Consider the following 115,343-nt stretch of genomic DNA (forward strand, 5'->3'; position numbering starts at 1 on the left):
TCATTGGTTTTCTCTTCGCCAGCTTTGCAGTTGTAGGCATTGTATTCCTGCCTGAAAGCGATGGTAACGCGGTACATGGCCCCAGGCTCAGTGCGGATCATTTTATCCAGATCGAGTGTAAAACGGTTCTTTTTGTGCAGATTGAGCGCTTTATCCTCATCTAAACGTACTGTTTTTTGTAAAATAGGCTTGGCCACCCTGCGCAGTTCGTTGCCATCTTTATAGCTGTTCGTCTGGAAGAATTGTGGGATATTATTTTCGTAAATCTTAATTACGGTTACGTCTACAGCTTTCAGATTAATGGCTTCGAAAGGTAAAACCAGTTTACCCGAATTAGGTAAAATAGATCCGCCACCTGCAATGGTTACCGCAGGTAGCTTATCTTCGAAAACCAGGTTGGCCATTTTACCGGTTGCCAGTTTTTTGCCATTGATGTTTTCGATACCGGCGTTGGCATTCAACGCATAATTGCCTTTCAGTTCTTCAGCAGCGTAAACTTTAACCTGGCTGGCATCAATGGTATAGCGTAAATCGCTTAAATTACCCAGCGAGATCATACCGGTTAAATCTTGTCCCACGCCAATGGGCTCAGAAAACTGTACCAGGGCATAATCTTCTTCCCCTTGAATGGCTTTAATGTCAAGAACTTCAAACTTATTCAGCGTCGGAACCCTGATTTCTTCGCTGCCTTTTTGCTCTGCATCAATAGCATCACCATCCCAGTCTATTTTTAAAGTCTGGTCGCTGCCGGTTTTTTTAATGCTGTCGATCGTAAATTTTGAGGTGTTTTTAGCGGGGTCGTGCTGCCATTTCACCTTTAATTTCTGGTCGAAATCCAGTTCTATCGTTTTTTCTATCTTACTGGTTTCTTCTACATCGGCTGTAGCCACTTCACCAGTTAATTTCATGTAATCGAGTGCGGTATTGTTTTGCGAAACCAAGCCGTTTTGCGTGAGCATAATCCCTGGCGTGATTACTTTAAACTCAAAGTCGAAATCTTCGAGGCCCTTTTCCGTTGCCGAAACTTCGGATAGTTTAAAGGTAGCTTCGTAGTTTTTGCCTGGCTTAAGGTTTTCATCAGGCCTGAATTCTATGGTTTGGGGATCAATCCAATAAGCTTTTCCAGAAATGGAAGGCGAGAAATCGAACAGATCGCGCGAATCGGCTTTGCCCAGATCCTGCATACCTGTTGCTGCATTGGCCAGATGCACGCGGATAAAACTTTTTTTAGAGATCGTACCCGAGGTGTAGGCCTCAATGTATTTGGCATAAGCCTGGTTTTCTTCGTTGGTTTTTTTCTTCTTGTTAAAATACACAAAAAGGATAGCGGCAATTGAAACAAGGAGCAAGCCGCCGAAGATAAATTTCTTTTTTGTTGATGATCGGTAACTAGATGGATTTTCCATAGGTGATTTAGGTAATTTGAATGAAAAATAACTAAAATTCACGTTAAATAGCATAATGTGGAAAATTACCCTTGGGTAACTTGTTCCTTTCCATTCAATTGGATAAGTTTACGGCATCAATGAAATAGAACCAGATATGATAAAGAAACTTTTAATTTTTTCGGGCCTGTTATTTTCTGCTAGTTTTTGTTTTGCGCAAAAGGCGACTACAGAAAACGATGTTAATGCAGCCGTAAACAAGCTTATTGGCCTAATGATTAATCCTGATAGCATGGCTTTGGACAAATTGTTACTCAATAATTTGAGTTATGGTCACTCTAGTGGAAAAATACAAACTAAGCAGGAGTTTATGCATTCATTATTATCCGGCGAATCGGATTTTCTCGATGATATTATTCTGGGTGACCCGAAAACAATTATTCAAGGAAATACGGCTTTGGTAAGGCATAAATTAATGGCACAAACCAATGATAAGGGTGTAAGAGGGAGTGTAAATTTGTATATCCTTTTAATATGGAGTAAAGAAAAGGCAGGGTGGAAGTTACTGGGCAGACAAGCGGTTAAGGTACCTTAGTTTAGTTTGGAGCTTGGAGCTTGGAGTTTGGAGTTTTCAGCTTTGGATGCAGAAATAGCGAGCTTGCTAAAGCTACATGCCTGGAAACTCCAAACTCACCACCCCAAACTCCCAACTTATCTGATCATCACCCCAGGCCGGTTTACCAGCGGGATTTTAATCAAATTAGAATCGATAATGCTTTCGGGCAGAAAAATAAATTTCTTGTCGTAAATGGTACCATCGATATAATAGCTAAGCCAGTATTCGTTGGTTAAGCCAAAAACCTCGGGGTCTATTGCTTCAACGCCCGAAAAAGATTGGGCTTCCATATCGCCAATAAAATGTCTTAAAACAGAGGTTTTAACCTGTTTTCCATCTTTTTCACCATAACCTTTCGAGCTGATTAATACATTGGTAATGGGCTCGTTTTTTAAGTTAACAAGGTAAACGGTCCAGTTTTTTACCTCCGGTGTTTCGCTCATCAGCACAACGGCCATGGCAATATCTTCAACTGTATTTTCTGGTAAGTCTGATTTCATAAAAGTACTTTGTCGTAATGCTGAACTTGGTTTAGCACCGCTCATAAAATAGAGACCCTGAAACAAGTTCAAGGTCTCTATGATTTATTTATTTCTTTTTAGCTGCAGCCTTTTTAGCAGGAGCCTTTTTCTTTGCAGGTGCTTTTTTCTTCGTTTCGAAGGCGTTTGGCACTTGCTCTACAATCATCTTTTTAACTACTTCCAGATCAATATCGGCCAGTTCTTCTGGTGTATATTTTTGTTTGGTAGCCTCGTTGTTTCTCAGTTTCAGCATCAGTTTGCCAAAACGGATAAACGGTCCCCAACGGCCATTTTCGATCGAGATTTTCTCAGCATCCCAGGTTTTAATGTACCTGTTAGCCTCTTTTTCTACTTTTTTACCAATTAAGGTTTCAATATCGGCTTGTGTAAGGTTGTCGAAATCGTAACCTTTAGCCGGGATATTGATAAATAAATCGTTCCATTTAATGAATGGACCAAAACGACCCTTTCCTTTGGTTACACCTAAACCTTCGTAATAGGCGATAGGGGCATCGTCATCCATTTTCTGACGGATAATTTCAACAGCCCTTTCGTAAGTAACCGACAGCGGCTCCTCGTTTTTAGGCAATGAAATGAAACTTTCGCCCCACTTTACATAAGGTCCGAAGCGGCCAACGCCAATTACCACTTCCTTACCCTCAAAATCAGGCAGCTGGAACGGTAATTTAAACAACTCTAAAGCATCAGCTAAAGTAATGGTGGCTACCGATTGGTTACGCATTAAGCTGGCATAACGTGGTTTTTCTTCCTCATCAAGCTCGCCAATTTGAACCAGCGGACCAAATTTACCTACTTTGGTATAAACGTTTTTACCAGTAGCCGGATCAAGCCCCAATAAACGTTCGCCAGTAGCGCGTTCAGCCGTTTCCAGTGTTGTTTCTACCTCAGTATGGAAAGGGTTATAGAAAGAATGGAGCATTTTGGTCCACTCTTGTAAGCCCTGTGCAATCTCATCAAATTCTTTTTCAACCTTGGCGGTAAAGTTAAAATCAACAATTCCTTTAAAATGTGCTACCAGGAAATCGTTTACCACCTCACCAATATCGGTAGGGAAAAGTTTAGACTTTTCGGCACCGGTTATTTCTGATTTGGTTTCTTTTTTAACTTCGCCATTGGCTAAAGTAATGGCTGTAAATTTACGTTGTTTACCATCGCGGTCTTCTTTAACTACGTAACCACGGTTTTGTACCGTAGAAATAGTAGGCGCATAAGTAGACGGACGACCAATACCCAGTTCTTCTAATTTTTTAACCAGACTGGCCTCTGTATATCTTGCCGGCGGACGTGAATAACGTTCAGTAGCCTGCATTTCTCTTAAAAATAATTCCTGGCCTTTAGCTAAAGGAGGTAAAATAGCACCGCCTTCTTTTTCTTCGCCCTCTTCATCATCTGTTGATTCGAGATAAACTTTTAAGAAACCGTCAAATTTCAATACTTCACCCTCAGCTACTAAATGCTCTTTACGAGTTGAAGCGGTAATTTGTGCAGTGGTTTTCTCAAACAAGGCCTCGCTCATTTGTGAGGCAATTGAACGTTTCCAGATCAAATCGTACAAACGTTTCTCTGAAATGTCGCCATCAACAGTATGTCTGTCGAAATAAGTTGGACGGATGGCTTCGTGAGCCTCCTGTGCACCAGCCGATTTGGTTTTATAAACCCTTGGCTGGTGGTATTTTTCGCCGTAGGCCGATTTTATTTCGGCTGCAGCAGCATTTATAGCAGTTTCAGATAAGTTTACCGAGTCAGTTCTCATGTAAGTAATCTTACCTGCCTCGTATAATCTTTGGGCAACCTGCATGGTTCTGGCTACCGAAAAACCTAATTTTCGGGAAGCTTCCTGTTGTAGTGTTGAAGTAGTAAAAGGTGCCGCCGGATTACGTTTTGCCGGTTTGGTTTCCAAACTGCTAATGGCGAATGTTGCTTTGGCACAATCCTGAAGGTATTTTTCAGCATCAGCCTCGCTTTCGAAACGTTGTGGCAATTCGGCTTTAACCAGTTCTTTTCCTTTGCCAGTAGTAAACTGGGCGGTTATTTTATAGGCTGCAGTAGCATTAAAGTTTAAAACTTCTCTTTCTCTATCTACAATTAAACGTACGGCAACAGATTGAACACGGCCTGCTGATAAAGATGGTTTTACCTTTTTCCATAAAACTGGTGAAAGCTCAAAACCAACCAGGCGATCTAAAACGCGGCGGGCTTGCTGCGCATTTACCAGGTTATAATCGATACCACGTGGGCTTTCGATGGCTTTTAAAATGGCAGGTTTGGTAATTTCATGAAAAACGATACGTTTGGTTTTTTCTACTTTAAGGCCTAAAGTTTCGAATAAGTGCCACGAAATGGCTTCTCCCTCGCGGTCCTCATCGGATGCTAGCCATACCATTTCGGCATCCTTAGCAAGCTTTTTCAGTTCGGCAACCACATTCTTCTTATCGGCGGGTACCTCGTAGGTTTGGGCAAAATTATTTTTAATATCAATTGCCATATCGCCCTTCACTAAATCACGGATATGGCCATAGCTAGACTTCACCAGGAAATCTTTGCCTAAATAGCCTTCAATAGTTTTAGCTTTTGCGGGTGACTCGACGATTAGTAAATTTTTTGCCATGAAATACGTTTTTGTGCAAATAAAGCTATAATTAAAGCATAAATCAAAACCTGATTAAAATTTAATACAAATTTTTTGCTGTTTTTTTTAGTGATCGTGATCATTTTTTTAAAAAAAACGGCTATAAATGAGTGGATTTAATCCTTTTTTAGATAGCAATGGCTTGGGATATTTAGATTATAGTTAGTCTGCTTATGGAGATAAAACCCCGGGCCTGTGTTCAGGCAAGCAGGCCGATGTTTTTGCATTCTCTCTCGTTTATAAACCCGATTGGACGGATGCTCCCGATTTTTCTATCGGAGCAGGAGGGAAAGCGGGCTGTTGCTGCCGAAATGTTGCTGGCTTTCATTTTGAAAATTTGCAGTTTATAGATGATTGGTAGGCTTTTTTAGCCATCCATCTTACATTTTACAAGAACTTTACCCGTGTCGAAACTATTTGTAACTATATTCGTATATAAAATAAAAAACGATGATAAGCACAATTTTAATTCTACTCAACTTTTTGGTGCCGAATCCACCAAAAAATGTTTACGATTTCAGCTTTAAAACCATTGATGGTAAAGAAATTAAACTATCAAAGTTTAAGGGCAAGAAAATAATGATCGTAAATACGGCTTCTAAATGTGGATATACCCCGCAATATGAAGACCTCGAAAAACTTCAGAAACAATATGGTAAAAAGATTGTATTAATCGGATTTCCGGCAGGTAACTTTGGTGGACAAGAATTTTCTACCAACGCCGAAATTAAAGAATTTTGTACCGGTAAGTACAATGTTTCGTTTTTGTTGGCCGAGAAAAGCAGCGTAAAAGGCGATGATATTAGTCCATTGTTTAAATACCTGACTTCGCAAACCAATACGGAGGAACAAGGCGACATTAAATGGAATTTTGAGAAATTTCTGATTAATGAAAAAGGAGAACTGGTACACCGTTTCCGTTCTAAAACAAAACCTACTGATGAGGTGATTACTAAGAACCTTTAAATGATGTAAGATGGATGATGTGAGATGGAATGATTTAACCTTACATTAAGATCGTAAAAAAAAGTAAAATGAAATTTGGGATTATGCCATCTTTCATTTTACCTTTTTCATTTATATTAGTTTCGTTCCAGAACGGTTTTCCAAACAATGCCGCTCAAAACTGCGCCTGCAATTGGTGCTACAATGAATAACCAAACCTGGCTTAGGGCTTGCCCGCCAACCAATATTGCTGGCCCGATACTACGCGCCGGATTTACCGATACGCCGGTTACTGGTATGCCTACAATGTGTATAAGCACCAGGCTTAAGCCAATAGCTAAGCCGGCAAAGCCACCATTGATGTTTTTGGTAGAGGTAGAACCAAAAATTACCAGCAAGAAGATAAAAGTCAATACCACTTCTGCAATTAAGCCCGCTTGTAAGCTATAGTGCTGGGGCGAAAGGGCATCGAAACCATTTTGGCCAAGGCCATTTGCCGATAGCGAATATTCGGGTTTGCCAGAGGCAATAAGCAAGAGGATAAAAGCACCCGCAATGCCACCCAGAATTTGTGCTACAATGTAATAAGCTGCTTCTGAAGCCTTCATGCGACCAGTTACAACCATACCTATGGATATGGCCGGATTAATGTGGCAGCCGGAAATATGACCAATAGCATAAGCCATAGCCACTACCGAAAGGCCGAAAGCAAACGAAATGCCCAACAAACCAACGCCTGTTGTACCATTGGCACCCGCTATTACAGCACTACCGCAACCCATTAAAACCAATACTAATGTGCCCAGAAACTCGGCACTGAATTTTGAGATTTTGCTTGTCTCCATATAATTATTATTTAAGGTTTACACATTATATTGGGGACGACAATGTATTCGAATATAGAAAAAAATAAACATATATGGAATAAAATTTTGTTGTGCTTTTTTTTCTTAATTGGATTTAAGGCAAAAAATAAGAGGCTTAAATCCTTAAGCCTCCTAATAAACCAAACAAACTATTTATGAAGTATAGATATAACCCCAATTTGGCTTAAATGTTTTATGGTAAAAATGAATTAAATAATATTTTACGCTGGTGTTTTCTGCTTTTATCTGGTATGTGTTTATATTACAGGTATCTATGATTTAGCACTCAGAAAACGTCTTATTATTTGTGACTTTAAGATGTTAAAATAAGTTTAACTGGTCGGGTTGATAAAGTTCGGGGCGAAAAACATATGCTTGTGCTGCATTTTGGTCGGCGCTTACATAATAAACTTCTGTTTCCTCGTATCTCGAAGCCACTTTAACAAAAGTATTGCCCGCTACATTTTTAAAAAGATTTTCTACCAGTTCAGGGTCGTTGTTGTCTTTTGATAAATGGCTCAATAATAAATGGCTCATATAAGCCGGTTTATGGTTTGTAAACAACTCCAGTGCCTGAGCATTGCTTAAGTGACCATGGCCGCCCATGATTCTTTGTTTCAAAAAATAAGGGTACCGACCATTTTGCAGCATTTGGGTGTCGTAGTTAGCTTCCAGGAATGCGGCATGGCAATCTTTAAAATGATGGATAAGACGATCGCAAACAGCGCCAATATCGGTAAAAACCCCAACTTTAACCGTGCTGCATTCAACCGTGAAGCTATAAGGATCAGCTGCATCGTGGAATTTAGAAAAGGCTGCGATTTTTAAGTCGCCTATCTGGATGGTTTGCAGGTGGCTTAACGAAAAAGTATTGTTGGCATCAAGTAACAGTCGGCTACTTTTTAATGTTGGCGCACTAATGTATACCGGAAGTTTATGTTTTTTTGCAAAAACGGTTAGGCCTTTGATGTGGTCGCTGTGCTCGTGTGAAATGAAAATGGCTTTTACTTTATCTATAGCCAAACCTAAACGCGCCATTCGTCTTTCAACTTCCTTGCAGGTTAGACCTACATCAACCAAAACGGCTTCGTTATCGTTACCTATATAGTAACAATTACCGTTGCTGCCCGAATTTATGGAGGTGAAATATAGTGCCATTTGAAGGCTGCAAGGTACGGCTTATTTGGCTAAGGAAAAAAGAAAACTATACACGGCTACTGTTATGTTCTACTAAACGAGAAAGCAAGGGGAGGAAGGCTTGTATGAGGTTAATCTCTTCTGAAGAGAAAATTTTCTCCATGGTTTGCACCAGCCATTCTTCTTTTATTTTGCGGGTGGCGATGATGTGCTTTTCGCCCAGCCTGGTTAAACCGATAAATACCTTGCGTTTATCTTCCTCACTCGGAAAACGTTCTACACATTTGGCATCATGCAGCCGGTTAATGATTTGCGAAATGGCCTGCTTAGATACCCTTTCCATATCAGCCAGCTCAGTAGATAGCATTTTGCCGTGCTGCTCCAGTAGCGACATGGTAAGCAGTTCGGCGTTGCTAAACTCAGAGCTTACGTTCTGTTTGCGTAACTGCCGGGTTAAACGGGTAACGGTACTTCTTAAGCGGGCAGCAATATCTTGTGTTTGCGTGGGCATATTAATGGTAAATAAACTTTACAAATATAAGCTTTAAAATTTATAGATGAATGCATTGTTTTTGAAAAGAGCTTTATTTTATGATGTTATCGTGATAAAAAGAAGCAGATTTGATTTTATACTTTAGTCTAAAACTTCTATTTTTGTAAAGTTACTTTACTATTTTAGACATGAGTATTTTTCGTTCACTAAGGCATTATAATTACAGGTTATTTTTTACCGGACAGGCTATTTCGTTAATTGGTACATGGATGCAGCGTGTAGCCATTAGCTGGTTGGTTTATCGCTTAACAGGTTCGGCGTTTCTTTTAGGGTTGATTACTTTTTTAAGTCTGATTCCCTCATTGGTGCTGGCCCCTTATGCCGGTAGCTATGTAGACAGGCATAATAAATATAAAATTCTGATAATCACACAAGTGATTTTAATGCTCCAGGCAGGGCATTGGCTTTAATGATCTGGTTTAAGGTGTACGATATGTTCTGGATTGCGGCACTCTCGCTGGTGCAGGGTTTGGTAAATGCTTTCGATGTAACGGCACGCCAATCGTTAATGGTAAATTTAATTGATGATAAAGAAGATTTACCAAATGCAATCGCTCTAAATTCTTCGATGTTTAACGCAGCAAGGTTAATTGGGCCAGCTTTGGCGGGGGTAATTTTAAGTACACTCGGTGAAGACATCTGTTTTCTGATCAATTTTGTAAGTTTTATAGCGGTTTTGGGATGTATGGTAATGATGAAACTGAAATTAACTGAGCATAAAAAATCGGCAGAAAATATATGGATCGATTTAAAAAAAGGTTACGATTATTTAAAAGCATCGCCTGATCTGGCTTCGATGGTTTTAATGATGGCCGCCTCGAGCTTGTTGGTTATTCCGTTTACCACCTTGTTACCCGTATTTGCAAAGGATATTTTTAATGGAAACGCCACCACTTTTGGTTGGTTTGAAAGTGCAGCGGGCTTTGGTGCTTTTTTCGGCGCTATCTATATGGCTACCTTAAGGGCAGGGCAAAATCTGCAAAAAATAGTAATGATGTCGGGAATTTTACTCGCCATATCGGTAGTCGCACTGGCTATTTCGCCATCACTCATTCTTGCTTTAATTTGTACCGGTTTAGCTGCTTTGGGTTTAATGGCGCAAACCTCATCTATAAACACTTACTTGCAAACCCATGCTGATGATTTAATGCGTGGCAGAACGCTCAGCTATTACATAATGGCTTATCAGGGCGTATTACCTATCGGGAGTCTGTTAATGGGCTATTTGGCGCACCTCTTCGGAACTCAGGTGGTGGTAGCCTTTGAGGGTATAGCTGGCTTGCTTATTGTCGCCGCTTTTTCTTATAATGAAAAGCACAGAAATCAAATTAATTTTTCACCATTAAAGGCACGTTAAAACATTTAGGCTGTTCTTTCTTAATGGTCTTAATGATGATTTTTTTACCATTAAGGTGTTAAAGACATTAAGTTTTGTATTGGCATGTTAGCGCATTTAAACTTTCATGACCTTTTATGTCTTATATGGTTAAAATTATAAGATTGACCTTAGGAAACGAGTCGCCCTATTCGTGCACAATCAATTTACAATCAACCATAACCTTCTGATAGTTTTCCATATCAATTTCCCTATTGATAAGCTGAAGCAGGAGTTTGATTGCATTTTCACCAACCGACTCAGGATTTTCTTCTACTGATGCAACAGGAGGCGAATCTAAATAGCTTATAAAAGAAGTATTGCCAAAACCGATGCACTCAATCTTATCTAAATTGGGATGGTTTATTGATCTCAGGTATTTAATGGCATCGAACAAAATGGGTTCCTTAAATGCAACCAGGGCAGTAGGTGTATCTTGTGGGTTGGCAAAAAGGTTCTGAATGGCCGAAATTGTATTTTCCTTATCGAAATCGGTATAGGCAACCAAATCAGCCGAAAAAGGAACACCGTTATCTTTCAGTGCATTGATATAGCCATTAAAACGATCGTGGGTGAAATTGATCATTTTTGGCCCACCCAGGTAAGCTATTTTTTTATGGCCACGGTCAATTAAAAATTGGGTAGCCTTATAACAGCCCTGAAAAGTGTTGCCTAAAACTTTATGACAGCTTAAATTAAAGCTCGGGTTGCGGGTGTAATAAACCACCGGTATACCCATGTTTTCGAACTGATCGAGGTGAGCGAAATCCTGTGTATGTTTAGAAATGGCTACGATAAGCCCGTCAACACGGCTGCGCAGTAACATGTTGGCCGATTGAATTTCCTTTTCCAGGTCATCATGCGATTGGCTGATGATTACATTGTATCCGTTCTGGGTAGCAAATTGCTCTACACCATAAATACTGCGGGTAAAAAAGTGGTCTAAAAGATTGGGTAAGATAATACCAATAATACGAGATTTCTTTTCCTTTAAATTGATGGCCGATTTATTGGGCGTAAAATGTAATTCGCGAGCCATCTCCTGAACACGTTTTTTAGTGTATTCATTTATTGTAGGATAGTTATTAAGGGCTTTTGATACTGTTGATACTGACATCTTTAACTTTTCAGCCAGGAACTTCAGGGTAACAGGGGTATTGTTCGTCATCTTTTCCAATCTCAATGCATAGTTAAGAAAAAAAATGCAATTATTTCAAACGTTTGAAATGAGTTTCAATTGATTTTATGGCCTTTTAGGCTATTTTAAAAGACTTTTATCATTTTACCTTTTCTACATTCGTTACCACTAACACAAACTAACCAAGTAAATATGATGAAATCATCCCACATTTATTTTTGTACGGTAAGGGCAGGCACCAAAGCCCCGAATTTAGCGGAACAAGTTCATGCTGATTTATCTCAAAAATGTTACGATTTGAAGATAAGATTGTACCATCCGCAAGACGCATAGTATTTAATAGAACTCAAGTGATTTCCTGACTGCCAACCCGATCTTATTTGGTTGTGTAAAATATTAACTGGTTGTTTCCATGCAGGTTGTAAGCATGAAAATTTAACCGGCAGGGACTTGCTATGCATTAAATTTTAACCAAACAGATTTAATATTTATAATAATTATGGATAGACTTTACAATTTAAAAAGGACTTTTGCCGCAATTGGAATGGAGCGTTTCCAATGGGCTAAAGTGCTATATACATTAACCTTCCTGTTGCTGATGAGTGCATCGTTTACGGCATTTGCACAAAGCACAGTAAATGGTACCGTAAAAGATATAAAGGGAGTTACCTTACCCGGCGTAAGCGTTAGGGTTAAAGGCACTACCCAGGGCGCTGTTACCGATAACGATGGTAAATTTTCGATTAAGGCAGCTGCCAATGCTACCTTAACTTTTACTTATGTGGGTTACACCATTAAGGATGTGGCCATAAACAACAAAACGGTACTAAACGTAGTTTTAGAAGACGATACGCAGGGACTTGATGAGGTGATTGTTGTAGGTTATGGCGTGCAGAAAAAATCTACTTTAACAGGTGCCGTAGCGCAGATTGGTGCCGAAGAGGTGATGAAATCGCCAACACCAAGCCCAACCAATGCTTTGATTGGCCGTTTGCCGGGTTTACTGGCGGTACAAACTAGCGGTCAGCCCGGGGCCGATGGTGCCCAGTTAAAAGTAAGAGGTGTAGCTACTTATGGCTCAAACAACGCAGCAATTGTTGTGGTGGATGGGGTAGAGCGCCCGAGTTTCTCAGATGTGGATGCCAGCGAAATAGAATCAGTAACGGTTTTAAAAGATGCGGCTTCAACAGCGATTTACGGGATCAGGGGAGCGAATGGTATTATCGTTATTACCACCAAACAGGGGAAAATCGGTAAACCCAAAGTAACTTATACCGGTAATTTCGCTTTGCAAACTTATACTGGTTTAGCTGTTGGTTTACCCGCATTTGAAAATGCTTCCTTGTTAAACCAGTCGTATGTAAACGATGGTAAAGCACCTTTTTTCTCAGATGCAGAGTTGCAAAAGTTTAAAGACGGATCAGACCCGATCGGTTATCCGGATGTGCAGTGGTTCGATTATTTAACCAAAAAATATTATGCACAAACCCAGCATAACATCAATATTAATGGTGGTACTAAAATTGCAAAATATTTTGTTTCTGCAGGTTATGCCTTTCAGGATGGTATTTTTAAGAAATTCGATTCGCCTTATGGCATCAATACTGTACCCAACTACAACCGTTATAACTTCCGTTCGAACGTAGATTTAACGCTGAACAAAGATTTTACGGTAGGAATTAAACTGGGAGGTCGTTTTGCCAACCGTTATCAGCCAGCTGGATTATTATCTTCTTCAGCCTTCTCTTACGATACCATTGAAGGGATGATTTCGCGTATTTTGCAGGTGCCGGCTTATGCTTATCCGGTAACCCTCCCTGATGGCAGGATAACCGCTAACCCAAATATTGGTACCAACATCTGGAATCCTTTTGCGGTATTAACCCGTTTCGGAACCCGTAACGATGATAACAATACCATCGAGAGTACCTTTAACCTCAACTATAAACTGGGTTTTATTACCAAAGGTTTAGGCTTTAAAACAGTATTTGGATACGATTCATATTACAATAATACCGAAAGAAGAAACGCCAACTGGGCGGCTTATGTTTACAATCCCGCAACCGGTCAGGCTACTTTATCAACCGATACGCGTAACCGTGATGAGCCTTTAGGAGCCGTACAAGATGGCGGTGTAACCGGTGGAAGTACCAATATGAACCTGCAAACCGGTTTTGATTATAACCGCGATTTTGGCAAGCACAATGTTGGCGGATTGTTACTGGCTACCCGTCAGCTTATCCGTACTACCGGGGGATCGCCTTTTACCGCGCCGCCAAGAGCATCGCAAGGTATTGTTGGTCGTGTTACCTATAATTATGGCGAAAGGTATTTTGCCGAATTTAATGGTTCGTACAACGGATCGGAAAACTTTGCAGAAGGTTTGCGTTACGGTTTCTTCCCGGCAGTATCCGCTGGCTGGACGCTTACCAACGAGCCTTTCTGGAAAAAAAACAATGTGCTCACTTATTTAAAAATCAGGGGAAGTTACGGACAGGTAGGTAACGACAGGATTTCAGATAACCGTTTCTTGTTCTTAACTACTTATACAGCCAATTCAGGTGCTCCATTTGGGAACCCGCTGGCCTTGGTTAACTATCCAACCCTTTATATTGGCGATACTGCTTTAGGAAATGATAAAGTAACCTGGGAAACCGGCACAAAAAGAAATATTGGTGTGGAAGCACGTTTCCTTAGCGATAACCTGAAATTAACGGTCGATCTTTTTGACGAAACCCGTAAAGATATTTTAACACCTACATTAAGTGGTTCGGCATTATTTGGCCATGCATACCCTAACTTAAATAGAGGTATTGTATACAACAAAGGTTACGAAGTTGAGCTCGACTATCAACGTGTGATTGGAGCTGTAACTGTAGGCCTTAATGCGCAATTGAGTTACAATAAAAACAAAATCCTGGAGAACGACGAACCAGATGGCATGCCTTTTTCTCTGGCCAGAAAAGGAACAAGTGTTGGTCAGTTTTTTGGATATAAAACCGATGGTTTTTTCCAGTCGGCGGCAGACATTGCTGCTTCGCCCAAATTAGCAGGTTACAACCCAATTCCGGGCGACTTGAAATTTAAAGACCTGGATGGCGATGGCGTAATAACCAATTTAGATCAGGATGCGATTGGATACACCAATACACCACAATACATTTACAGTTTTAGCCCACGGGTTAGCTACAAAGGATTTTCACTTTCGGCCCTGTTTCAGGGAGTAGCGAATGTAAGCTCGAATGTGATCTTGAACGAGCAGAACAATGGTCAGCAGATGTATCCGTTCATGCTAGATGCCTGGACACCGGCAACTGCTGCAACGGCAACCTGGCCGGCTTTACACGCCCGCGGTACGGCATCATTAAACTATGCCTTAAACGATTTTACCTTACAAAACTCGGCTTATTTAAAAATCAGGAACATTGAACTGGCCTGGACACTTCCAAAATCGTGGATGAGTACTTTAAAGCTGAGCAATGTGCGGGTTTTCTTACAGGGACAGAATATTTACACCTGGACCAAGTATAAGTTCTACATCGATCCGGAGAATGTAAACACCATTAACACGGCTTTCCCTTTACAGGCGCTTTATCCAACATCGAGGATTTACAATTTTGGTTTAAACGTTCAATTTTAAGCTCATGAAAAACTACAAAATATATACAGCTATTCTTTTATTAACGCTGTTTGCTGTTTCCTGCAAAAAAGACTACCTGGAAAGAACACCTGGTGTGGCTTTGAGCGAGGATGAGATTTTTGCAGATCCGGCACAGGCGGCCAGATTTGCCGATAACGCTTATAATTATGTAATCAACAAATACGTACGCTTTAACGATCACCGCGGCTGTGTGGCCCAGGCATCAGATGAAGCCGTTTCGGGTAACTCGGAAGGTACCGTAACCACTTTAAACCGTGGATTGTACCACGATCACAGTAACGGAGCTTCGTTAAACGATATTTACGATATCTGGAAAAGAATGTATGCTGGTATCGCCATCGAAACCAAAATGCTTTCGCGCCTGGCCGATGTACCACCTGCACCACCTGCAACTGTACCGATTTTTCAACCGGTTAGGGTAGAAGGCGAGATGCGCTTTTTACGTGCCATGTCTTATTTCGAGTTAACCAAAAGATTTGGCGGTGTGCCCATAGTAGATAAAGTTTATACTGTAAACGATGAACTGAACCTGCCACGCAACTCGTTTGATGAGGTAACCAAATACATTTTAGCAGATCTGGCTATTGCCGAAAATAAACTGGGCAATGATGCCGATTATACTACTGCAGATTATGGCCGCCCAACCAAAGGCGCAGTACAGGCTTTAAGAACCCGTGTGCTTTTATATGCTGCAAGTCCGCTTAACAACCCAACAGGCGATAAAAGCAAGTGGGCTGCTGCAGCCGCTGCTGCGCAAAGATTAATGAACGGCGAGTTTGGAGCATATGCTTTACAGGCTAGTTACGGCGATATCTTAAACGTGCCCACCTCATCAGAGTACATCATGATCCGAATTAAAGGCAATACACCTTTGGCAGGAGAGATGATGCAGGATTTTTCAATGTCGCCAGGATCTGGTGGTGCCCAGGGACAAATGAACCCTACCCAAAACCATGTAGATATGTACGAAATGGCCAATGGAAAAGCGATTAGTGATCCAACTTCAGGTTACGATCCGCAGAAACCTTACGCCAACCGCGAGCCTCGTTTTTACGACAACATTATTTACAACGATCGCCCATGGCAGGGAAGGGCCATACAAATGTGGTCTTCGCCAGCAGGTGCACTCGATTACAGCACCACCATTACCTATACTGCTACGCGCTATTATTGCAAAAAATACTGGCCAGAGGTTTACCGTACCGTTGGTGGTAGCACAACCCTGCTAAACTACATCTATTTCCGCTATGCAGAAGTGTTGCTAAACTATGCCGAAGCACAAAATGAGGCGGTAGGCCCGGGCGACATCAACGGTTCGGTTTACGCACAGTTAATTGCCATCCGCAAACGTGGCGGAATACTGGCTGGAGCTGATAATCTTTATGGACTAAAAGCCAACATGACCCAGGATGAAATGCGTACAGTGATCAGACACGAGCGTGCAATAGAACTGGCTTTCGAAGACCACCGCTGGTACGATATTATGCGCTGGAAAATTGGCGCTACCACCATTGGCGTTCCAATGAAAGGCATGGATGTGATTAAACAGGCCAACGGAAGTTTCACTTATACCCCGTTTGTACTGAGCCAGACTTTCCAGAAAACCTGGACTGAGAAACAAAATCTGTATCCGATTCCAAGGGCAGAAATTTATAAAAGCAAAGGTGTATTAACACAAAATCCAGGTTGGGAATAGTGAGTTAATCAATGTAACGCTAAAAGATTATTGAAAATGAAATTATTAAGATCAAAATATAAATATATAGCCTGCCTGCTCTTTTTATGGGCCTGCCTGCTAAACGTTTACAGCCAAACGCCTGATGAACAGCTTACGGTTTCGGGGAGGGTAGTAGATCAGGATAAAAAGCCAATGGCCGGAGTGACCATCTCGATCCAGGAAGATAAAACCAATAAATCGGTAACCACAAGTGCCGACGGAAGTTTTACCCTTTCAACCTCTACCAGCGATGTAATTGTTTTTAAATACGTAGGTTACCTGATGGTGCTCAAACCCGCTTCGGAAGTAAGCAAGAGCGATATTGTTTTAACCAAAGCACTTATCGATGCCGGCGATAACGACAATGTGTACATTCCGTTTGGCGTTAGGAAGAAAAGAGAAGTTACGGCCACCATTAGTACCATCACTACTGATAACCTACCTCAGATCCCATCGTCATCTTTAACCAATGTATTTACCGGCAGGCTACCCGGATTAGCCATTTATCCAAGTGGTTCGCAACAGCCTGGTTACGATGTATCGAGTTTTTTAATCCGTGGCCGCTCATCTTACAACAGCAACCAGGAGCCTCTGGTGTTGGTAGATGGTATTGAGCGCGACTTCAGATCGATGGATTTGGCCGAAATTGAAAGTGTAAGCGTATTAAAAGATGCCGCAACACTGGCCTGGTACGGCATGTATTCTGCCAATGGTGTAGTTTATGTAAAAACCAAAAGAGGCAGCGCAACTTCCACCAGCGTTACTTTCGATGCGCAGGCAGGCTTGCAGGCGCCTTTGCAGATTGCTGCACCCTTAGATGCTTACAATTATGCAAGTTTATACAACGAAGCTTCCATTAACAGTGGCGGAGCGGCGGTTTACAGCCCTGCTGCTTTACAGGCCTATCAGGATGGTTCCGATCCCATTAAATATCCGAACAACAACTTTGTACGCGATTTCACCAAGCGTGTAGCGCCAACCCAGCGTTATGTAGCTACTGTTACCGGTGGTAATGCTTTTATTAAGTATTATACTTTATTAAGTGCTTACCAGCAGGGAGGTTTTTACAAAGGTGGTAATAACGATACTTACGATGCCAATACCGATTTTAACCGCTATAATTTAAGAACCAACATCGATTTACACGTAAACAAGAACCTGGATGTAGCTTTAGATATCGGCGGACGGATTACCAACCTTACTTTCCCGAATGCAGGTACACCTACTTTTTTATCAACGGTTTATTCAACGCCAGCCAATGCTTTCCCGGTTATTAACCCTAACGGATCGTATGGCGGAACTTCGATATTTTCCCAAAATAACCCTCAGGCCATGCTCGAGGCTAGGGGAGCCAGTACCGACCTGGTGCGTAATATGATGGCTACTTTAAGTGCCCGCCAAAAAATGGATGGCATATTAAAAGGCTTAACTGGCGAAGTTTTTTATGCTTATGATATCGCCGGATTATACCGCTCGGGTTTTAGCCAGCAGTATGCAACTTCTGAATTAAAAGCCGATGGAACTTATACCACCTATGGCACACCCGCTAAGGTAGATTATCAGGCCAATGCATTTTCGGGTAACATACGCAAAAGCGAATTTTGGGCAGGTTTCGATTATAACAGGACCTTCGGAAAGCACGATATTAAATTCAGTACCCGCGTTTCGAGGGCCAATTATGCCTCATTCGGCAGTTTGGATGTACGCCGCGAAGGATGGTCTAACCGCTTATCATACAATTATATTCAGCGCTATTTTATTGATTTAACCGCTTCTTACGCCGGTTCAGAAAATTTTGCACCAGATTCGCGGTATGGGTTTTTCCCGGCTGCATCGGCAGGATGGATCATTTCTGACGAGGATTTTATGAAAAGCTCAACAAGCTTTCTCGATTTCTTAAAAATCAGGGGATCTTACGGATTGGTGGGTAACGATGCTATCGGATCGGCCAGAAGATTTGCCTATAACGATTTCTTTACCAGAAGTGCTGCAGGTTACACCTTTGGTACAGGTTTCGCCGGAGTAAGTGGTTCGGGGCAGCTGGCTTTGGCCAACCCTTTTTTAACCTGGGAGAAAGCCTATAAAACCAGTGTAGGTTTTGATGCCAAATTGTTTAAACAAGCTTTATCTATCAGTGCCGATTACTTTTACGAAGACCGGAAAGATTTAACCACGGCATCACTATTGCCAAGTTTGCTGGGGCAATCGCTAATTTATGTTAACGAGGGTGAGGCATCATACAAAGGCTTTGAAACCGGTATAAACTACAATAAAAAACTGGGTGGTGTAAACCTGAATGTGTTCGGCAATTTTACCTACAACACGAGTAAAATTCTGGCCATTAACGAAGGAGCAGGTTTGCCCGACTATCAGAAACAATTAGGGCACCCCATTTCGAGCGTAATTTCTCCGGCGGCTACTGCTAACTCTGGTGCAGGTTATGTAAGCATGATGCTTATCTCGGATGGTATTTTCCAAAGCCAGGCGCAGATTGATGCTTCTGCCAAACAGATTTTATCCAAAGATGTGAAACCCGGCGATATTAAATATGTAGATCAGAATGGCGATGGCGTAATTAACGACCTCGACCGTGTGAGAACCGATTTCAATTTTGTACCTAAAGCTTATTTTGGCTTTGGTGCCTCAGTTTCTTACGCCAATTTTGATGCAAACTTCTTGTTTCAGGGCACCAGTGGCCGTTCAATTACCATACAGCAACTGGTAAATGCAGGTAATACCAATAATGGCTTTTTAAACCAGTTCAGTGCAGACCGCTGGACACCCGATAATCCGGGCGCTCCTTATCCGAGGTTACTGCTAACCGATCGTGGCAACAATACTGCTACTTCCGATTTCTGGATCAGATCAGGCGATTACATTAGGTTAAAAAATGTAGAGATCGGCTATTCGCTTTCGCCTTCATTTATCAAAAAGTTAAAAATCAGACAACTGCGTTTTTATGCAAGCGGTTTAAACCTGCTCACTTTCGATAAACTGGGCGATCTGCCAATCGATCCTGAATTGCCTGAATCGGGTTACAATTCATCTTATCCATACATGAAAATATATTCGTTCGGTGTGAATTTGAAATTTTAAACGATAAGACCGTGAAGTTTGCCGGGATGCAAATGCCGTTAAGCTTCACCTTTAAAAACTAAAAGAGATGAAAAAAAATATATTTTATTCAATCCTGACCCTTGCAGTAATCTGCGTGGCGGGGTGTAAAAAAAGCGGGTTTCTTCAGGATGGCGAATTTAGCGGCGGTAACGACATTACACAGGCGCAGTTGTGGGCCAATCCCGATTATGCCCGTAATTTCCTGAACAATGTTTATGCATCACTTTCCGATCGCTACGATCTGGATGATGGAGCGCTACTGGCTTCGGCATCTGATGAGGCCGTTAACTCTAACCTAAACTCATCAGTAAACATTTTGAATAATGGTACCTGGAGTCCGGTTAAAACCTTTGATGATGTGTATTTTGCCATGTATTCGGGTATTCGCAAGGCCAATATGTTTCTCGAAAATATAGATGGCGCAGTAATCGTACCGGCCGACGAAACTTTTCCGTTAAACAATGCAGCAAACCAGGGAATGGTACCACAAATTGCCCGCTTAAAAGGTCAGGCTTATTTTTTACGTGCATTTTTCCAGTTCGAATTACTTAAACGTTATGGCAGTTTTGCTATCGTAACCCGTACACTAACGGTAACCGATGATCTGGACTTACCGCGAAACTCTTTTGACGATTGTGTGAAACAGATTTCTGCCGATTGCGAAGAAGCCATTACGCGGCTGCCGCTATCTCCAACAGAATGGAATACACCTTTGCGTGGCAGGGCTACCCAAACCGCTGCAATGGCACTTAAAGCCAGGTTACTGCTGTATGCGGCAAGTCCCTTGTACAATCCGGGTGGCGATGTAGCCAAATGGCAGGCTGCTGCCGATGCCGCAAAGCGGATTATAGATACCGGTAAACATGGTATTTATACGTCTTACCCCAATATCTGGTTATGGAACAATGGTGCTTTTAATATCGAAACCATTTTTGCAACTGCAACCTTAAACACCAATACCATCGAACAAAATAATGCGCCAGTGAGCTACGATGCAGCTAATGGCCGTACAAACCCGACACAGGAATTGGTAGATGCCTTTGAAATGAAAACCACAGGCCGGATGATTACCGATGCGGCTTCCGGCTATTCGGCAACTGCGCCTTATACCAACCGCGATCCGCGTTTAAATTTTGCCATTATGTACAATGGCTCAACTTTTAAAAGTAAACCAGTAGAAACTTTTGTAGGTGGTAAAGATGGTTTGGGTTTAAATGTAAATGCAACCAAAACCGGTTATTACCTGCGTAAGTACTTAAGTGAGAGTGCATCTTGGGCAGGAAATAGTGCTACCGTACGTCGCCCGTGGATTTTCTTCAGGTACGCAGAAGTGCTTTTAAATTATGCCGAAGCATTAAATGAAGCGCAGGGTACCGGTGCATTAACACAGATTTTAACAAGCTTAAATGCAATCAGAAGCAGAACTGGTGTAGCTATGCCTGCTTTGCAAACTACCAACCCGGCTGCAAACGGTTATGTGGCGCCAACCAAAGAAGAGTTGCGTAAACGCATCCGTAACGAGCGTAGGGTAGAGCTTTGCTTCGAAGAACAACGTTTTTACGATGTACGCAGGTGGAAAGAAGGCGAAACCACATTTAACAAAGCTGTTACAGGAATGCGGATTACACAGGTAGGGCCAAGCACCTTTACCTACACATCATTTACGGTAGAAAACAGGGTTTTTATGGCTAAGAACTACTTATATCCGCTTTCACAGAACGAATTAAACAAAGCACCAAAGCTGGGACAGAACCCCGGTTATTAAAAAAAAACTAGATTTTGCTCAAATTTAGGCGGACGGTGGAAACACCGTCCGTTAATTAATTGTTAGTTTTGGGACAATCAATTAATTAATAAAAACTTAAGTTATGCTAAAAAGAACCTATAGCGTATTTTTAATTTGCTTTTCACTTCTTTCATCAGTCAGTTACGGTCAGGTTACGGCTATACAGAATATTCAGGCACGTAAAATCCAGAGCCTGAATGGTAAATGGAATTATATTGTCGATCCGTACGAAAACGGTTACTATGATTACCGCCACGAACCGTTCGATCAGTCTAAGACCGGAACCGGAGGCTATTTTGATGATAAAGTACAGAAAGATAAGTCAGAACTGATTGAGTATGATTTCGACCATTCGCCACAAATGAATGTTCCCGGCGACTGGAATTCGCAGTCAGAAAAATTAGAGCTTTATGAGGGCAATGTTTGGTTACGCAAAAAGTTTGATGCAAAACCCGAAAAAGGAAAAAGATATTTTGTGTATTTCGGTGCGGTTAACTACGTGGCGCATGTGTACCTGAACGGTAAAAAGCTGGGCGTGCACAAAGGTGGTTTTACCCCTTTTCAGTTCGATGTAACCAGCAATTTAAAAGCGGGCGAAAATTCTATCGTACTTAAAGTAGATAATATCCGCAAGCAAGACGAAATCCCAACCGTAAATACCGACTGGTGGAATTATGGCGGCATTACCCGCGATGTTTTCCTGGCCGAATTTCCGGAGCATTTCATCAGCGATTATAAACTTCAGCTCGTTAAAGGCAATAATAACCTGTTAAATTTTACGGTGAAACTGGCCGATGCGACTTCAGGTCAGGAAATTACATTGTCTATTCCGGAGCTTAAGCTAGAGAAGAAATACAAAACTGATGGAGAAGGAAAAATTGCAGATGAGTTTATCTGGAATAACCTGAACCTTTGGTCGCCCGAAAACCCTAAGCTTTACGCGGTAAATATTAAAACCGATAAAGAAGATATCAACGATAAAATTGGTTTCAGAACCATACAGGCAGATGGCGACAGCATTTTGTTAAATGGCAAATCTGTGTTTTTAAGAGGCATTTCGCTGCATGATGAAAACCCGCTTCTGGCTGGCCGTTTACGCTCGGAAGGCGATATGCGTATGATGTTACAGTGGGCAAAAGATATGAATTGTAACTATGTGCGTTTGGCACATTATCCGCATAACGAAGAAATGATCCGTTTGGCTGATGAGATGGGGCTATTGGTTTGGGCCGAGGTTCCGGTTTACTGGACCATCAGTTGGACTAATCCTGCCACATATGCCAATGCGAAGCAACAATTAACCGATTTAATTGTACGCGATAAAAACCGCGCCAGTGTAATTGTTTGGTCGATAGGGAACGAAACACCGTTGAGTAGCGCCCGTTTGAGCTTTATGAGCAACCTGGCCGAAACTGCCCGCAATTTAGACGATACACGTTTGGTAGCTGCAGCCCTCGAGGTACACCGCGAAGGAAATAACATTATTTTAAACGATCCGCTTGGCGAAAAAATAGACCTGGTGAGTTTTAACGAGTACGCCGGCTGGTACTGGGGAGGCAATCCTTCCGAAATTATCAAATACAATTTCGATATCAAGTACAAAAAACCTGTGGTGATTACCGAGTTTGGCGGCGATGCCTTAGGTGGTTTCCACGCCGATGAAAATACACGCTGGAGTGAAGAATACCAGGAAGCTTTATACAAAAACCAGATTACCCTGTTGAGCAAAATTGGCGCACTGCGTGGCATGACTCCCTGGATTTTAACTGACTTCCGCTCACCAAGAAGACAACACCCGATTTACCAGAATTTCTGGAACCGCAAAGGCTTAATTAGTGAAACCGGTAAGAAGAAGAAAGCCTTTTATGTACTAAAAGATTTTTACGGCCAAATGCAGGTCAAATACAAATAAAAAGATGAACAGATTTACGACAATTGGTTTTGCTACGAAAATGATGCTATCAGCATCTTTGTTAACCATTTCTTGTGCCAAGAGTACCAGTATCGATATTCCGGTAATAAAGGCAGAAGAAAGCTTGCAAAAAAAGATGCCCTTCCCAATAGGCGCAGCTTTAAATGTAAGTTTGTTAAAAAGCAATGCCAGTTATCGTAACCTGGTAATAAAAGAATTTAACAGCGTTACCGCCGAAAACGCAATGAAATTTGCTTCGGTTCATCCTGCTAAAGATACCTACACCTGGAGTGATGCCGATTACCTGGTTGATTTTGCCAGGGCCAATGGCAAGCGCGTGCATGGGCATACCTTAAACTGGTACCAGTCGTTGCCCGATTGGGTAAAGAATTTTCAGGGCAGCACGGCCGATTGGGAAGATTTACTGAAAACCCATATTCAAACCGTTGTGGGGCATTTTAAGGGCAAGGTAGTTTCGTGGGATGTGGTGAACGAAGCGGTAAACGAAGATGGCACTTTGCGCAACACAATCTGGCTACAGAAACTGGGCGCCGACTATATCAGCAGGGCATTTCAATATGCACACGAGGCAGATCCCGATGCCCTGCTATTTTACAATGATTACGGGCATGAGTACAGTTCAACTAAACGTACCGCCATATTAAATCTGGTTAACGGGTTAAAAAGCAAAGGCATCCCAATTGATGGAATTGGCCTGCAAATGCATACCAACGTAACCCAAACCGATGCTAATTTAACTGCCGCAATTACAACTGCTGCGGCAACCGGGCTAAAAGTCCATATTTCTGAAATTGATATCTCCCTTAATTCAGGTGATACACCTGGTGCAAGTTATACTGCCGCTTTAGGCGAGCAACAGGCAGCCAAATATAAAACCATTGTTAAAGCTTATAATGCCATACCCAAAAATCAGCAGTTTGGCATTACCCAATGGAATGTTACTGATGGCGATAGCTGGATTCCACTGTTTTATAAACGTGCTGACTGGCCTTTGCCCTTCGATGCACAATACCAGCGGAAAGCAGCTTACCAGGGGATTTTAGACGGCGTTAAATAGCAAATTACATCCATGAGAAAGTATCTTTCACTGGCCTTAATTTTAGGCCTTTCCGTAACCACTACGGGCGCACAGGACAAAAAAATCGAAAAGAAAATCGATTCGGTTTTAAAACTGATGACTTTAAACGAGAAAATCGGGCAGTTGAACCAGTACACAAACCAGTAGTGATGAGTTACTTGGTGTGCCTTGTGCCTTTGTGGTTAAATGAAAATGGTTCGGATGAACACCGACAGTTGATTATTCCGTGGATTCAGTGTCTCTGTGGCAAGAAAAAAGTATGGGCCACGGATGCACGGAGAAATACGGAAGAGGTTGTGTGAATTAGGATAGAACTCAGCTGGTCGGTGGTGACACCAACCAGTAGGAAATGAAAACGGTTCGTGTGGACACGAACCATGGCATTTTGAACAGTAACGGTGGTATTTTGAATAGCAACGGCGGTATTTTGAACAGTAACGACGGCAGTTTGAACAGCAACGGTGGCATTTTGAACGGGAACGATGGCTTTTGGAACAGTAACGACGGTGTTTGGAACAGTAAGAATGGAGCTTAGTTGGTCGGTGAGGACACCAACCAGTAGGGAAGAGGTTGTTTGAATTATGATAGAACTCAGCTGGTCGGTGGTGACACCAACCAGTAGGGAAGAGGTATACGGGGATCGTCATCTCGACTGGAGCGCAGCGAAATGGAGAGATCTATAAACAGATTTCTCGACTGCGTTGCACTTCGCTCGAAAGGACGGATGCTATTAAAACGATGGCAAGGTTAAGAGCCTATCAATTAAATTATTGAAAATTAAACAAATGTTAAAAGCGAAATCACTTTTATTACTTATTGCCCTTATAACTGGCTTCCAGTGCCTGGCGCAGGATACTGGCCGTAATATTATTAGCCTGAACGATCAATGGGAATTCCATAAAGAAAACGGACCGGCTGAAGCCATTACGCTTCCACATACCTGGAACGATAAAGATGTTTTAGACGATGCTCCCGGTTATTACCGTGGCGTAGGCACTTACAAACGCAAGTTAAAACTCGATGAAAGTGCAAAAAACAAAGCAGTGTATCTTGTTTTTAATGGTGTAGCGCAAGAAGTCGAAGTATTGGTTAACGGACAATCTGCAGCTAAACACATCGGTAGCTATACCCGTTTCATTGTGCCCATAAATAGGTTTTTAAACTATAAAGATGATGTGATTGAAGTTAGGGCGACTAACCGCTTCAACGAAGATATTCCACCATTAACTGCCGATTTTACCTTTTTCGGAGGTTTATACCGCAATGTTAACCTCTTAATTACCAATCCGGTTCATTTTTCACAAAAGGAAAATGGAAGTGCCGGGGTTTTTATTACCACGCCGCAGGTTTCGGCAGCTACAGCGAGTGTGCAGGTTAAAAGCTCTATCGATAACAGCTCAATTGCAGCCAAAAAAGTACAGGTCGAAACGGTTGTTTTTGATGCGAAAGGAAATGCCGTAGCCAATCAAACTACTGAGGTTAACATCAATAATGGTGGTAACATGATGGTCGTACAGCACATCAAGGCCATTCAAAAACCACAACTATGGTCGCCTGAAAACCCTTACCTATACCGCGTAATCACTAAAATTATCGATACCAAAACGAAAGCTGTTATCGATCAGGTATCCAATCCGCTGGGTTTTCGCTGGTTTAAATTCGATGCCGAGAAAGGATTTTTCTTAAACGATAAAGCAGTTAAAATTATTGGGGCCAGCCGCCACCAGGATTACGAAAACAGGGGCAATGCTACGCCAGATGCTTTGCAGATCAGGGATATAGAACTGCTTAAAGCCATGGGCGGTAACTTTTTGCGTGTAGCCCATTATCCGCAAGATCCACAGATTTTAGAAGCCTGCGATAGGTTGGGTATATTGGCCTCGGTTGAAATTCCTGTAGTAAATACCATTACCGAAAGCGAAGCTTTTACCCAGAACTGTTTGAACATGCAGACCGAAATGATTAAACAGAATTTTAATCACCCAAGCATTATCATTTGGGCTTATATGAATGAGATTCTGTTGCGTTTAAAATTCTCAAATGATAAACCCCGCCAGCAGGTGTATTTCAATCATGTGCGTGTGCTGGCACAAAAACTGGATAGCCTAACCCGTAAACTCGACCCCTCGCGCCATACCATGTTGGTTAACCACGGGGCCTGGGACATTTACAATAAGGTTGGTCTGACCAAAATCCCGATGATAGTTGGCTGGAATCTGTATTCGGGCTGGTACTCTGGCGTTCCCGAAGATTTTGGTAAATTTTTAGATCGTCACCACAAAGAACTACCCAATACACCTTTTATGGTTACAGAATATGGGGCCGATGCCGATCCTCGGATTCGCTCATTTTCGCCCATCCGCTTCGATAAAAGTGTAGAATATGCAGTTAAGTTTAATCAGGTTTACCTCAATGCAATGCTAAGCCGTCCATTTGTAGCAGGTGGAATAGCCTGGAACCTGGCCGATTTCAATTCCGAAACCCGCGAGGAAACCATGCCGCACATCAATAATAAAGGATTGCTCACTATTGGTCGCGAGGCAAAAGATACCTATTTTCTCTACCAGGCCTATTTATCAGCTCAACCTTACCTTAAAATTACTTCCGCGCAATGGAAGGAGCGGACCGGTACAGCCGATTCAGCCAGCTTAACCACCAGTACGCAGTCTGTACAGGTAGCTACAAACCTTAAATCGGCCGAACTTTTTTTAAATGGCAAAAGCTTAGGCTTAAAAGCAGCAGTCGATCACATTATCGATTGGCAGGTGCCTTTTATTAACGGTATCAACCAATTGCGGGTTGTTTCTGCTGACCAGAGCGATGAGTCCGAAATATATTTCCAACTGCAACCTTTTAAATTTAATGCAGCCAATATTCCCTTTAAAAATATCAACGTGCTGCTAGGGGCCAAACGCTTTTACATCGATGAGAAGGAACATCAGCTTTGGATGCCCGATCAGCCTTATCGAGCCGGTGCATGGGGTTATGTAGGGGGCGAACCTTATAAAGGCACCAATAACCGCATTACTTATGGCAGCGACAAAAATATTTTAGGCAGCGATAACGACCCTGTTTACCAAACACAACAGGTAGGTATCAGGCAGTTTAAGTTCGATGTTCCTGACGGCGAATACGAAATAGCACTGCATTTTGCCGAACTGGTGGGCGGAGAAGCCAAAGAAGCCCTGGCCTATAACCTGGATAACAACCACAAAAAAGAAATAGAAAAGCAACGCATTTTCGGGGTTTCCATCAACGGCACACCTTTTATGCCAAAATTAAATCTGGCGCTCGATTTTGGTTACACCACTGCCGTAAAGAAAACCACCAGAATTACCGTACAAAATGGTAAGGGAATCTCGGTTGATTTCAGTGCCATTCAGGGTAAACCGGTTTTAAATGCCATACAGCTTAGAAAAATTTATTAATCGCTACATAAAATGAATCAGCTACCGCTCCGTATTTTATCGATCGACGTTTTAAGGGCCATCACCATGTTGCTGATGATCTTTGTAAACGATGTGGCCGGTGTATCGCATATCCCCGAATGGATAAAACATACTGATGCCAATGTAGATGGTATGGGTTTTTCTGACCTGATTTTTCCTGCCTTTCTGTTTATCGTTGGACTCTCGTTGCCTTTTGCTTTGGCAAACCGAAAGAAAAAGGGCGATAGTATCTGGCAACTGATTGGTTACATCGGATTAAGATCGCTCGCGCTAATTGTGATGGGGTTTTTCCATGTTAACTTAGAGAATTACGATCAGGCATCGGCTTTGTTGCCTTATCCGGTATATTCATTATTGATTACCTTAGCCTTTTTTCTCATCTGGTTAGATTATTCGGCTGATGTTTCAAAACCAAAAAAGTACACCTTTATAGCTTTAGGTATTGTTTTGCTGGCGGCTATGGCCTGGTTTTACAAAGGAGGTAATGCCGAAGAACCACAAGGCTTAAAGCCACATTGGTGGGGTATTTTGGGGATTATTGGCTGGGCCTACCTGGTTTCGGCCTTGGTGTTTTTATGGTGCGGCTCCAGCTTGCTGACTTTACTGTTCGCCTTCACCGTTTTTGCAGGTATTAATTTAACTACGCACTTGGGCCTGATACAGCCGCATATTCCAATCGTGGGCGATGCTTCTTCCATAACCTTAATGCTCGCCGGTGCTTTAGTATCGGCACTGTACAAGAGAACGACCAGCAAGGATAAACCATCCGATTTTTGGTTTTTAGCCGCATTTTATGGCCTGTTAGCCTTCTGTTTCGGCATGTTTATCAGGCCTTACGCCGGTGGTATTTCTAAAATTTATGCCACACCGGCCTGGGTATTCGTATGTCTAGGTATCTCTATCCTCGTTTTTGAGCTGTTAATTTTTGTGGTAGATGTGAAAGGGAAGAAGGATTGGTTTAAATGGATTAAGCCCGCCGGAACCAGCACTTTAACCTGTTACCTCATTCCTTATGCCTTGTATGCAATGATGGGAATAATGCATTTCCATTATCCTCATTTCTTAAATGCTGGTGTTGGTGGCCTCATCAGGTCGGTTTTGATCTCCTTTTTGGTAATCGGTATCGTTGCATTTTTAGAAAAGAAAAAGTTGCGTTTAAAAGTTTAATTTTTAAAATAGATGTTAAAACAAATTAAGTATATAAGCCTGTTCATACTCTTGTTATCCAGTAACTTATTGTCTGCACAGCAATCGGTTAGGTTAAACAATAACTGGGAGTTTTTAAAGCAAGATTTAGGTGGTGTTTGGGAAGCTGTGCGCCCGGTGGGTGCGGGTAACCCTGAGTCGGTTCCCTTGTGGCAGAAAGTAAGCCTGCCACATTGTGTAAATGCTGAGGATGGAGTAGACCCAGATGTGAATTATTATCAGGGGCCTGCCTGGTACCGCACCAACCTAAAAATCGAAAACCCTTACCAAAACGGAAGGACCATATTGCATTTCGAAGGTGCCGGACAGAAAACCGAAGTATATGTGTATACCACAAAAGTAGCTGCGCATGTAGGGGGCTACGATGAATGGACGGTTGATATTACCGATGCAGTTGCGGCTTTCCAAAAAACAGCAGTTTACCAAAAGCAGTTTAAAGGTAAGGTGCCGGTTTCGGTACGGACCGATAATTCGAGAGATTTGGAAATGATTCCTTCCAATTTATCTGACTTTAACGTTTACGGCGGCATTTACCGCTACCTTAATCTGGTTTACATGCCCTCCTTATCGGTTGATAAAATGTTTGCCAAAGCCGAGGTTGATGCACAGGGCAAATTAGGTAAACTGAGTGTTAAAGCGAGGTTTTATAATACTGCTCATGCAGGAGGCGCAAGTATAAAATTTAGATTGGTTGCCCCGAATGGAAAAATTGTAACTGAAACCTATAAAAAGCTCGAAATTTCGAATGATCTAAGACTTTGGGATATAGAAATTAAAAAACCTGTTTTATGGAATACCGATAAACCCGCACAATATACCCTGCAATACGAAGTCATTTCAACTACCGGAAATTACAAGGGAGAAGAGAAAATCGGATTCCGCAATATCGAATTTGTAGAAAAAGGCCCCTTTAAGTTAAATGGGCAACGGTTGCTGTTACGCGGTACCCACCGTCACGAAGATCATGCTGGTGTAGCTGCAGCTATGACAGAAGGCATGATCCGTCAGGAAATGCAAATGATGAAAGATATGGGCGTTAATTTTATTCGCCTGGGGCATTACCAGCAGTCGCGCATTGTTTTAAACCTCTGCGATAGTTTGGGCATCATGGTTTGGGAAGAAATTCCCTGGTGCCGTGGTGGCTTGGGCGGCGAAATTTACCAGCAACAAGCCAAAAGAATGCTCACCAATATGGTAGAGCAGCATTACAACCATCCGGCCATAATTATCTGGGGCATGGGTAACGAAAACGATTGGCCCGGCGATTTCCCCGAGTTTGACAAAGAAAAAATCAGGACTTTTATGAAAGAATTGAATGATTTATCGCACAAACTGGATAAATCGCGTTATACCGCCATTCGCCGTTGCGATTTTTGCAGCGACATTGTAGATGTGTATTCGCCTTCTATCTGGGCGGGCTGGTATCGTGGTGCCTATACCGATTATAAAAAAGCTTCGGAAGATGAATTTGCCAAAGTTAAGCGCTTTTTACACGCAGAATGGGGCGGCGATAGCCATGCATTACGCCATTCGGAAAACCCCGATAAAGCTTTAAGTAAAATTAAAACAGGTGGTGCAACCGATGAAAGGGCAGGCGATGCCTCGTTGTACGGTGGTGCAGCCCGTATTTCTAAAGATGGCGACTGGAGCGAATCGTACATCACCAATTTAATTGACTGGCATTTAAAAGAGCAGGAAAATATGCCCTGGTTAAGTGGTACTGCTTACTGGCCTTTTAAAGATTTTTCTACCCCAGTTCGTCCCGATAATCCGGTGCCTTACATGAACCAGAAAGGGGTGGTAGAACGCGATTTTACCAAAAAAGAAGCTTACTATGTTTTTCAATCTTATTGGACAAGTCAACCCATGGCGCACATTTACGGGCATAGCTGGCCGGTACGATGGGGCGATGCAGGCGAAGAAAAAATGGTAAAAGTGTATTCGAACTGCACCGAAGCCGAAATTTTTCTGAATGGCAAAAGCTTTGGAAGCAAAAAACGGAACAGTCAGGATTACCCTGCAGCCGGTCTGCGCTGGAACCTGCCATTTGTAAAAGGCGAGAACACCGTTAAAGTGATTGCTAAAAAAGGAAAGGAAACGGTAACTGACGAAATTAAGTTTAACTACCAAACCGAAAAGTGGACAAAGCCTGCTCTGCTCGAACTGAAAAAAATCGATCAGCAGGGCGATACCGCTACGGTAGAAGTGAAGCTTTTAGATAGCGGGAACATACTTTGTTTAGATGCCATAAACTGGATTAGTTTTGGTTTAACCGGAGATGGTAAATTGATTGACAATCAGGGAACTTCATCGGGCTCGCGTAAGGTGCAGGCCTACAACGGCAGGGCCATCATTAAGGTAAAGTTAAACAAAGGACAAAGCGTTGTTTCTGTTGCAGCTGAAGGTTTAAAAACAGTATTCACTACATTATAATTTACCATGAAAAGAATTATTTCCACTGTATTGCTGGCGGTTTGTTGCCTGGTGGTAACAGCCGCTAATCCGGCTGCTTGGCCAGTCTCACCAAAGGCCGGTAATTTAGAAAAAGAAGCTACGGTTTTACTCAGGAAGCAGATTCTGGCCGAAGCAGCCTGGGCGATGAAACAAGCGCCGGTCACCATTACCGACGCTTCATCGCCGCGAAGTGCGGGTGGTAAGCACGATTTTTTCTCCGAAGCCGATTATTTCTGGCCCGATCCGAAAAACCCGGATGGACCATACGTTAACCGCGATGGAATGACCAATCCCGATAATTTTGTAGCACACCGTAAGGCCATGATTCGCTTTAGCAAGGTAATTGGTGCCCTGGCCTCGGCCTATAAAATTACCGGCGACGAAAAGTACGTACAACAGGCTGTTAAACATTTTCAGGCCTGGTTTATCAATTCAGCCACGCTGATGAATCCAAACCTGCTATTTGCACAAGCGGTAAAAGGCAAATTTACCGGCCGTAACTACGGCATTATCGATACCATTCATTTAATGGAAGTGGCGCAGGGTGCCCTCGTAATGGAAAAGGCCAAAGCATTTGATAAAGAAACCGCAAAGGGAGTGAAAAAATGGTTTAGCGCGTATACGTTGTGGCTAAACACCAGTAAGCCCGGTATTCAGGAGAAAACAGTAAAAAATAACCATGCCACTTGCTGGGCCATGCAGGTAGCCTCATTCGCAAAGCTATGCGGTGATGAAAATATGCTCGATTCGTTGCGCAACAGCTACAAAACCATACTATTGCCAAACCAAATGGGAAACGATGGTAGCTTTCCACTCGAAACCGTCCGTACCAAACCTTATGGTTATTCTATCTTTAACCTCGATGCCATGACCATGCTTTGTCAGATCTTATCAACTCCGAAAGATAATCTCTGGGATTTTGAAACTGCAGATGGTAAATCCATTAAGAAAGGGATCGCTTATTTATATCCGTTTATTGCCGATAAAAGCAAATGGACGCTAACACCTGATGTAATGTATTGGGAGAACTGGCCTGTAGCACAGCCCTTTCTATTATTTGGCGCAGTACAGTACAAACAGGCAAACTGGTATGCAGCCTGGGCAAAATTAGACCACCAACCTCAAGTAGAAGAAGTAATTAGAAATTTACCTATCCGTAACCCTTTAATCTGGTTATAATATGAACATGAAAATAACACTAACGGCATTAAGTATGCTGCTTGTCACCGCAGTAAAGGCACAAAAAACTGATGTGAAAAAAGCATTTGCAGCGGCAGCAAAACAAACCGATGTACTGGTTAAAAACGTAGATTCGGTACGAAAAATAAGGCCCAATCTGGTTTCGCCGCGTACGGTAGAAAATGGTCAGTTTAAAATGGTGATTTCAAAAGACTGGACCAGTGGCTTCTTTCCGGCAGAGTTATGGTATTTTTACCAGTACACCAATGATAAGAAATGGCTCGATCTGGCCCGAAAATATACAGCAGACATTAAAAAAGAACAGTTTAATACAAGTACGCACGATTTGGGTTTCATGGTGTATTGCCCCTTTGGCAATGGCTACCGTTTAACCAACGATACCGCTTACCGTTCAGTAATTATCCAGGCGGCAAAATCGCTTGCTACCCGCTTTAATGTTAAATCAGGGGTGTTAAAGTCATGGGATCATAGCGGCAGTAAATGGAAATTTCCGGTAATTATCGATAACATGATGAACCTGGAACTGCTGTTCGAAACCACCAGGTTAACAGGCGATTCGTCTTTCTATAAAATTGCGGTTTCGCATGCCAATACTACGATCAAAAATCATTTCCGTCCCGATTTTAGCTCTTATCATGTGATCGATTACGATACCTTAACCGGTAATGTACGCCAAAAGGTAACTGCACAAGGCTATGCAAACGAATCGGCATGGGCCCGCGGACAGGCCTGGGCGTTGTACGGCTATACCATGTGCTACCGCGAAACTAAAAATAAGGCATATTTGGCTCAGGCTGATGGTGTTGCAGGATTTATCTTAAACAGTAAAATTACCCCGGCTGATGGTATTCCTTACTGGGATTACAACGATCCTAAAATTCCGGAGGTATCCAGAGATGCTTCTGCTGCTGCCATTACGGCTTCGGCGCTTTACGAACTGGCCAAATACAGTAACAGTGGTAAAAAATACAAAGCTGCTGCCGATAAAATTTTATACTCCTTAAGTACAAAATACACCAGTAAGATTGGCGATAACTATGGCTTTATTTTAGAGCACAGCACAGGCCACCGTCCGGCCAAATCAGAAATAGATGTGCCGATTAATTACGCCGATTATTATTACCTGGAAGCTTTATTAAGAAGTAAAAACTAAAAAGATGAGAACCTTAGAGCTATTCGTTTTTGCAATTGCGGTAACAGTCATATTATTGGCCATGCGTATCGATCGTGCACCTAAAAATAAGGTAGTTATTGGTTACGTGGGTGGTTATAAGGGGCTGGTTAATATCAGTAAAATATCGGCTGAGAAGCTCACGCACATTAATTATGCTTTTGTTGATGTAAAAAATAACCGCGCTTACTTGCACCGCGAAGCAACCGATACCACCAATCTGCAACAACTTAACCTGCTTAAACGTAAAAATCCGGCGCTTAAAATCCTGATTTCGATTGGAGGCTGGGCCTGGAGTGAAAATTTTTCGGATGCTGCCCTTAGCGATACTTCGCGCAAGGCTTTTGCGGCCAGTGCAGTTAAAATTATCGAAAAATATAAACTGGACGGGGTAGATGTTGATTGGGAATATCCGGCTATTGCAGGCGAAGAAGGTAATGTTTTCAGACCGGAAGACAAACAGAATTTTACCTTATTGCTTAAAGAGTTGCGTTTGGAGCTGGATACCTTAGAAAAACAGGAACATACCAAAAAGCTTTTAACCATAGCTGTTGGTGGCTTTACCAATTTCATCAACCATACCGAAATGGATAAAGCACAGCAGTATCTTGATTTTGTGAACCTGATGACCTACGATTTTTACCACGGCCAACTGGCTGGTCACCACACCAATCTCTATAACTCTAAAACCCATCCGGCCGATAATTATGCTGATAAAACCTTTCGCGAATTTGTAGCAGCAGGTGTTCCGCCAGCAAAGCTGGTGATGGGTGTGGCATTTTACAGCCGGGCATTTACGCTTAAAAACAGCGCTACAAAAGGTTTAGGTGATAGTGTGTTAAGTAGCAGATATGGAAAGGGTTATACTTTTATAAAAGATAGCCTTGTTAACCAAAAAGGTTTTACCAAATATTATGATAAAGAGGCCAAAGCGCCTTATATCTATAATGCAGCAACGCAAGAATACATGACTTTTGATGATGAGCAATCGGTTAAAGAGAAGTGTGCCTATGTGTTGAAAAATGGCATGGGTGGTGTAATGTTCTGGGAGTACGATTCAGACCTGAATGGCTATTTGCTAAACCAAATCAATAAAAGTTTAAAATAAAAAGAGGATTTAGAGCTATTTGGTATAACCTAAAATCACTAAATAACGATGAAGATGAAACAAAATTTAAGCATCCTGTTAATTTTGGCCACTGCATTTAATGTTGCAGCCCAAAACAAAAAAACAGTTAAACCGGCTGCCGTTTACAGTGTTGCAAATAAAAAGGTAACGGTTTACACCACTGCCGAAAAATCTGAATACAGGATCAGTAAAACTGAAACTTTAAGTTTTACCACCAATAAGCAACCCTTTGAAACAGAGCCTTGTATTTTTGTCGATCCAACGGTGAAATATCAGTCGCTGGTAGGCATTGGTGGTGCCTTAACCGATGCATCAGCCGAAACATTTGCCAAACTTTCAAAAAAGAATCAGCAGGAATTACTCACCGCCTATTATAGCCTGGAGAAAGGGATTGGCTATACTTTGGCGCGTACCAATATTGCCAGCTGCGATTTTTCGAGCGGAAGTTATACCTACGTGCAGGATAATGATAAAGAGCTAAAAACCTTTAGTGTGGCGCACGATCAGGATTATAAAATCCCTTTGATTAAACAGGCTATCGCCGCCTCAGGTGGTAAACTGCCTTTGTTTGTAAGTCCATGGTCGCCACCAGCTTGGATGAAAGACAATAATAGCTTAATTCAGGGCGGGCATTTACTGCCGGCTTACTGCCAAAGCTGGGCCAATCATTATGTAAAGTTTATTAAAACCTACGAGTCAATGGGTATTCCAATTTGGGGTTTAAGCGTACAAAACGAGCCTATGGCCAAACAACGCTGGGAGTCGTGTGTGTTTACTGCCGAAGAAGAACGCGATTTTATCAGGAACTTTTTAGGTCCAACGCTTCAAAAATCGGGTTTGGCCTCAAAAAAACTTATTGCCTGGGATCATAACCGCGATCAGATTTTTCAACGTGCCAGCACCATTTTAAACGATAAAGATGCGGCTAAATATGTGTGGGGTATTGGCTTTCACTGGTACGAAACCTGGACAGGCAGCGGCATGCAGTTTGGCAATGTAAAACAAACCCATGAAGCCTATCCCGATAAAGCCTTGATTTTTACCGAGGGCTGCAAAGAAAAATACGATGTAAACAAATTAGACGACTGGATGTTGGGCGAACGTTACGGTTACTCCATGATTAACGATTTTAATGCCGGAACAGCCGCCTGGACGGATTGGAATATTCTCTTAGACGAAAAGGGAGGGCCAAATCATGTGGGCAACTTCTGTTTTGCTCCTGTACATGCCGATACCAAAAATGATAAATTGATTTACACAAATGCCTACTATTATATGGGACATTTTTCTAAATTTATCCGCCCGGGAGCTAAACGAATTGGATCGGCATCAAGCCGCGATAAACTGCAAACCACTGCTTTCTTAAATACCGATGGAAAGCTGGTTGTAGTGGTTATGAATCAAACGGACGACAAATTAAAATACAGTTTATGGATTAAAGGCGAGGCTGCAACCACAACAAGTCTGCCGCACTCCATAACCACATTGGTAGTAGAATAAACTAAAAAACTAAACAAATGATGAAAGAAGTGGAAAGCCCCTTTTCCCTAAAAAACAAGGTTGTAGTCGTTACAGGTGCCACAGGTGTTTTAGGAGAGGCTTTTGTTAATGGATTGAACAATGCTGGTGCAAGCATTGTGGTGCTGGGCAGAAACAAAGAAATGGCCAAACTCAGGGCCGAAGAAGTAGTTAAGGCTGGCGGAAAGGCAATTTATATCATTGCCGATGTATTGAATGAGCAGGATTTGGCATCAGCCAATACCCGGATTATCGAAACTTATGGCCGTATAGATGGCCTGGTAAATGCAGCTGGTGGCAATGTAGCCGAGGCTGTTATTCAGCCGGGCAGCGATGTTTTCGATCTGAATGTTACCGCTTTAAAACAAGCTTTCGATTTAAATTTGTTTGGCACCATTCTGCCAACCCAGGTTTTTGGTAAAGAAATTGCCAAAAACGGAGGGAGCATTGTTAATATTTCTTCGGTATCGGCCAACCAGGCACTTACCCGTGTTTTGGGCTATTCGCTGGCTAAATCATCAATAGAAAGTTATACCAAATGGATGGCTGTAGAACTGGCCAACCGTTACGAAGATAAAATCAGGATGAATGCCATTGTACCCGGCTTTTTTATCACCCACCAAAACAGGGCTTTATTAACCAATCCCGATGGATCGTTAACAGCAAGAGGGCAGGCCATTATTGCTAAAACACCTTTTAAGCGATTTGGTGCCCCCGAAGAACTCATTGGCGCGCTGGTATATTTGCTTAGCGATGCTTCGAAATTTGTTAACGGCGAAAATATTAAGGTAGACGGTGGTTTCAGTGCGTTTTCAGGTGTATAAAACCAGCGCAATCCCCATCAGTGTAATCCCTCAATCAGTGTAATTATTTAGTGTAATCATATATAATGAAAAAATTAGAACAAACCTGGCGTTGGTACGGACCAAACGATCCGGTTAGCTTACAGGATGTTAAACAGGCAGGTGCAACAGGTATAGTATCTGCGTTACATCACATTGCCCACGGAGAAGTATGGCCGTTGGAAGATATTAAAGCAAGAAAAGCCATTATTGAAGCGGCTGGCCTAACCTGGTCGGTAGTAGAAAGTGTACCCGTACACGAAGCCATTAAAACCCGCAGGGCAGATGCAGCGCAGTACATCGAAAATTATAAAACCTCATTACGCAATTTATCAGCCTGCGGAATTAAAACCGTATGCTATAACTTTATGCCGGTACTCGATTGGACCCGCACACAGTTAGATCTCGAAATGACCGATGGATCTAAAGCCTTGTATTTTAACTGGATCGACCTCGCTATCTTCGACCTTTATATTTTAAAGCGCGAAGGTGCAGAAACCGATTATTCAGCATCGATTTTAAAAAAGGCTGAGGATAGATATGCTACACTAAATGAGCAGGAATTAGTTGATCTGCGCATCAATGTGTTAATGGGCATCCCGAACGAAAAGGAAATCGAACTCGAAACCTTACGCGATAGCATTAACGAATATAAAGCGATTGGAACACAGGGATTAAAAGAAAATTTAAAGTTTTTCTTATCGTCAATTGCTGAGGTATGTACCGAAGAAGGGATTAAAATGACGATCCATCCCGATGATCCGCCGTACCCGATTCTAGGTTTACCACGCATTGCCAGCACTTTAGCCGATTTTAATTACATTATAAAAGAAGTCGATCAGCCTTTTAACGGGGTTTGTTTCTGTACAGGTTCCTTAGGTGCCGGTGTGGAAAATAATGCCCTCGAAATCTTTAATGCAGTTAAAGAACGTGTTTATTTTGCGCATTTACGTAACGTTACCAAAGATGAAGATGGTAGTTTCTACGAAGCCGATCATTTAGGGGGCGATGTAAACATGTACGAAATTATGAAAGCCCTGACTGCAGAAAATGCTACACGCGAAAAGGTTATTCCCTTCCGTCCCGATCATGGGCACCAGATGCTTGATGATTTAGCGAAGGTTACCAATCCCGGTTATTCTGCCATAGGCAGGTTAAGAGGGCTGGCAGAGCTGAGAGGTTTGGAAATAGGAGTAACAGGTAATTATTAATCAGCATAAAATAAAACAAATGCGCACAGAATTAATGGTGCGCATTTTTTGTTCTAATACAGTTGTTGCTTGTCATCCTGAGCGGAGTTGAAGGACTCTTGCCAAACAGTAGTACTAAAACAAACTCAGCAAGACTGTTTAGTGTTATGGCCTGAAATTTGACTAACTTTGACTATGGAAAATAGCAACCACCCCCTTAAAACCATCTTAAAGCCCTCAGTCATTCACGATGATCTACCAGAGGTTAAAAAGCCTGAGCATTTGCGTAAGGTGCCTTTAGCACACGATAATGGCTTACCCGAAAACCCTGAAAGGAATTACCACCATGATGATGCGGGTAGTTCATCGTATAGCCACGACGAATTGAGACAGGCTGATGACGATATCTGGAACGGGGAAGATGCTTAAAAAGGTTTTTTTGCCGAAATAATTGTATAAAAATACTGTTTAAGGTAGGTGTATGATATTTTTTAAGCGCTGAAGCTAAATTTAATTGCTTCTCTCTTAAATACTTATTTGAAAACTGAAAACCGCCTTCTAAATAGTTTAAAATATATTTTTACTTATTCAATAGAACTTCTATATTTGCAGCTCATTAAAAAATGAGCCTCGGTAGCTCAGTTGGATAGAGCAACGGTTTTCTAAACCGTGGGTCAGGGGTTCGAATCCCTTCCGGGGTACTTAAAGGGATGATTTTTAAATCATCCCTTTTTTTGTCTACAATCATCATACCTAAATCACTCATTTTAAGGTAGTTGATTGATAGTAAGTTCATCATGGTAGGTGTTCGATAGATGCCATTTTCATAGTACAGGTTCGAGTCGAACACCAGATCTATAAATTCCCGCTTTTCCAGTGTATTAAATTTGTGATAGACAGATTTGATATCCGTAAATACATCTAATTGTTTGTTTAGTATTTCGTAGGCCTCCCTATGATTGGTATTTAGTCTTGCTATGGCGATCTCCAGATTGTCTATGTTGCTTTTGTATTTGCTGTGCCATCTTTGGTAGGTCTCCTGATCAATTTCATTTTTTATCCATTTCTCCTCGACTGTATTGTACCGTCCTGAATTTACTTGTCGTTTTGTCCGATACTGAAAATAGTTTACATTTCATTTTTGCTAATTCTGATATTACTTTAAAATCAGAGCCAAAACGCCATCTGTCAATCATTTTTTTTCAGAATAAAATCTGGTAATAGCCTTCTTTTTAAAATGCTCAAAGTCAAATCTTTCTTGTGCCATAAGATATTATGTTAAATATAATTTTTATGACACAGTTCGCGGTACATCTTCTCAGTTGAGCAGATAGATCAGCGGCGATTGTTCAAACTATTCTGTAAGATTACTATTTCTTCTTTCATTTGTCTAACCTCTTCAGAATCTATCTTAGGCTTAAATGAAGTAATAAGAGAAACGTATCGCCTGAATTGTGTGTAATCTTTTTGTTTATAATAGGTTTTTGCCAAAAGTACCTTTGGTTCTAAAAGATTTGGGAGTGAACGACTAATGAGTAAATAGTATCTTCTAGCCTCGTCAAATCTGCCAAGTTGCTCATAACAACCTCCTAAAGAAAAATAGAAGCCTTTGTAAGGCGAAAACTCGGTCGCGTGCCGTAGGTGGGGTATTGCTTTTGTATATTGTTTTTCTCTAATATAATATGTCGCTAAGTCGTTCAGATAATTAGGGTCTGTGCTCAGGACGCTATATAGGTTTAATAAACTTTGAAATGCAAAATGATTATTGGGACCTGAGCTTAATGAATCCCATTTGTGGTAAGCTTTCAATCGGGTAAGACCAGTAAATAGGACCACTATTCCTATGATCATACTGATTACTGGCATCATAGGTTTTAAGCTAAATGTTTTAAAACCAATGCTGCTGTATTCATCACTATTAAATGAGACAAAAATCGCTAGAAATGACCAAAAAAGAATTGCAAGGGGCATCATCGAGAGAGGATATGAACTTAATCCCGATATCAAAACAACAAAAATAGTTGCTAAAACGGAATGATTAAACATAGCATAAAGTCCGACCTGTTGATTAAGCCGCTTAAAAACCTGAATTCCCAAAAAAACTATAATTAGAACAAATATTGACAGGCCAAATATCCCCGTCTCACAAAATATTTGCAATATATCATTGAAACAATATCTTATATCTCCGGCAATATTTCCATATTTCTGGATGTTTAGCTCACTTTGATTAAAAAAAACAGCCTGGTAATAAATATGTTTGGAAGGGTACTTTCCAAGCCCGACGCCATACTGCCAATTCTTTTCGAGCATTAAATATGCTACTTTCCACGTAAATAGACGCCCGGTTGCTGATGTTTCTTTAATACAGTAAAGGCCGTAACCCAGGCACGGGCACAGAAATATCAAAAATAAGGATGTGATAGCTTTTGCCTTAAAAGAAACACATATCTTATTTATCTTTATATAATACAGAGTGGCTATTATCAATCCACATAATGCCCCAACCCAGGCAGATCTGGACATGCAGAAAATCAAAACACTCAATACTAAACCAATCAATACGATATAAAGATATTTTGAAAAGTTTTTGAAGCTATTTGATAAGCTTATTATCAAAAAAAAAACAAATGACATTGCCATTAGGATCGCAAATGGAGCGGGATTAAAAAACAGACCTGTTATCTCAAAGGAAGAATGTTTAGAGTCAATTAAAGAAAAGAATTGTGCCCCTGCAATCATCAGACTACATAAACACAACCCTAGAAAGATAGTGATAACACTTTTAATCAACATATACTTATTTAGATCCTGGCATAAAATCCTAACACTAACATATACAACACCTAAACAGAACTGATTGAGGATTTTTTGAGTGTTGCCTTGTGCTGATGAAAAAGCAAATAATGACAGGAAAATTAGAAATCCTAAGACAGGTAAATCTATTAAAGCAAAACCAAAATTAGCTGATTTGAGGCGACACATCTTCAAACCAGCTAAAATCAAACAGATTGCTGAACCAATCTCTAAGGCCAATTCATTAGCAGAAAAGAGGCTTCTAGGGAAAAAATCTACGGCTATTAAAGAATTGCAAAATAGAACTGTAATGGCAATTCTAAAAAACCAGAGATTAATCATAGTTTATTAATAAACTGAACCGATTATTTTTAGTACGTATAAACGTTCTTCAGTGTTAGCCTGTAAAACAATTTCCTTTAGTACTTTTCCAGTATCATAGGCAGGAACCGGTTTGTAAACGAATTTTACCAGGGCACTCTTCCCAGGGGGGATTGCTTTTTTTTCAAATCCTATAATCGTACAGCTACAGGAAGGTGCAATATTTTCGATAATCAAATCGTCATTTCCGCTATTCCTAATAAGAAATTCCCCTGCAACCGAATCTTGTTTCCCAATACTTTTGAAATCATAAACAAGATGATTCACATTCAAAATTGGTTTTCGAATCGGTTTACAGCTGTAATAGATTAGAGATAAAAGCGCAAAATAAATAAATTTATTTTTCATTTAGTAGCGTATTTAGGGTCTTGACTGTTTGTTTGTAATAGTAGTTTTCTCCAGCTTTATTAAAGCCCAAATGAATTGTTCTGATCTTTCCTGATTTGTCTATCATTAGTTCCAGGGGGTAACCTTTTGTACCTAAGGTTTTATGCAGAAGAGCAACCAATTTCACATCTGCCATTAGCGATACATTAAATGCACTTCCGTATCTTAAACTCGCTTTCTTAAAAGTATCGAAGTCGTCAATTTCTCCATCTATAATTCCAATGGTTTTAAAATCGGATCTATTTTTAAATTCCTCTTTTACCCTTTTTATCATAGGGATCTTATCTAAACACGGAGAGCAGGAGCTGTACCAAAGTTCTACATAGAGAACTTTTCCTTTGTATTGAAAAAGAGAAACGGAGTCGTGAGAAGAAGTAAGGTAAAGCATTTTTTCTGTTTCAGTAATAAAATTACTTTGATCTGAAACCTTCAAGTTGCCCTTGGTGTAATAATACTGAGGATATATATATATGTTTTTTGCAACAAAAAAAACAGCACACACTAAGCCAGATATTAGCGCAGTTTTCATACTCCGTCTCCTGAGGGCAATGATTATCAGCGCTGGTAAACTAGCAAAAAGCACACAAAAAGGTATAACGATCGGATATAAGCCATCGTAATTTACTATGGCTCCGAATATTGACATTGCTAACCAGGGAATTAAGATCAGACAAATTAATGTTACTTCCTTTTTTTCTATAGTAACGAAAATAGTATAGGCAATAATCAATATAAAATCACAAAGATATAAATCCAAAAGCCCTGATCTTACAAGCATAAATGAGCATGCACAGAGTAGCACTGATATTAATACCTTAATTGCTAATATTATATTAGTTCTATGAAAGTACCTCATTCCAACTATAGTAAAATCAACATTTTGCTGCACCACCCATCACAGCTATATGCGAGCAAAAAGCCACAGCCATTAATGCTACTACAAGCTGCTTCCACGCAGTCACCTTCGGTATTTGAGTTACACCAGTCACTTGTTCTAGAACATTTACAATCTTTTTTCGTTCCTGTTTCCGAACCTCCATCGTCTCCTTCAGAGTCACCATTTAGGCTATTTGCTGTGAGAGTTGAACTTTTCTGATTGATAGATACCAGCTTAACTAAATTATCCCTGATATATTGGGCACCTAAAACCCGCGACGCAGTTTTTATCCAAGCATTGCCGTAGTCAACCATAAATCTGTCACGGGACTTTCCGTCAACATTGTAAAAATCAGAAGGGATTTTAGATGAAAGCTCCCTAATAAGCATAGATTGTTCGTTACTAAGGTTTGCATCTTCTGACAGAAAAGCCAATTGATCAGTAATGGCTATAAGTTTTTCCTGATTATCTAGAAGTGTCGAAAAAGCTATTTTTCGAGCGTTTGGAGTAGTTAAACTTTGGACTTTGTTGATTAGTTTAAAGTCAACGTCTTCTTGAGAAATTCGTTTCTCTTTTTTACAGGATAATAAAAATAGCGCTACAATAGCGCCGAGCATTAGTTTTTTCATTTTTTTTGTTTTGGATTAATGACAAACTTATCAAATTGGAACGATCTGTCTATAGCGGCCGCTGATGTATTCAGAATTTCGAATGTTTGGCTTTGAATTCTCCTTTTTTCTATCTGTATTTTGCCTAATTTCAACTCTGCTGCATATACCAATAAATTTGGCCCCCTTTTTTCTAGCATAAGAATGCGTTCCCTTTACCTTAGGTATGCTTATGTAAAAAGAATAAAATCTTTCCAGTATAATTGTTCTATTGATGGAAATCATAAGTAGTTTTTTTATTTAAATTACTCCAATATCCATTATTCCAAAATAACCCCTTGGGTATTAAAGGAAGTTACCCTGCTATTCACGAAATTGTGGTTCCCTTGGGGGTACATACAAAACAGGTGATGATAATCCCGGGCGGTGATGGCCTTAGCCAGATGTTCAAAAGTTCTGGTTATCTTGTTTAATAGCAATTTGGGCCTTTATTTTATAGAAGGAAAGTGAGTATTATAACGATTAAAGCTAATTTAGATTGCATTGAGGTTGTTGCCCCAGTTTAGTTATTTGATCGTTAACTTGCTGTCTTGATTTCCAAAACGGGCTTCAGACAGAAAACTATACCTTCTGATAAGCACTTTCGTATCCGCAATCAGTTGATCAAGATTATCTTGCCGTTCTTTAGTCAATTTATCCCCATCTAATAGTTTAAAGCAATCCGAAAACGCCTTAGACATGGATTTTTTAATACGGGAAACTCCCTTTTGATCACTTTTGTTAAATATGGTCAGGAGTATACTATTATACTCTATCTGAATGTTGTTTTTTGCAGCTTCACGTTCCGATTTGGTTACAGTAGAAAATTTGCCAGGGTAAGTCTTCACATGATCAAGGAGGGAATCCAAATAGCTTGCTTTATCTGATAAAAGATTTATTGTTTCTACCCTTTTTTGGAGGCCTTTTGTCTCCGCAATTTGTGCATTGGCTGTCATTGAACTCACAGCCGTTAAACTGATAATAAGGAATTTACTTAGGTTTTTCATATTAGTATTTTATCTAATGTAGATGAAATGTGTAGGTTATACCTGCATTCCTAGATTTAAGTTTATAGCACTCAAAATAAATTTATGCAGGCAATTGTGAAACTGGCAACAATCAGGGACAAAAGTTCGGCAATGGTGGTAGTAAATGGAATCCGTTGATTGTTTATTAACTCAACATATTTGTTTTTTTTATCTATGATTTTTATAAAGTTTTTATTGATCAGATAAGACTGATTTACTCTGATAAATGATGTAGGGTCAAGCTCAGCCAGTAGTTTCTTCAGGGATTTACACATAATCAACTCCTCACCATTATCCAGAAAGATGCTGGTGTAGCAATTGTCAGATTTGCAGTAAGTAATTTCTGAATGCGGGACAAACCTCAGGGATTCATGAGAGTGAATAATTAATTTATTCATTGATAACGATTAGATTAGCTAGGCAGTATTTGTAAGGCAATAATAACAATATGGTATTCCGAAAACCACTGCGATTTTGACAATTACCTATGTTATTTTGACTGATGGAAATAACACGCTAAATTTTTGACTGTCCCCAGTACCGATTAAAGTAACCCGCCTCGACCATGGAATCAGACCCCCAAACTTCGTAATCGTACCATCCTCGCAAAGGGAGGTCTTTAACGTGGCTCCATAAATGTCTGTTGTAATTAGCACCAATAATCAGGACATATTTTTTGCTGTTAACGGGATTTGGATAGACAAAATTATAACTGATAGACTCCCCTAAATGCTTTTTTCCGTTAATTTCGATATATTTCCCGGTGACCTTTAAGGGGATTTGGTTTGCAAATCTTTTGATAATCCCATTTGTTTTTTCAGACCCTATTAAAATCAGGTTTTTATTTTGCAGGTCTAACTTGTTTATATCAACATCTTTCTTTGTTTCACAATCATTAAAAAAATCCTCCTTCCAGTTGCTATAGATGGTATTTGCAGCGATATGGATGGTCTCATTTTGATCTGGAGTTCCTAATGTCCCAGCTACTACAATAAAGCCGTTTTTAAATACGTCATTTATTGGCCCTTCGACCAGTTGCGTCTTTAACAATTTAGATTTTTTTGGCGGCGTCAACTCAAGCACAAGCCTGCCATTCACCGGATAACGGAGTCCTAATTTTTTTTGATTACAGATTACGCTTATCGGATCCTTTTTATCAATTTTAAGAACATCCCGAAGATCAATAGTCAGTTTGTTGACATTGGCCGTTGTTAGCTTAATGGAGTTTTTCCCAGACATGAACGCATAGACTTTTGCCTTTTTGCCATATTCCTTATCGTTGACCGTTATCCAAGAGGATTTGTTGTACTTAAGCTGATAAGTAGAGAAATTGATGGTATCAGGGCAGTGCCTTTGTTTATCTTTAAAAAAACCGAATATCTGGCTAATCACGACCTCCTCGGAAACCAGTTTAAACATATGTTCCTTCGTCGCATTATTTAATGTGTCTAAGTGAACCTTGCCACTGGCCTTTTTCAGTGTGTTAACCAATTGTTTGATAATCGAAAAATCAGCTTTCCTGTCATTTGGCGTATGATAGATGAGCATGGGGATGTTTTTATAATTTTCAGCCGTTTGTATAATATTATTGGCCTGGATCCAGATACCAGGGTATCTGTCAGACTGCGTATAGCCAAGCTCTGGGCCTTCAACCCCGATACCTGCAAAAAAGGAAGGGAACCGGTTGGCTATCAGTAGCGCCTGTAAGCCTCCTGAACAGTCACCATATAGAAATATCCGGTTATCATCAATGTGATAGTTCTTTTTGATTGCAGACAGAGCCTCAAAAGTAGCAGATGATGCAATTGGGTTTAAGTTGTAGTCTCGATATATCCTGGCGCTCGGCCATAGTACACCAAAGCCATACTTGTCAGCTAAGCGGCTAATCAATTCTATCCTGGTAATATCGGCTACATGCCAGCTTTCCAGAAATGGCTCCTGCTTGGTTACATAAGGCATCATCATAACCAAGGGCAATTTTTTGTTCAATTGACCGCGTTGCGGTATATATACCATATAATTGTCCACTGATTGATCAATTGATGACCGGAACCCCCTGATATGCAAACCCCCAAGACGTGAATATGGCTCCTTTTTTAAGGATAATTTATTTAAAATAGTTCCTAACTCAAACAGCGTAGCAGAAATTTTCCTTTCCAACCATTCACCATATTGGTTCCTGGTACCGAAATCATCCATATATCTGAAACGTTGAAATAGTGTTTCCACGTTAATCCGGTTGATGTCACCTGAAAGCATTGGTTTGATTTGACTTTGATATTCGTTAAATACCTTGCGATGATCGCCAAAAATAAAACATTGCTGAATGGTGTCCAGGTCAGCAATTAACCTGCACTTGTAAGCGCCATTTTTTAAATCATTTAAAGCTAAGCTCCAATGCTTCCCAGCCGGCAATGTCTTATTGATAACGGTATGACCTGTGACATCTTTAATTTGCAGTTGGACCGGCCGGGTGGAAGGGATAAAAGCGGGGTATTTAAATCTTAGGGATAAACTATTGTCTTTGCCAATGAGGTAATGTTCACTGATACTAAAAAAATCAGCTCCAAATGCATATTTTCTAACATAATCGATGGAGGCAACATCTAAATGAAAGGTCCAGCTGATCTGGGCATCGGTTTGGCTAAATAGTTTTACCAGTAGATCGTTATTACCTTTTTTCAGATGAACCCTTACGATATACCTGTTTTTTGAGATTTGGGTAGGATTGGTCTCCTCCCTGACCAGTTTGCTATTTAGCCAAAGTTTAAGACTACCATGCATTCCAAATAACAAGGCAACGTCCTGCTCAACCTCACTTTTGATCGTACAGGCAGCATAACTGCCCGCTTGTTTGTTGGTATTAAGTACAGAATTTAACGGGATATAATCTTTTGCCTGATAATAATTGATTGAATTGGTTGATGAAAAAATTGAACTTTTTGAAAAGTCTTTATATCCGTCCTGATTAAATTTAGTACTATCCAGGAACGGCCCGGTTAATAACCAGTTCCTAATCATAATTGAACCATCAGTGCGCTGTACATCAGGTACATCGTTTACTGGAAGCACATTTTTTTTACAAGAATCTAATGAGATAAAAGCGAGGCAAAGACCACAGAAATTAAAAATTATCCTAAGAATAGTTTTATTGTTTTTTAAAGTGAGCAAGCGAACGTAGGCATGCATAAATTCATCTTTTGAAGTTGAAGCAGGTTTTTTTATAGGTTCTTCCATGATTTTTAAAATGAACTAACCTTTTTGTTGAAGAATCATTGAGTGAAACCAAAATTACGTTAATTGATCGCATTGGCTAGTTCCTGGGGGCTTCGTTATGAATCAAGCGATTATTTTTAAGAATATAACCTATTTTTATAAGAATTCGATAGATCGTATTTTTTTGGATAAAGTGCATAAACTGGTTCTTCCCCACTTTTGGTGGTCAATCCGGTGCTAATACCAGTCTTTTCCTGAGTAAATCGAAGCTTGCTCTTCCATACATTTGACGTTTAATAGTCTTCAATTTGTTAACATTGCCTTTGACTGGACCATTGCTCCAATGTAGATTGATAGCATTTTCAATAGACTGAAGATCAGACAACAATCCTATGGCGAAACTTTTCAATTCTCCAATAACCGAATGGTTAGCTTCTGCAATCCATGCATTCAATTCTGTACCGTCCTGAATTTACTTGTCGTTTTGTCCGATACTGAAAATAGTTTACAGTTTTGGAGGTAACGGGTAAAAATGGGGAATTGGTTAAGGTACTTGTTGTTACAAGGAAGCAGGCCTTACAGTCATATAAAATTAATTATGGCAGTAAAAAAGAGGGTTTGATTTTTACAGAAGCTTTATTAAGACAGGAACAAGGCAATCAATTTAGCTTTGAAATTGCCGACAAATTAGGAAGGCTTGAGGTAAAAGCCTATCCCAGTGCTGATGTAGTATTCAAATCAATTTCAAGCGATATAAATTGTAAGCAGGTTGATAAGGATGGCTTGCTGGGCTCTTTTGTATTCAATCCTGCTGTTGTTAATAAACCAGCGGTGAATTTTACTTCCATCGTTGATCATAACTTAACAGCTGCCAAATTGTTTAAAGACTCTGTTTTAACAGCATTCAGCAAATCCAAACAGTTCAAACCGTTACAACCTGGCCCGCTATATACAACAACATTCCATTCCTTGCCTAATCAGCAACTTTACGAGTCAACTTACAGTTGCAAACCATCTGCAGGTATAGTCGACTGGGAAGTGACAGTGAATTACGCAGGGGACTTGATGACTATGTACCAGGATAATAAGTTGATCTACGACCAGTTCAATTATAACGGTATTTGTAAGTTCAGATTGAACTACCTGGTTAAGAATACAGCCCGCCCGATCTTAATTCAGGTGTTGCCTGTTGAAAAGTAATTCGATATTTATTGGGGTAGTTTAGAAAAACATTGGACGACCAGTTAAAGGCCAAAGTAAAGAAAATTGAGATCGTTCCGGTCTACCGATACAAAGTCCTGATTGAAAAGAAATCAGCGAAATACTAAAAAACTAAAATTAAAGAAATATACTAAACTGAGTAACCACTTTGGGTACGTTTGTTAGTGCCAAAATGCTTATGAATAGAAATTTTATTGTTTTATCAGGTCGCCTTGGGCAGGACTTTTGTTAAATATAAAAAGATAAAAGTTTAGTAACGTAAAAGAACTTGTGGCTGCAGTTGAGGCAGAGGTGGTAAAATTTTATGAAAATGACAATGCAGCTGCTGGAACACGCGTGAGAAAATTATGCAGGGCCTTAAAAATCTGGAACAGGAAATCTGTGCAGAGGTAACAGCGAAAAAGAACGCAAAGTAAATCCCCAACTCTTTTGGAAAATAGATGCCTTGACCGGGGTTGGCCAAGGCATTTTGTTAATTTCTTTGGTTGAAGGCAGACAGACTATATCCAAAACCATAATCAACTTTATAGCTTAAAGGCCGTACTTCATTACAGACAATCTTTTCTAAGGTGGATTAAGATTGTCTATGCTTTTAGCATGCTTAATCTAATATTAGACGATGACATATGGGCTTAAATCGTAGTTTAATTAAGCTCCCTTTTACCTAATACAAAGTATAATTGCACATTTTAATCATGATTTTATTTCTTGTGAAAATCAAAAAAATAGATAAGTTTATAACGAACGTTAAAAGTTATTGAATAAGATCAAAGTGGCTTGACTGATCACAAATAACTATTTTTATTTACAATTAACAGAATTAAACAAAGTAAGTAGGGGTATTAATTGTTCGATTGTAGTCTCTTCTAGTGTACATTTAAAGTCTTTAGTTTACTAAAGGCTTTTTTTATGCACTTTTGTGTATGTATTTCAGTAATAACATCAGATTTAAATGGGAAGTATAGTAGATTTTAAAAAGACCCTGATAAATGAGCATCCTGATGTTACGTTTGCAGTACAACTCAAGGCGTTGTGGTATGATGGAAAAGGTAACTGGACAAAAGCTCACGCACTAATCGATCAGCTAAATGACCGCCAATCCGCTCATGTTCATGCTTACCTGCATCGCAAAGAAGGCGATCAATTTAACGCCGGTTACTGGTATAGAAAAGCGGGGCAGATCTTTCCCGAACAATCTCTCGTAGAGGAATGGGAAGAATTGGTTTTGAAGTTTTTATCAATTAAATAATCGTCATGTTTTTATGGTAATTGTTTGTCTCAAGAGCTTTACCTGATGTATTTATTGGGCTCAAGTTAATCTATGGCTTACGCTGGTCTGACTTGCGCTAGATGGGAGCAGTAGGGGATACAAAGATTTTTATTTATTCCAACAAATAATAATGAGACAATTAGATTTAGTTACAGAAGAATTAGAAGCATATCTAAATGAGAAATATAAATATGTTGATGATAGTTTAGTTGTTTTAAGCGACGATACAATTGATAGAGGTCAATATTGGCTTTTTTTTTACATTAATAGGAAGTATTTAGAAACAAATGATTTATCAGATATTATAGTCGGAAATGCACCTATAATTATAAATAAATTGACTGGAGAAAAACATACTACTGGAACAGTTTATTCAATCGAATATTATATGAATGAATATGAAAAGAAATTAATGCGTTAATATAAATCATTCACTAGCTCTCGTTGACAGAGCTTTGTAAGCCCTTCTGTATTTGATATTTGTAATGATGCAATTTTACAGAGATGTTTCGCTACCTTCAGCATCACACAGTTTGCGAAGGTACCTGAGTTGTCTAAGGTGGTAGAATTTAAGGTTTGGAACGATAAAACTTGCGCCAGTAGGAGCTTTGGCTACCAGAATCTGGTTTCTATTCTTTTAGGCCAGGTTTGGCTACCAAAGTTAAAATAGCGTTTATGTATGCGGATAGATTGCTGCCAGCGGGAATTAGCTTTAGTGATACCGATAGCAAGTAGCTTTTTGTCCTCAATGTTTACGGCTAAAGAAGATCATATAGTTTTTTAAAGTAGAATAAGTAAATTTTACCTCAATACGGTTATTAGAGTAATTGAAGCTCCGCACTTCGCTCGTGGAATGCTCCCCGTCAAGTTTAAGGCCAAGTGCAGTAACCTGTTTTTGGAGGCTATCAACAAACGAAGAATCCCTGGACTTATAGTATAGGTTTGTATTAAACTTCCCCGGCACTATTTCGAATCCCATACCGGTAATCACTTCCTCCTCGCTTACTTTACCGCGGTTCATAAAATAATGATAAATGGTAAACTCAGGAGGCGTTGTCTGTTTAAAGGCCTTATAATTTTTATCTTTGGTTAAAAAGGTATTGACTTCCTTGTATGGCGCATTGTAAACGCTCATGAGGTCTGTCAGGCTAATAGACTGCGAAAAGGCGGCCAATGTTGATATGGCCAATGCAGAGAGGATTAATATTTTTTTCAAAGTATATATTTTGGCTGCTAAATTAGCAACTGGCATTTAAATTTAATGTTAATTATTGAACCTTGTGTTTACCATCTTTGCCCGGAATTTTCCCTTGCCGTTATAGATAATCGTATCACCAATTGCGTTTCGTTCAATGGCCTTAAAATCAATGTATCCATATAAGCTGTCGCCCGCTTTGTATTCAGGCTGGTTCAGGGTAAGCTGTTGATGGATGATCCAATGCTGCGGTTTATCTGTTTTTTCCTGGTACACTACGTCTGAATATTGGTAACCTTTAGTGTTGAAGCGTTTGTTGTGATAGCTGATCTCAAAACCGGTCCCGCCAAAAAGACCGTGCACTCCGATATCGATGTGCAGTGTATCTGAGCTGGAGAAATAGGCTGTACAGGTATTATAGGTGGAGTTCAGTGAGTCCTGTCTGCTGTGTTTTTCGCCGATCAGGATAGATACCATGCTGCTCCGCTTTAACGTAGTGTGTTGCTCTGGGAAGGTAGCTAATTCCTTTTGAGTATCCATTAACGCGAAAGTACTGTCTTTTGAAAGGTTAGGATTGATATTAACCGGATCCCATTGTTCCCAGTGGATGTTTTTGCAGCCGGTGAACAGGAAAGTAGTAAGTAGAATGGAGTAGGTTAAGTTGATGCTAGTCATGAGGCTTTTAGAATGGGATGTTTTAGGGGAGGAGTTTCCATAAAATCCTGTCATCACAAATATTTTAGATTTGGTCGAAGGTTTCGATGATATGATCAAATTTCAGCCAGCGGATAAATCTACTCTGAGTCCCGTTTTATTCTACATCAGGTACACCTTATAACCTGTAGTGTGATAAGGCCTAATGATCTCCCACAAGGTAGTGTTTACTGGGCACAAGATTGACAAGGGAGATTACGGCAGAAAAGTTTCAACAATTTGTGGATAGAAGTAATAGTAGAATTTAGGCTGCTTTGTTATTTTCGTATCCCAACTCATTTTATGATACAACTGGATTACTGCTTAAAAGATATTAAAGGACATTTACGGACCCTATCTCTCCACCGCTCCTCAGAGGAAGATTTATGGTGTATTAGTGAAGGGAAGTACTGCTGGCCAGGATATCCAAGATGCAGGATGACTGGAGACAATTGAGCGGCGAAGGGTTATCCAGGGAATTGGTTAGGGGGGCTGGTGCCTTTATCGAGCGTAACTATTATGGTTCTGCACCCCTGCAGATCCGTAACCGCTGGCCGAGTATTATTGGCAGTGTAGAAAAGAAATCTGACTCCGAGATTACGATCATCTGTAAACCACAGGTTAATATCAGCACTTTCCGCACCATATTCTGCAAACATGTAAGCCGCCTGTTTACCCAGGAAATTAATATGGAGCTAAGGGTGTACAGTTATAACTTTACGCAAGACTTTAGCTATAGGCTGGAGGTTAAAGGGAGAAGGTGGGGGGTATTTCCGCTATCTGTTTTTCAATTTTGTAGCTTCATTAGGTTCGGCAATAAGAAAAAGTTTTGGAGCATTCATTTTAACTTTTGTGAACAAATCCAGGCTGGTCTTCTGTTTTTTTAGGCTAATTGTTAAATAATACTTAACATTGTCCTTCTCTGTGACTAAAAAGAGATCAGCTAATGAATGGGGGCTTAAAAGATGAACTTTTGTTGCTTAAGGAAATGTCAGAAGGGGATTCAGGTTCATTTTCGCTTCTTTACAATTATTATAGCCGCCAGGTTTACCGCTTCATTTATAAATATCTTAAGTCTTCCGAATTAACCGATGATTTGGTGCAAGAGATTTTTATAAAAGTTTGGGACAATAGAATAAACCTTTCAGATTTGCGCAGTTTTAAATCCTATCTGTTTACCATTTCCAAAAATCATACGCTCAACTTTTTAAAACGGGCTGCTATTGATAAAAATGCTAAAAGTTTGATTTTAAGTAATTATCGGGCATCTGTATCCATTGAGGAAGATCTTCAAACCAAAGACTACCTAAACTATCTGGAGAAAATCCTGGATACCCTGACACCGCAAAGCAGAGAAACATTCCGCTTGTGCAGACAGGAGTATAAGAGTTATGATGAAGCAGCAGAAATCTTAGGTATTTCCCGCAATACAGTTAAGAAACATATGGTGAAATCAATGAAAATAGTTGGCAAGGCCGTTCAGAAAGACCTGGGTATACCCTTAACGATCTTTCTTGGTTTGCTCATCAAGTAGACTGAAAACTATTCTTTAAAAATATTTTTTATCCAAGGGGTACCCTAATCCCTTGTTGAGTTGTCTGCTACATAAACAAGGATAAAAAATAAAGGATTGATGAACGAGACTGAATTTAATAAGCGCTTGATTGACCGATATACCAACAATACCGCAACGGCGGAAGAATTAGAGGTTTTAGACGTTTTAATCCGTGAGAGAAAAGTCGACGAGCTGTTGAGCGCCCACATGGAAGATACCTGGGCGGCTTCGGAGATGGAGGCAGTACCAGTTCAGAAATCAATAAAATTATGGTACAGGCTAGCTGCGGCAGTGGTCGTTGTAATTGCCCTTTCTGCCATGCTATACCTTTATCTCAATCGTGCTCCTTTCGATGGAAGTACACAAATGCAGGCCAGGGGTGATATTTCGCCTGGAGGCAGCAAGGCAACATTAACTTTAGCTAATGGAGAAACCGTAAAGCTGGATAGCAAAAAAACAAAGGTCCTGACCAACAATGATCAGCTGGTTTATGATGATGGGAGTAGATTGAAAATTTCAGCTGGCGCAGTTGAACCATTGGACAAAAAAGAGCTGATACTGAGCACGCCTCGGGGTGGGACATACCAGGTCGTTTTGCCTGATGGTACCAAAGTTTGGTTAAACGCAGCGACTACACTTAAATTTCCTTCAACCTTTTCAAAGCTGGCCAGTAGAAAAGTAGAATTAAAAGGCGAAGCATATTTTGAGGTCACCAAAGATAAAACACGGCCTTTCATAGTTCAATCGGCAGGTCAGCAAATCAAAGTATTGGGTACCCACTTTAATGTTCATGCTTATCCTGATGAGGCAGCTACAAAAACTACATTGCTCGAAGGATCTGTTCAGGTTTCCAGCGGAACCCGGCATGCAATTTTAAAAGTAAATGAACAGGCCATAGTTAATTCAAATGCGATAAACACTGCAACAGTTGATCCCGAGGAGGCGGTTTCCTGGAAAACAGGATATTTTGTGTTTAACCGCGAAAATCTTGCAAGTATTATGTTGCAGGTAAGCCGATGGTATGATGTAGATGTTTCATTTGAAGATGAGGATATAAAAGCGGTAGCTTTTAGCGGTGAAGTTTCCCGCTTTGCAAAAGTGTCTGATCTGCTAAAAAAGCTCGAACTTACAGATAAAGTGAGCTTTGAAATCACAGGAAGAAAAATTAGGGTAAAACATAAATAGTACCAGGATTGAACCATCAACTATAACTAAACCAAACCAATGAAAGAAATAACAGACAGCAGTTAGAAAACTTAAAACTTGGAATCATCGAGGAATTCAGGAGCGCTTCCGACGCCCCTGAAAATATCTGATGAAACCACAAACCGAGTAAAGAACAACAATTTAAGGTATTTAACAGATCACCAAATGTATAAAATTTATCCCAGGATTTTATGTTGGCGTAGACAGCACACGCCCAAATTATTCCAGATTATGAAATTAATAACCGTCCTATTGATCGCTACGATCATGCAGACCAGTGCATCAACTCTTGCTCAAACCATTACCTACAAGCAAAATAATGTTTCATTGGAAGTTTTTTTTAAAGAAATCAGAAAACAGACCGGCTATAGCGTATTCTGGTCTTCGGATGCTATAAAAAGCAGGAAATTGGATGTTGACTTTAAAAATGCTCCCTTAACTGATGCCATGGAGAAATGTCTCCAGGGCCAGGGGCTCACCTATACCATTGCAGATCAAACAATCGTTATCAGGGAAAAAGAGAAATCTTTCCTTGATCAGCTCATAACAAGAATCAGGGCTATCGAAGTAAGCGGACGTGTTCTGGATGAAAGCGGGCACCCGCTTGTAGGGGCTACAGTAAGTGTATTGAAGGTGGAGGGAACTCCGCCACCGCTTGATGGCAAAACTGTAACAGATTTTTCGCTGATTTATAAGGGAAGAAATGCAGCAGCGCTTACAGATAGTAACGGATCTTTTTTATTGAAAAATGTAGATGAAAATTCAGTCATCATCATTTCCTATACCGGATATAAGCTTTATCAGGTTAAGGCTGCCAAAAATCTGGGGAACATAAAGATGGTTATGGAGGCAGGTAGCCTACAGGAAGTAAATGTGATGGTAAATACAGGATATCTTTCTATTGCCCGTGAAAGAAGTGCAGGCTCGATAGCCAAGCCTGATATGCAGGTGCTGAAAAACCGCTCCGGTTCAATGAATATTATACAGCGGCTGGATGGACTTGTTCCCGGCCTAACAATAAATAACGCGCCGAATTCTACCGGAAGTAGCATTCTTGTAAGGGGGCTCACCTCCATTAACGGCTCAAAGAATCCATTATATGTGGTGGATGGTATTCCCGTAGACGACATTAGCTCGGTAAATCCAAATGATGTTGAAGATATAACTGTTCTTAAAGATGCTACTGCTGCATCAATCTGGGGAGCAAGAGCAGCAAACGGCGTAATTGTTATCCTAACTAAAAAAGGTAAGAACAGTGAAAAAATAAAGCTCGACTATGATGCTTTCATCAATTTTCAGGGCAAACCGGATTTAAATTACCTGCCTGTTTTAACCAGCGGCCAGTTTATTCAGGCAGCCAGAGAAATTTTCGATCCGGTAATCAATACCTGGGCGACGGTTTCCAGGGCCAATTCCGGTAATGCGGTAATAGCGCCCCATGAGCTGATTATGTACAACCAGTCAAGAGGGATTATTACAAAAGAACAGGCCGACATGCAGCTTGGTGCTTTGGCAGATTACAATAACCTGCGGGAAATCAAAAACCTCTGGTACCGTAATGCAAGCCTGATGAACCATACATTTTCACTGTCGGGTGGTGGCAATAAATATAGTTTTTATGGCTCTGCAGCCTATACAGATACCAGGAACAATACACCTTATAACAGGAATGAAAATTATGGACTTAATTTGCGGCAGGACTATAAATTTAGTGACCGTTTACAGCTTTACCTGATTACAGATTTAAGAAATAACATCACCAGCTCAAAACAACCAAATAGCGCCCGCCCGGATGCACGTTTCCTGCCTTATGTCCCTTTCACGAATACAGATGGTACAAATGCTTCCATGCCCTGGCTGTACCGTACGGATGAACTCAGGAATACCTATGAAAATCAAAGTCTGGTTAGCCTGAATTATAATCCGCTTGATGATTTAGATTATGGAAATAATAAAGGTAATCTGCTGTACGGCAGGCTTACCTCTGGTTTAACGATGAAATTGCTTAGCGGACTTCGCTACGAAGGTGTATTTGGTATTTCTAAAACCCTGGATAAAACTTCCACATTATTAGATGAAAAAAGCTTTGCGGTAAGGAATGAACTGGTTGCCTTTACTGTTGCCCCAAAAACTGCAGGCGCATTACCCTCGTATTACCTGCCTTCAAGCGGTGGCAAGCATACGGTGAACAATAATCAGCAGCAGAACTGGACGCTAAGGAATCAATTGGTGTATGATCGTGAATGGCTTAATGGTAAGCACCAGTTAACTTTATTGGCGGGACAGGAAGCACAGGAGCTTTTTAGCAACACAAATGCTTCCGTTGTCCGTGGATATAACTCGCAGCTGTTAAGTTATGGCGCAATTGATTACAACCTGCTTTCAAAATTAACAACTTTAAATAACGGAGCTCCTGCGGCTGGTAGCGGGGTGGTATATTATGGTGTTCCGGTTTTTCCCAATAGCAGTAGTTACAGTATTTTACCACCAGATCAGTATAGTGAAAGCGAGCTCACTACCCGTTTTACCTCATACTATGCAAACGGGGGTATACCTATAACAAAAAGTATACGGTAAATGGAAGCTGGCGTTTGGATAAGTCGAATTTATTTGGCAAAGATAAATCTGCCCAGAGCAAACCGGTGTGGAGTGCAGGGGTAAGCTGGGCTGTTGGAAAGGAATCATTTATGGAGAACATTGGCTGGTTGGATAAATTGGTGCTCCGTACTACCTATGGCCTTGCGGGTAACTCACCCGATCCCGGGTCTGCAGCTTCGTTTGATGTGCTGAGTAAAATTAGCAGTCTGTTTTTTCAGAATACAAATGGGGTGGCCATTAGTACACCAGGTAATAAAAAGTTAAGCTGGGAAACAACCAAAACAACCAATTTGGGGATCGATTTTGCTGTACTGAAAAACCGCATTAACGGTTCAATAGACCTGTACAATAAAAATACAGAAAACCTGATCGGATTTACGCCTGTTAACCCCTTTACCGGTTATGCAAATATCACCGGGAATTTAGGCAGTATGAACAACAAGGGAGTGGAATTGAGCCTGACAACCCTGAATATACAGCAGGAAGATTTTAGCTGGACCACCTTATTCAATTTTGCATATAACAAGAACAAGATCACCAAACTCAATACACTTAAAACCTTAAATGGAATTTCATCTCCCTTATCACTTGCAGATGATTTTATTAGTCAGCCATATCTGGAAGGCTATTCGGCATTCTCTATTTTTGCTTATCAGTTTGCTGGTCTTGATAAGCTGGGAGATCCCCAGATCAGATTAAAAGATGGTACAGTTACCAAAACCCCCGGGTCAGCAAAAATTGAGGACCTAAAATATATGGGTACCTACCAACCTGTTTGGAGCGGAGGGTTCAGCAATGTATTCCAGTATAAATCAGTTTCATTAAGCTTGAATACAATCTACAACCTGGGTAATGTGATGCGCCGCGATGTAAACTCTGTTTATACCAATACACGCCTGGTGCCTGGTGTGGGGTCCTTAACCTCAGGAAACATCAACAGCGAGTTTGCAGACAGGTGGAAGAATCCGGGAGATGAACTGCTAACCAATATTCCATCCTATGTGAATGCAGGGGCAACCAGCACAGGACGCAGAAATGTTAGTTACTATACCGTGTCGGATATTAATGTGCTGGATGCCTCATATATTAAATTAAGGGATGTAACACTTGCCTTTAGCCTTCCGAAATCTTTATTGTTCAGATTAAAGGTGGCTGAGCTTACTTTCAGGGCACAGGTTTCGAATATTCTTTTGTGGACGGCCAATAAGTCGGGTATAGATCCCGAATTTCAAAATGCATTGGGTGGGCAGGTTGCAGGTGGGGCCAGGACTATGCCATTTAACCAGCATACCATGACCCTGGGGGCCCATTTAACGCTTTAATCTTTTAAACGTAAAGAAAATGAAGAATTTAATTACAAAATATATCCTGCTCAGCTGTTTGGCACTTGTTGCGCTAAATTCCTGTAAGCAGGATTTTCTGGATGTGGAACCAAAAGGTAAGCTGATCGCTCAGAAAACAGATGATTATGACCTGATGTTCAACAACAATACTTTGGTTGTTCCCGGGCCGAGTACCGATGGTCAGATTGCACTTGGTGATGAAGTGACCATAATTGACCCGCATTACGCATTGGCAAGTTTAAGGGAGCTCAGGCTGTTCCGCTACGAAGATGTCGTTTATGAAGCCAGCGAGGATGCAGTTGAAATGTCTGCGCTGATGAAGCAGCTCTATACTTACAACAAGATTGCTGCCGAAGTAATGGATTCCAAAGGCGGTAGCTTGCAGCAGAGAACAGCTTTAAAGGCAGAAGCCCAATTAAACAGGGCATGGATATACTTTATGCTCAACAACTATTACGGCAAGCCATATAATGCCTCTACAGCATCTTCCGACCTTAGTTTTCCTATAATTACAGCAGCTGATGTAACAGCCACCAGTTTTAATAGGGCAACCGTGCAGGAGGTATACGATTTTATTATTGGCGATCTTCAGGCGGCGATTGCAGGACTGCCTGTGAGTCCCTTGGGTAGGACCAGAGGAGCCAAGGCAGCGGCAGAAGGTATGCTTGGCAAAGTTTATGTCTTTATGGGGAAATATGCGCAGGGACTTGTGCAGTTTAATAATGCCCTGGATCATTTGCCGGCAAATTATAGCGTGCGTTTATATGATTATAACATCACAATGGCCAATAATGGTTCCTGGGGCTACAATTCCGCAACCAGTCCATTGTCGTTTGTTAGTGGTACACCAAATCTTCCTGATCATGAAGAGAATTTACTGGCAAGGCAGATCACCAACAGTTATTCTTTTATCTCTCCCGTTTTCCTGTTAAATCAACAATCGGCCTCACTTTATGGGCCTACAGACCTTAGGTTGAGATTTTTTACACGCAGGGTACTGGGATCGGCTACAGAGTTTTCGGTTGCAGGCGTGCTCAGGAAAAACGGGCCCGTGGCAGCGCAGATTGGTTTAACCATGCCCGATATATACCTTTTAAGGGCGGAGTGTAAAGCCAGAACCAATGATGTTCCAGGCGCTAAAGCCGATTTGGAGTTATTACGTAAGAACAGGATGCCGGCTAGTGCAGCGGCAGTAGAGATAAGCGATCCTACTGAAATGATCAGGTTTATTATCCAGGAGCGTACACGTGAATTTGCCTTGCAGGGCTATCGTTGGTTTGATATGCGCAGGCTATCCACAGACCCTATCTTCTCGGGCACAACCTATAGTCACAACTATGTTAAATCAAGCGGTGAAATCAATACCTATGTGCTGCGGCCTGAGCGGTTTGTTTTCAGGTTCCCTGAAAAGGTAATGACCGCAAATCCAGGTATGCAAAATAACCCTTAAGCAGTAATTAAAATATAAAACTTATTAAAAAAATCATGAAAAAAATATCAATGCTGATCGCAGGACTTTGTCTGATGGGGATCAAGGTTAATGCACAGAATAGCTTTTCGATCAACGGAAAATTTTCAGCACTTAAAGAAGAAAAAAAAGTTTTTCTCGATTATAGAATCGGTAATAAAAGGATTGTAGACTCTGCGGTAACAGAAAAAGGCATGTTTAGTTTTAAAGGATCAGCAGAGGCGGTTCCTGTTAAAGCTACCATTTCGCTTAAAGCCATAAAAGCAGACCCTGCAATAAGCTATATAGAAAAAATACTCAGGAGAGATGAACAAGACTTTTTTCTGGAAAAGGGTGTTTTTAATGTTTCAGGAACTTCTTCTGCAAACAAAGCACTGATTAGTGGGGGCAAAACCCAGGGCGAATACTTACTGCTGCGCACTTCGTTAAAACCCGAAATGGAAAAATCTGAGCCACTCCGTGAGGAAATGATCCCAATTCTGGTAAAAACACAGGGCAAGGGGATGGACACGATCAGGCGTTTAAAAGAGCTACAGAAGTTAATGCAGCCCTTATCGACTAAAAGCAATGAAAAAGAAGAAGCCTTTATCCGCCAGCATCCGGATTCTTATGTAAGTTTTAGTCTTGTGAAAGATAGGGGTGGGATTATTGAGCCCGGTACATTTGAACCGCTGTTTAACAGCTTAAGCGCCACCCTCAAAAACTCTGGGGAGGGTAAAATGCTGGCTGCAAAACTGGATGTTGTGAAAAAAACTGCTATCGGTATCACTGCAAAAGATTTTAGTCAGCCAGGCTTGGATGGGAAAATGGTTTCATTAAGTTCCTTCAGGGGAAAATTTGTACTGCTCGATTTCTGGGCGAGCTGGTGCGGCCCCTGCAGGGCTGAGAATCCAAACGTTTTAAAAGCCTATAACCAGTTTAAGGATAAGAATTTCGATATCCTGGCGGTGTCACTCGATGATAAAAAGGAGAATTGGCTAAAGGCGGTTAAAGATGATGGTATGCCATGGACACAGGTTAGCGACTTGCAGGGATGGAAAAACCAGGCAGCAGGATTTTATGCGATAACGGCTATTCCACAAAACTTTTTGATAGATCCCAATGGGGTAATCGTTGCCAAAAACTTAAGGGGAGAGGCGCTTGTAAAAACTTTGAATAAGTTTTTGTCTGCTGCAAAACCTGAAGGGGCTAATTGAGTTCGGGCTTAGCATAGATAGCTACTGAAGGTCATATCATGATTTCATATGATGGTATGACCTTTTTTAGGGCTGGTTTGATCCCGCCTTTAACCGGGACCTTTAAAATACAATTATGGGGCATCTAACAATTGATTTCAGGCTCGGGAAGGCCCAATTGGATATTCGGCCTTAAACTCGGTTATTATGACAAGGTTGACAGGCTAAATAGCTATTGCAATATGCGTTTAGTATTTGTTTACTTTTGTTTACATTATTCATATATTTGAATAGCCGGATAGCTGCCGGTTTTACCTTTGAAGTATATGAATACCAGATTGCAAAACTTAACCCATCTGATGAATTATCTTAAAAACGTTTATTCAAAAAAACAGCATGACAATTTGTTGGTGCTGAAGTGCTATAAAAGAAATGGCGGGTATATAACAAGTAAATTTTAGGTGGTATTACAACCTTACAGGTTCATATATACCCATGTTTGATGCAATAAAAAAACCGAATATAAAATAATACCATTTACGCTTACCAAAATGAAAAAGACAATTGTTTTATCCCTATCCATACTTTTAGCGGTAGGAACTTTATTTGCACAAAAGGCTAATCAGCCGGCAAATATGATCATTATATCCATCGATGGATTGCGATGGCATGAAGTATTTCAGGGTGCAGAACAGCAACTCATCACAAATAGAAAATATAATTCGCAGGATTCCAGTGAGCTTGCCCGGAAATACTGGTCTAATAATCAGCCCGATAGGAGAGCTAAATTGATGCCCTTTGTGTGGAATACAATAGCGAAACAAGGTCAGCTCTATGGTAACCGCGAGGCCGGAAGTTTGGTTAATGTTAAAAATACTTATTGGTTTTCTTATCCGGGCCGAAGCGAGAATTTAACAGGTTACGCCGATCCTAAGGTAAATTCGAACGACTATCCCGATAATCCAAATAAAAATGTACTGGAGTTTATTGATCAGCAAAAAGGTTATAAAGGTAAAGTTGTTGCATTTGCCTCATGGGATGCGGTGGCCAGAATCATTAACCGCAACAGAAACGGGTTGATGGTAAATAACCCTTTCGAAGATGTGACAGGAAATAAGCTTACCGAAGCTCAAAAACTCGCGAACGAAATCCAGCACTACGAGCCACAGTTGTGGGGCAGTGGTGAGCGTTGGGATGCAAGTACTTATGCTTTGGCAAAATCCTACATCATGGCTAAGCATCCTAAAGTCGTTTATCTCGATCTGGCCGATACAGATGATCATGCCCACGAGGGTAAATATGACTTTTATCTGGACGCTGCCCATAATATTGATGCGATGATTGGACGTTTATGGACTTACCTGCAGAACGATCCATTCTATAAAGGTAATACCACGCTGATCGTTATGCCAGATCATGGCCGTGGTGAAGGGAAGCAATGGACCAGTCATGGTTCAGGTACCCCGCATTCCAACGATACCTGGCTGATGGCTTTGGGGCCTAAAATAAAACCAATGGGTGAGATGAAGAATAACGGACAAATTTACCAGAATCAATACGCAAAAACGATTGCTGGATTATTGGGTTTCAACTTCACATCTGTTAACCCGATAGGAGAAGTGATTGAATCTGTTGTAAAATAATATGGTAATAAGAACAGTTTTATTGCTGGCCATGATTATTAGCTGGCAGAATTTGGCAAATGCCCAAAAGCCGGTATTTTACCTGAATTTTGATGATCACAACGTAAAGGAAATCATTATACCTAAGGATAGTGCCTATTATGGGGTCGATCTGCAGCAGTCCAAGTATGAAAGGGGGCTAAGTGGCATGGCCCTGGATTTATCAGCAAATGCGGTTTTAAGAAGGCCTGTGAGATTAATCAAAGGAACCCTGCCCGAATTTAATGTGCGAACTTCATTCTCGGTACAGGTGTGGGTAAAAACCTTGCCAAATGCAAAAATGGGTACTCCGGTAATCGGGAATAAAAATGCAGGAGATTTTGCAACTGCGGGCTGGCAGGTTTACACGCAGGAAAATGGTGCATGGGGACTAATTTTAAATGATGGTAAATCAAGCTATGATTACAAACCCACCACAGAAAGGCAACGCATAAATGATGGCCGATGGCACCAAATTCTTTTTAGCGTTAACCGCGAGAAACAGGAGGTATGGATTTATTTAGATGGAAAAAATGTTGCGATATACTATACGCCTGGTATTAAAGGTTTTGAAACCAGTAATGCAACCGTTATCGGTGGTACCGATGAAAAATGGGAGTATGGATCCAACGGACAATGGTTTGCTTTTAACGGGTATATAGATGAGGTAAAGGTTTGGAATGTTGCTTTAAGTGCAGATCAGGCACAGGGGTTATTCAGTGAATTCTTTTCAAATGAGGTGGTTAAAGCAGAACCTTATAACCCGGTACATTTGAAAGTATTATCCTGGAACGTATGGCATGGAGGGCATCGGTATGGGGAAGCAGTAGGCCTGCAGCGGTTAATCGAAACGATAAAGTCTACGCATGCAGATGTTATAGGCCTGATTGAAACTTATGGCTCAGGAGCTGTTATTGCCGATTCGCTAGGTTATTATTTTTATTTGATCAGTTCCAACCTTTCCATCATGAGCCGTTATCCGATCAGCGAAACAATCAAAGCGTTTCATCCGTCAAATTTTGGTGGGGTAAAGCTAAAATTAAGCGCTAACAAAGAGCTCGTCTATTTTAATACCTGGTTAAATTATCTGCCTGATGTTGATGCCAGTATCAGAGAGCAGCATAAAAATCCACAGCAATTAATACAGGATGAAGGTGCTACCAGGCATGCCGAAATTAAAGAGATCCTGAGCAAGATTGACCCTTATCTTAAAAATACAGACCATTTGCCGGTAATTATGGGTGGCGATTTTAATATGGGCTCGCATTTGGATTGGACGGAGGCAACAAAAGCAATCCACTTTGACCGTATTGTAGAATGGCCCGAAAGCCGGGAAATGATCAAAGCAGGGTTTTTAGATAGCTATAGGGAATTACATAAAAACCCGTTACTTGATCCCGGTTTAACCTGGGGTGTAAGGGCGGCTACAACAACAGACAAGTATGGGGTCAGAGATCGGATTGATTTTATCTATTATAAAGGAAAAGACCTTAATGCAATTGAATCGCGGGTAATTGATTATCATCCGGTCATGTTTCCATCAGATCATGCCGCTGTGGTGACGCTCTTCCGGTTAAAATAAAGGAGATGATTACACTTAACATGACAAACGAAAAGTACAAGGTTTTGCAAAACCTGGATGAGAAACAGAGCTATCCTTCAAAGCTATTACCAACGGTTTGGGCCAGTGAACAAATAAGGATTGATGGTATCCTGATATCGAAAAAACTTAAAATATCTCATAAAAGGATTAAATCATAAAAGACAAGCTTACCGCTACCTTATCCAACCATTATCCGGTCAGGGCAAGGCTCGCGGTAAGTTAACAATCTGTATTAATTTGGAATATGAAGAATCAAAATAGAAGAAACTTTATTCAGAAACTAACATTGGCTGCTTTGGCAATTGGCCCTGTTTATCGGTTAGGTGCCACTCCGGTTTCAGAAAGGGGCGAGCGCGAAACCTTTAAGCCGAAAATCAGGTTTGGAATGATTACTGACCTGCATCATGATATCATGCATGATGGCCTGGACCGTTTATCGGCTTTTATTAAGGAAATGGATAAAGAGCAGCCCGATTTTATTATACAGGGAGGCGATTTTTGCTTTCCAAAAAAAGAGAACATGCCATTAATGGATATTTGGAACCAGTTTAAAGGCCCTAAGTACCATGTGATCGGCAACCACGATACCGATGGGGGCTATACCCGGGAGCAGGTAGTTGAATTTTGGAATGCCAAAGCAAAATACTACGCTTTTGATATGAACGGTTTTCATTTTATCGTACTGGATGGAAATGAACATAATCTTAGCGCTGAGCGGCCAAAGGGTTACGCACGGTATATTTCACCTGTACAACTAGAATGGCTTAGAAAAGACCTCGATGGAACTGATTTGCCTACGGTTATATGCTGTCATCAGGGATTGGATAATGATGCAGGTGGATTGGAAAACGGCACACAGCTGAGGTATACCCTTGAGGAAGCCAATAAAAAAGCAGGCAGGCAAAAGGTAATCCTGGTGATCAGTGGCCATCACCATCAGGATTATTACAACTACATCAATAACATTCATTATGTACAGATTAACAGTGCATCCTATCAATGGCTGGGAGATAAGTATAAGGAGAGCCGTTATACAGAGGAGGTAGATAAAGCACATCCAAATATTAAATATACTGTGCCCTACAAAGATCCGATATGGGCGATGATTGAAATTGATCAAAAAGGCAGGATTGTAATCAAGGGTAAAAAGACTGTTTTTGTTGGTTCATCACCCGAACAATTAGGCGTAAATACAGACGATTACATCTATCCCATTGTGCCGTATATTTCGGACAGAAAGCTTGGTTGATCAGGTCTTATTTATAGGGTGACTAAATGAAAAGGATTAATATTGGATTTTATCAGGACAAATCTTATTTTAGTGTGATATGAAAAACGCTCTGCTAACCCTATTTCTGGGGATGTGCATCCATACGGCCGTCTCCGCACAACAATATGCTATCAACGCCCAGATCACTGGATTCAAAAACGGTACCAAATTTTATTTGAATGATGTAAACCTTGATATCAATATTGACAGTGCCGAAATTAAAAATGATCATTTAAGTTTTAAGGGAAAACTAGGCGCTGAGCCACAGTCTTTATGGGTAACAACCGTTGTCGGACAAAATTATTATTACTTCACTTTATTGATAGGGAATGAAAAAATCGATGTGAAAGGGGATATTGGTGATTTTCCGTTTGACCTGAAAATTACTGGCTCGAAAACCCAGGATGTGCACAATAAAATGATCGGACTAACCAAAGAAGGTTACAAGGAACGCAATAAATTGGTTGCAGCGTATCAGTTGCTTTCCGGTGACAGTGCGAAATCGAAAGGTAAAGCGATATGGAAGAGGATTGCAAAAATAGATAGCGTAGACAAATTTCAAAGAATGAATTTCGTAAGGCATAACCTAAACAGTTACGAAGGACTTGATGCGCTGTTTTACCTTAAAAACGACTTTCCAAAAGATACCATTGGTAAGTTTTATGATGCGCTGAACCCGGCTTTCAAAAATACTGGTTATGCAAAACGCATTAAAACTTTTTTGGCGGTTGGGAATATTTTAGAAACAGGTGATTCTTTTTGGGACTTTAGCGCTTTTGACAAAGATGGTAAGAAGCATCTCCTATCTGAGCATAAAGGGAAATATATATTACTGGATTTTTCAACGGCTTATTGTGGTCCTTGCATCGAGTCAGTACCGGAATTGAAGAAAATCTCGAAAGCATACAGCAAAGAGCTTTCTATCGTTTCATTTTCAGGTGATGCCGGTAAAGAAAGCTGGTTAAAGGGCATAAATAGAGACCAGCCGCAATGGTTGAGCCTTTGGGATGGGAAAGGGTTTTATGGAGAAACGATCATCAAGTACGGCATTACTGGTTATCCAACATTTCTACTTATTGATCCAAAAGGAAAAATTGTATCCAAATGGTCAGGATACTATAATGGTGCAGTACTTAAGGAAGTGCAGACCCAGCTTGCGAAAAGACAATAATCTTATTAATGGGACGGTATATCACTTTCCCTTTTTGCGTTTAGCGTAAAGGAGGATCGTGGGTGGGATCCGACACCAAAGCTTTCAGGTTCATTTGTGCAAGGGGCTGTAAACGAAAAGTTAGTCTATATCGGTATAGGCACTTATGTAGGGCAAATTGGTGCTGCTTTTGTCAGGCACCTTGTGGTGCTGGTTTCCTTAGCCGAACCTTCCTTTATGGACACTTTCTTTTTGCCATCCGGCTTCGCCGTAGTTATCTGTAAAATATACTTTAACCTGCGCCATACCAATAGAAGTAAAATAAATAAGGCAGGTAGCGTCTTGTTTGTCACGGGTAAGAAACCAGTTAGCATCGCCACGGGCCATTCCCCATGATGAAACCCGGTGCACGCATAAATCTGCCTGCGAACGGTCTGTTACCAGCGCTACCCTGATCTGGGCTTCTCCCATGGTTGGAGTCTGAAATATTCTAGCCATTTGTTGAATACTGTTTTTTATAAGGAGGAGGCAGTGTTTTTAGTGGAAGGCTTACTCGTCGACCTTTCGCTATGCATCAATGCGTAAATATAGGATATCCTGAAACCAAAACAATTGCTTTGCCCTGGATTTTATCGGTTAGCATACTACTCAATAATTAATTTAGCTTAATTCGCTGAAATGATAATTGAAAAGTTAAATTAAATGAATAACCAATTGATGGCGCCTGCGTTCATAGAATAGATTTGATTGAAGAACACCCTGGGCGTACATCCGGTAATTGCACGGAATTCTTTATTGAGGTGTGAAGAATCAAAAAAGTCCATTTTATTCGAAAGTTCATTAAAGCTGTGTTTTGGATCTAAACCAAAATGTTCGCGGATGGCCTGCCTGAAACGGATCATTTTCCGCATTTCAGTTGGGTTTTTCCCAATATGGATTTCGAAATGTTTATAAAGCGTTTTCCTGCTTATGTTATATTTTGTAGCAATATCTCTGATAGAATAATGCTGGTCTGCGTTTAACATATCTTCAATTACTTCCTGAAGAAAAGGATGGTTAAAACCAACATATTTTTCCAGCAAATACTCCTCTAATCGGAGGATCTTTTCCTCAGGACATTTTATAGCAGTAATTGCCGTCATTTTCTCATTGAAATCGTTGTAAGGGTTAAAATAGGCAAATTGATTAGCGGTATAGGTATTAAGGTCTTTGCTTAAAAAAGCATTTAACCCTAATGGTTTGAAACTGATGGTAATCTCGTTGATGTAACCTGGGATATTAATTTCAATGGGACTATTATAACTGCAGATCAAGGTGGAAAGCACAGAAATTCTACGGTTCCTAAAAACAGAGAGCTTACCTTTTTCGAAAATAAATCTTGGGTTGCGGTTGATCGAGACTATTGAATTAACTTGTGGAAAAGTATAGTAACGAACATTTTTGGAACGATCTCCCTTATTGAGGAGATAAAAGTATTCGATGTGGTTCTGCAATAAGGTAGATTGTGGTTTGAAAAATAGCAATTCCATTAAACCAATTTAAAAATAAAAACATTAAAAATAAATCTCGCTCTGGTTTTCGCGATGTGCTCAAAAGGGAATTTATGTGCCGCTATCATTAAAATAGTTTTTCTATTGTTATTTTATGATCAGTATCGTCTGTTTGATATATTGGAGCTTGATGTAAAAATGGTGTTCATTTCTGAAACGGTGGACTTCAATATTTTTGATCCGGCCTGAATTCTGGCAAAAGGTAATATGGTCGCCTACCCGGAGCGATTGCAGCTCAGCAAGGGTACTTGATCTTTGTATTTTCATGCTTGTTATAAGTTGTTCCAATAAGGGAAACCTAAATGGAAGATTTCCAGACGAGAGCGTCATTACCAGGGAACATGATTGACCATTTAAGGACAATCGTTATTTTACTTATTCAAGGGATGTTGATTGAATGGAGGGGACGTTCATTATTTTTACTAAATATTGTTGGTTTAAAATAGCTCAGGTTGCAAAAATACCGAATTATAACTTTTTACTTTTGTAATTTGGTTACCCTGAATGAGCCAGCTTTTGCCGGTAAAACATTGTGCTTTAGTGAGTAGCTATTTTGAGAGAGATGTTGGTGGAAGTTAAGCTTTTGATAGCATGCCCTTTCAGGTGGAGAGCCTGGGTAAGCAGTATCCTCATTCCTGAAAAGCGAAGCCTGATGTGGTCTTTTTTCGCACTAGCTGATAGCTGAATAGCTAATGTTCAAACAGGTTAAATACCTCCTGTTTATAAAGGTTTCCAATCGGTATTAAAGCTCCCTGTTGCATTTCCAGATAGCCATTGTCGGTTCTGTTATATGCAACAATGAAGCGCTTGTTTACAAGGTAAGACCTGTGAACCCTAACGAACTCAATGTAAGGACTGAGGATATCTTCAATTGTTTTCAGATGCTTAGAGAACATGATGCTTTCCTTGTGCTGCAGATGCAAAACAGTGTAACTTCCTTCAGCAGACAGGTAAACGATATCACGGATAGATACCAGTTCAATTTTGTTTTTATTGGGGATGGCAATTTGTTTTCTTTCATAGGCATTATCACCATGAATACTTACCTTATTACCAGCAGTTTTAGTTTGTTGTACCCTTGAAATGGTTTCGATCAGCGCGAGGTGGTTTACCGGTTTCAAAAGGTAGTTTACGGCTGCATACTTAAATGCTTTAAGTGCAAATTCCTCATAAGCTGTCACAAATACAACAGCAGCGCGGTAGGACAGCAGCTCGTCTAAAATATCGAAACCGGTATGATTACCCAGGTTTATATCCATAAAAATAAGATCTACCTGTTGGTGCTGTAAGGCCGCAACAGCCTTTGAATAACTTTCGGCCATGCCTGCAATTTCTACATCGGGACAGAATTTTCTGAGCAAGCCTGCAAGGGTAATCCTGGGCATCAGTTCATCGTCAACAATAAAGGCTTTTAGCATCATAATATCATGGTTGAGTGGTTAATAGTGGCAATTCGATAGTTACAGTAGCACCTGCGGTATCGCTGTTCGACAGGATGTGTAAACTACCTGCCTGATGTTTTAAACAGATTAGTTCAAGACGTTCTTTAATAATTTCGAGTGCATGGTTCGCCAGAAAGAAAGGTTCACCTTTTTTGAATCCGCTTCCGTTGTCTATAACAGAAACCCGTATTTTATCCCCCTGGGGTACTGCAACAATACGTATGTGGCCATTTAATCCGTTTTCATTTTTTACTCCATGTTCTACTGCATTTTCAACAATTGGTTGCAATATTAAAGTAGGGATGTATAGCTGTGAGATTACCAGGCGATCATCAAGCTCAAATGAATAGGTAAAACCATTGTCAAATCGTTGCTGCTGGATAAAAAGGTAATGCTTTAGGAAATTAATTTCTCTTTCTATAGTAATATAACTTTCCCTGCTCTGCTGTAAAAAACCACGCATTAGTTTAGCATAGTTATCAAGATATTTGAGCCCGCCAATATCATCACCATTAATGAAATAGGATTGTAAAGGAGTAAGTACATTAAAAATAAAGTGTGGTTTTAACTGGGCAAACAAATTCTTGTTTTCCAGTTCGTTCATCCTTAACTGATCATTCATTTTTTTTCTGGCCTTCTGTAACTGCACTTTATACCATCTGAATGCAAAAAAGCCGATTAAAACCACCATCAGTAGCCAGAAGAGTAAATTAACCCAAACCAGTTGGTACCATAAAGGGTGAATGATAACCGTATGCGATACATTGGTTTCTAGTGGTGAATAGTTTCCTCTTGCTTTTATCGTTACTACGTATTTGCCCGGCTCGAGGTTGTTTAGTGTAATAACCCTGCCTGTTACCGTTTGCCAATTACCAATGGCATCTCCTTTAACATTGATTTGGTAACTGATATGCTTGGTTTCACTCGAATAGTCAAGAACCTCTGCCGACAGGGTGATGGAGAGATGTTTTGAATAGTGGGTTTCTGAGCTTGTTTTTGAAGGATCGAAGCCAGTGAGGGAGCATGTTAGGTAAATTTTTGGCCTGACGGTACTTTTCAAGTCAGTAACCAACCGCTTTGGTATATAATAAACACCATTATTGGTCGCTAAAGCAAGTGTATCCGTTTCGGGCAAAAAATCATTGATTGAAAAAGCGTATTTTCTTGCATCAATCTCATTAACTGCTTTCCAGTCTTTGATGTTAAGTATAACCAGCCCCGAGCCTGCCTTTAGGTAGCAATACTGCTTATCTGCTTTTATGTCGTAACAGCTCTGCCCGAGTATTTGTTTGTAGCTTCCCAGTTCTCCCTTAGCGCTAAGCTGAACAACAAAAGCGCCTTCCTGGGTGCATACAATCAGGGCATTATTAATTATCCTCAGTTTGTTAATGCGAATTGATGAGAAAAGATGCTCCTTTACATTATTGCGATATATGCCATCGTTTGTCCCATAAAAGCATACCGCATCATTAAATGGTGAAATGGAGAGTGTATTTATTCCCTTGTAGCGGTTATCGGTGCTGATCTTCCCATTGCTATTGATAATGAAGCAGGCAGTTTTGGTGGTAAAATAGTATTTGTTGTTAAATACTGTACCATCTTTAAAAGGAGTATGACTACTAATCGCCAGTGGCATAATTTTGCCAGGTATCGTTACCCCTTCGCCTGTATAACAGTTTTGGCTGCCAAAAAAGAACCAATGGCTGGCAGTTTTGTAAATATCCCTGATTTCATTCAAGGATTGCTGACTGGAGAGTTTGAGCGCTATTACTTTTTCCTTTGATAAAATGCTTACGCTGTCCCGCTTATGGCCAAGCGCGGTAAGTCCACCATTAAGTTTACTAATTCCAGAAATGTAGCCCTCAGCCAAACGATCACCAGTTGGTTGAAGATGTCTTGTAGCGAGATCGGCAGGGGTAAACAAGTAAATGCCTTTGCCAAGTGTACCCACCCAAAGATTACCCTGATAGTCACTAACAAGGCTTGTAACTGGTGCCCGCGTCAGTATTTTTGAGTATGACAGGCGCTGTTTATTAGCCTTAGCGAAGAAGTTTTGTACAAGCAATAACTCCTGCTGCTCTACAAAACCTAAATATAAGTCATTACCGATCCTCACATAAGAACTCATGTTACCGGTAATTTTTGCCTGGTTGCCATCAAATAACAATGTAGCTGGCGCATTTTCGTTTTTCCGGAATATTTTATTGCCCAGTATTAAATCATCGCCCGTGATTTGTATAGCATAGGGTTTCTTTTTAAATAAGGCAGACAAGCTATCTGTAGAAACACCGTTAATTGCATTAGAAATTTTCCATTGGGCTAAAAGACTCGAGATAAATGACGATTTGTCTTTTAACCATTGCCGCTTTGGATTAGCAATATTGGTTTGCGAAAAGGTGCTGTTTATCCGGTATAGGGATAGGGTGTCTTTTTTTTGCCAGGCCAGTATCACCGGGCTTTTGATAGAAAGGTTTACAGGCTCGTTAAGAACAGTGGCGAAGTGGTGCGTTTTAAAATTGAACAGCCTGCTGTTACCCGAGTAGCCAAATAGCCACAGCAAACTATCACCTCCTTTATAAATCTGAATAAATTCATTGTCTGTTTGCGCTGCGGTATACTTTTTAAATGTATTTCCATCATAACGCACCAGTCCACTTTCTGTTGTCATCCAGAGATAACCATATCCATCTGTTACCATTTTGTAAACGATATTGGATGGCAGGCTGGAATTGATATTGGTGAAATTCCGGTAAAGCGGCTGGCTGTACTTTATTTGCTGTGCTAAGGCATTGCCCCCCAAAAGGATAACTGTTAGCAGGAGTATTACTGCAGTTCGGATCGAATTAAAAGGGACAAAAATCTTCATCTGTAAATCACATCATTTCGGCTATGAATCTGGCTTCTGATATCCTGCAACGGCTACTTGTTTGTTCATCAGCAATGACTAAGGTAGAGGTAATCGATTGATTATCTACTATGGCCAAAGCAAAATTTTTCTTGTCAAATTAATGCCCGGTTTTATCAAAAAAAATACCCCGTTCATCAATCAGCAGGTTACTACATGGCTTCAAAAAACTTTATTTGTAGCAATTACTAAGTACTTATATGATGAAAACGGTGATGCTTTGGCTTTCTGGAATGTGCCTGTTATCCTGCAATATCCTCAGGAAAGGAAACTCCATTAGCTTGAACCACTATACTGTACGGGATTATGTGAAAGTTGGCAAAATAATGGACACGGTTAAAACACCTTACGTTATTGATGTAAGAAGCAAAAATGGCAAGCGTATCGTTTTTATCGGTTGTGTGCATGATGCTGTCAGCACTCACCCCCAGTTCAGTATCATAGGAAAGTATTTTGCGGAGCTGAAACCAGAACTGGTTTTTAATGAGGGCGGACAGATCCCTGACAACACCCATTACACAACCATTAATGAAGCCATACAGAAAGATGGCGAAACCGGACTGCTAAAATACTATGCCGACAAAAGCGCTATTAAAATGCTAAACGGAGATATGGACGCAAGGACTGAATTTGAATTAACCCTAAAAAAACAACCCAAAGAAGATCTGTATCTCTATTATGTGATAGAGCGCATAGCTATTCCATATCATTACGGCGCTTATCTGCACGAAAATTTCGACAGCGTATTTAACCGCATCATAGCAAAATATTTTATTAAGAATGGATTTCCATTATTGCCAGCAGAAGTGGAACTAAGCTATTTTAAAAAACTGTATAAAAGAAAGACCGGAAAAGTATTTGATGTGACAAATTTTGATTTAGAGGCTTTTGATTATATCAATGACCATTGTAAATACTGCGCGGTTGGCAGGGTGTCTAAAATGACCAGAGACAGTGTGTTACTATCCAAAATAGATGCCGCATTGAATCAATACGACAGGGTGTTAATCACCTTTGGTCATGGCCATGCGCTGGCGGTTGAACCGGCACTGAAAGAAATTGTAAACAGGGAACGTAGGCCAAATAGAAATTAAAAACAATCCTTAAGAAATCATGAAAATCACCAGACAGTTAATTTCCTTAATCCTGCTTACGCTTATGGCTTTCCATGCCACTGCCCAAAAAAGACTTAAGCCAGATAGAGAAGCTTATCATTGGTTTTCTTTTAAGTGGTACAGCGATTCCGTAAGTGGAAAGTACTTTGATAAGCTGGCTGTATTGTTGCCAGTTAAAATCGATACAATCAAGGCAAATTTTGTTGCCCAGTTTGACCTCGGGGCAAATGAGACCGTTTTGTACGGTAATGATCTGAAAAATTATTTCCCAAGCCAGCAATACCTGTACAGCCTGTTAGATACGAGCCATAAGGCAACCTCTGATGGCGGTCTTGTTAGTTATCCTTCAAAAAAAATAACCCTGCATATTGGCTCTTACCAGACAAAAGATTTTTTTGTTTTTGATAAATACGGAGATGGAATTCCAAAGGATTCTTTGTACACGCCTTCTCTAAAGCATATTGGGACAATTGGTGCCAGTTTTACAAAAAACAAAGTACTGGTGATGGATTTTCCCAATAAGAGAATGTGCTTACTGGATAGTATAACCAGGTATTGGGCGTCTAAAGCTTCGTTTGTTGATTGCAGGTTGAAGAATGGCCGGATACAATTGCCATTTACGATTAACGGACAGCAACACTGGATGATGTTCGATACCGGAGCAAGTGTATTTCCGCTGAGTACAGATAAAACATTTTGGGAAACGATTGTCGATGCAGAGGCACAACCAGATACATTAAAGGTAAATTCCTGGGGAGAGAAGGTACCCTATTATGGCGCTGTCATCAAATCTGATATTTATCTGGGGAAATATAAACTTCCAAAGCAAAAAGCCTGGTATAATGAAAACAAAAGGCTACTTGATTTTAATAAAGGAGAAGGAATTACCGGAACAACAGGAAACGCTTATTTCTTTAATCATGTAATCATTATTGATTTCAAAAACAAACGGTTCGGAGTGGTAAAATAAAAATAAATTAAACATGACAACGATCAACATAACAAGGAGAAAGCAGCCGATAGGCTTTATAAATAAACTGACCGTTTCCACTAAGGAGGGGCAGTCTGCATCTTTAGAAGCAGGAGAAACCATTACGTTAAAAACAAATAGTCCAGTCGCTGAAATATATGTAAAACGCTTTTGGCGTGTTCAGGCTATAAAAGTAGACATTGCCGACAATAGCCCTTCAGGTATTGTCGATCTCGAATTGTTTTATGATTTGCCACTGGCAACCATGTATCTGATGTTGGCAATTTCCGTTATGCTGGTATATACCGCTTTGTCTGGTTTTTCATCCAAAAGGTATATCTCCATAAGCTTACTCTTAATACTTATTGCCTTGGTAGCTAAAACAAGGCAGGCTTCAATAAGGGTTAAACAATTACAAAGGTAATGGATGACGTTTTTAAAATATAGCACGCTTTGCCATTCTAAATTATGAGTAAAACAAATCAGCCTGCCGCACAAGAGGATAATAAATTTCAGTTAGAAAGAATAGCATTGTTTAGTGATGCCGTATTTGCCATTGCCATTACCCTTTTGATTATCGAAATAAGGATACCTGAGCTCCATTCAGATCGGCTAACGGATAGTGAACTTTTACAGCAACTGTTGCCTGTTACCACCAAGCTCATTGGTTTTCTGATCAGCTTCTTTGTAATAGGCTTGTATTGGTTTTCCCATCACCGTATGTTCGGCTATGTTATCCGCACTAATCATCGGCTATTGTGGAATAACCTCCTGTTCCTGCTTCCGATTGTAATAATGCCTTTCAGTACCTCTTTTCTTAGCGAATATTATTTTAACAGTAATCTCCGGATTCCGTTGGCGGTTTATACCGCAACGATTTCCCTGTCGGGATATTTCAGTTTTCGGCTATGGAAAATTATAGGTAACCCGGTAAATCATTTAAGTGAGCATTTACCCAAAGAAAAGTTGAGCTATAATATCACCAGGTCGCTAACAATTCCAATCGTTTTCATCTGCGCGCTACTCTTTTCTCTTGTTAACATTAAAATCTCTTATTTCATTCTGCCCCTGGCACCACTTGTTACCGGGTTGATCAAAGCCTGGTACGCAAAAAAGTATCCGGCAATGAAAGACGCCATGGAATAAAGATCAATAAAAGCCATAATTAAACATTATTTACCCTGGTTATTTTAAAATGAGAATACGATTATTTGCTGTGGCGTTACTTTTAAGTAGTATCAGCACCTGTGCACAAAAAACGGTTACTATTGAAGGTGCGCTGGATAAAGCTGTTAATTCAGAACCAGTACTGGTTTACAAGCCGGTGGATGGAAGGTTTAATGTATTCTTTACGGATACAGCAGCAGAGCGGACGATCCGGAACGGAAAATTTAAACTGGAGATCAATCTTTCCCAGAGTGGGTTTATCCGGTTACAGAGTAAAAGCCTGCCAAAACTCTATTTCTTTGCTGAGCCCGGTGAAAACATACAGATCAATTATCAAAAAAACAAAGATGGAGTTCTGGAACTGCAATTTTACGGGAAAAATGCTGGAGGGAATAACTTAATAGCCAGTAAGCAGTTATTGAATAACAGTAAAACGGATGAAGCGTTATTCCAGGCAACGCTTTCGAAAAGCAGCAAACTGAATGAAGTGGTTAATGGAATTGATGAAATTATAAAGGAACATACTACTCTTATACAACGCTGCTATCAGAATAAAACGATATCGGCAGTATGTTTAGCTGCACTGGTTGCTGAAACAGAGCAAAAAGCAATGGCCTGGATTGAAGGGATTCTCCTTGGCTATTTTCACAGAAATGAAAATATAATTAAAGAGATAAAGTTATCTGAAAGCGATTGCCAGGAGTTGATCAATATCCTTTACAAAAAATATGACCCCTTTAACCATCGTTATTTTAATACCACTACTGCCTTTGACAATGCGCATTCCAAGAGTGAGCTGATAAGATTAGGTATTGTTAAGGGGCATATGCCGCATGAAAATGCCTGGGGAGCTTACGATAAAGATTTTGAGCAAATCATCAACGAACTATCGGTTATCAATTTTGCACCAGACGAAGTACAATCAAATTTCATTGGCAATGCGCTGCTTATTGCTTCAGTATTTAAGCCGATGGACGAGATTACTTATGCCCGCATTTTACAAAAGTACATTCGCCGCTTTCCTGGTAGTGCCTACATAGCACTCCTCTCTGAAAGTTTTATCAGTGCCTACATGGCTAAAAATCAGGTGTCGCAGGCAATCCTGCAAAATAATGAACTGTTAAGCTTTAAGACCGCTGAAAATAAGTTGACAGTAAACCCGGCAAATGGTTTAGATACGATTACTCGGTTCCAGTCCATTATCAAAAATTGTTTTAAAGGAACACCTGTGTTTGTAGATTTTTGGGCATCCTGGTGTTCCCCTTGTTTAGCCGAATTCAGGTATGAACCCCAGTTGCATGAATTTTTAGCTGCAAATAATATCAAGATGCTATACATTTCTTTAGACAACACTGGTTTCAGAGAAAACTGGAAAAAGCTATTATCGAATTATAAACTGGATGGCTATCATTATCTGGCCAATCAACAGGTTAAAGCCAATGCCGAAAAAATGTTTCAGGGCATTCCCCGGTATATGCTGTTTGATAAAGATGGCAACCTCGTTGAAGCGAATGCACTAAGACCAAGTAGCGCACAAGACTTGTACAAACAGATTAAGGATAGGTTAAAATAGGAGAAGACAATACCGGAGGATCAATTTTGCAACAAATTGAACAGTTTCATTAACAAGCCAGGTAATGTTAATATACGAGTGCATGTCAAGTCTGATTCCGGGCATAGCCTTCTCCACCAATTGGACTTTATCATTTTCGAAAACTGTTTTACCGAATGCAAAAGCATCACCGATTTCCGCTAATTCGTAACTGGGATAGGGTACACAAAGGCTTTTTAAGCCATCAAAAACTTCCACGTGGTCGTTTTGATTTTTCGGGTTGCAAAAAAATACAACATTTCTTTTTGGACGATTTTTAATATTTCCAGTTTGCAAATTATCTAACAAATAGCCCAATAAATGTTGTTTTAGATTGGACTGTTTCAAACTGTTAACACAATTGTTGTTTTCTCCCTCTGGAATGTGTTACAGCGTTTGTCCCAATTCAATGTGGCGCGCATAAACGCTATCCAAAATCTTTTCTTCCATTGTTAAAGGCATTTAGCAAAAGATAGCCAGTTGCTGGTATATTGCCAGTATTAGCTAAAAACCGTACAGCTCAAGTTCACCAATCGCCAGTTTGCTTTTTTCAGGCTGAACATCCAATACCTTAATTTTTAAGTACCTGCTATCTTTACCTTCGTAAAATACAGGTTTATAATCCTGTCCCGAAACCTTTCTCTCCTTTATCAGATCAATCCAATGTATACCATCAGCAGATCCTGCCAGTGAATAAGTATACCAGTCGCTGTCTTTTCCCCAAATTAGGCGGCTGCCTCTTAAATTCACAGGTTTTCCCAAATCTATTTTTAAGGTAATGGGAAGCGATTCTCTTGAAACTGTTAAAATGCTTCTTGGATCACCATCAATCAATTTTTCCAGTCTGGAAGTAACTGTGCTTTCCGAAGAACTAAGCATGTCTGGTGTTAGTTTTATCATTGGAGGGAGTTCATCCGGTTTAGCAATTCTACCAATCGTATCGGTTATCTCAGCTTCATTTTTCCATTTTGGATGCTCGCCATCCCGCGCATAAATTCCTTTAAATGGAATGGTTGTAATCTTTGTGTTTGCCGATTTAATTCCCGGAGAGGAAGCGGTAATCAGGATGTCGCCGGCAGTTTCAAGCGTACGGATAATGCCATATCCTATTCCGCCTTCACTTTGTTGGCTGGAAATGTTTAACCTTGCCGAATTGGCACCAATCAAAGTTCCCTTCCCTGAAACCTTTAAGTTAAGCTGATAAGATTGCAGCTGGCTAGTATTGGTGATAACTGTCCCGTTTTTGTCGCATATTTTGATATATACCGGAACCATATCTGAGCCATCCGCTACAGGTTTAATTCCGCTTTCGGCAATTTCAATTTCCAGGTGATCGGGCTTTTCAGGAGTCCTGACTAGATGTGAACAAACTACTTTGCCATTTAATATCCCTTCGGCCCTTAATGTACCTGCCTGGTAGGAACCTGTTTTAAACTCAAAATAGGGGCTACCACCTTTGCCTGAAATAAATGGTGCGGTTTTGGCGTTTTGTTCCCTTGATATTTCTTTTAACAATACATTGTTGCGCAACAACCTTACTTTGTCGCAATTAGAAAAAACAATAAGATTTGAATCAATTTCAGGCTGGTTGTTATAACTGGCAATGAATACCATTGGCCCATAAGCTGGGTTTCGGGCATTTTGCATGGCCATTAGCTGATAGTAGCCAAACTTTTCATAGCGGTCAATGTCCACTACACCACTAAAAGCAGTAACGGGATCCGATCCCCTGGTGTAATCATTAAAGCTCCACAAAAAATATCCGCCAATGCGTGCATTGGCATCTAACCTGGCATGGTCCCAATAACCACCTTCTTCTTCGAGCATTGTTCCGTTCAATGCGTTTTGCCTCAATTTGCACTGAGCAATCAATCCTTTTGCAGTGTATATACGTGATGCTCTTAGTCCGTTTTCCTTTTTGGGGTCAGCAATCCAGGTATCACCCCACTCACGGGTAAGTGAGGGCATAGAAGGCATTGGATCTGTCGCATCTTCGTTAATCACTTTATAGCTAACATCGTAATATTTTCTCCCTTTGGCGAAGAAATCATCCGCAGTAAACATTTGTTTGCCGGGTATTTCTTCATGAGCAATGCGAACCACCTCTTTCGCCCAGAAATCAGGTGTTGGCGATTCGTTAAGTGAGGTTTCCCATAAAAATACTGAGGGGCGGTTTCGGTCGCGACGGATCATTTCACGCACCTGCTGATAGCTTCTTTGGATAAACACTGTATCCTTATTAAAGAATTGCCAGCCTGGCTCACATTCAATTACCAATAAGCCCAGCTTATCACAGGCATCCAGAAACCGGGGCGATTGTGGATAGTGAGATGCCCGGACCGAATTAAAACCACCTTTTTTAATTTGCAGGGCATCCCGCCATTGCATAGAAGCAGAAGCTGCATCGCCGATATTTTGATAGCTCTGGTGACGGTTGGCCCCGCGCAGGTACAACTTTTCACCATTCAGATAAAAACCGTCTGCTTTTCCGGCAGGCGAGCTAAAAGAAATGGTTCTGATTCCAATGGGGCTAACCAGCAGATCTACTAATGTTTTACCGCAATACACTTTAGAAACAAGTTGATATAGGTAAGGATGATCGGGATGCCATAATTTAGGTTTTAACACCACCATCTTTTGCAGGTATTCCTGATCAGTATATGCTGAAAGTAAAGTTGAAGAGCTTGCAAAAGCTATTTTTTGTCCGTTTTTATCCTCTAAGGTTGTTACAACAGCAAGTTTAGCCGCTGTTTTACTTTGATTTAAAACATGCGTTTTGATACTAATGGTAGCCTTTTGCTTATTTACCTCTGGGAAGGTGATAAATAAGCCACCCCGGCTATTTGCTGTGCTTCCAGGGGATCTGATATATGTATTTTATTGCTTATCTGTAGGCTTACATCCCTGTAAATCCCACCATAGTAAAGAAAATCCATTTTATCCTGCATTTTTCCTGGCGGCGTAAATGGATCATCCACATTCGATACCCTAACCGCAAGTAGGTTATTGTCGTTAAATTTTACCTTATCGCTGATATCTACAATAAAACCCAGGTAACCGCCGTAATGCACTTTAAGCTTTTCTCCATTTAAATATATTTCGCAATTTTTCTGTACACCATCGAAATTCAATGTAATGCGTTTTCCCGAATTGGCCTTGTCGATTTTAAAATAACGACGGTACCAACCAATACCGGTATAATTCTGATTTCCCCCATTGTGTTTTGGTTCAAGCCGCATGGTATGGGGAACACTTACGCCAGTCCAGTTGTTGTCGTTGTAACTTACAGCTTCAGCACCAGAGGCTTCGTCTCTAAAAAATGCCCATCTGGTATTTAAATTAAGGATAAGCCTTGGCGAAGGGTTAGCATCTTGCCCGTAACTGTAAGATATATTAAACAATGTTAACAGGAGGGCAAATAATCTGAAGTTTATTCTCATGCTGGAATCGTGGTTTACTTGATGATCTTTTAATATTGTGAAAGAGCTAGACTTTGGGAAATAAATATTTTGTTTACTGTGGTCATTGCCGGGCTTTTCGGCTGTGTTTTTATTGAGCACTTTCGCTCGCATCTATTTACTTGTTAATTGAAACATGCTATTGAAAATATATATCTTGCCCGCCATTAGTTGTATTTTTTTTTCTTTTCCTTTATATAAAAATGTACAGGTCTCATTTGCTCCTGCGTAGATGATGGCCGATTGTAGCTTTCCAGCAATCCATTGTAAATCTAGCTTGTGTCCGCCATGTATTCTCACTCCCGATAATTTTCCATCAGGAAGGTTACTTGAATAAGCTGGCAGTAGTTCAATGCGCCCAGGTTGGGAAAATACCAGCATGTCTGCTAAAAGCCGTTGCAGGCTCAGCGAAGAATCCAGGTTGTATATGGCATGGTTGGGGTTATGAGAGGTTGAAAGTCCTGTGTATACATAGTTGCGTTGAGCAAAGCGGTTGAGATTGGCCGCTACCTTTTCTTCATCGTGGAGCCTTGCAGCCATGAGCGCCAGATGAATAAGCCCGTGAGCGGATTCTGTATCTGATTTAAAGCGTTTAGCCAGTGCTACTTTTGCTCCTTGCAATAAGTACTTATCGGCATCGGCCTGCAGAAATTCTGTGCCGGGAAAAATAGGATACATATGCGAATTATGACGGTGGGCATATTCATCTGCATATTGAGCCGGAATCCACTCCGCTAATGCGCCATCTGCATTGATCCTGTAAGGCACAATGTTGTCTCGGTAATGTTTCCATTTGTCCATATCAGTCTTGTCAAGGTTGAACATACTGCCCATTTTTAACAGGTGATCAAAAACCTCCCGGGCAATTGCTGCATCAAAAGTAGCATCCTTACAAAGAGTAGTATTGCTGCCAGGGGTAGCATTTTCAGGGGAAATGCCTGGCGAAATATGATAAAATCCATCTTTTTCTTTTGTTAGATAATCTTCATAAAACGCAGCCATTTCCAAATAAAGTGGCAGTACACGTTTCTGTAAAAAGTTACGGTTCCCATATAGCATGCCATGTTCGTAAAACGGCATCAGATTCCAGCCGGCACCACCTGGCCAGTACATCCATGGAAAACCGTCGCCAAAATGATTCAGATAACCTTTTTCAGGGTCACTGTAATGTGGAACTAAAAATCCACGGCAGCCCAGGTAGTTACGGGCATTAAGCCTCCAGGCAGGTAGCAGGCGTTCTACATAGCCAAAATAAGATTCTGCGCACTCTTCCAGATCACCTGTAGAAATTGCCGATATGGCTAAATTAACATTGGAATCCATAACGAAGCCCCCAATCCATGCCGGATTCCAGCTACCTCCCCATATTCCTTGTAAGGGCGGGGGATATTTTCCTGATGAAGAAATCAGTAGGTACCTGCCCATCGCATGCATTTGTTCCAGAAAGAGTGGGGTAATGCCTTTCGTGTGTGCATCAGCCAGCATTTTTTCTGTGGAGGTACTTAACCATTGTGCACCCGCACCTAAATCAAGTACTACCCGTCTAAACATTTCGCCATGCAGTTTGGCGTGCGGCATTAATAGCTCCTGGTAATTCGGAGACAATGCAGAAAGCTCATTGCGCACCGGAATTTCCTGAGAAGTTGAGCCATACTCCAGAGGAGTAATACGCATCACAATTAAAATCTGGCTGGCATTTTTGATTTGCAGGTGATTATCCACAACACTCATTTCACCGCCGGTGATAGTTACGCGGGCAAGTCCATCATAACCGCCCGTGTCCTGACTATAACTGGCATGGTATTTTAACCATCCTGGTTCGGCGCTGCTGCTAACGCTGCTAAATACGTTATTCAGATCCAGTCCAGCTACTTCACCTTTACGTCCTGGAGTTTCATTAAGCCCAAGAGAGATATTGAGCTTTTTTCCCTTCAAACCGATAATACGGATCACGTTTACATCGTTTGCCCGTGAAGAGAAAACACTTTGTTCAACGGCGCCATTTTTGTCTTCCCAGTGGCTTTTTGCTTCACCGGTTTCCATGTTTAGTTCACGTCGGTAAGCTGCAATAGGCCCTGTGCTTTCAGTCTTTACATTAAGGTCGAAGGCAGGATGCGGAGATATCGACCAGGCTTGTGGCGCACCCATAGCTGTTAACTGTCGTCTTGCCTCGTCAGTACTTAAGCTTGCAGCGAGGTCAAACTTACCCAAGTCAGCAAGTGTTCTTACCCGCGGCAATAAGCCTGATATGTTGGCAACTGCAACCTTGTGGCGGTCCCAGGCCCTGATGAAAAGTTCTTCATGTACACAAATTATCCTTTCTTCCCCAGGATTCCCGGTAAGCATGGTGCCATGTTTGCCGTTACCGGTTACAAAAGCATCCTGCCAGGCCAGCGCAGGTTTTGCAGACCAGGCAGTCCATTTTTTACCGGGGACTTTAGTTTGTGAAAACAATGTTTGAGCACATAATGTTGCTACCAACAGTAACATTGGTTTTAGGTGATATAAGTTTTTGTTCATTTGGGATACACTCATTAAAGCTCAGTTAGTATGGATTAATTTAGTTCTCTGGTATTGTAAGCAGCTACACCTAAAATTTAGCTGCAACACTAGTTTTTATTGTCATTGTGTGGATATGCGGGATTCGCTCCCTTAAAATGGAACCAGTTAAAATCGGCATAACCTCCAATACCTTCCTTGCCTTCGCTGAAATTGAATAGCGCAAAACGATTGGCAGTCCAGGCCAGGCCTAAGTCCATTTGTAAAGTATTGCCCAGAGGCATAAATTTCTTTCCATCGTTACTATAAGAAAAAGTGGCCTTAAAACCAGTATGTGTGGCATTGGCCTTTATCCATATTTTGTTTGGAGTAAAGTGCACAATACTATCAATTACTTTACCATTGTTTACCATAATAAGATCCTTGCTGCTAGCGGTTTTGCGTACCGCTATATAGGCATAGGGTGATTGGAAAATCCCAAATCCTGCTATGTTGCCGGTTTTGAGTCCTTTCAAATCGATCTCTACTGTGCCTTCAGAGGCAGGTCCCTGTACGCGCTGAGTGAGTGTGTTGCGGGCCATAGTCAGGTCTTTTGCATAGCCTGCACGCAGGCGCATGTTACCTTTTCTTTCTTTTAGCGACCATCTGGCATCATCAGGGTTGTGGTTCCATTGCCATTGCAGGCTAAGTTTTGTGGCAGAAAATTCGTCTGAAGTTGCGGGTACTTTTACAGGAAAGGTTTTAGCTACATTCGGTTTCTGGTAAACCACTACACCTTTTGCGTTTCCGTTTTTGCCTAGCATTGGCCAGCCGTCTTTCCATGCTACAGGTACAAGATTGGGTACCCTGCCAATTGCACCCCGATCCTGCATAATGATAAACCACCAACTGCCGTCTTTAAGCTGAACCATTCCGCCCTGGTGCAATCCGTTGTTGGGATAAGAAGATTCATCCTGTACAATTGTTTTTGTTTCATAGGGGCCATAAATATTTTTACTGCGCAAACATACCTGCCATCCTTCTGTGCCACCAGCAGGGCAGGTGAGGTAGTAATAGCCATTGATTTTGTACATATGTGAGCCCTCCATATTATAAGCCTTACCTGGGGCCGAAGAGCCTTTTGGGGTAGGGATACTTTTATCCCAAATGAGTTTGTTTTCTCCTTTTACCGAGCGCACGTCAGAAGCAAGTTCGGTTACATATAACTTACCCTGGCCATGTATAACATATACTTTCCCATCATCGTCAAAAAATAAACCCGGATCATACAAATATTCGGGGAAAATGGTACGCTTCCATGGACCTCTAATATCTTTGGCAATGTTGATCGAAAAGTTTCCTTTTTCCTTTTCCCATTTCGGAGTACAGAAACCGACATAAAACAAACCATTGTGATGTTTGATCGTGGCTGCCCACGAACCTCTCAGGTACATTTCGCCACCTTTTAAATCATAGCGGGGATCCTCGTTATACCGGTCTATAACATAGCTGGCCATTTCCCAGTTTACCAGGTCTTTTGATTTCAATACCGGACATCCCGGCACATAATGCATGCTGGTAGATACGAAATAAAATTCATCGCCTACTCTGGTGATATCCGGATCAGGCCAGTCACCCCACAGGATAGGGTTTTTAAAGGTGCCATTACCATTATCAGCAGTCCATACCTGATTGGTAGCGGATTGAGCCAATAACTGCAGGTAAGTGCAGAAAATAAGGAGCGGTAAAATAAAAGATATTTTCTTCATGATAGTTAATTTAAGGACGGAAAATAATGGCACTTATAAAAGTAACTCGTGGTAATTTAGGTATCAAAATAAAGGGGTAATAATTTACCCCTCTATCATTTGTTTAAACATTAAAATATCATTGAAATTAACCCAGCTAGTATCCTGGGTTCTGTTTCAAAGCATGGTTAATGTCAATTTCTTTTTGCGGTATAGGCCATAAGTAATTTTTACTGTCGAATGTCCGGTTTCCGGCAACAAAATTAGAGTTAGGAGTAAGGGTTAAAGCGCCGTTAGCGGCATTAACTGCTCCTTTTAAGCTGCCTTTTACATCCCCGCTTAATGCCTGTGTGCCAATTTTCCAGCGCTGTATGTCGTACCAGCGAAGACCTTCGCCGGCCAGCTCTGCTCTTCTCTCGCGGCGAATAAGTGTGCGCAGCGAAGCCTGATCCGGATATAAGGTAGCAGTTACCGCTGGCATATTTACCGTAGGGCGTTGCCTAACCTGGTTAATTGCGTTGTACACCGAAGCGTCTATTTGGCCCGCTTCTATTTTTGCCTCGGCATAGCCAAGCAAAACCTCTGCATATCTGATCACAATAATACTTCCTCCGGTATTCCAAACATCGGTGCCATAGGCGGTATTATTATAATCGTCTATATTGGCCAGGTATTTCTTAAAATTATACCCGGTTGGTGAGGCATTGTTATTTCCAACTAAATCACTTGAATTGGCACTTAGCGGATCAAAGTAAGCGCCCATGTAAGAGAGGCCAGGGTGGATAACTGTTGCATCTAAACGCGGATCCCTATTGGTGTAGGGTTGGAGGACATTATAGCTGCCATCTTGCTGAATGGTTTGTCCGTTTTTGGTTTCATAAGCGTCTACCAATGATTGTGTTGGCGCCATTGAACTCCATCCTCCATAAGAATTTGGAAGCGCAGCACCCAGAACCCATTCCGCATTATCGTTCTGCAAATACTGTACATCTAAAATCACCTCCTGGTTATTGGAGTTTTGTGGACGAAATATTCCCTCATAATCAGGAAACAAGCTATAGTTAAATGGCCCCGTCATGAGCTGCTGGCTTGTAGCGATACAGTCTGTGTATTTGGCGTTAAATAATTCTACCCTCGCTTTTAAAGCAAGTGCCGCTCCGCGGGTAATACGGCCTATATCGCTTCCTGAATAGCTAACAGGCAATGATGGCGCAATGCTGCTTAGTTCCTGAAGTACAAAATCCACAATCTGCGTTTTCGGGCTACGGGTGATGGCATTGGCCTCATCTGCGGTAAGGTTATGCAGAGTAAGAGGCACATCTCCGTATACCTGGCTTAAAACAGCGTATTTATAGGCCCGTAAAAACCTGGCTTCACTTTTCATTCTTGTTTTAAGTGTATTATCAAGCGAGGAAGCAGGCACTTTATCCACGTTATCTAAAAACCAGTTACATCTTTGTATTGTGGTATAAGAATATTTGTTCACTCCCGGATCCGAAGGGGTTGCCAGTCCTGAAGCAAAGGTTTCATAACCTTCCCATGGAAACTGGTCAATGCCATTGTCTGACATGCAATCATCGTATATCACGTTATCTCCTATTTCCCAACCACTGTAACATCCGGTTAGTGCGGCATTGGCATCCGCTTTTGATGACCATAAGGTTAGGTTACTGTATTTATCTAGTGGTTTGGTGTCGAGTATATCTTTTTTGCAGCTGCTGAGTACGGCTGTGGCAAGAAGTATATAAATTAATTTCTTTTTCATCTGTCTTTTTTTAAAATGTTACATTAAGCCCAAGTGTATTTACCAATACTTGAGGGTAATTGTTAATGCTTCCGGCTGATCCAAGTTCAGGGTCAATCCATTTGTAGAAACTGGTAAAAGTCAACAGGTTTTGGCCGCTGTAATAAACCTTAACATTGTTCAATCCCAATTTATTTACAATATTTTTTGGAAGGCTGTAGGCGAACGTCAGGTTTTTTAGGCGTAAATAGGAAGCATCTTTAACCCAGAAAGAAGAAGGTGTGCTGGTTGGATCATTTTGTTTATAACTGTACCATAACCTTGGGAAACTGGCATCGGTATTCGTTGGTGTCCATCTGTCTAAAAATACGCTCGTAGGTTTCTCCACATCCGGACCAACCCGCCCAATCAGGTTACCACCCATGGCTTTTACAGCTGCAGCACCCTGGAAGAATAAGGATAGTTCGAAGTTTTTCCAGCTAGAGGAGAAAGAAAGGCCATAACTGATTTTTGGATAATAATTACCCAGGTAAACTTTGTCCTGAGCATCTATTTTACCATCGTTATTTTGATCTTTATATTGGATATCGCCGGCAGCTACTTTGTTATTCAATACAGCTGTTCCGGTAACATCTGCCTGGGTTTTGTAAATTCCCAATGCCTCGTAACCATATAACGATTGGAACGGAGTACCTACATCATAAAAGGTATTATCATTAATTACTTTACCTCCGGTTAACTTGGTAACTTTATTGTCAATGAAAGAGAAATTACCATTAATGTTATAATTAAACTCTCCAACTTTGTCTTTATAGCCGGCGCTTACTTCAATACCTTTATTCACCATCTCACCATCAACATTTACATATGGCGGAACAAAAGAAGTTGTGCCACTGGTACCTAAAACAGCCCCTGCCTGGGTACGGAGCAATGGGTTTGAAGTTTTTCTTTCAAAATAATCTAACGAAACATCTAACTTATTGTTCATAAACGTGGCATCGATGCCAGCACCTACTGATTGCGTTTTTTCCCATTGCAATAATGGGTTTGCGCCGTCGCCCGGAGTTAGACCTGTTACCAGTGTTTGGTTAAATGAATAGGTTTGACCACCTGTAATAGATTCAAAATAAGCATAGTTATTGGCAATTTGCTGGTTGCCTAATTTACCCCACGAAGCGCGCAGTTTTAATGAATTAACTGCATTAAGTGCACTAGCAAAGAAGTCTTCTTTGGATATGATCCATCCTGCAGAAACGGCCGGGAATTTACCCCATCTGTGTCCTTGTGCAAAACGGGAAGATCCATCAAAACGGAAATTGGCTTCTAATAGGTACTTCTCGTTAAAATTATAGTTTAACCTGCCAAAAACTGATTTCAATCCCCAATCGTTGGCATAACCAGTGGTAGATTGGCCCAGGGCAGGTGCAGCATTAATTTGTGTTAATTCATTATTTAAGAAATTTTGGCGTTGTGCACTGAAATAGTTGTAAATAGAGTACTCCTGAGAGGCTCCAACTAAAACCTTGAAATTATGTTTACCAATGTTTTTTTCATAATCTGCTACGCCTTGTAAAAGGGTATAGGTGGTTCTATCGGTAGCATTAGTTAAATTATTTGGCCCTTCAAATTTAGTTGGTGTTAGCGGAGTTCCGGTAGCACCTCCTTTGTAATACTGAATATCAGATACATACTGTTGCTGTTGCCCCATGGCTAATCTGTAGCCGAAAGATGGTTTAAAATGTAACCCCTTTAACGGAGACCAATCTCCGGCTACGTTACCATTTACAGTATAGTTTTGCCATTTATTGAATGATGGAGAATCTAACCAGGCCAGTGGGCTACCGTCAGAAACATAACCTAAAGCCCCATTTTCCCATTTTGCAGGTACGGTATTCGAAATACGGTTGGCTGCACGGATAATTTGCCCAAAGCTGGTTGCATAGGTACTTACCGGCTCTGAAAATGGCGCGTATAGAAAGCCTAATTTTGCAGTCAAACCTAATTTGGGTGTTAATTGCGAGTTAACATTAAACAGGGCGTTGTATTTTTGGTACCTGGTTTCCTTTACATTTCCATTTTGATCAAAATAGCCTAAAGAAACCATATATTTTGATTTCTGATCACCGCCGCTAATATTCACATTATGGTTTTGCTGCCATCCCGTTTCTGAAAATATTAAAGACACCCAATCCGTGTTCGGGTGCGCTCCCGATTGATCTGTGCCATCTTTAAAGAGCTGGATATCGTTATCAGTCCATCGTAGAGAAGCTCCTTCGTTAGCCCTTGCTTCATTATACAATTGCGCCTGTTGCCAGGAAGGTAAAAAATCTGGTTGCTTCATAATTTGCTGAGGGCCGGCATACATGTCATATTTTAGCTGTATGCTGCCTTCCTTACCTTTTTTGGTGGTAATTAAAATTACACCATTAGATGCCCTTGCTCCATAAATGGCAGACGATGCTGCGTCTTTAAGTACCGAAATACTTTCGATATCGTTAGGGTTTACATCTCCCATCGCTCCCGGTACACCGTCAATGATAACAATCGGGGCTGCACTCGCACCTCCCGAACCCAATCCTGTTCCAATACCCCTGATCCTGATCGTTCCTGCATCTCTGCCGGGCTGCCCGGTACTGGTGGTAATACTTACCCCGGCAACCTTCCCTTGAATGGCGTTGGTAACGTTAGTAACCGGCCTGTTATCAAGGTCTTTCGATGAAATCGTACCTACAGCGCCCGTTAAATTAATCTTCTTTTGCTGGCCGTAACCTACAACAACTACATCTTCCAGTGAATTTACCGAAGCCTCCAGCGATATATTTACGGTTGTTTGATCATCTACTGTTATTTCTTTGGTCTTATAGCCAAGGGTAGAGAATACCAATACTTCCCCTTTTTCAGCTTTGATGCTAAAAGAACCGTCAGCGGCTGTAATGGTTCCTTTGCCGGTACCTTTTACCATTACCGATACGCCGGGAACCGGACCCGCATTATCCGAAACGATACCTTTTATGGTAATTGGATCGATAGCGTTAGTGATGCTGTTAACGCGTTGATCTTGTTTTTCATTCGTTTTAAAAATAATTACGCCCGATTCTCCCTCTTTATACTGAAACTGCGTTCCGTATAAAATAGAGTTTAAAACCTGTGGGAGCGGTTCATTTTTAAAAACCAGTTGTTTTGTCGAAATTTTGCGGAGTTCATTGTGGTTATAATTAAAAGGCATTTTTGAAACCTCGCTAAGCCGTCCGAACGCTTTTTCTAATGTTTCGCCATTAAAGCTAATGGATACCTTAACCGTGCGGATATCCTGGATCCTGTTAAGGGCCCAGGTGCCGAGCGAAACCGCCGATAACATAGCCACTATTCCTAGTTTGGCTATCCTCCGGGTTAGTCTTGTTTGTAATTTTTGATTCATATATTTATTGGTTTATTGTTGATGCGCTTAGTCGCAAGGTTTTCCGGTGATCAATACAGCATCCTTTTTAAGTGTGTAATGCACAGGTTGAATGGTTTTTAAAACCTGTAAAACATCTGTAAGGCTTTGCTTTTTAGTAAAACGGATGCTGTTTTCACAGTTGATAAATACTTTGGGGTCGTAAATTACCTTTACACCGAACCGGTTGGCTATCGCCAGCATAATCTCATTGAAATAAACTCCATCCAGATTAAAATCTCCATGTGTCCAGGCCATATTATTGGCCGATTTTACTTTTTTGGTGAAGGCCTTATGAGCATCTTTGTTAAATGTTAACTGCTCGTCGGGTTTAAGGATATTTAGCGTATTTTTCTCTGCTACCTGTACCCGTCCTCTGGTTACCGTTACGGTAATGTTGGGTAGCGATTTATAGGCTTTGATGTTAAAGGCCGTGCCCAGTACCCTCGTACTGATGCCCCCGCTATGAACAATAAATGGTTTGGATTTATCGTGCGTTACATCAAAGTAGGCTTCGCCTTCTTCCAGATAAATATCACGGGTGCTGGTAAACTTGGCAGGGTATCTGATGCTGGTAGCCGAATTAAGGGTCACTTTGCTCTGGTCAGGAAGGGAAATCTCTAAAACTTCTCCTTTCCCGGCTTTTACGGTGATGTATTTAGGTGTGTTTTGTGTGCTTCTGTAATAGCTATAGCCGATAAATAAAGTACACACCCCAATTAGTATAGCGGCAGCCTGATATCGAAGTCTCCATATCCTGGCGATCGGTTTTCTTTTGGGAGATTGTTGCCTGTCGATGCTTTGGCGTAACCGCTGATAGATTTCGTTTTTTATCTCCTCACGTTCCTGCTCATCGGTGATGGTAAGGGGATGTTCAGGTATATTAAATAGTTTGTAGAATTCTTCTTTCAAAGGAATATGTTTTTAAGTTGATAAGCTAAAGACGAATTGGTGTTAACAGAATACTAGTGTGGTGTTAAGTTTTTATTAAAATAAAATCACCGAGAGGTACTGGCTTATTTTTTGACGTAAGCGCTTAACTGCAGTAGTTAGTTGGTTTTTAACGGTTTGTGTAGAGATTGACAAGCGATTGGCAATTTCTTCCAGAGAAAGGTTTTCCTCACGGCTTAAACGGTAGATCTCTTTCATTTTTTCGGGAAGCAGATCTATCTGATGGTTTAAAAAGCTATTTAGCTCATTATAATATACCTGATCGTAAACAGTGTTTTGATGTGTAACCGTCTCACTGGCAATGTCTGTATTTTTGTTTAGCCGGTTTGCAGTTAGCCGCTGTTTGTCAATTATTTTGTTTTTTAGTGAAACAAATAAAAAGCCCGAAAACGATCTGTACACATTAAGCGAGGCGCGACTGTTCCATAACTGCAGAAAGAGGTCATGAACCAGGTCTTTCGCATCATCCTTGTCTTTGAGTTTTTTGTAGGCAATATCATATAGCATTTCCCAATACCTACAGTAAAGCTCATCAAATGCGGGCATACTGTCGCATTTTAGCAGTTCGATTAAAACAATGTCACTTTGTGATTTCATTATTTTAAGCAATGGTAATCGTAAAAGGAAATTAATTTGGTGTTCTTCTCACTTTTCATCTGATCACTTAAGCGATGGTATTTTTAAACACCTCAAATACTTTGTAAAATTCTGGTTTCATCGGGCTGGTTTTAAAAATGGTTGACTAAAGACGAATAAGTAGGTGTAAAGTACTAGAGCAGGATATCTTTTTTTTGTAAAAACAAAGCACAGCAGGGGAGAGCAGTAATTTGGAGATGTCTGTGGTTAAATAAAATACATGCCAGAGCACAAGCCAATGGATGAATTATTTCTTTGCAATCCACCAATATCGGCAGGTACTGTGTTTACTGCCGTCAAAAAAGCATCAGTAATAGTCAGGATTTGAGGAGTATTTAGGCGCAGCAGTTTCTATTTTAGGCCGAAAAATCATCCCTCATTCGCTCTTGGGTTAAATTAATAAAACTCATTCCTGTAAAATTTACAGAGATGGGCTTTTTGGCGAATATTGTATGCGTTTTAAATCAATTGGTGAAGAAAATAGCGACCTGGATCTGGTCCACCTGGTTAATCAGGGAAATAAAGCAGCATTTAATGAACTATACGAACGATACTGGGAAATCTCGTATGTTGTAGCTTGCAAGAGGTTGAATGATAAGGATCTGGCAAAAGATATTGTGCATGATGTTTTTTTTTTATATCTGGACTAAACGGGGAACTTTGCTGATCAATAAATCTTTTTCAGTTTATCTGTATGCCTGCCTGAAGCATAAGATTATAGATGAAGTTAGAAAACAAAACCACAGGGCGAAGCAGTCTGTTCTGTTAAGGGCTTCATTGTCCGAATCGGGTAACTCAACCATTGAACATGTTATTTCAAAGGATCTGGCTTGCCAAATTAAGCGCAAAGTAAATCTCCTTCCCGAAAAAATGAAAGCGGTTTATAGGCTCAGCAGAGAGGAAGAATTAACAGTTGAAGAGATTTCAACCAGATTATCGCTGTCTTCTCAAACAGTAAAAAATCAGATTAGCAGTGCGTTGAAGCGTTTGCGCATTTCGGTTTACTGCGATTAATTGCATATTTCAATAAAACTGGTCAATCCATTTCAGGCCAAGCAGTACGCGAATTTGATTGCCGGGCTACTGCCTGAGTTACCCCCGTTTCTTCTGAACAAAAACAGGCCCCGACCTCAAATTTCATTCCTCCAGGAAACACTCAAATCCTTATCGGCCGACCAAAGATTTAATATGATATGAGTCCGCTACGTAAACGATGTATTGTAACCTGCGATAGTATAAAAATAATATCCCAAGTAATTATAAAATTTATATGTTTGTACATACATAGTTAAGATTGCTGCGGATGTTAACTGTTTTTGTTGTATTATGCTAGTTAATGATGTCTTAATCTTGATTTATATATGTTTGTACATTTTGTGAAAATGTAAGGCTAAGGCTGTGTTGTAGATATGTTATTCCTTATCATGAGAGATGGCTTGGGGATAGCAGACCTTCTTATTCACCTATTTACCACTAAAAATTGTTAACAATCAAAACCAAATGAATAATGAAATTTAAGCTTATATTATTTTGCCTTTTCAATCTGCTCGGCGCAGCAGTGTTTGCGCAAGAAAAAAAAGCAATTGATTATGTAGATGTTTTTATGGGAACATCTAATTCGCGTTGGATGCTGGGTCCTTATGCCACAATGCCTTATGGAATGGTTCAGCTAGGCCCCGATAATCAGGGAGCCAATCAGGGATATAACTGGATGGCAGGTTATGAATATGCCATAAATAGTGTTGATGGTTTTAGTCACATCCATGCCTGGACCATGGCAGGTTTACGGCTGATGCCCACCACTGCAGATTTAAGCTATTCGGATGAGCCAACCGACTCACCTTATAAAGGTGCCGGTGCCGGATATCATTCCCGAATCCAGAAAGAAACAGAGAAAGCCTCTCCGGGGTATTATGCCGTATATCTGTACGATCACGATGTTAAAGCAGAAATGGCAGTTACTACCCGCTGCGGGCTTCAACGTTATACCTTTCCAGAGAAAAAGGAATCACGTATTTTGATCGATTTGCAGTTTCCTACCGAATATGATTTTAATGTAAAAGACGCTAAAATAACGAAGGTGACGGATACCGAAATTGAGGGCTATGCAGAATCAGGTTCGGGAGGTTTTAATGATTATAAATTATGTTTCGTACTTCAATTTGATAAACCTTTTCAAAGTTTTAATGCCTGGGTTGGAAAAAAACTAACCAGAAATTGCAAAGAGATTTCCGGAAAGGGAGATGTTGGCGCTTTCGTTACTTACAAGACCCAAAAAGGAGATCAGGTTCATGTACGTTCAGGTATTTCGTTGGTAAGTATTGAGCAGGCCCGCTTGAATTTAAAAACAGAAATGGAACCCTTTGGCTGGAATATCGAAGCGGTTAAACAAAATGCCGAAGCTACCTGGAACACGCTTTTGTCGACTATTAAAGTTGAAGGCGGCACAGAAACCGATAAGGCAAAGTTCTACACCAATTTATATCGCGTTTTTGCTGCTAAGCAAACCTGGAATGATGTAAATGGAAAGTACATAGATCCGGCCGAAAAGGTTCAAACCCTAAAGTATTGCAAAAATATATACGGCGGCGATGCCTTCTGGAATACGTTTTGGAATACGAACGGTGTGCTCAGTTTGATTGCTCCTGATATGATGGAAAACTGGGTGGGAACCCAATTGGAGTTGTATGAGCATACAGGCTGGACGGGTAAAGGACCAACTGGACTTGAATATTCTGGTATCATGGAGGGCTCGCACGAAATAGCTTTAATGGTTGCTGCTTATCAGAAAGGAATTGTAAAAGACAAAGTTATTGCTGAAAAGATTTACGAGGCTGCAAAGTTTATGATGATGAACGAAGGAGTTGCTATTTATGGAGGTGAAGCAGGAAATCCAAAACTGAAAGAATACATGAAATTTGGCTATGTTCCATATGAGATTGGTAAAACGAATAAAGCTTTGGATTATGCTTTTGACGATTATTGCGTAGCACAAATGGCAAAATCCTTAGGGAAAAAAGCTGATTATGACTATTTTATTAAACGTTCGCAAAACTACCGCAATGTTTTCAATACCGATTTAAAATTTGTAGTACCTAAAGATTCGAAGGCTAAATGGATACCCAACTATGATGAGTTTTCAAACAACTCTTTTGTAGAAGGAAACGGATGGGAATATTCATTTTATGTACCTCATGATGTAGATGGGCTAATTAATTTGATGGGGAAAGATTTATTCAATAAACGGTTAAACGATGGTTTTGAGAAATCGCAAGAATATAAATTTGCGGCTCATGCTTTAGATCGTACAACGGGTGAACGAAATGAGTTTTACATCAATCAAGGCAATGAGATAAACATGCAACCCGCTTTTTTGTTCAACTATTCAGCAAAACCCTGGCTAACTCAAAAATGGACGCGTAATATTATGGAAACATTTTACGGGGCAACGCCTTACCAGGCTTGGGAAGGCGATGAAGATGAAGGGCAAATGGGTGGATGGTTTGTAATGAGTTCAATGGGGTTATTCGAAATGCGTGGAGGTACCGAAACAAATCCTGAACTTGATCTTACCAGTCCTTTGTTCAATAAAATCACAATTCAATTAGATCCGAAGTTTTACAAAGGAAAAGAGTTTGTTATTGAAGCACACAATAATTCGAAAGAAAATATTTATATCCAATCTGCTACCTTAAATGGTAAAGCCTTAACCGGAACGAAAATTCATTTCAAAGACATTGTGAATGGTGGAAAATTGCACTTTGAAATGGGCCCGAAACCCAACAAAAACTGGGGCGTAGGAAAACAATAAATCTGAAACACGACCCCTCGTTGGTCGGGATTTGTTACCCAGATCGTATTTAGGTTGTTTCCTGCAGATTACACAGATTGGTGTTTCTTTAATTTTCAATTAGAAATTACGCTATCATCGGTGAGGATTTGTAATCCGTTCTATTTTTGATCACCTCACTAGCGTAAGTCTTAGCAGGCATGGCTGCGGGATGGTTGACTTGTGCTTTTAGAATTTATATAGATAAGTTTTATCTTAGGGGTTGCTTTTGGAGCACAAGTCAGGCCTGGGCTATGGCCGGAATTGGTAAGACTTGCGCCAGTAGAAGCAAGAAAAAGAACCTTTTAAGATATGAAGATTTTTAATATAGATACTGATACAATAAACACTCAATGGGTTACACCCAGGGTAGAGGACAAAGTTTTGGATTTGCTAACATTTGATTGTGAAACAAAATATGGAGATTTCGATAAAGTCGAGTGGTATATCTTAAATCCAAAGAAAAAGCGAAGTAATTTTTACATAGGCATGTCTGGGACATTGGTTTTCGATGAGGAAGTATTCGATAGTGAAATATTTCCACTATTTGAAATGGCGGGAGAAATATTGGAATTAAAAATGGAAAAAGGTAATGTTCTTTATGCGCTAAACGTTATGGAATGTATAGATGTATTAAACCCTAAAAAAACGATTTGGAATTATTATGAGGATGGAACCCAGGGGCAAATACGTAACCCTGTTTTTTATAGTGATGGCTACATGGAATCTTCAATCTTTAAAATTCCGGAAACTTCTCGTGCTGAGATTTTTACCTATTCTGGGATGAAAAATGAAGACGATGAATTTTATTCTTTGTATAAAAAGTTAGGTTTTACAGGATTGGTTTTCGAAGAAATACCTACAGGGTAAATAAATAAAAACATACCCCTCACTAGCGTAAGTCTTAGCGGGCATGCTGCGGGTTGGTTGACTTGTGCTTTTAGAATTTATATAGATAAGTTTTATCTTAGAGGTTGCATTTGGATCCCAAGTCAGCCCATGGTTTAGGCCAGGAGTGCTAATACTTGCGCCAGTAGGTGCTTCCTGCAGATTACACTGATAGATGTTTCCATTAACTTTAATAATTCCATCTTTGAAGGACTTATTTTTTGTATATTAGGTTAAACAAAAGGGATGATGACCCATTTTAGTCAATCTGATTAAAAATCCATAAAACATCACAGCACCCCACCTTTATTCCACATTTACTCCACGTTAAGGCCACCTTTTAGCCAGGTTTGCGCTATACCTGCTTAACCCTATGTTTAGTCCTGCTTTAGTTAAACATTGGTAAAAGCTTAGTGCAGTTGACTCCCGCCCATACCACCACAGGTTTAGCTAGCTTTCGGTTTGTGGGGTAAGGTTGGCCAGAGAAAAGGTTTAGAAACGATGGAGTAGATACCCACTTAAGCCCTGTATCCCGCTACTCGCTGGTCGGGATTTGTAATCTAATCGTATTTGGGTTAGTTCCCGCAGATTACACTGATTGCGCAGATTTAATTATTATCATTTCGTCATTGCGAACCGAAGGGTGGCTAGTGGGGTAGGGTGAAGCAATCTATTAAGGAGATGCTTCGCTGCACTCAGCATGACAGCTTTAAGACTAGCTCCAGTTTAGCACCTGCTAACAATTAACCAATAAAACGAAATCACCTCGATTCTAGCGGGTAGGCGAGGTCGCGTTTAACTTCGTTCACTACAAAGCTGCTATGCGATTTGAGCACATTTTCAAGTGTCATGAGGTCTCTGGTAATGAAACGGGTGTATTCCTGCATGTCTCTAACCACAATTTTAAGCAGAAAATCATAATCACCTGTGGTATGGTAGCATTCCAGTACCTGCGGAAATACAGCTACTTTTTCCTGGAAATTAGTAAGGGCATTGCTGCTATGGTCCCTAAGGGTAACGTGCGAATAAGAAACCATCAGCTCTTTAAACTTTTCGCGGTTAATGATGGTAATGTTACCAGCTATAAAACCACGTTCGCGCATGCGGTTAATCCGCTCGTAAATGGTGCTTGGCGATTTGTGAAGCTTATAAGCCAGTTCCTTATAGTTTAAATCACCTTGCGTTTGTAGCAGCGATAAAATCTCGTAATCCAGCTTATCTAAAATATCGTCGTGCATGGCGCAGGCTTTTTTAGCGATTTAATTTGCGGTAAATAATCAGGTAAATTGATATTGCCGATTGAGCTTCCGGCATTGCAAACATAATAAGTTTATTTTTAACTCCCAATTCCGGAAACATTATTTGGAATTTGGTTTAGTGCGCATACAGGCTCAAAATTATGTTTGGCTTTTACGGTCGCTTCTCGAATAATCTTCGAACTAAAATCAATCGCAAGGAATTCTGTCCAACTCTTTCCAATTTTGTGTGATCAAAAACTAAAATAAACAAGCCTGCAGTTGGCTCCTTACCACCTGTATGCAAATCCCGGTATTTCAAAAAAAGAAGATGAATAAAGAAACAATATTAGTGATCGGAGCCTGTGGGCAGATTGGAAAAGAGCTGGTGGTTGCCCTGAGAGTGAAAAACGGACATGATAACGTAATTGCAGCAGATATTCTTCCACAAGAAAATTTACCAGCTGAAACTGCACCTTATGTTAAACTGAACGTTTTAGATGCCCAGGCACTTGAAGCTTTAATCGTTGACCAAAAAATTACCCAGATCTACCACCTTGCAGCAGTGCTTTCGGCAAAAGGAGAAAGCAATCCAACCCTGGCCTGGGATCTTAACATGAATAGCCTGCTAAGTGTATTGGATCTTTCGGTAAAACATAAAGTAAATAAAGTATTCTGGCCAAGCAGTATCGCTATTTTCGGTCCAGATTCAGAGAAAATCAACTGCCCTCAGCAAGGTGTTACCGAGCCAACTACCGTATACGGAATTAGTAAGGCTGCAGGAGAGCATTGGTGTAAATACTATTTTGAAAAACACGGTCTGGATGTGCGCAGTTTACGTTACCCCGGACTGATTAGCTATACTGGTGCCCCGGGTGGTGGCACTACCGATTATGCAGTTGATATTTTTCACCACGCAGTGCAAGGCAAACCATATACCTGCTTTTTGAGCAAAGAAACGGCATTACCCATGATGTTTATGGAAGATGCAATTAACGCTACACTGCAGTTAATGGATGCTCCAGCAGAAAATGTTTACATCCGCACAGCTTATAACCTTGGTGCATTGAGCTTTACCCCACAAGAACTGGCTGCAGAAATTAAAAGCCATGTGCCTGATTTTGTGGTAAGTTATGCACCCGATTTCCGCCAGGCAATAGCCGACAGCTGGCCATCGAGCATTGATGACAGCGCTGCAAGAACGGATTGGGGCTGGAAACCGGCTTACGATTTAACAGCAATGACTGATGTGATGCTCGAAAACCTTTGGGTACTACAAGCAGATTAATTTGCCCAAGTGGTATTAAAATAATTAGCCCGTAAGGGTTGGTATGTAGGGAAAAACCCTATTTGTTTTTTTGTAAGTCATTTAAGGTGACTGAAATAGGTTTTAGTTAATAAGCGGTTGTTTCCGGATGGAGGCAATCGCTTTTTTGCTTCAGAAAAGCAGTACATTTGCCGACTTAAACACACCATGTTTAAATTTTAGTTGCTATGAGTATGAATGCCCGAAGGTTAAAGGATATGTATGTGCGCTGGTATCGGCGGTAACTTATGGATTAATACCACTTTTTATTCTGCCGTTAAAGGCCATGCATTTTTCGATGGATGTAACCCTTTTCTACAGGTTTTTTATTTCTGCAGGAATCATGTTAATGCTGTTGCGGTATAAAAAAGAGCATTTAAAATCGACTGCGAAGGAAATTGGGATATTTCTGGTGCTTGGTATATTGTTTAGCTTGAGCTCCGATTCCCTCTTTCTGGCTTACGACTATTTATCGGCGGGGATTGCTTCAACCATTCTTTTTGTCTTCCCCGTAATGGTGGCCATTATCCTGGCTGTTTTTTTTAAGGAAAAAATCAGTACAGTAATGCTGCTTTCGATGGCAATAACCTTAGCCGGGGTATACCTGTTAAGTGGAGCCTCAGCAGCTGGCGTTAATTTTGCAGGACTTAGTCTGGCCCTAGGGAGCGCACTGGCTTATGCGCTGTATATTGTTATGGTAAACAAATCAAATCTTAAAGCATCAGGAGTTAAAATCACCTTTTATTCCCTGCTTTTCTCAGCATTGTATTATCTCATTAAATCATTGGTAGCAAAAGAATCGCTGGCGATACCAGATTTAGCTATTCTGCTCCATATTTCGTTATTTGGACTTATTACGTCGGTTATTTCTATTACCACATTGGTTTATGCCATTGGGTATATCGGCTCTACACCAACAGCTATTCTGGGGGCATTAGAGCCGGTAGTGGCCGTAACAATTAGTGTAACACTTTTTGGCGAAAAGCTAACCTATGCCCTGCTAATTGGCGGCGTATTGATCCTGGCCGGGGTTTTAGTAAGTATTGTGTTTTCGAAACATGAAGAAGCACCTGACGAACTGCCTGCCCTGTAAGTGATTTTTTAAACTAGAGGATGCTAATCAGATTTTTGATTTGAATTTCTTAATTTTGTGTTATGGCAACCAAAATAGAGCGATCGGTATCCGAATTTAATAATGACCTGAAATTAAAGGGCTTTAATGTATGGGAGATAGAAAGTGATAGCAATGCCACCAAAATCTACAGCAGAAAAGATTTTTATAAAATTTGCCTCACTACCGGCAAGAGCATTATTCATTATGCCGATCGTAGTTTCGAACAGGAAGGTACAGTTTTGTTTTTTGGCAATCCACATATCCCTTATTCCTGGGAAACGCTTTCTACAACTTATGTGGGGTACACGGTGTTGTTTTCGGAGGATTTTCTGGGGCAATCAGAACGTTTAGAAAGCTTGCAACAATCGCCTTTTTTCAAAATTGGTGGTACTCCCGTACTTAAAATTAGCGAAGCGCAGCGGTTGTTCCTGAACAGTATCTTTCAGAAGATGATGGAAGAGCAGCAGACAGACTACCATTACAAAGACGAGCTGATTCGTAATTATATCTACCTGATTATTCATGAGGCACTTAAATTGCAGCCTTCAGAACATTTCGACCAACATAAAAATGCATTGAGCCGCATTACTTCTGTTTTTCTCGAGCTTTTAGAACGCCAGTTCCCTGTAGAGACTGCCGGGCGCCCGCTAACCTTGAAAACTGCTAACGATTATGCCAACGAGTTGGCTATCCATGTCAACTACCTTAACAAGGCAGTGAAAGAAACCACAGGCAAATCAACCACAACGCATATTGCCGAACGCATTTCTCGCGAAGCAAAAGCGTTATTGCAGCATACCGATTGGAACGTTGCCGAAATTGCCTATGCGCTGGGCTTTGAATATCCTACCTACTTTAATAATTTTTTCAAAAAAAACACCGGAAGTAATCCTGGTGCATTTCGGGAAGCTATGGTTTGAATTTCTTAACCATTGGTTTGAAAACCTTTATCCTGCAGGTTCTGTTTAGCGGAACTTTGCGGTATGAAAAATATCTTTGAAAGATTAAAGTCGGGAGAGCTGGTGCAGCTCAACGATCCCGAATTTCAACAAATAGACGAAATTGTTTCGCGTACATTGGCACTTGTACCAGCTTTAAATGCTGCAACCAGTACCAATGAGGTTAGGAACAAGCTTAGCGAAATTATTGTTTCGGATGTAGATCATAGCACTACTGTATTTGCACCTTTCTATACCAATTTTGGCCAATTCATTAACCTAGGTAAAAATGTATTTATCAATCACGCCTGTTCTTTTCTTGATATGGGTGGCATTACGCTTGAAGATGATGTGCTGATTGGGCCAAAAGTGAACCTGATTACCGAAAATCACCCAATAGATCCGCTAAATCGCCGTGGTATGCTGTGCCAGCCCATTTTAATTAAGCGCAATGCCTGGATTGGCGCAGGTGCGACTATTTTGCCCGGAGTAACCATAGGCGAAAATGCTGTTGTGGCCGCCGGGGCAGTGGTAAGCAAAAATGTTGACGATAATACGGTAGTGGCAGGTATCCCGGCTAAAGTAATTAAACAAATCCATTAAATATGAAAAAGACAATATACATCGCGGCTATTTTGCTGGGCTTTGGAAGCCAGCTATTTGCCCAAACAGCTAAACAAGATAAAGTAAAACAAATGCAACAAACATCAAAAAAAGATCAATATACTTTTACATTGAGTGATCTGGTGACAAGGAAGAAGGTAAGTTTTAAAAACAGATATGGTATCACTTTGATTGGCGATTTGTACTTGCCTAAAAGACGTGGCAAGGAAGCATTACAAGCGCTGGCCATAAGCGGCCCATTTGGTGCAGTAAAAGAGCAGTCGTCTGGTTTGTATGCCCAGAGCATGGCCGAACGAGGCTTTGCATCGCTAGCTTTCGATCCTTCGTACACAGGTGAGAGTGGCGGAGCGCCACGTAATGTTGCATCGCCCGATATTAATACCGAAGATTTTAGTGCAGCAGTAGATTATCTTGGTCTGCAGACTTTTGTGGATAGAAACCGCATTGGCGTAATTGGAATTTGTGGTTGGGCAGGCATGGCGCTAAACGCTGCTGCTGTAGATAAACGCATAAAAGCTGTGGCCACCACGAGTATGTACGATATGTCCCGCGTAATGGCAAAAGGTTATTATGATAAACTTACCGCAGAAGAACGCACAAAAATGCTGGAGCAAATGAGCCAGCAACGTTGGGAAGATGCCAGAAAAGGTACACCGGCGCCATCATTAAATAATTTACCTGAAAAACTGCAGGGTAATGAGCCACAATTTGTTGTAGACTATTTTAACTATTATAAAACAGCCCGCGGTTTTCATCCCCGTTCTATCAATTCGAATGCCGCATGGACAGCAACCAATGCGCTTTCGTTTATGAATATGCCCTTATTAAATTATATTAAAGAAATTGCCCCACGTGCGGTGCTGTTAATTGCCGGAGAAAAAGCACATTCGCGTTATTTCAGTGAAGATGCATTCAAGGCAGCTGCAGAGCCTAAAGAACTAATAATTATTCCCGGGGCCAGCCACGTTGATTTGTACGATCAGCTAAACATCATTCCTTTTGATAAACTAACAGCTTTTTTTAAAAACAATCTAAAATAGCATGGTAATGGATACAAAAGACATTAATTTTAGCTAATGTGGTTTAAGCATTATTAATTTAAATAAAAGAAAATGGAAATTACAAGAATAGGGTCAAAAGCCTCCGTTAAAGGTCCTAACGACTGGTTTACCGGAGCGGTAAGGATAGATCCGTTGTTTGATGCCAATGGTTCGAGAAGGGCTGCAGCAGCAAGTGTAACCTTTGAGGCGGGAGCAAGAACAGCCTGGCATACGCATCCACTTGGACAAACACTAATTGTTACTGCTGGTTGCGGCTGGGTTCAGCGCGAAGGTGGCGCTGTAGAAACCATATATCCAGGCGATGTAGTTTGGTTTGAAGCAAACGAAAAGCACTGGCATGGCGCATCTGCCAACACAGGAATGACGCATATTGCCATTCAGGAAAATCTGGATGGAAAGGTGGTAGATTGGTTGGAGAAAGTTACGGATGCGCAATATAGTGCGCAGGAAGGTGCATAGATAAAGCTAGCTGTTGATGAAGCACATAATCGATTCTATTTCAGGGATAGAATCGATTTTTTTCTATCAGCTTTTTTAGTGGATGAAAGCTAAACAATTGCTATTGGCAGTGCCGATTTGCTGTAATTGGCCAGAATAATCCCTTTGGTGGTGGTTTTACGCGCTGTTAAAGTAAAATCCGCGGGTAGTGCGTCGCTATCAAACAGTTTTTTGCCTTTACCAAGCATCAGCGGATATATTTTTAAACGTAGCTCATCAACCAGATCATGTTTAAATAACAATTGAACAAGTTTGCTGCTACCCCAAACCTGAATGTCGGCACCTGCTGAGTTTTTAATTTTTCTAATATCATCCAGGTTTTCGATAAACACAGTGTTTTCCCAATCCGATTCTTTTCTGGTGCCTGTAAGGACGTATTTAATGCCGCTGTTAATCCCTGGCCAGAAATCGCCATGTTCGGGCCAATAATTTTCCCAGATATCGAACGTCTTTCGGCCCAAAAGATAATCTACACGCTGTTCGAGCTCTTTTTTAACTTCAATAGCATTCAGCTCGTCGCTGTATTTCATTGCCCAGCCTCCGTATTTAAAACCGTTGGATGTATCTTCCTCTGGTCCGCCCGGAGCCTGCATTACGCCATCCAGGCTTATCATGGCCAACACAATTATTTTTCTCATGAGTTCTGCTTTTTGTTGAGTATAAATTTCGCAAAAAAAATACCGTACGGGCTGTAAACATTATGACAAGTTTAGTGGGGTGATGCGACAGCTTTAATTGAGCGCTGTTTTTGCGCTTAAAGCATTTCGGCATCTTTTCTTTCCAGTTATGTGTAAAAGATTACCGCACAAAATGAGTTGTATTCGTGCTGATACGGTAACACCCAAAGTTGTTTTTTGTGCAGCCTTGCATTTTATTGGCTAACATCCCCTTACCCGATTGTTTACCGGCTGTAGGTGTTATGCTTATTACAATTTTGCCTGCTTAATCAATCGGGCTAAAAAAGATAGGTTGTATAAATCAGTCCCTGAAAAACATGTGCAAATTTCTGTTCAGCTTTACACCCTGGTACGCAACCTTGTATTTAAAGTGGTTACGCTCTGGGTATTATCGATAACTTGTTGTAAAAAAGCTATGAAAACATTTAGATTAACAGTAGGTATCCTGGTGGTGATGCTTTCGGGATGTATGAAAGATCACGGATCAGTGGAGACGATTAAAAATAGTATAGTTACCTTTAAAATCGGCGGATTAAGTCATGAGGTAGGGCAGACTAATACCGGCTTTCAAACCGAGCCCATGGCTGCTTTTATCAGGCAGCTAACAGTAATTGCCTATAACACACAAACCGGCGCCGAAGTTACCCGCAAAACACAACTGGCTACCAGTGCGGCCTTTGGTCAGGTAAGCTTCGAATTGCCTAACGGAACTTATAATTTTGTTGCGGTCGGGTCGCAAGGCGAATTTGGGATCAATCAATTTTATGAAGGCGACAAAGACAAACCTGTTTTTCTTCCCTATGCTGAGGCTAATTTTCAATATTGGCAGCCATCATGGTCATTTCAGGATAAGTACTATAAGACTTCAGATACTTTCTTTGCCAAGATGGTTGGAACAGCCATTAATAAGAACCAAATGGTTGAAATAATTATGGAAAGAATTGTGGGGCTACTGAATGTAATTGTAACGGATCTGCCTGTGTACAGTATCGATCTTACCAGTGAGTATTCGGGCTTTAAATTCGATACTGCAGTTCCCTACAGTACAATCGAGAACGATTTTGCCTCCGGATGGAAACAAAGTAAAAATGGCCCCATCAGCTATTATATTCTTAAAAACCAAACGCCTGTTCGTGTACATATTGGCGCAGGTGGCGAGAGAAGTATCGCGGTTACGGTTCCAAAAAACAAACGCACAACGGTAAGTATTCAATCGGCTACAATGGCCTTTACTACAGTTACCGAATAGTATATATGTCATCATAAGTCACAAACGGGCGGTGGAGACACCGCCCAATGAACATGCTGGAGATGGGTGTCGCCATCCACCTGATAGGATTGTGAATTTTTTATTGACTTCTAAAAGGTTCGAAGTTGTTTTTCCAGGTCCTCGCGAAAGTTACGGCCAATTGGGATTTGCTGACCGTTTAAGAAAATACTGTTGCGATCGAGTTGCTGCACTTTTTGCAGGTTAACGATAAAAGATTTGTGCACGCGTAAGAAGCGGTCGGATGGAAAAAGATCTTGCATCGCTTTGATAGAGCCTTTTAACAATATTTTTTTTGCCGGCGTATGGATAATGGCATAATCTTTCAAACCCTGGATATGCGTTACTTCGCTGAATTGGAGTTTTATACGTTGCACACCGCTTTTAACAAAGATAAAATCATTGGTGTTTTCAGCATTTTCATCCAAATGGCTATGTTCTTTGAGTGCCAGCAGTTCGCGCGCTTTGGCTATAGCTTGCTCAAAGCGGTTAAATGCAATGGGTTTCAATAAAAAATCAATAACGCCCAGCTCGTAACCTTCAAAAGCATAGTTGCGGTAAGCAGTGGTAAAAATGGTTAATGGCCGGTTAGGCAGTCGTTTCAGAAACTCGATTCCACTCATTTCAGGCATTTCAATATCCAGTAACAAAAGTTGGGTTCCTGCGCCTTTTAAGTCGGTTAAAGCAGCCATCGCGTTAGGGAAAAGCAATACTTGTCCAATGCCAGGCAGTCTTTTTAAATAGCCTTCCAGTACTTCACGGGCCAGCGGCTCATCGTCTACTACAGCAATTTTCAATAGTGTTTCCATCACAGTTCAATTATCAATAAAGCACTAAAACGGCTTGGCTCATCCACTAGTTGTAAATCGTGCTTGCCCGGGTATAACAGTTCGAGGCGTTTGCGCAGGTTGCTGAGCCCAATACCTCCTTTGGAGGGCAATGCAGGTGTAAGTGGTTTGGTGTTTTCTACCTGTACGGTTAAAGTTGATTCATTAAATGCAATAAGAATATGCAGCTCGCTGTCGGTTGTTTGCCTGCTCATTCCATGTTTAAAGGCATTTTCTACCAGGGGCAATAAAAGCAGCGGCGCAATGGTTAGTCCTGGTGGTATTTTAGCCGTGTTGAATGTAATTATGGCCTCTGTACCGAAACGCAGCCGTTCAAGTGCTACATAATTTTGCAAATACTCCAGTTCCTTATCAAGCAATACGCTGTCATCATTACTATCGTACAGCATATATTCCATCATGGATGATAGCTTCAGTACCACATCTGGTGCTAGCTCCGATTTTTTAAGGGTAAGTGCATAAAGGTTATTAAGGATATTGAACAGGAAATGCGGATTTACCTGTGCGCGTAAGAAATCTACTTCGGCGTTTAATTTTTCGACCGTAATGCGTTGAATGAGTAATTGCTGACTATACCAATCGATACTTAATTTGAGGGAAAGCATAAGCCCCAGGTACCATAAGGTGCTGAAAAAGTTATAGGTAAGCGATTCGTACATGTTGCTGCGATACAGCGGGCCAACAATATAACCGTATAAATACCAATCGTACAGGCTTTGTATAATGAGGTAAGCCAGCACCGAAAGTAAAATGGAGGCTGCATAAGCACCATATCTCTTTTTGGTGAGGTATTTGGGTAAAAAAAGGCGCAAATTCAGGTAAGCAATAACCATTAACAAGAAGACCCTTACACTTACGCAAGCCAAAAAATAAGGCAGGTTGGCTTTATAGAGCAAATATTTCTTCTCGTAAAGAAAAAAACCGGTAACCAGTATCCAGTAAGCGGTGTAAATCAGTGTTTTTTTATTGAAGAATCTGCTCATGGTCAAAGGAACTTAAAAAGGCCGGATGGACAAAGAAATGTCGACAAACGACTTAAATAATAGAGGAAGATACACATAAAAATACGCTTGTCGATTAGATTGGTCGTTACTCTACTATTTTTTAGCGGTGTTTGCTGAACGCCTAACTTGGTGTTAAATCAAAAAATAAACGATATGAAAAAGTTATTAGTTTGTGCTTTCCTGGTTGTTGCACTGGGAAGTTTAAGTTTTACCACCAGGTTTGGGTTAGATGGTTATGAGATATTCCTCAATAACAAATCGGTGCTCAAACAGTACATTAACCAGCCATTAAATTTAAGGGTATTGAATTTAGATCAGGCTAAAGAAACAGACCAGTTACGCATTGTTTACAAGCACTGCCGCCTGGATAATGGTACCGGTACCGGACGAGGTATTGCACTTAAAGATCAAGCTGGTACAATATTGCACCAATGGAGTTTTACCGATGCCGGCCAGATGACCATTTTGGTAAAAGATTTGCGCCAGGCAGAAAAGAAAAGTGGTAAAAACAAGCTCAGCCTGTATTACACTGCCCATGAACTGGAAAAAGGTGAAATGCTGGCTATGATTAGTTTAAAATAAATGATAATGATACAGCTTACTGTATAACCATGCACATTAGCGGGCCAACGGCTGTATAATGTTGTGTTAGTTTATACAATATACGCTACAATGTAGTTACAGGCTGTTGAAATGAGGAAGCAGCTACTATCTTTGAAACACAATCGCCTCACTCGATTGAAACAAATTTTGTCTGCTCCAGTGAAGTTTCACTGGAGTGGTTTTTTTTATGGCTACTGGTTTTTTAGCTAAGAGACAATAAGTTTGTGATGCTTAGCCTGCCGGATAAGGTAGCCTGAAAAGGCTGTTGGGTTTAAGGTAAACCACTTTGCGATCGGCACTGATTATAATATTGAACCGTTTAAGTAACTCCCCACCAATTATACTCATTTTTTGACGGCCAATAGCACCTTTAAAAAATCCTGCAGGTATTGAATCCAATGTGTTTTGTCCCATCAATAAACCTGGCAATATTGCCTTTTTTACCGTAAGGATATTTCCAAAAGAATCTTTCAGGTCTTTTTCACTAATGATTTTAAGTTTTTGATCCAGCTGGTTGTTATTGGTAAAGCTATCATCAAAAAGTACTGCGCCTGCATATCCCGAATGCACCAGAAAGGGGAGGCTAAGCAGTTCTGTGCCAATTTTACAAGTGGCGTTAATGAATAGCATATCGTCTTGGTATTTAGCATCGAGCTTTGAATAACCATTTAACTTTGCAGGTAAATTGCTGCTGATGGAGATTATTTTGCGGTCGAAATCAATATCGATAACCTGACCTGCAAAAAGCTCCGGGCCGAATTTACCACCAGTTCCGGGACCAGAATTCAGGTTTTCCCACAATGGAGTATGTTCCCATTTTGTTTTGCCAATTTGCAGCAGGTTGTCTTTGCTGTAACGAGAACTGTTTTCGCCACCGCCCCAGCTTTTTACAGTATCAGCACCTTCAAAACGCAGGCTTTTCATCTTTGCAATGGCCTCGCTGGTAAGCGTAAGCGAATTTGCGGCCGTATGGAACATGAGTGAAACGGTATCCTTGCCGTTAATAAGGGCGCTAATAGTAATATTGTTTTGGCTGGTTAGTTTGAATGGAATGGTGTATGTTTTTTGGGTAGGAGCCTGCGCAATGGCAAAGCTGTTGTGAATAACCCAAAACGATAAAATTAGCAATAGCTGTGTGAGGTTTTTTGTTGTTCGCATTTTCATTATGCTAATGTAGTAATTTCAGGTAAATGGATGCAGCAGTTTATCTTAAAATTGCCATCAGTAAAGCCTGTAAAAAAAAGAACCTCACTGCAAAAATCAGTGAGGTTCTTTTAAGGTCAATAAAGCATTATTACTTCAGTTGTACTTCCGCTAAAACGGGAAAATGATCAGAAGGGAATTTTCCAAAGTAAGTGTCTGTTAAAATACCCCATTTGCTGGCGGTAAATTGGTCGCTCATAAAAATATGGTCGATAACCGATTTGCCACGGGGAATTCTAAAACCATTGGATGATGAATTATTGGCATAAGGAAATTTCACCTTGCTGTGTACATCAACCAATTGATTAGAGGTAGCTATGGTTTTGTACCATTCGCTGTCTCTGCCGCCGTTAAAGTCGCCCGTTAGCAAAACAGGTTTATTGCCGGCGATTTCAGTTATCTTTTTCAAAATCAGTTTACTGCTTTCGCGGCGGGCAATTACTCCCTGATGGTCGTAGTGCACATTAAAGGCGTAGAATTGGTTTTTAGTTTTCAGATCTTCCAGATAAACCCAGCTGCAAATTCTGTTGCAGCAGGTTACGTCCCAGCCTTTGCCAGGCACATCTGGTGTTTCTGATAACCAGAAATCGCCACTTTTTAGCATTTTAAACCTGTCTTTTTTGTAATAAATTGCCGAGTGCTCTCCGGCTTCTTTTCCATCATCGCGGCCTTTTCCGTACCGTGCATATTCAGGTAAGGCGGCGCTAATATCATCAAGTTGGTTTTTTAAACCTTCTTGTACACCAAGGATATCAAACCCGTGAAAGCGGATTAAATTCGAGACGATGGGCGCACGGTCAACCCAGAGATTACCCGAATCGCGCGGGTTATCGTAGCGAATATTGAAAGTGCCGATGGTGATTTGCTGAGCTTTAAGCCCAACCGATACTAAAGAAAAAAGCGCTGCAGCGAGCCATATTTTTATTTTCATCTGTTTGTGATTTAAATAGCGTGTAGGGCTTATTCCCAGCCTTTGTTTTGTTTAAGATTTGGGTTTTTCTGTAGATCGGCCAATGGGATCGGGTAGTAGTAGTTACGCTCATTCCATTTACGTGGAATTTCTTTCATCCACGTTAATTCGCCAGAACTACCATTTTTAAGTAACTGAGAGTTTACTGCTGCACCAATATTGGCCGAAACATCTACATAAGTTACACCCGATACAGCCGGCGACGGACGTGTTCCCTGATAAAAGGCAACATCAAGAATTCCGTCTTCATTCAAATCCATAGGGGTATTCAATGTGGGTACGTAAAAACCATTCCATTCCTGCTCCATTAAAGGTCCGCGTTTCCAGCGCAGCAGATCGGCAAAGCGCAAACCTTCCAGGCTAAGCTCTATACCGCGCTCTCTTCTGATTTCGAGTAAAGTGGCATCAGATATCCCCGGGAAATAGTTAGTCACCAGATAGGGATCTGCTACAGTCGGTTTAGTGGTTAATCCGCCTGTAATGCCTGCTCTTGCCCTGAGTGCACCTACGGTAAGCGCCCAGTCTGCATCACTTAAAGTCCCCAGTTCGGCCTTCGCTTCTGCATAGTTTAACAATACTTCGGCATAGCGGAATAAAGAGATAGCATTTGTGTTTAAAGCACCTGCATCAAAATAAATATCATCCAATGTCCATTTAATAGGCTGGTATCCGGTAAAGGTGTAAGAGAAAACAGGAGGTGCCGGTACCTGCTGACCACTGCTAATGCGCTTATAATCGCCTAAACGTATGGTTTGCTTCAGTCTCAGATCTCTGTTTTTAACCTCATCCTTAAATAACATGGTTTTATAGGCCGCATCATTGGTATAAGGCGTTCCATCAAGCTTTAAATAAGTATTGATAAAAGTACGGGTAAAACTTGCTTTTGCGCCGTATGTTCCACTTGTCCACCACCAGTTGGCTTCATTGAGTACGCCTAGATTGATGTCGGCCACGGCAGCTTGTAAAACCTCGTTGGCCATTGGCGTATTGCTAGTAAACACCTGACGATATGAAACACCAGGGCCACCAGCTGTATTTAAGGAATAACCTCCTTTTTTTATAATTTCATCAGCAGCTGATGCAGCATCTTCCAGCCATTTGCCGGCTGTAGCCGAAAGGCTTAAATCAGTATGGTATTTACGGAAAGTTCCTTCAAAAAGGCATAGTCTCGATTTAAAGGCATAAGCTACCCATTTGGTAATGGTTGTACGGCTGGCATCGTTGGTATTGCTAATGTTTGCACAGGCAAAATTAATGTCGGCCAGTACCGAATCCATAACCAGTTCCCGTTTATCTCTGCCTGCGTTTAAGGCCGGATCATCGATATTCAGGGGTTTTCCGATCCAGGGCACATCTCCAAAACGTTTCACCTTTTCCATGTAGAAGTAGGCCCTGAAATAACGGGCAATACCAAGGTAGTTGTTGCGTACTGCTGCCGGAACAGCAGGGTTTTTACAGTTTTCGATAAAATAATTGATGTTTCTGAGGTCACGCCAGGTCCAGCCAGAGCTGTTATTGGCTGCAAAGCCGCCTTCACGGATAAAATCAGGAACAGATTTTACAGCCAGGTAATCAGACATGGCATCCTGACTGGTTGAGTTCTTAGGCAGGAAATCCATACCATAAAATGAATTGGTGTAGAGTTTAAGCCCGTTTTCTGTTCCGAAAACCGCATCCTTTGTTGCACTTGATTCGGGCTTTTGATCAAGTTTTTTACAGGCTGCCAAAGCCAGGCAGGCCAGTAAGATATAGATATAATATTTTTTCATCTTCATTTTTTTATCAAGCTATTTATAATCCAATGTTCAATCCTAAAGAGTAGCTCTTCATCAAAGGATAATTGTAACCATCTCCGTTTGTGCTGCCGGCGTTTAAATCCTGATCGGAAGGCACAGCATTTTCAACATCGATAGTATGTTTAACTATTTTATACATTGGCGAATAGGTAAACAGGTTCTCGCCTGAGAAAAATATTTTGGCACTGCGAACACCTATACGGTTTATCCATTTGCCCGGCAAAGCGTAACCAAACTGCAGGTTTTTCATGCGGAGATAGGCCACGTTTTGCAGGTAACGCGTTTGCGCCACACCCAAAGTACGGTTGGTATTGCTTGATGCTGCTCTCGACATCGTTCTGGGGAAATAAGCATCGGTATTGTCCGGTGTCCACATATTGCCCAGATGGAAGGTTGGTATATTGTTGTACGGCCTGTTGTACTGGCCCCAGAACATTTCTGTTTCGGTGCTCGGGTACCACTGCTGTTTGCCAACTCCCTGAAAGAAAACAGAGAAAGAAAAATTATGCCAGTCGGCGCCAAGGCTTACACCATACAGATATCTCGGAGCAGAATTTCCGATAATTCTCCGGTCGCCTGATCTGCCTACCTTGTTTTCGCCCACATTGATAAAGCCATCGCCGTTAAGGTCTTTTAGTTTAATATCGCCAGGGAACCATTTACCGGTGGGCGAGGCTCTCATTTGCGGATCTTGTTTAGCATGCGAAGCAATGTCTGCATCATCAATAAAGAAGCCTTCGGTTTCGTAGCCCCATATTTCGCCCAGTGTTTGTCCTTCGTAATAATCGCTCAGTAATTTATCGGGGTTATTGTACTTATCTATTTTTGTTTTGCTATCCGATAAGGTCAACCTTACATTGTAATTGAAAGGCTTCGATTTACCGATTTTATCGTTCCAGGTTAACGAAAGCTCCCAGCCACGGGTAGTTAAGTTGGCATAATTTCCTTTGGGTACATCAGCTCCGAAAACAGCAGGTGGAGTAAGTCCAAAAGTAAACATATCAGTCGTTTTGCGGATGTACGCATCGCCGGTAAAGCTTAACCTGCCTGAAAGCATGGTTAAATCAAGACCAAAGTTGCTGGTGGTCGAAGTTTCCCAGGTTAATCCATCGGGAAGAACATTCGGGATACGGGTGGTTTGTGGTCTAACGCCGTTTAAAATAACGCCCGACTGGCTGATGTTAAAGATTTCCTGAAAGGCATAAGATGCGATGTTACCGTTTCCAAGTGAGCCATAAGAAGCCCTTAATTTTAAATCAGAGATCAACCTATCAGAAACATGCCAAAACGGCTCTTTATTGATCCTCCATCCGGCCGAAACAGAAGGGAAGAAGCCATAACGCTGATCGGCAGGGAATTTAGATGAACCATCATAACGCGCATTAACTTCTAAAAGGTAACGGTCTTTAAAAGCATAATTTAACCTCGAGAAACCACCCAGGATAGCCCATTGTTCGTAACCACCACCAGTAGTAATAGATTGGCCAAGTGCCAGGTTCAAATCTGTAGCATCTTCGAAAATAATTCCGTTTCGCTGTACTGCAATACGGTTATAGGTAGATTGTTCGTAGTTGTAACCCACCATAGCTTTCAGGTAATGGTCGGTACCAAACCTGTTTTCGTATTCGGCGTAAATGTTGGTTGCCAGATACTGGGTTTCGCGCTGATCGAACAAAAGATCGTTGGTAGTTGTACCAACATAGGCTGTAACCCCGCGGGTATTGCTGTATGGAACCTGAACTCTTTTTTGCTCAATGTTGTTATTGGTATTGCGGAAGGTAAAATCGGCATTTACCCTAAACTTGTTGTTAAAGAAATTGGTTCTCAAACCTGTTATATTTCTAAAAACCTGACGACGGGTATCAATCCCGTTTTTTCCATAAATAAAATCGCCCACGGTATAAGCTGCAGCAAAAGTTAACGAACCATCCGGGTTGAAAATTGGCATGGTAGGCTTACCCTCGTCGGCAATATTTCTCCATATTCCACCTCCCTCACCAACGTTGATCGGGTTGTGGTAATTCATAACCGAGTAATCGGCGTTATTTTCAATGCTTAACCACGGAAAAACCTGTACAGATCCTCTTGCACGGATGTTTTTCATGTCGTAATCGTCGGTGTTGTACCTAAATAGCCCGTCCTGATTAAGGAAACGCCCCGATACCAGAAACGATGCCTTATCGCCACCGCCACTTACCGAAAGGTTATTTTCTGTGGCTGCCGTATTTTTCTTGTACAGCTCGGCATAGTAATCCGTACTTCCATAATAGGTGTACTCGCCTGTGGTCGGGTTTATCTCTATCTGGTTGTAAGGCTGACCCGATTCCGATCTTTTTTTGAATTCATCGAGATAGGCCTGCGAAAATTTCTGTGTTTTATTTGCATTCTGCGGGAAAGCACCATCGCCGTTTACAAATGCCTCAGCAAACATCTTAGCCCATGTATAGCCGTCGGTTACGAAATCAGGAACCTGTAATGGGGTTTTAATGGCGTAATTGCTTGAAAATGCTACACTAGTACGACCTTTTTCGGCTTTTTTAGTGGTAATAAGCACCACACCAAATACCCCTCTTGCACCATAAATGGCTGCCGATGCGGCATCTTTAAGAATAGATACACTTTCTACATCGTTGGGATTGAGTAAGCTTGGATCGCCTTCAAAGCCATCAATCAGAATTAAAGCACTACCACCTTGTCCGATAGAAGTAGTACCACGGATATTGTAACTTGGCGATTGCGTAGGCTTCCCATCCATCATTTTTAAATTCAGGTTGGGAAGTAAGCCTTGTAAACCTTGTGTAAGGTTGGTAATGGGTCTGTTTTCGAGTTTTTTCGCAGTAATCTGATCTACAGCACCCGTGGCATTTTCTCTTTTCTGGGTTCCGTAACCCACAACAAGCACCTCATTTAAACT

At 40.8% G+C, this 115,343-nt stretch carries 92 protein-coding genes, 1 tRNA gene and 1 pseudogene (2 of these 94 cut by a window edge); 56 read left to right on the top strand and 38 right to left on the bottom strand.

All coding sequences use genetic code 11. The features are described from left to right. On the bottom strand, positions 1–1,406 hold the 5' portion of the coding sequence (locus tag G7074_RS21340; RefSeq protein ID WP_166211215.1) for an alpha-2-macroglobulin. Its footprint begins 4,186 nt before the window's first position; the window shows 1,406 of its 5,592 coding nt (coding positions 1–1,406); its start codon is at positions 1,404–1,406; the stop codon falls past the left edge of the window. A 136-nt stretch (positions 1,407–1,542) separates the two neighbouring features. Here G7074_RS21340 and G7074_RS21345 point away from each other — a divergent pair, with 136 nt between their 5' ends. Further along, positions 1,543–1,980 (top strand): nuclear transport factor 2 family protein, encoded by a 438-nt coding sequence (locus G7074_RS21345; RefSeq protein ID WP_124559140.1) that lies wholly within the window; start codon positions 1,543–1,545, stop codon positions 1,978–1,980. 116 nt (positions 1,981–2,096) lie between these two features. Here G7074_RS21345 and G7074_RS21350 read toward each other — a convergent pair whose 3' ends face one another. Together G7074_RS21350 and topA are read right to left on the bottom strand one after the other, a co-directional pair. Then, positions 2,097–2,501 carry a hypothetical protein gene (locus G7074_RS21350; protein WP_124559139.1) on the bottom strand — a complete coding sequence of 135 codons (405 nt, stop codon included), beginning with the start codon at positions 2,499–2,501 and terminating at the stop codon, positions 2,097–2,099. Between the two features lie 88 nt (positions 2,502–2,589). Further along, complete coding sequence (topA, locus tag G7074_RS21355; protein ID WP_124559138.1) at positions 2,590–5,151, bottom strand: type I DNA topoisomerase; 2,562 nt, start codon at positions 5,149–5,151, stop codon at positions 2,590–2,592. 471 nt (positions 5,152–5,622) lie between these two features. On the opposite strand from topA, the gene G7074_RS21360 reads away from it, so the two are divergent. Next, the gene (locus tag G7074_RS21360; protein ID WP_124559137.1) at positions 5,623–6,138 is read left to right on the top strand and encodes a glutathione peroxidase; all 516 of its coding nucleotides are present in this window, start codon (positions 5,623–5,625) and stop codon (positions 6,136–6,138) included. 116 nt (positions 6,139–6,254) lie between these two features. Here the strand turns inward: G7074_RS21360 and aqpZ are convergent, their stop codons facing one another. From aqpZ to G7074_RS21375, 3 genes are all read right to left on the bottom strand, one after another. Continuing rightward, positions 6,255–6,962, bottom strand: a complete 708-nt coding sequence (gene aqpZ, locus G7074_RS21365; protein WP_199748298.1) for an aquaporin Z — start codon at positions 6,960–6,962, stop codon at positions 6,255–6,257. Positions 6,963–7,304: 342 nt separating this feature from the next. Beyond that, a complete protein-coding gene (locus G7074_RS21370) occupies positions 7,305–8,141 on the bottom strand; it encodes an MBL fold metallo-hydrolase (RefSeq protein ID WP_124559136.1) in 837 nt (278 codons plus the stop codon). A gap of 46 nt (positions 8,142–8,187) precedes the next feature. Next, entirely contained in the window at positions 8,188–8,631 is a 444-nt protein-coding gene (locus G7074_RS21375; protein WP_124559135.1) for a MarR family winged helix-turn-helix transcriptional regulator, read from the bottom strand. Positions 8,632–8,801: 170 nt separating this feature from the next. On the opposite strand from G7074_RS21375, the gene G7074_RS27705 reads away from it, so the two are divergent. Further along, entirely contained in the window at positions 8,802–9,083 is a 282-nt protein-coding gene (locus G7074_RS27705) for an MFS transporter (RefSeq protein WP_255456751.1), read from the top strand. Continuing rightward, positions 9,083–10,030, top strand: coding sequence for an MFS transporter (locus G7074_RS21380; RefSeq protein ID WP_255456752.1), 948 nt, complete (start codon positions 9,083–9,085; stop codon positions 10,028–10,030). The genes G7074_RS27705 and G7074_RS21380 overlap by 1 nt, the downstream gene beginning before the upstream one ends. Positions 10,031–10,196: 166 nt before the next feature. Here the strand turns inward: G7074_RS21380 and G7074_RS21385 are convergent, their stop codons facing one another. Next, a complete protein-coding gene (locus G7074_RS21385; protein WP_158674022.1) occupies positions 10,197–11,165 on the bottom strand; it encodes a LacI family DNA-binding transcriptional regulator in 969 nt (322 codons plus the stop codon). A gap of 520 nt (positions 11,166–11,685) precedes the next feature. On the opposite strand from G7074_RS21385, the gene G7074_RS21390 reads away from it, so the two are divergent. From G7074_RS21390 to G7074_RS21480, 19 genes are all read left to right on the top strand, one after another. Continuing rightward, the gene (locus tag G7074_RS21390; RefSeq protein WP_124559132.1) at positions 11,686–14,826 is read left to right on the top strand and encodes a TonB-dependent receptor; all 3,141 of its coding nucleotides are present in this window, start codon (positions 11,686–11,688) and stop codon (positions 14,824–14,826) included. A gap of 4 nt (positions 14,827–14,830) precedes the next feature. Then, complete coding sequence (locus tag G7074_RS21395; protein WP_124559131.1) at positions 14,831–16,543, top strand: RagB/SusD family nutrient uptake outer membrane protein; 1,713 nt, start codon at positions 14,831–14,833, stop codon at positions 16,541–16,543. A 36-nt stretch (positions 16,544–16,579) separates the two neighbouring features. Further along, positions 16,580–19,660 (top strand): TonB-dependent receptor, encoded by a 3,081-nt coding sequence (locus tag G7074_RS21400; RefSeq protein WP_124559130.1) that lies wholly within the window; start codon positions 16,580–16,582, stop codon positions 19,658–19,660. 67 nt (positions 19,661–19,727) lie between these two features. Continuing rightward, the gene (locus tag G7074_RS21405) at positions 19,728–21,446 is read left to right on the top strand and encodes a RagB/SusD family nutrient uptake outer membrane protein (RefSeq protein WP_124559129.1); all 1,719 of its coding nucleotides are present in this window, start codon (positions 19,728–19,730) and stop codon (positions 21,444–21,446) included. Between the two features lie 103 nt (positions 21,447–21,549). Then, entirely contained in the window at positions 21,550–23,379 is a 1,830-nt protein-coding gene (locus tag G7074_RS21410; RefSeq protein WP_166211218.1) for a glycoside hydrolase family 2 protein, read from the top strand. Between the two features lie 4 nt (positions 23,380–23,383). Next, the gene (locus tag G7074_RS21415; RefSeq protein ID WP_166211221.1) at positions 23,384–24,457 is read left to right on the top strand and encodes an endo-1,4-beta-xylanase; all 1,074 of its coding nucleotides are present in this window, start codon (positions 23,384–23,386) and stop codon (positions 24,455–24,457) included. Positions 24,458–24,469: 12 nt separating this feature from the next. Continuing rightward, a complete protein-coding gene (locus G7074_RS21420) occupies positions 24,470–24,625 on the top strand; it encodes a hypothetical protein (protein ID WP_158674005.1) in 156 nt (51 codons plus the stop codon). A gap of 202 nt (positions 24,626–24,827) precedes the next feature. After that, entirely contained in the window at positions 24,828–25,013 is a 186-nt protein-coding gene (locus tag G7074_RS21425; RefSeq protein ID WP_166211224.1) for a hypothetical protein, read from the top strand. A gap of 250 nt (positions 25,014–25,263) precedes the next feature. Then, positions 25,264–27,906 carry a glycoside hydrolase family 2 TIM barrel-domain containing protein gene (locus tag G7074_RS21430; protein ID WP_166211227.1) on the top strand — a complete coding sequence of 881 codons (2,643 nt, stop codon included), beginning with the start codon at positions 25,264–25,266 and terminating at the stop codon, positions 27,904–27,906. A 12-nt stretch (positions 27,907–27,918) separates the two neighbouring features. Beyond that, positions 27,919–29,094 carry a DUF5009 domain-containing protein gene (locus G7074_RS21435; RefSeq protein ID WP_166211230.1) on the top strand — a complete coding sequence of 392 codons (1,176 nt, stop codon included), beginning with the start codon at positions 27,919–27,921 and terminating at the stop codon, positions 29,092–29,094. Positions 29,095–29,106: 12 nt separating this feature from the next. Beyond that, positions 29,107–31,566, top strand: a complete 2,460-nt coding sequence (locus G7074_RS21440) for a glycoside hydrolase family 2 TIM barrel-domain containing protein (RefSeq protein WP_166211233.1) — start codon at positions 29,107–29,109, stop codon at positions 31,564–31,566. Positions 31,567–31,572: 6 nt separating this feature from the next. Then, positions 31,573–32,766: an alginate lyase family protein gene (locus tag G7074_RS21445; protein ID WP_124559122.1), complete on the top strand. Its 1,194-nt coding sequence runs from the start codon at positions 31,573–31,575 to the stop codon at positions 32,764–32,766. 7 nt (positions 32,767–32,773) lie between these two features. Continuing rightward, complete coding sequence (locus G7074_RS21450) at positions 32,774–33,940, top strand: glycoside hydrolase family 88 protein (RefSeq protein ID WP_124559121.1); 1,167 nt, start codon at positions 32,774–32,776, stop codon at positions 33,938–33,940. Between the two features lie 4 nt (positions 33,941–33,944). Beyond that, positions 33,945–35,066, top strand: a complete 1,122-nt coding sequence (locus tag G7074_RS21455; RefSeq protein WP_166211236.1) for a glycoside hydrolase family 18 protein — start codon at positions 33,945–33,947, stop codon at positions 35,064–35,066. 54 nt (positions 35,067–35,120) lie between these two features. Then, positions 35,121–36,587, top strand: coding sequence for a glycoside hydrolase family 30 beta sandwich domain-containing protein (locus G7074_RS21460; RefSeq protein ID WP_166211239.1), 1,467 nt, complete (start codon positions 35,121–35,123; stop codon positions 36,585–36,587). A gap of 17 nt (positions 36,588–36,604) precedes the next feature. Further along, positions 36,605–37,429 (top strand): SDR family oxidoreductase, encoded by an 825-nt coding sequence (locus tag G7074_RS21465; RefSeq protein WP_166211242.1) that lies wholly within the window; start codon positions 36,605–36,607, stop codon positions 37,427–37,429. 65 nt (positions 37,430–37,494) lie between these two features. Continuing rightward, the gene (uxuA, locus tag G7074_RS21470; protein ID WP_124559118.1) at positions 37,495–38,658 is read left to right on the top strand and encodes a mannonate dehydratase; all 1,164 of its coding nucleotides are present in this window, start codon (positions 37,495–37,497) and stop codon (positions 38,656–38,658) included. A 174-nt stretch (positions 38,659–38,832) separates the two neighbouring features. Beyond that, positions 38,833–39,066, top strand: a complete 234-nt coding sequence (locus tag G7074_RS21475) for a hypothetical protein (protein WP_166211245.1) — start codon at positions 38,833–38,835, stop codon at positions 39,064–39,066. Positions 39,067–39,264: 198 nt separating this feature from the next. Beyond that, positions 39,265–39,338: transfer RNA gene (locus G7074_RS21480), tRNA-Arg, on the top strand. 634 nt (positions 39,339–39,972) lie between these two features. On the opposite strand, the gene G7074_RS21485 is transcribed toward G7074_RS21480, so the two are convergent. From G7074_RS21485 to G7074_RS26765, 8 genes are all read right to left on the bottom strand, one after another. Beyond that, positions 39,973–41,775 carry an O-antigen ligase family protein gene (locus G7074_RS21485; RefSeq protein WP_166211248.1) on the bottom strand — a complete coding sequence of 601 codons (1,803 nt, stop codon included), beginning with the start codon at positions 41,773–41,775 and terminating at the stop codon, positions 39,973–39,975. 6 nt (positions 41,776–41,781) lie between these two features. Further along, a complete protein-coding gene (locus G7074_RS21490) occupies positions 41,782–42,162 on the bottom strand; it encodes a DUF1573 domain-containing protein (RefSeq protein ID WP_124562399.1) in 381 nt (126 codons plus the stop codon). Further along, positions 42,152–42,958, bottom strand: coding sequence for a TlpA disulfide reductase family protein (locus G7074_RS21495; protein WP_166211251.1), 807 nt, complete (start codon positions 42,956–42,958; stop codon positions 42,152–42,154). The genes G7074_RS21490 and G7074_RS21495 overlap by 11 nt, the downstream gene beginning before the upstream one ends. A gap of 104 nt (positions 42,959–43,062) precedes the next feature. Next, a complete protein-coding gene (locus G7074_RS21500; RefSeq protein ID WP_124562397.1) occupies positions 43,063–43,707 on the bottom strand; it encodes a bacteriocin fulvocin C-related protein in 645 nt (214 codons plus the stop codon). Positions 43,708–44,252: 545 nt separating this feature from the next. Beyond that, positions 44,253–44,732: a hypothetical protein gene (locus tag G7074_RS21505; protein ID WP_124562396.1), complete on the bottom strand. Its 480-nt coding sequence runs from the start codon at positions 44,730–44,732 to the stop codon at positions 44,253–44,255. A 71-nt stretch (positions 44,733–44,803) separates the two neighbouring features. Then, a complete protein-coding gene (locus tag G7074_RS21510) occupies positions 44,804–45,151 on the bottom strand; it encodes a LytTR family DNA-binding domain-containing protein (protein ID WP_166211254.1) in 348 nt (115 codons plus the stop codon). 118 nt (positions 45,152–45,269) lie between these two features. Continuing rightward, positions 45,270–47,990: a PHB depolymerase family esterase gene (locus tag G7074_RS21515; RefSeq protein ID WP_166211257.1), complete on the bottom strand. Its 2,721-nt coding sequence runs from the start codon at positions 47,988–47,990 to the stop codon at positions 45,270–45,272. Positions 47,991–48,195: 205 nt separating this feature from the next. Next, positions 48,196–48,423 carry a transposase gene (locus G7074_RS26765; RefSeq protein WP_205944100.1) on the bottom strand — a complete coding sequence of 76 codons (228 nt, stop codon included), beginning with the start codon at positions 48,421–48,423 and terminating at the stop codon, positions 48,196–48,198. 59 nt (positions 48,424–48,482) lie between these two features. On the opposite strand from G7074_RS26765, the gene G7074_RS21525 reads away from it, so the two are divergent. From G7074_RS21525 to G7074_RS21535, 4 genes are all read left to right on the top strand, one after another. Further along, a complete protein-coding gene (locus G7074_RS21525; protein WP_166211260.1) occupies positions 48,483–49,169 on the top strand; it encodes a hypothetical protein in 687 nt (228 codons plus the stop codon). A gap of 312 nt (positions 49,170–49,481) precedes the next feature. Next, the gene (locus G7074_RS27365; RefSeq protein ID WP_370526654.1) at positions 49,482–49,583 is read left to right on the top strand and encodes a hypothetical protein; all 102 of its coding nucleotides are present in this window, start codon (positions 49,482–49,484) and stop codon (positions 49,581–49,583) included. A 559-nt stretch (positions 49,584–50,142) separates the two neighbouring features. After that, positions 50,143–50,439, top strand: a complete 297-nt coding sequence (locus G7074_RS21530; protein WP_124562393.1) for a hypothetical protein — start codon at positions 50,143–50,145, stop codon at positions 50,437–50,439. A 151-nt stretch (positions 50,440–50,590) separates the two neighbouring features. Continuing rightward, entirely contained in the window at positions 50,591–50,881 is a 291-nt protein-coding gene (locus tag G7074_RS21535; RefSeq protein WP_124562392.1) for a YrhB domain-containing protein, read from the top strand. Positions 50,882–51,205: 324 nt separating this feature from the next. On the opposite strand, the gene G7074_RS21540 is transcribed toward G7074_RS21535, so the two are convergent. Next, positions 51,206–51,676 (bottom strand): hypothetical protein, encoded by a 471-nt coding sequence (locus G7074_RS21540; protein WP_124562391.1) that lies wholly within the window; start codon positions 51,674–51,676, stop codon positions 51,206–51,208. A 48-nt stretch (positions 51,677–51,724) separates the two neighbouring features. Next, complete coding sequence (locus G7074_RS21545) at positions 51,725–52,330, bottom strand: hypothetical protein (protein WP_166211263.1); 606 nt, start codon at positions 52,328–52,330, stop codon at positions 51,725–51,727. 449 nt (positions 52,331–52,779) lie between these two features. On the opposite strand from G7074_RS21545, the gene G7074_RS21550 reads away from it, so the two are divergent. From G7074_RS21550 to G7074_RS28015, 13 genes and pseudogenes are all read left to right on the top strand, one after another. Continuing rightward, positions 52,780–53,235 carry a hypothetical protein gene (locus tag G7074_RS21550; protein WP_166211266.1) on the top strand — a complete coding sequence of 152 codons (456 nt, stop codon included), beginning with the start codon at positions 52,780–52,782 and terminating at the stop codon, positions 53,233–53,235. A gap of 59 nt (positions 53,236–53,294) precedes the next feature. Continuing rightward, the gene (locus G7074_RS21555; RefSeq protein WP_124562388.1) at positions 53,295–53,882 is read left to right on the top strand and encodes an RNA polymerase sigma factor; all 588 of its coding nucleotides are present in this window, start codon (positions 53,295–53,297) and stop codon (positions 53,880–53,882) included. Positions 53,883–53,981: 99 nt separating this feature from the next. Further along, positions 53,982–55,088, top strand: coding sequence for a FecR family protein (locus G7074_RS21560; RefSeq protein ID WP_166211269.1), 1,107 nt, complete (start codon positions 53,982–53,984; stop codon positions 55,086–55,088). Between the two features lie 252 nt (positions 55,089–55,340). After that, positions 55,341–57,686: a SusC/RagA family TonB-linked outer membrane protein gene (locus G7074_RS21565; RefSeq protein ID WP_166211271.1), complete on the top strand. Its 2,346-nt coding sequence runs from the start codon at positions 55,341–55,343 to the stop codon at positions 57,684–57,686. 14 nt (positions 57,687–57,700) lie between these two features. After that, on the top strand, positions 57,701–59,029 hold the full coding sequence (locus G7074_RS21570; protein WP_240916379.1) for a TonB-dependent receptor domain-containing protein: 1,329 nt from the start codon (positions 57,701–57,703) through the stop codon (positions 59,027–59,029). Positions 59,030–59,048: 19 nt separating this feature from the next. Beyond that, positions 59,049–60,500, top strand: coding sequence for a RagB/SusD family nutrient uptake outer membrane protein (locus tag G7074_RS21575; protein WP_166211274.1), 1,452 nt, complete (start codon positions 59,049–59,051; stop codon positions 60,498–60,500). Positions 60,501–60,535: 35 nt separating this feature from the next. Then, the gene (locus G7074_RS21580) at positions 60,536–61,714 is read left to right on the top strand and encodes a TlpA disulfide reductase family protein (RefSeq protein ID WP_166211277.1); all 1,179 of its coding nucleotides are present in this window, start codon (positions 60,536–60,538) and stop codon (positions 61,712–61,714) included. A gap of 530 nt (positions 61,715–62,244) precedes the next feature. Beyond that, positions 62,245–63,336: an alkaline phosphatase family protein gene (locus G7074_RS21585; RefSeq protein WP_124562383.1), complete on the top strand. Its 1,092-nt coding sequence runs from the start codon at positions 62,245–62,247 to the stop codon at positions 63,334–63,336. Position 63,337: 1 nt separating this feature from the next. Then, positions 63,338–64,936, top strand: a complete 1,599-nt coding sequence (locus G7074_RS21590) for an endonuclease/exonuclease/phosphatase family protein (RefSeq protein ID WP_124562382.1) — start codon at positions 63,338–63,340, stop codon at positions 64,934–64,936. Between the two features lie 5 nt (positions 64,937–64,941). Continuing rightward, a complete protein-coding gene (locus G7074_RS21595; protein WP_158674130.1) occupies positions 64,942–65,115 on the top strand; it encodes a hypothetical protein in 174 nt (57 codons plus the stop codon). A gap of 86 nt (positions 65,116–65,201) precedes the next feature. Next, positions 65,202–66,206, top strand: coding sequence for a metallophosphoesterase (locus G7074_RS21600; RefSeq protein ID WP_124562381.1), 1,005 nt, complete (start codon positions 65,202–65,204; stop codon positions 66,204–66,206). Between the two features lie 79 nt (positions 66,207–66,285). After that, positions 66,286–67,398 carry a TlpA disulfide reductase family protein gene (locus G7074_RS21605; RefSeq protein WP_124562380.1) on the top strand — a complete coding sequence of 371 codons (1,113 nt, stop codon included), beginning with the start codon at positions 66,286–66,288 and terminating at the stop codon, positions 67,396–67,398. A gap of 18 nt (positions 67,399–67,416) precedes the next feature. Next, a pseudogene (locus tag G7074_RS28015) lies at positions 67,417–67,563 on the top strand (DUF5990 family protein); the annotation flags it as partial. 33 nt (positions 67,564–67,596) lie between these two features. On the opposite strand, the gene G7074_RS21610 reads toward G7074_RS28015, so the two are convergent. From G7074_RS21610 to G7074_RS21630, 5 genes are all read right to left on the bottom strand, one after another. Beyond that, the gene (locus G7074_RS21610) at positions 67,597–67,875 is read right to left on the bottom strand and encodes a DUF6150 family protein (protein ID WP_124562379.1); all 279 of its coding nucleotides are present in this window, start codon (positions 67,873–67,875) and stop codon (positions 67,597–67,599) included. A 200-nt stretch (positions 67,876–68,075) separates the two neighbouring features. Next, positions 68,076–68,906 (bottom strand): AraC family transcriptional regulator, encoded by an 831-nt coding sequence (locus tag G7074_RS21615; RefSeq protein WP_124562378.1) that lies wholly within the window; start codon positions 68,904–68,906, stop codon positions 68,076–68,078. A gap of 108 nt (positions 68,907–69,014) precedes the next feature. After that, positions 69,015–69,194: a hypothetical protein gene (locus G7074_RS21620; RefSeq protein WP_124562377.1), complete on the bottom strand. Its 180-nt coding sequence runs from the start codon at positions 69,192–69,194 to the stop codon at positions 69,015–69,017. Between the two features lie 422 nt (positions 69,195–69,616). Further along, positions 69,617–70,348: a LytTR family DNA-binding domain-containing protein gene (locus G7074_RS21625; RefSeq protein WP_124562376.1), complete on the bottom strand. Its 732-nt coding sequence runs from the start codon at positions 70,346–70,348 to the stop codon at positions 69,617–69,619. Between the two features lie 4 nt (positions 70,349–70,352). Continuing rightward, positions 70,353–73,235, bottom strand: a complete 2,883-nt coding sequence (locus G7074_RS21630; protein ID WP_166211280.1) for a histidine kinase — start codon at positions 73,233–73,235, stop codon at positions 70,353–70,355. A 239-nt stretch (positions 73,236–73,474) separates the two neighbouring features. Between G7074_RS21630 and G7074_RS21635 the strand changes: the two genes are divergently transcribed. The 5 genes from G7074_RS21635 to G7074_RS21655 are packed head-to-tail and all read left to right on the top strand — an operon-like array spanning position 73,475 to position 78,099. After that, complete coding sequence (locus G7074_RS21635; RefSeq protein WP_166211283.1) at positions 73,475–74,368, top strand: hypothetical protein; 894 nt, start codon at positions 73,475–73,477, stop codon at positions 74,366–74,368. Between the two features lie 19 nt (positions 74,369–74,387). Next, positions 74,388–75,359, top strand: coding sequence for a hypothetical protein (locus G7074_RS21640; protein WP_166211286.1), 972 nt, complete (start codon positions 74,388–74,390; stop codon positions 75,357–75,359). 13 nt (positions 75,360–75,372) lie between these two features. Then, complete coding sequence (locus G7074_RS21645; RefSeq protein ID WP_166211289.1) at positions 75,373–75,783, top strand: hypothetical protein; 411 nt, start codon at positions 75,373–75,375, stop codon at positions 75,781–75,783. 44 nt (positions 75,784–75,827) lie between these two features. Beyond that, positions 75,828–76,505: a TMEM175 family protein gene (locus tag G7074_RS21650; protein ID WP_124562371.1), complete on the top strand. Its 678-nt coding sequence runs from the start codon at positions 75,828–75,830 to the stop codon at positions 76,503–76,505. A 49-nt stretch (positions 76,506–76,554) separates the two neighbouring features. Next, entirely contained in the window at positions 76,555–78,099 is a 1,545-nt protein-coding gene (locus G7074_RS21655) for a TlpA disulfide reductase family protein (protein WP_166211292.1), read from the top strand. 522 nt (positions 78,100–78,621) lie between these two features. On the opposite strand, the gene G7074_RS21660 is transcribed toward G7074_RS21655, so the two are convergent. From G7074_RS21660 to G7074_RS21695, 8 genes are all read right to left on the bottom strand, one after another. Then, the gene (locus G7074_RS21660) at positions 78,622–80,985 is read right to left on the bottom strand and encodes a glycoside hydrolase family 2 TIM barrel-domain containing protein (protein ID WP_370526655.1); all 2,364 of its coding nucleotides are present in this window, start codon (positions 80,983–80,985) and stop codon (positions 78,622–78,624) included. After that, positions 80,922–81,557 carry a sugar-binding domain-containing protein gene (locus G7074_RS21665; RefSeq protein WP_166211298.1) on the bottom strand — a complete coding sequence of 212 codons (636 nt, stop codon included), beginning with the start codon at positions 81,555–81,557 and terminating at the stop codon, positions 80,922–80,924. The genes G7074_RS21660 and G7074_RS21665 overlap by 64 nt, the downstream gene beginning before the upstream one ends. A 132-nt stretch (positions 81,558–81,689) precedes the next feature. Then, the gene (locus G7074_RS21670) at positions 81,690–84,065 is read right to left on the bottom strand and encodes a glycoside hydrolase N-terminal domain-containing protein (RefSeq protein ID WP_166211300.1); all 2,376 of its coding nucleotides are present in this window, start codon (positions 84,063–84,065) and stop codon (positions 81,690–81,692) included. A gap of 119 nt (positions 84,066–84,184) precedes the next feature. Beyond that, positions 84,185–85,822 carry a glycoside hydrolase 43 family protein gene (locus G7074_RS21675; protein WP_166211303.1) on the bottom strand — a complete coding sequence of 546 codons (1,638 nt, stop codon included), beginning with the start codon at positions 85,820–85,822 and terminating at the stop codon, positions 84,185–84,187. 136 nt (positions 85,823–85,958) lie between these two features. After that, complete coding sequence (locus G7074_RS21680) at positions 85,959–87,566, bottom strand: RagB/SusD family nutrient uptake outer membrane protein (protein ID WP_124562366.1); 1,608 nt, start codon at positions 87,564–87,566, stop codon at positions 85,959–85,961. Between the two features lie 10 nt (positions 87,567–87,576). Further along, positions 87,577–90,963: a TonB-dependent receptor gene (locus G7074_RS21685; RefSeq protein ID WP_166211306.1), complete on the bottom strand. Its 3,387-nt coding sequence runs from the start codon at positions 90,961–90,963 to the stop codon at positions 87,577–87,579. Between the two features lie 27 nt (positions 90,964–90,990). After that, positions 90,991–91,893 carry a FecR family protein gene (locus G7074_RS21690; protein ID WP_166211309.1) on the bottom strand — a complete coding sequence of 301 codons (903 nt, stop codon included), beginning with the start codon at positions 91,891–91,893 and terminating at the stop codon, positions 90,991–90,993. Between the two features lie 75 nt (positions 91,894–91,968). Then, positions 91,969–92,529, bottom strand: a complete 561-nt coding sequence (locus G7074_RS21695) for an RNA polymerase sigma factor (RefSeq protein ID WP_166211312.1) — start codon at positions 92,527–92,529, stop codon at positions 91,969–91,971. A gap of 660 nt (positions 92,530–93,189) precedes the next feature. Here G7074_RS21695 and G7074_RS21700 point away from each other — a divergent pair. The 3 genes from G7074_RS21700 to G7074_RS21710 all read left to right on the top strand — a co-directional run bounded on the left by G7074_RS21700 (position 93,190) and on the right by G7074_RS21710 (position 97,267). Continuing rightward, positions 93,190–93,582: a sigma-70 family RNA polymerase sigma factor gene (locus G7074_RS21700; protein WP_166211315.1), complete on the top strand. Its 393-nt coding sequence runs from the start codon at positions 93,190–93,192 to the stop codon at positions 93,580–93,582. A gap of 493 nt (positions 93,583–94,075) precedes the next feature. Then, a complete protein-coding gene (locus G7074_RS21705; protein WP_166211318.1) occupies positions 94,076–96,379 on the top strand; it encodes a GH92 family glycosyl hydrolase in 2,304 nt (767 codons plus the stop codon). A 330-nt stretch (positions 96,380–96,709) separates the two neighbouring features. Further along, the gene (locus G7074_RS21710) at positions 96,710–97,267 is read left to right on the top strand and encodes a hypothetical protein (RefSeq protein WP_166211321.1); all 558 of its coding nucleotides are present in this window, start codon (positions 96,710–96,712) and stop codon (positions 97,265–97,267) included. 779 nt (positions 97,268–98,046) lie between these two features. Here the strand turns inward: G7074_RS21710 and G7074_RS21715 are convergent. Next, positions 98,047–98,523, bottom strand: a complete 477-nt coding sequence (locus tag G7074_RS21715; RefSeq protein ID WP_124560432.1) for an Lrp/AsnC family transcriptional regulator — start codon at positions 98,521–98,523, stop codon at positions 98,047–98,049. Positions 98,524–98,851: 328 nt separating this feature from the next. On the opposite strand from G7074_RS21715, the gene G7074_RS21720 reads away from it, so the two are divergent. The 6 genes from G7074_RS21720 to G7074_RS21745 all read left to right on the top strand — a co-directional run bounded on the left by G7074_RS21720 (position 98,852) and on the right by G7074_RS21745 (position 104,022). Next, positions 98,852–99,808, top strand: a complete 957-nt coding sequence (locus G7074_RS21720; RefSeq protein ID WP_166211324.1) for an NAD-dependent epimerase/dehydratase family protein — start codon at positions 98,852–98,854, stop codon at positions 99,806–99,808. A 127-nt stretch (positions 99,809–99,935) separates the two neighbouring features. Then, positions 99,936–100,919 (top strand): DMT family transporter, encoded by a 984-nt coding sequence (locus tag G7074_RS21725; RefSeq protein ID WP_166211327.1) that lies wholly within the window; start codon positions 99,936–99,938, stop codon positions 100,917–100,919. A 62-nt stretch (positions 100,920–100,981) separates the two neighbouring features. Then, on the top strand, positions 100,982–101,860 hold the full coding sequence (locus G7074_RS21730) for an AraC family transcriptional regulator (protein WP_124560430.1): 879 nt from the start codon (positions 100,982–100,984) through the stop codon (positions 101,858–101,860). Positions 101,861–101,923: 63 nt separating this feature from the next. Further along, complete coding sequence (locus G7074_RS21735; RefSeq protein WP_124560429.1) at positions 101,924–102,481, top strand: DapH/DapD/GlmU-related protein; 558 nt, start codon at positions 101,924–101,926, stop codon at positions 102,479–102,481. A 2-nt stretch (positions 102,482–102,483) separates the two neighbouring features. Beyond that, the gene (locus tag G7074_RS21740) at positions 102,484–103,542 is read left to right on the top strand and encodes an alpha/beta hydrolase (RefSeq protein ID WP_166211330.1); all 1,059 of its coding nucleotides are present in this window, start codon (positions 102,484–102,486) and stop codon (positions 103,540–103,542) included. Between the two features lie 72 nt (positions 103,543–103,614). Continuing rightward, positions 103,615–104,022, top strand: a complete 408-nt coding sequence (locus G7074_RS21745; RefSeq protein WP_124560427.1) for a cupin domain-containing protein — start codon at positions 103,615–103,617, stop codon at positions 104,020–104,022. 89 nt (positions 104,023–104,111) lie between these two features. On the opposite strand, the gene G7074_RS21750 is transcribed toward G7074_RS21745, so the two are convergent. Beyond that, positions 104,112–104,699, bottom strand: a complete 588-nt coding sequence (locus G7074_RS21750) for a dihydrofolate reductase family protein (protein ID WP_124560426.1) — start codon at positions 104,697–104,699, stop codon at positions 104,112–104,114. A gap of 454 nt (positions 104,700–105,153) precedes the next feature. Here G7074_RS21750 and G7074_RS21755 point away from each other — a divergent pair, with 454 nt between their 5' ends. After that, positions 105,154–105,987: a FimB/Mfa2 family fimbrial subunit gene (locus G7074_RS21755; RefSeq protein WP_124560425.1), complete on the top strand. Its 834-nt coding sequence runs from the start codon at positions 105,154–105,156 to the stop codon at positions 105,985–105,987. Between the two features lie 110 nt (positions 105,988–106,097). Here G7074_RS21755 and G7074_RS21760 read toward each other — a convergent pair whose 3' ends face one another. Beyond that, positions 106,098–106,814, bottom strand: coding sequence for a LytTR family DNA-binding domain-containing protein (locus G7074_RS21760; RefSeq protein ID WP_166211333.1), 717 nt, complete (start codon positions 106,812–106,814; stop codon positions 106,098–106,100). Beyond that, a complete protein-coding gene (locus G7074_RS21765; RefSeq protein WP_166211336.1) occupies positions 106,814–107,836 on the bottom strand; it encodes a sensor histidine kinase in 1,023 nt (340 codons plus the stop codon). The genes G7074_RS21760 and G7074_RS21765 overlap by 1 nt, the downstream gene beginning before the upstream one ends. A gap of 174 nt (positions 107,837–108,010) precedes the next feature. Here G7074_RS21765 and G7074_RS21770 point away from each other — a divergent pair, with 174 nt between their 5' ends. Next, entirely contained in the window at positions 108,011–108,439 is a 429-nt protein-coding gene (locus G7074_RS21770) for a hypothetical protein (protein WP_124560422.1), read from the top strand. A gap of 252 nt (positions 108,440–108,691) precedes the next feature. On the opposite strand, the gene G7074_RS21775 is transcribed toward G7074_RS21770, so the two are convergent. From G7074_RS21775 to G7074_RS21790, 4 genes are all read right to left on the bottom strand, one after another. Then, positions 108,692–109,618 (bottom strand): hypothetical protein, encoded by a 927-nt coding sequence (locus G7074_RS21775; RefSeq protein WP_166211339.1) that lies wholly within the window; start codon positions 109,616–109,618, stop codon positions 108,692–108,694. Between the two features lie 136 nt (positions 109,619–109,754). Continuing rightward, on the bottom strand, positions 109,755–110,594 hold the full coding sequence (locus G7074_RS21780; protein ID WP_124560420.1) for an endonuclease/exonuclease/phosphatase family protein: 840 nt from the start codon (positions 110,592–110,594) through the stop codon (positions 109,755–109,757). Positions 110,595–110,623: 29 nt separating this feature from the next. Next, positions 110,624–112,402, bottom strand: coding sequence for a RagB/SusD family nutrient uptake outer membrane protein (locus tag G7074_RS21785; protein ID WP_124560419.1), 1,779 nt, complete (start codon positions 112,400–112,402; stop codon positions 110,624–110,626). A 22-nt stretch (positions 112,403–112,424) separates the two neighbouring features. After that, positions 112,425–115,343, bottom strand: partial view of a TonB-dependent receptor gene (locus G7074_RS21790; RefSeq protein ID WP_205944101.1) — the 3' portion only. 387 nt of this gene lie beyond the right edge of the window; only the last 2,919 of its 3,306 coding nucleotides appear in the window; its start codon lies beyond the right edge, outside the window; the stop codon is at positions 112,425–112,427.

It is taken from the genome of Pedobacter sp. HDW13 (assembly GCF_011303555.1).
Classification (GTDB): domain Bacteria; phylum Bacteroidota; class Bacteroidia; order Sphingobacteriales; family Sphingobacteriaceae; genus Pedobacter.

Bases quoted from the DNA above. Each gene is read 5' to 3' on its own strand.
- G7074_RS21605 (WP_124562380.1), top strand. From the start codon at position 66,286: ATGAAAAACGCTCTGCTAACCCTATTTCTGGGGATGTGCATCCATACG.
- G7074_RS21600 (WP_124562381.1), top strand. From the start codon at position 65,202: ATGAAGAATCAAAATAGAAGAAACTTTATTCAGAAACTAACATTGGCT.
- G7074_RS21710 (WP_166211321.1), top strand. From the start codon at position 96,710: ATGAAGATTTTTAATATAGATACTGATACAATAAACACTCAATGGGTT.
- G7074_RS21385 (WP_158674022.1), bottom strand. From the start codon at position 11,165: ATGTCAGTATCAACAGTATCAAAAGCCCTTAATAACTATCCTACAATA.
- G7074_RS21625 (WP_124562376.1), bottom strand. From the start codon at position 70,348: ATGATGCTAAAAGCCTTTATTGTTGACGATGAACTGATGCCCAGGATT.
- G7074_RS21745 (WP_124560427.1), top strand. From the start codon at position 103,615: ATGGAAATTACAAGAATAGGGTCAAAAGCCTCCGTTAAAGGTCCTAAC.
- G7074_RS21765 (WP_166211336.1), bottom strand. From the start codon at position 107,836: ATGAGCAGATTCTTCAATAAAAAAACACTGATTTACACCGCTTACTGG.
- G7074_RS21715 (WP_124560432.1), bottom strand. From the start codon at position 98,523: ATGCACGACGATATTTTAGATAAGCTGGATTACGAGATTTTATCGCTG.
- G7074_RS21530 (WP_124562393.1), top strand. From the start codon at position 50,143: ATGGGAAGTATAGTAGATTTTAAAAAGACCCTGATAAATGAGCATCCT.
- G7074_RS21665 (WP_166211298.1), bottom strand. From the start codon at position 81,557: ATGAGAATAAACTTCAGATTATTTGCCCTCCTGTTAACATTGTTTAAT.
- G7074_RS21555 (WP_124562388.1), top strand. From the start codon at position 53,295: ATGAATGGGGGCTTAAAAGATGAACTTTTGTTGCTTAAGGAAATGTCA.
- G7074_RS21380 (WP_255456752.1), top strand. From the start codon at position 9,083: ATGATCTGGTTTAAGGTGTACGATATGTTCTGGATTGCGGCACTCTCG.
- G7074_RS21415 (WP_166211221.1), top strand. From the start codon at position 23,384: ATGAACAGATTTACGACAATTGGTTTTGCTACGAAAATGATGCTATCA.
- G7074_RS21720 (WP_166211324.1), top strand. From the start codon at position 98,852: ATGAATAAAGAAACAATATTAGTGATCGGAGCCTGTGGGCAGATTGGA.
- G7074_RS21455 (WP_166211236.1), top strand. From the start codon at position 33,945: ATGAGAACCTTAGAGCTATTCGTTTTTGCAATTGCGGTAACAGTCATA.
- G7074_RS21755 (WP_124560425.1), top strand. From the start codon at position 105,154: ATGAAAACATTTAGATTAACAGTAGGTATCCTGGTGGTGATGCTTTCG.
- G7074_RS21425 (WP_166211224.1), top strand. From the start codon at position 24,828: ATGAAAACGGTTCGTGTGGACACGAACCATGGCATTTTGAACAGTAAC.
- G7074_RS21595 (WP_158674130.1), top strand. From the start codon at position 64,942: ATGATTACACTTAACATGACAAACGAAAAGTACAAGGTTTTGCAAAAC.
- G7074_RS21680 (WP_124562366.1), bottom strand. From the start codon at position 87,566: ATGAAAAAGAAATTAATTTATATACTTCTTGCCACAGCCGTACTCAGC.
- G7074_RS21450 (WP_124559121.1), top strand. From the start codon at position 32,774: ATGAAAATAACACTAACGGCATTAAGTATGCTGCTTGTCACCGCAGTA.
- G7074_RS21370 (WP_124559136.1), bottom strand. From the start codon at position 8,141: ATGGCACTATATTTCACCTCCATAAATTCGGGCAGCAACGGTAATTGT.
- G7074_RS27705 (WP_255456751.1), top strand. From the start codon at position 8,802: ATGAGTATTTTTCGTTCACTAAGGCATTATAATTACAGGTTATTTTTT.
- G7074_RS21770 (WP_124560422.1), top strand. From the start codon at position 108,011: ATGAAAAAGTTATTAGTTTGTGCTTTCCTGGTTGTTGCACTGGGAAGT.
- G7074_RS21675 (WP_166211303.1), bottom strand. From the start codon at position 85,822: ATGAAGAAAATATCTTTTATTTTACCGCTCCTTATTTTCTGCACTTAC.
- G7074_RS21485 (WP_166211248.1), bottom strand. From the start codon at position 41,775: ATGATTAATCTCTGGTTTTTTAGAATTGCCATTACAGTTCTATTTTGC.
- G7074_RS21390 (WP_124559132.1), top strand. From the start codon at position 11,686: ATGGATAGACTTTACAATTTAAAAAGGACTTTTGCCGCAATTGGAATG.
- G7074_RS21510 (WP_166211254.1), bottom strand. From the start codon at position 45,151: ATGAATAAATTAATTATTCACTCTCATGAATCCCTGAGGTTTGTCCCG.
- G7074_RS21635 (WP_166211283.1), top strand. From the start codon at position 73,475: ATGATGAAAACGGTGATGCTTTGGCTTTCTGGAATGTGCCTGTTATCC.
- G7074_RS21780 (WP_124560420.1), bottom strand. From the start codon at position 110,594: ATGAAAATAAAAATATGGCTCGCTGCAGCGCTTTTTTCTTTAGTATCG.
- G7074_RS21725 (WP_166211327.1), top strand. From the start codon at position 99,936: ATGGAGGCAATCGCTTTTTTGCTTCAGAAAAGCAGTACATTTGCCGAC.
- G7074_RS21610 (WP_124562379.1), bottom strand. From the start codon at position 67,875: ATGGCTAGAATATTTCAGACTCCAACCATGGGAGAAGCCCAGATCAGG.
- G7074_RS21645 (WP_166211289.1), top strand. From the start codon at position 75,373: ATGACAACGATCAACATAACAAGGAGAAAGCAGCCGATAGGCTTTATA.
- G7074_RS21685 (WP_166211306.1), bottom strand. From the start codon at position 90,963: ATGAATCAAAAATTACAAACAAGACTAACCCGGAGGATAGCCAAACTA.
- G7074_RS21580 (WP_166211277.1), top strand. From the start codon at position 60,536: ATGAAAAAAATATCAATGCTGATCGCAGGACTTTGTCTGATGGGGATC.
- G7074_RS21395 (WP_124559131.1), top strand. From the start codon at position 14,831: ATGAAAAACTACAAAATATATACAGCTATTCTTTTATTAACGCTGTTT.
- G7074_RS21775 (WP_166211339.1), bottom strand. From the start codon at position 109,618: ATGCGAACAACAAAAAACCTCACACAGCTATTGCTAATTTTATCGTTT.
- G7074_RS21750 (WP_124560426.1), bottom strand. From the start codon at position 104,699: ATGAGAAAAATAATTGTGTTGGCCATGATAAGCCTGGATGGCGTAATG.
- G7074_RS21445 (WP_124559122.1), top strand. From the start codon at position 31,573: ATGAAAAGAATTATTTCCACTGTATTGCTGGCGGTTTGTTGCCTGGTG.
- G7074_RS21405 (WP_124559129.1), top strand. From the start codon at position 19,728: ATGAAAAAAAATATATTTTATTCAATCCTGACCCTTGCAGTAATCTGC.
- G7074_RS21505 (WP_124562396.1), bottom strand. From the start codon at position 44,732: ATGAAAAACCTAAGTAAATTCCTTATTATCAGTTTAACGGCTGTGAGT.
- G7074_RS21615 (WP_124562378.1), bottom strand. From the start codon at position 68,906: ATGGAATTGCTATTTTTCAAACCACAATCTACCTTATTGCAGAACCAC.
- G7074_RS21545 (WP_166211263.1), bottom strand. From the start codon at position 52,330: ATGACTAGCATCAACTTAACCTACTCCATTCTACTTACTACTTTCCTG.
- G7074_RS21640 (WP_166211286.1), top strand. From the start codon at position 74,388: ATGAAAATCACCAGACAGTTAATTTCCTTAATCCTGCTTACGCTTATG.
- G7074_RS21350 (WP_124559139.1), bottom strand. From the start codon at position 2,501: ATGAAATCAGACTTACCAGAAAATACAGTTGAAGATATTGCCATGGCC.
- G7074_RS21535 (WP_124562392.1), top strand. From the start codon at position 50,591: ATGAGACAATTAGATTTAGTTACAGAAGAATTAGAAGCATATCTAAAT.
- G7074_RS21760 (WP_166211333.1), bottom strand. From the start codon at position 106,814: ATGGAAACACTATTGAAAATTGCTGTAGTAGACGATGAGCCGCTGGCC.
- G7074_RS21465 (WP_166211242.1), top strand. From the start codon at position 36,605: ATGATGAAAGAAGTGGAAAGCCCCTTTTCCCTAAAAAACAAGGTTGTA.
- G7074_RS21735 (WP_124560429.1), top strand. From the start codon at position 101,924: ATGAAAAATATCTTTGAAAGATTAAAGTCGGGAGAGCTGGTGCAGCTC.
- G7074_RS21655 (WP_166211292.1), top strand. From the start codon at position 76,555: ATGAGAATACGATTATTTGCTGTGGCGTTACTTTTAAGTAGTATCAGC.
- G7074_RS21420 (WP_158674005.1), top strand. From the start codon at position 24,470: ATGAGAAAGTATCTTTCACTGGCCTTAATTTTAGGCCTTTCCGTAACC.
- G7074_RS21430 (WP_166211227.1), top strand. From the start codon at position 25,264: ATGTTAAAAGCGAAATCACTTTTATTACTTATTGCCCTTATAACTGGC.
- G7074_RS21565 (WP_166211271.1), top strand. From the start codon at position 55,341: ATGAAATTAATAACCGTCCTATTGATCGCTACGATCATGCAGACCAGT.
- G7074_RS21550 (WP_166211266.1), top strand. From the start codon at position 52,780: ATGCAGGATGACTGGAGACAATTGAGCGGCGAAGGGTTATCCAGGGAA.
- topA (WP_124559138.1), bottom strand. From the start codon at position 5,151: ATGGCAAAAAATTTACTAATCGTCGAGTCACCCGCAAAAGCTAAAACT.
- G7074_RS21515 (WP_166211257.1), bottom strand. From the start codon at position 47,990: ATGGAAGAACCTATAAAAAAACCTGCTTCAACTTCAAAAGATGAATTT.
- G7074_RS21345 (WP_124559140.1), top strand. From the start codon at position 1,543: ATGATAAAGAAACTTTTAATTTTTTCGGGCCTGTTATTTTCTGCTAGT.
- G7074_RS21475 (WP_166211245.1), top strand. From the start codon at position 38,833: ATGGAAAATAGCAACCACCCCCTTAAAACCATCTTAAAGCCCTCAGTC.
- G7074_RS21670 (WP_166211300.1), bottom strand. From the start codon at position 84,065: ATGTTACTGTTGGTAGCAACATTATGTGCTCAAACATTGTTTTCACAA.
- aqpZ (WP_199748298.1), bottom strand. From the start codon at position 6,962: ATGGAGACAAGCAAAATCTCAAAATTCAGTGCCGAGTTTCTGGGCACA.
- G7074_RS21500 (WP_124562397.1), bottom strand. From the start codon at position 43,707: ATGAAAAAACTAATGCTCGGCGCTATTGTAGCGCTATTTTTATTATCC.
- G7074_RS21435 (WP_166211230.1), top strand. From the start codon at position 27,919: ATGAATCAGCTACCGCTCCGTATTTTATCGATCGACGTTTTAAGGGCC.
- G7074_RS21360 (WP_124559137.1), top strand. From the start codon at position 5,623: ATGATAAGCACAATTTTAATTCTACTCAACTTTTTGGTGCCGAATCCA.
- G7074_RS21630 (WP_166211280.1), bottom strand. From the start codon at position 73,235: ATGAAGATTTTTGTCCCTTTTAATTCGATCCGAACTGCAGTAATACTC.
- G7074_RS21585 (WP_124562383.1), top strand. From the start codon at position 62,245: ATGAAAAAGACAATTGTTTTATCCCTATCCATACTTTTAGCGGTAGGA.
- G7074_RS21705 (WP_166211318.1), top strand. From the start codon at position 94,076: ATGAAATTTAAGCTTATATTATTTTGCCTTTTCAATCTGCTCGGCGCA.
- G7074_RS21560 (WP_166211269.1), top strand. From the start codon at position 53,982: ATGAACGAGACTGAATTTAATAAGCGCTTGATTGACCGATATACCAAC.
- G7074_RS21695 (WP_166211312.1), bottom strand. From the start codon at position 92,529: ATGAAATCACAAAGTGACATTGTTTTAATCGAACTGCTAAAATGCGAC.
- G7074_RS21400 (WP_124559130.1), top strand. From the start codon at position 16,580: ATGAAATTATTAAGATCAAAATATAAATATATAGCCTGCCTGCTCTTT.
- G7074_RS21575 (WP_166211274.1), top strand. From the start codon at position 59,049: ATGAAGAATTTAATTACAAAATATATCCTGCTCAGCTGTTTGGCACTT.
- G7074_RS21590 (WP_124562382.1), top strand. From the start codon at position 63,338: ATGGTAATAAGAACAGTTTTATTGCTGGCCATGATTATTAGCTGGCAG.
- G7074_RS21490 (WP_124562399.1), bottom strand. From the start codon at position 42,162: ATGAAAAATAAATTTATTTATTTTGCGCTTTTATCTCTAATCTATTAC.
- G7074_RS21460 (WP_166211239.1), top strand. From the start codon at position 35,121: ATGAAACAAAATTTAAGCATCCTGTTAATTTTGGCCACTGCATTTAAT.
- G7074_RS21785 (WP_124560419.1), bottom strand. From the start codon at position 112,402: ATGAAAAAATATTATATCTATATCTTACTGGCCTGCCTGGCTTTGGCA.
- G7074_RS21410 (WP_166211218.1), top strand. From the start codon at position 21,550: ATGCTAAAAAGAACCTATAGCGTATTTTTAATTTGCTTTTCACTTCTT.
- uxuA (WP_124559118.1), top strand. From the start codon at position 37,495: ATGAAAAAATTAGAACAAACCTGGCGTTGGTACGGACCAAACGATCCG.
- G7074_RS21440 (WP_166211233.1), top strand. From the start codon at position 29,107: ATGTTAAAACAAATTAAGTATATAAGCCTGTTCATACTCTTGTTATCC.
- G7074_RS21730 (WP_124560430.1), top strand. From the start codon at position 100,982: ATGGCAACCAAAATAGAGCGATCGGTATCCGAATTTAATAATGACCTG.
- G7074_RS21740 (WP_166211330.1), top strand. From the start codon at position 102,484: ATGAAAAAGACAATATACATCGCGGCTATTTTGCTGGGCTTTGGAAGC.
- G7074_RS21700 (WP_166211315.1), top strand. From the start codon at position 93,190: ATGATGTTTTTTTTTTATATCTGGACTAAACGGGGAACTTTGCTGATC.
- G7074_RS21650 (WP_124562371.1), top strand. From the start codon at position 75,828: ATGAGTAAAACAAATCAGCCTGCCGCACAAGAGGATAATAAATTTCAG.
- G7074_RS21375 (WP_124559135.1), bottom strand. From the start codon at position 8,631: ATGCCCACGCAAACACAAGATATTGCTGCCCGCTTAAGAAGTACCGTT.
- G7074_RS21620 (WP_124562377.1), bottom strand. From the start codon at position 69,194: ATGAAAATACAAAGATCAAGTACCCTTGCTGAGCTGCAATCGCTCCGG.